The organism is Halostella salina (genome assembly GCF_003675855.1).
GTDB lineage: Archaea > Halobacteriota > Halobacteria > Halobacteriales > Natronoarchaeaceae > Halostella > Halostella salina.
Genome location: NZ_RCIH01000006.1, coordinates 108,095 through 216,677, shown reverse-complemented (window position 1 = coordinate 216,677; position 108,583 = coordinate 108,095). Strand labels below are relative to the sequence as shown.

Below are 108,583 nucleotides of genomic sequence, written 5' to 3'. Positions count from 1 at the left end.
GGACGGACTCGTGTCCGACCATTCGAACTGCCGGCGAACCGTTTCGTCTTCGACAGGGTGATTCCCATCTTTCATCCAGTACAGACAGGGGCGACCGCCACAATAGCGTTGTTGTTACTATCCGAATAACATCACGAGATCGCAGTACGAAACTCCGCCGCGGAATGCGGCAGAGTCGGCACACGGCGGATCGGTGGTTGGGACACAGTTCCTGACCGCGTGCCAGTTAGCTACTCACTCCCCGTCCGTATAACCATTTTGTGATCAAGTGAGTAACAGACTTCGTCGGCGAGATACAGTGTCCGACGACGGCTCGCCGCCGAACGCGGCCGCAGTCCGGATAGTTGCGTTCCTGTCGCCCGTGAATGGTACCTGCCCGGACAGTAACAACGCATATCTGACTCGGGGGAGAACGTCCGGGGACTGCCGGGGTCACCCGGCTATAGGTTGGGACACATGAATCGAGACAACACTTTGGAAGAAGCGATAGACGTCCTTCAGCAGCTCGGTCTCAAGGAGTACGAGGCGAAATGCTTCGTCGGGCTGTCGCGCATGGAGACCGGGACTGCGAAACAGCTCAGCGAGGTCGTCGAGGTGCCTCGGACGCGCATCTACGACGCGATCCGCGTGCTGGAGGCACAGGGCCTCGTCGAGGTCCAGCACACCAGCCCCCAGCGGTTCCGGGCCGTGCCGCTGGAGGAGGCGGCGGAGACGCTCCGCACCCAGTACGAGAGCCGTGTCGACCGGCTTCGGAACGCGCTCGACGAGGCCGAACCGGTCGACACGGGGGACGACAGCCCGGTACAGGAGGTGTGGTCGATGTCCGGGAAGGCGGCGGTCGCGAACAGGACGGGGGACCTCGTGGCGGAGGCCGACACCGAGGTGGTGCTGGTCGTCGCTGACGGCGACCTCCTGACGGAGGACCTGGTGAACGACCTGAACGCCGTCGACGACGACATCGACCTGCTGGTCGGCGCGGTGACGGCGTCGCTGGAGGAGCGCATCCGCGACGCCGTGCCGCGCGCAGAGACGTTCATCTCGGGGCTGGAGTGGCTCCACAGCGATGCCGAGACCGAGACGGCGATCGGCCGGCTGTTGCTCGTCGACCGGTCGACGATCCTCGTGAGTTCGATCATCCCGGAGACGGGTGAGGAACAGGCTATCTTCGGCCGGGGCTTTGGCAACGGGCTCGTCGTGATCGCACGGCGGCTCATGGCTCAGGGGCTGCTGGCCGAGCGGGACCCGGCCGCGGACGACTGACGGGAGGGACCGTAGCGACGGGGTTCCGTCTACTCCACCTGCTCGCGGTACTCCGCCGCGGACATGAGTTCGTCCAGTTCGTCCGGGTCGGACGGGTCGACCGCCAGCATCCAGCCGTCGCCGAATGGGTCGTCGTTGACGAGTTCGGGGGCGTCGAACAGCTCTTCGTTGACTGCCGTCACCTCGCCGGAGACGGGTGAGTACAGGTCCGAGACGGCCTTGATGCTCTCGACGACGCCGAACTCGTCGCCCTTGGTCACGTCGTCGCCCACGTCCGGCACCTCGACGAACACCACGTCGCCGAGTTCGTCCTGCGCGAAGTCGGTGATGCCGATGCGGACGGTGCCGTCGTCCTCGTGTGCCCACTCGTGCGATTCCAGGTAGCCGCGGTCGTCGGGTGCGTCGAAGCTCATTGTACGAAAGGTGTGTCGGTGATCCGCGCGTCCTTCGGGCGGTCGCGGACGACCACCCGTATCTCGGTCCCGGCCTCGTCGTACTCGGCGGGCACGTAGCCGAGACCGATCGGTTCGTCCAGCGTCGGACTCATCGTCCCGCTGGTGACGGTGCCGACCTCCTCGCCGTCGGGCGTCGTGATCGCGTAGCCGTGCCGCGGGACGCCACGCTCGGTCAGCTTGAAGCCGACGAAGCGGTCGTCGACGCCGGCCTCCTGCTGGGCCGCGAGCGCGTCCCGGCCGACGAACTCGGTGTCCAGTTTCACCGTGAAGCCGATGCCGGCCTCGTACGGCGTCCGCGGGTTCGATTCGGGGTCGAAGTCCTGCCCGGACAGCAGGAAGCCGGCCTCGATGCGGAGCGTGTCGCGGGCACCGAGCCCGCAGGGCTGGCAGTCGAACGCCGCCCAGACGGTCTCGGCGTCGTCCCACGGGACGATGAGTTCGAAGCCGTCCTCGCCGGTGTAGCCGGTGCGGGCCACCCAGCAGTCGACGCCGGCGACGGTCGCCCAGCGCGCCTCGAACCGCGAGAGGTCGGTGACCGGGTCCGCGCTCGCGTCCGCCAGCAGGTCGGCCGCGTCGGGACCCTGCACGGCGAACATGGCGAACTCGTCGGTCCGGTTCGTCACCGTCGCGTCGAGGTCCCACTCGTCCCGGTGGCTCGTCCAGCGGTCGTACGCCTCCCCGTCGTGGCCGGCGTTGGGGACGAACAGGTACGTCGGTCCCGCCGCGTCGTCCGGCGTCGGGTCGTCCCCGAGGGCCGCGAGCCGCCCCCCGTCGTCGGGGAGCCGGTAGACGACGGTGTCGTCGAGCATCGCGCCGTCCTCGTCGGTGATCGCCGCGTACTGGGAGTCGCCCGGGCCGAGCGCGCTCACGTCGTTGGTGACCAGCCGCTGGGTCAGCTCCGTCGCGTCCGGACCGGACACCGTCACCTCGCCCATGTGCGAGACGTCGAAGACGCCCGACGCCTCGCGGACGGCCTCGTGTTCGGTCCTGATGGAGTCGAACTCGACGGGCATCTCCCAGCCGCCGAAGTCGGTGAACGACGCGCCGCGCTCGTCGTGGACCGCGTACAGCGGCGGCCTCCGTCGGGGCATACACGCACCGTCGACCGCCGGCAAGTAATGTTTTCGTATCCGCGACGGTGATCGGGTCGGGACGCAAAAAGGAGACGGCGCGTTGGGTTCAGGGTGCCTCGACCGCGCATCCGGAGCCGTCGAGTGATCGACGGATCCGTTAGCTCTTCTCGGTGATCGTCAGCGTGTAATCCCCGCTCCCGCTGTAGGAGTCGACGAGGATCTGCAGGTCCGTCGACGTGTCGGGGTTGTCGATGGTGATCGACTCCTGGCTGTCGGGCGACCACGAGCGGTAGTCGTAGTCGCTCGTGGACGGACAGCTCGAACTGCCGGTGTTCGCGTAGAGGTCGAAGTCGGAGCCGGCCGGGCCGTCGAGTTCGACGACGATCTGACTCGTCGACGAGAACTCCCAGCCGTACGTCCAGCAGGCCGAGTCCCAGTAGCCGGACAGCGTGTCGGAGACGGAGGCGGTGGTCGAATCGCCGCCGTCGCCACCATCACCGCCGTCGCCGCCGTCGCCGCCGTCGCCGCCATCACCGGGCTGTGTGTTGACGGCGTTGTCGGCGTCGACGCGGCCGCTCCCCTGCTCTTCGGCGGGGAGACCGATGTCGACCGCGGTGCTCTTGAGGTGGTTGCGCAGGTCGGCGGGCGTGAGGTCGTACTCGGAGAGGGCGAGCCCGGCCACGCCGGCGACGACCGGCGACGCCATCGACGTGCCCGAGAGCTCGCTGTACTCGCCGAACGGAACCGTCGACAGCACGTTCGACCCGGGTGCGGCGAGTTCGATCTTCGACCCCTTGTTGGAGTAACTGGCCAGCGACTCGCTGGAGTCGAGCGCGGAGACGGCCAGACACTCGTCGTAGGCCGCCGGATAGGAGACGGGGCTCCCGTAGTCGTTACCGGCCGCGGCGACCGGCAGCGAGCCGTTGTCGAAGGCGTAGGAGACGGCGTTTTTCATCGTGTCCGTGTAGCCGCCGCCGCCCAGCGAGAGGTTGATCACGTCGGCCCCCTGATCGGCCGACCAGGTGATCGCGTCCGCGATGTCCGACAGCGACCCGCCGCCGGTCTCGTCCAGCGCACGGGCGGACAGCATCGAGCAGTTGCTGATGCCGGCGTGGCCCGTGCCGTTATCCGTGCCGCCGGCGGCGATGCCGCCGACGTGTGTGCCGTGGTTCTCCTCGGCGTTGGCCGGGTAGGGGTCGCCGTCGTTGTCCGGGAAGTCCCGGCCGTAGTTCGAGACGCTCCCGTCCATGTTCCCCTGCAGGTTCGGGTGGTCGTACTGGATCCCCTGGTCGACCACGGAGATCGTCACGCCCGAATCGCCGAGCGTGGTGTCCCACGCGCCCGGCGCGTTGACCTGCTGGGGCGCGTACTGGCTCCCGAACTGCGGGTCGTTAGGGGTGTAAAACGCCTGAAGCGTTACGTTCGGCTCGGCGTACTTCACCTCGTCTTTCTTCGTCACTGCCTCGATGAAGTTCTGGCGCGCCACGTCGGCCGCCTGACTCGGGAACTTGACAGCCACGTACCGGAGTTTCTCGTTCTTGTGGACGACCCGGGCGTTCCCCGGGACGGCGCTACGAACGGTCCCCTCCAGGTCGTCGGCGCTCGCCGACACGCCGACGAGGATCTCGTCTTTCTTCGGACCGGGTTCCCGTCCCGGTGTCGCCGCCGTGACGCCGCCGAACGCGCCGACCGCGCCGGCGACTCCGGTTGCTTTGATGAAGGTACGTCGTGACCATGAGTGAGTGCCATCATCTGACATGGCAGGTGACAAGTAGTACCAACCCATAATTTAAACTTTACTGTATCGTGTACAAAATTGTTGACAGAGTAAAAATTAGGGCGGCGTGTCGAAATATCCGCACGGTTGCGGCGTGTCTGACAATCGAATAAACGACACAACGGTTGTAGTAACGAGCGTAATTCGGTGGAACACGTCGTCTCCCCGTCCTTGCATCGGCCAAGCACGCGACGGCCGCCGACCGCCACGCCTATCGTCGTCAGCGGTCAACGGGGGCGCATGACCGGACTGGTGCGGCGGGTGCTGTGCAACGGCGGGCGGACCCGGGTCGGCCTGTTCGTCGACGGCCCGAACGTCCTGCGCGACGAGTTCGACGTGGACCTGGACGACGTCCGCGAGGCCGCGGAGGCGGTCGGCGACCTGGCGATCACCCGGCTGTACGTCGACGAACACGCGACCCCGGGGCTCATCCAGGCCGCCGAGGCACGCGGGTACGAGGTCGTGGTCACCAGCGGCGACGTGGACGTGAAACTCGCGGTCGACGCGGCCGCCGCCGTCGTCGACGGGGGCGTCGACACGCTGGCCGTCGCCTCCCGAGACACCGACTTCAAACCGGTGGTCGAGACCGCAGGCCGCAACGGGGTCCGTACGATCGCCATCGCGCCCGGCGAACACGGCAACTCCGACGCGCTCGGCAACGCCGCCGACGAGACCGTCCTGCTGAACGGGTAACCCGTCGGCAGGTCGGAGTGGCGACGACGCCCGCACCGCCGGAACAGGTTCACGCCGCGGCCGACCGCCGGGATTTTCCTCGCTGGAGTACGGACGCGGAACCGATGACCGATCTCGACACCCCCGTACTGGACAACCACCTCCATCTCGACCCCGACAACGGGCGCGGGATCGAGGCCGTCGAGGAGTTCGCCCGGAGCGGCGGGACCCACCTGCTCGTCGTGAACAAGCCGTCCTGGCATCTCGGCGTCGAACCGAAGGTCGGCGAGGACTTCCGCCCCGTCTTCGACCGGACCATCGCGACCGTCGAACGCGCCAGCGCGGTGCTGGACGGGAAAGCGTGGCCCGTGCTGGGCGTCCATCCGGGGCTGATCTCGCGGCTGGTCGACGACCGCGGGATGAGCCCCGCGGACGCGCGGGACCTGATGGCGGCGGGCGTCGAGGTGGCGTCCGAGTACGTCGCCGACGGCCCGGCGGTCGCGATAAAGTCCGGCCGGCCGCACTACGACGTGTCCGACGCGGTGTGGGACGCGTCGAACGAGGTGATGCGGACGGCGTTCGAGCGCGGCGCGGCGGTCGACTGTGCCGTCCAGCTCCACACCGAAGCAAGCGAGGACCTCACCGAGGTCGCCGAGTGGGCCGTGGACGCTGGACTGGACCGGGAACGCGTCGTCAAGCACTACGCCACCGGTCGCCTCGCCGGGCCGACGCCGAGCGTGATGAGCGAGAAAGAGCGCTTGGAGGTCGCCGCCGAGTCCGACGCCCCGTTCCTCATGGAGACCGACTTCGTCGACGACCCGGACCGTCCGGGCGCGGTGCTCGGCCCGAAAACCGTCCCTCGACGCGTCCGCTGGCTCCTGTCGGAGGGGTACGACGGGGCCGTCGAACGCGCCCACGTCACGACGCCCGAGCGCATCTACGGGATCGACATCCGGGGAACGCTGGACGGGTCCTGAGCCCGCATTCGCGCCCGATGACCGCCGCGCCGCCCGTTACCGTGCTGACGTGTCCGTTCGCGCCGAACGCATCGCGCAGAGAGAAAGGCATTTCAAGCGGCCAATGTACCCTCAAGTATGAGCGAGCCCCCGCAGGAGTTCTACTCCGAGGACCGCTGGAACAACTGGGTCGACCGCATCAGGGACGAGGATATCGATCCCGAGGACGAGGACTCGGCGCGCCTGCTCCTGAACCTGCAGGACGACGCCGCCATCGCCGTGGCGAAGGTCGTCTCGGCCTACGACGAGGGCCAGCTGGACCAGGAGGAGGCGCTGGAGGAGATCGCCGACATCCGCGACATCGTCCTGAGCGAGGTCGAGTTCGAGGACGAGGAGAAACTGATGCTGATCGACGGCGTCCAGACAAGCCTCGTCTGCGTGTTTTACGCCGCCGAGGAGTTCGTCGCCGACGGCCCGGCCGACGAGGCGAGCGTCGAGGAGTACGTCCGCGCCGCGGCCGACGCCGAGGCCGAGGAGAACGTCGACGCCGCGCTGGGCTACGTCGCACAGGCCGGCACGCTGATCATCGACGGGCAGGAGCTCGATATCTCGCTGGCCGAGGAGGTCGACTACGGGCTGGTCACGGAGTGGGTCAACGGGCTCGATAGCCTTCAGAGCGCGATGAGCGACCCCGAAGTCGTCGAAGAGGACGAGGACTGATCCCACGGGTCGATACGCGCTAGCTGTTTTCAGGCGACCGCCCGGACAGCGACGGCGTTCGCGGGGCGGCGTTTAGTCAGCGGTCTGACCTGTCTCGGGCAACAAGTGTTTTGGTGCCCCCACGGTTAGGGATGTCCATGCAGTTCGGGGGCGACGAGCGAGCAGCGGCGATCCAGGTCGGAGCGACGCTGCTGTTCGGCATGATCATCGTCTCGATGGCGATGTATCAGGCCACCGTCGTCCCCGACCAGAACGCGCAGGTCGAGTACAACCACAATCAGGAGGTCCAGAGCCAGATGCAGGAGCTCCGGAACGCGATCGTCTCCGTTCCGGGCGGCGGCAACGGCGGCTCGGTTACGGTCGACCTCGGCACGCGGTTCCCTTCGCGCACGCTCTTCGTCAACCCACCCGCCCCGAGCGGGAGCCTCCGGACGGTCGACACGACCAACGCGAGCATCAACATCGCCGTCGACAACGCCGCGGCGTCCGGCGAGACGAACGACTACTGGAACGGGGACGAGCGGACGTTCAACACCGGCGCGATCGTGTACGAACCGCAGTACAGCGAGTATCAGTCGGCTCCGACGACGGTCTACGAGCAGTCGGTCCTGTACAACCGCTTCGACGGCGCGAACGTCTCCCTCTCCGACCAGCGGATCGTCGACGGCCGCCAGATCAACCTCGTCGCGCTCAACGGGAGCCTCTCGAAGTCGTCGGCCGGGAGCGCATCCGTCTCGGTCCGCCCGGTCAGCACGTCGCGCAACGCGGTCGCAGTGGAGGGTGACGGCGGCCCGATCAACATCACGATCCCGACGCGGCTCGACAACGAAACCTGGACCGACGCGCTCGAATCGGAGTACAGTAGTAACGGCGGCAACATCGTCGGCCAGTATTACGAACCAATTTCGGATGAGAACTACGCGCTCCTGTCGATCGAACTCAAGGAGTCGACCACGTACAACCTCCGGATGGCGAAGGTCGGCGTCGGCGACGGCGTGACTGAGGAGGCGGACAACCTGTACCTGACCGATGTCGGTGGAACCAGCCTGAACGTCGAAGCCGACGGAACGGAGGCGATCACCGTCGAGGTCCGCGATCGGTTCAACAACCCGGTCAGCGGCGAGGACGTAACGCTGTCCGCGAGCGACGGCGGCACGTTCGCCGGGACCGGCACGTCGACGACCACCAATGCGTCCGACAGCGACGGCCGCGTGACGGTGACCTACGAGGCCCCGGACGACGGGACGGAGAGCGACACGGTCACCGCCGAGATCGGAACGGCGGTCGGCGACGGGAGCCCCCGCGAGACCGTCGCGTTCAGCGTGAACGTGGAGACCGGCAGCGGCGGTGGCGGCGGGAGCGACGGCGGCGGGGGCTCGAACGGAGCGTTCTTCGAGGTCACCGGCCTTGACGCCCAGAAGGACCCGATCAAGGCGGGCGAACAGCTCAAGGTCGACGCGGAGATAACGAACACCGGCGACGCCGGGGACACCCAGACCGTCAAGCTCGGGTTCGACGGCGCGAACGACCTGGACCGCGGGGAGGTGACTCTGGCGGCCGGTGAGACGAAGACAGTCCGTCTGCGGACCGATAACACCGACAGACCGCCCGGCGACTACGGCTACACCGTCACGACCGAGAACGACGACTGGTCGAGACAGGTGACGGTCGAAGACGCGTCGGGTCCGTACTTCGCGACCACGATCACCGGGACCAACGAACCCGTCACCGAGGGCGACCGGCTCACGGTGGACGTCAAGGTCGAGAACGTCGGGGGCACCGCGGACACGCAGTCCGTCTCGCTGGACTTCGGGGACGACACGAACGTCGACTCCGAGTCCGTGACGCTGGACCCCGGCGCGAGCAGCACGCTCACGCTGGAGTACAGCACGGGGCTCGGGGACGCCGGAAGCAAGGACGTGCGCGTCGGGAGCGTGAACTCCTCGGACGCGAGCGCGGTCACCGTGGAGAGGGCGAGAGCCGACTTCAGCGTCGCCATCGACGGTACCAACAGCCCGGTCGGAGTCGGGGAGACGCTCGAAGTCACCGCCGAGATCACCAACGACGGCGACGGCCCGGGGAGACAGAAGATCGGGCTCGACTTCGACGACGACGGCACCAGGGAGGCCGAGAAGTTCGTCACGCTTGCCGCCGGCGAGACGAAGACCACGACGCTACGCTACGACACGACGAGCGATAGCACCGGCGACTACAGCGTCAGGGTCGAGAGCGACAACGACAGTTCGACGAGGACCGTGACCCTGCAGGAACCGCCGGACTTCCGGATCAACGGGGCCAGTTTCAGTTCGCCCATCACCGAAGGCGATCTGTTCGGGGCGACGGTCGAGATTGAGAACGAGGGCGGGAAGGGGACGCGGACGGTCGGAATGAGCGTCGGGAGCGTCGGGAGCGACTCCACGGAGCTGACGCTGGCGGCGGGTGAGACGAGGTCCGTTCCCCTGCAGGTCCTGACCGAAGCAGGTGACGCCGGGGATTACGACGTGACGTTCAGCACCGACGGCCGAACGCGGACGGAGGGGCTGACGATACAGAGCAACCCGTATTTCACCGTCGCAATACAGGAGGTACAGACGCCGTCCGGTTCCGATACGATCACGGAGACCGAGACGATAGAAGTCTCCGTAGAGGTGGTGAACACGGGCGACACCGCCGGCACCGAGACGGTGTCGCTGGACTTCGCCGGCCGGAACGACGTCGACAGCACGCAGGTCAGCCTCAACGGCGGCGGCAACAGCCAGACGGTGACGCTCAGCTACGAAACGCAAAAGGGCGACAACGGCAGTAGCGTCCCGGTGACCGTCGCCAGCGAGAACGAGTCCGACAGTCAGAACGTCGAGATTCTCGCCCTCGGGCAGGTGGCCGGAACCGTAACCGACGCGGACAGCGACGATCCCGTCCAAGGCGTCTCGGTCGAACTGGTCGACGGCGACGGGAACGTCGTGGAGACGGCGACCACCGACGCGAACGGACAGTACGGGTTCGGGGTGCCGAGAGGCGACTACACGGTGCGGTTCAATGGAGGCCCCGCCGGGTACAACTCCACCCAGACTGACGTGACGGTCAACGACGGGTTAACTGAACAGATCAATCCCGCACTCAGTCCATACACGGTTACGATAGCGAAAAACGGAGGAGGACAGATTAATACGGAGTTCGAGGTCGAACGAAACGACGGGTCCAGTGTGGACGTCGACGTGTACGTTCAGGGGAACGCCAGATCCGTCACGATCGACGGCCAAGGGTACCGTCTTACCTCTGATGCCCGGAATAGGATCAACAATGACGAACTAGTTGACGTGTTCGACGAAGCTAATTACGAGGACGCCTCCCTCGGCGAATTCAACCAGTATAACGGGGCCATAGGTAGCAACGCGAACGTTAGAATAACGTATTCCGCCAAAGACAACCTCCGGATCGAAGTTAGGGAAAAACAGACTGAGTGAGTCCGGCTCGCGGAGAACTGTGATCGACGTCCGTCGAAACCACAGTCGACAATAACTTATACCGGCCAGACAACCGCTAGGGTATGACTGCAGTCGGCATCGACGCCGTCGAGATCCGAACGGGGCGGCTGAAGCTGGACCTGCCGAACACCTTCGCGCCGGCGAAGGGGGAGGACCCGGGCAAGTACACGAAGGGCCTGGGGCTGAACGCGAGCTCGTTCCCGGACAGCTACGAGGACATCGTCACGATGGGGGCCAACGCGGCCCACCGGCTGATGGAGCGCAAGGGCCTCGGGCCGGAGGACATCGGCCGGATCGACGTGGCGACCGAGAGCGCGTTCGACAACTCCAAGCCGGTTTCGACGTACGTCGCCGGCTGTCTGGAGCAGGTGTACGACGGGAACTTCCACCACGCGAACAAGGGCGAACGGAAGTTCGCCTGCATCTCGGGCACCCAGAGCCTGGACGACGCGTACAACTGGATCAAGGCCGGGCGGCACCGCGGCCGCGCGGCGCTGGTCATCGCCACCGACACGGCGCTGTACGCCCGCGACGACCCCGGCGAGGCGACGCAGGGAGCCGGCGCGGTCGCGATGCTCATCACCGAGGACCCGAGCGTCGTCGAACTGAGCACGGAGCAGGGGTACGGCAGCGCCGACGAGACTGACTTCCTCAAGCCCCAGCAGCAGTTCCCGAGCGTCGACGGCAAGCGCTCGATGCAGGTGTATCTCGCCCGGATGCGCGAGGCCCTGGAGGACTTCGAGAGCGTGGCGGGTGACACCCACCCCGACGACTACGCGTACATCCCGTTCCACACGCCGTTCCCGGGGATGGTCCGGAAGGCCGGGCTGCTCGGCTTCCGCCACATGATCCGCGACACGCCCGTCGAGGACGAGTTCGCCGAGGAGATCGGCCGCCAGCCCCGCCCCGAAGGATTCGACGACGACGAGGCCTACGAGGAGGCCGTCCGCGACTACATGGACGCGCTGAAGGAGACGGAGGGGTACCGCGACTGGTACGGGAACACCATCGAGCCGACCCTCTCCATCTCCCGCGAGGTCGGTAACTGGTACACCGGCTCGGTCCACCTCGCCCGCGCGAGCGCCCTCCGCCATGCGCTCGACAACGACGTCGACCTGGCCGGACAGCGCCTGCTCGTCGGCTCCTACGGGAGCGGGGCGCAGGCCGAAATCCACGCCGAGACGGTCGTCGAGGGCTGGGCGGAGGAGGTCCGCGCGATGAACGTCGACGAACAGCTCGGCGCACGCCACGACCTGACGTTCGAGGAGTACGAGTCGATCCACGACGCGCACAACCACGACAAGGACACCGACCTCGACCCGCTCACGTCGCCCGACGGCGAGTTCGCCTTCACCGGCTGGGGCCGGATGGGCGAGCGCCAGTACGAGTACGTGGAGTAGGGCGAGCGACCGGGAACGGCGGCTGGTTTCTGCGGGACGGTTCCGGGAAGACGAGCAGTCGTGGAAGCTACGGCAACTCCCGCATCGACTCCAGCATGGCGTCCAGGTCGGCGTCGGTGACGGCGAGCGCGAAGTCGTCGATCGCGGCCAGATCCGGCGCGTGGTCCCACAGTTCGTCCTCCGTGATCCCGTGGAGAATGACGGCGTTGGGCGTCGGGTTGACGACGCGCATGGCGACCAGCGGCGACTCGCCGCGGGTGATCCCCGTGAAGACGAGCGCGCGGTTCGTGCTCTGCCCGTAGAGGCGGTAGAACTCCTCGCTGGAGAGCCGGGTGATCGCCTCGATGGAGTCGATGACCGTGTGGCCGCTGATGCGGTCGCCCGCACCGCGGACGAGTTCCGTCGCGTCGACGGCGTCGTAGAACCGTTCCAGCGGCACGGTCGTCGAGTACTCCCGGAGGTCCTGCACGATGTCGCTCTCGAACCCGGCGGAGATGACGCGGGCGTACTGCCGGATGCGGTCGCCGCCGCGGCGTTCGTCGATGTCGAGCAACCCACCGACGACGCGCTCGACGACGCCGATGCCGGGGCTCTCCCGGCGGCCGCTCTCGTAGTCGCTGATCACCGAAGAGGAGACGCCGAGTTCCGCCGCGAGGTCGGTCTGGGACACGTCGAAGTCGGTGCGCCACTTCCGCATCGTCGCCCCGGGGTCGTCGCTCAGGGTGATCTCGCCCGCGACCTTCTCGGCCAGGTCGCGGCGCGGGTCGTCCGTGCCGTCCATGGCTCGCCGGTCGGCCGATCGGGTAATAGGTGTATCGAAAGCGACCTTCGACGGACGACGAACCATGGCGAACGCTGATACGTTCCGGGCCGCAACTCACCCCCGTGCCATCGACCGTGTTCCACGTCGCGCTGGCCGGTCTGGTCGCCTGCACGCTCCTGGCGGAGGAGTTCGACGCCCGGGCGCTGGCGGTCGTCGGCGGCGCGACCGTGTTCATCGACCTCGACGTGTTCGTCGGCTGGGTCGTCATCGGCGCGCACCGCGCCGCCTTCCACACCCTGCTGTTGCCCGCCGCCGTCGGCGCGGCGGTCTACTACGACACCCGCGTCCGGGAGCGGTCCGCGCTCCGCGAGCGCTGGGGGTCGTACGGCGTCCGGGTGAGCTGGGTTACCGTCGCGGCCGTGACGCTGGGCGGCATCGTCCCGGACGCGACGTTCAACGGCGTGAACCTGCTGTACCCGGTCCACGACCAGTTCTACGCGTTCGACGGCGAGCTGTTCTACTCCACCGACCGCGGGATCGTCCAGACGTTCGTCGACATCGAGGAGTCGGCCCGCGGGTCGACGAGCGAGACGCAGTTCTACACCGGGGTCGACCCCGAGCCGAACAGCACCGGCGCGGACGTGGGCGGCGGCGACGAACCCGCCCCCGAGCGCATCTTCCCGGTCGTCGGGAACGGCGACCAGCTGGCCGTCGTCCTCGCGAGCGTCGTCGCTGTCGCCGGCCGACTGCGCCGGTCGCAGGCCTGACCCGGGCGTCCCAGCGACGCTCGCCGGGACCGGGGGAGTGAACACGGGGCGACGCGGAGGTGGACGCATGGAGGTCCGAGCGTACGACCCCGACACCGACGCGGCGGGACTCTGGGAGTGCAAGCGCGCCTTCGAGCGCGGCCTCGGCGAGAACACTGGCGGCGATGACAAGGCGGCGGCCTACGAGGGGAAACTCACCGACGACTACCGCGAGCGCTACCTCGCGTGGGTCGAGCGCTGCGTCGCCGACGACCCCGACTGCGTGCTCGTCGCCGACGACGGCGACGGCATCGTCGGTTACGCGTTCGTCCTGCCCGAGCGGCTGGCGATGATCTGGGACGCGGCGGTGCTGAACGAGGTGTACGTCGCGCCCGACAACCGCGGCACCGGCGTCGCGGACGCCCTGATCGAGCGGGCGCTCGAAACCGCCCGCGACCAGGACCTTCCGCTGGACAGACTGGTGCTTGACGTGGACGCGAACAACGAGCGGGCGCGGGCGTTCTACGACCGGCACGGCTTCGAGCCGTGGGGTGAGCTGGTGGCCCGCGACCTCTAAACCGTCGCTTCGGTGCGCTCGTCGCGGCTCCGCCGGTACTGCTCCCGGCTGATCGTGTACCGGTGCTGGTCGCGCACCTCGTCGGCCTTGACCGCCCAGTTGCGCAGTCGGCCGTCGTAGCTCCCGCCGAAGCGATCGACGTACTTCTCGATGGCGCGCTTCGAGCGCTCGTTGCCGACCTGATGCTCGACGGCGACCAGATCCAGTCCGAGGCGCTCGAAGGCGAGTTGGACGAACGCCGCCGCCCGCTCGCCGGAATACCCCCGGCCCCAGAACCGCTTGCGGAGCCAGACGCCGAGCGTACCCGTGTCGCGCTCCCAGTCGACGGTGATCCCCGCCCCGCCCGCTATCTCCCCGGCGTCGGGGTCGGGGTCGCGGGGGCGGAGCAGGTACGCGGCGCTCTCGCCGTTCTCCCACTGGCGTTCGACCATGTCGACGAACGACTTCGTCTCGCGGATCGACTCGTGTGGGTCCCACGAGAGGTACTCGGTCACCTCCTCGATGTCCTCGTCGCCCGAGCAGATGCGGTAGTAGTTCCGCAGGTCGACGGCGTCGTGACAGAGCCGCTCGATCCGGAGCCGGTCGGTCCGGATCGTCGCCGGGAACGGCGCGTCGCCGGCCGGGTCCCCGAGGTCAGCCATCCGAGAACACCACGCGGTCGTCCGGGCGGTTCGCGGCCCACTGGTCGCTCGTGACGGTGTAGCGGTGGAGGTCGAGCACCTCGTCGCCGTCGGGCACCCAGTTCCGCAGGCGGCCCTCGTACTGCCCGCCGACGCGGTCGACGTACTTCTCGATCGCCGCCCGGGAGTTCTCGTTGCCCTCGAAGTAACCGGTCGACACCAGATCGAGGTCGAGCCGGTCGAACGCAAGCGCCATGAACGCGATCGCGCGCTCGCCGGCGTACCCCCGTCCCCAGAACCGGCGCTTGAGGACGAGGCTGAACCGCGCGCTCCGCCGGTCCCAGTGGGGCGTCAGCGCCGCCATGCCAGCGAACTCGCCGGCCCCGTCCTCGCTCTCGCGCGGGTAGACGGCGTAGCGGGCCTTCTCGCCGTCCGCCCAGTTCTCCTCGGCTGCGACGAAGCGGTCCCACGTCTCCTTCAGCGTGTCGTCGGGCGTCTTCGTGACGTGGGCGAGTTCGCGCTCGGTGTCGTCGTCGCGGGAGAGCGCTTCGTGGACCGTCTCCAGGTCGACGCGGTCGCGGCTAAAGCGGACCAGGCGTAGCCGCTCCGTCTCGATCTCCTCGGGGAACATCGGTTTTCCGGGCTTTCACTCCCGGTGTGTTAAGCGTTCTGGACGTGTGGGAACCGGTCCGACGGGGCGATCAACCGGATACCGCGATACGAATCGGTCACTCGTCCGGAGCGTCGACCGTCTCCAGTTCGGTCTCGATCCACGCAACGGCGTCGTCGACCTCCCGGGCGTCCGTCCCGGTGACTTTCAGTCGGCCCGGCGTCTCCCCCTTGCCGGGGTAGCTCCCGACCGCAACGTCGAACCGCTCGTCGACGCCGGCAAGCACGGGGCCCAGCGCGCCCTCCGGCGTGGGCGTCCACACCGTCCGGGCGACGGCGTCGCCGACGAACGACTCCGCGACCAGGTCGAACATGGCCTGCATCTCCTCGGGGAACCCGGGGAAGACGTACACGTTCTCGACGACACAGCCCGGGGCCCAGCCCGCGTCGGTCGACAGCGGCCGCGCGCCGTCGGGGAGCGACGCGGCGGCGTCGAAGTCGAGATCCAGATCGTACTCCTCGGCCAGTTCGGGGTTCTCCTCGCGGAACGCACGGGCCTTCTCGACTAGCCGCTCGCGCTCCCCCTCGTCGAGCACGAGTTCGCGGTCCAGCGCGTCCGCGACGGCCTCCATCGTCACGTCGTCCGGCGTCCCGCCCAGCCCGCCGGTGACGAGGACGGCGTCGAACGCGGCCGCCCACTCGCGGACGTGCTCGGCGATGACCGGCCGGTCGTCCGGCACGGTGAGAACGCGGCGGACACGGCTCCCGCGGTCCGCGATCTCCGCCGCGAGCCACGCGGCGTTGGTGTTCGTCGTGTCGCCCGCGAGCAACTCGTCCCCGACCGTGATGATCGCGGCGTCCATGCAACGTGGTCGGGCGGGGACGGGCCTACGTCTTACGGGCTGCAGGGGCGGCCGCTCCGCAACCACTAAACGCGCATCGTTCCTTCCCCCGGTAATGAGCGACTGGACCGAGAAGTACCGCCCGACGACGCTGTCGGAGGTCCGGGGGAACGACAAGGCCCGCGACGAACTGAAGAAGTGGGCCGAGACGTGGGACGACCACCGGGAGGCCGCCATCGTCCACGGCAGCCCCGGGGTCGGCAAGACCTCGGCGGCCCACGCGCTGGCCAGCGACATGGGGTGGCCGGTCATGGAACTCAACGCCAGCGACAGCCGGACGGGCGACGTGGTCGAACGGATCGCCGGCGAGGCGTCGAGGACCGGCACGTTGACCGCCGGCGAGTCCGGCCGCCGCCTGCTGATTCTGGACGAGGCCGACAACTTCCACGGCAACGCCGACTACGGCGGCTCCCGTGCGGTCACGAGTGTCGTGAAGGAAGCCGACCAGCCGGTCGTGCTCGTCGCCAACGAGTTCTACGACATGAGCGACAGCCTCCGGGACGCCTGCCGGGAGATCGAGTTCCGAGACGTATCCTCGCGTTCGATCGTCCCGGTTCTACGGGACATCTGCCGGCAAGAAGGCGTCGAGTTCGAGGACGACGCGCTCGAAGCGATCGCCGACAGCACCAGCGGCGACCTGCGCTCGGCGATCAACGACCTCCAGGCGCTCGCCGAGGAGACCGAGCGACTCACCGAGGACGACGTTGTCACGGGCTCGCGCGACGAGACGGAGGGGATCTTCGACTTCCTCGACGACGTGATCAAGAACCTGGACGCCGAGGAAGCGCTGTACGCCTCCTACGACGTGGACGAGACGCCCGACGACATGATAAACTGGATCGAGGACAACATGCCGAAGGACTACCGCGGCGACGAACTCGCCGACGCCTACGGCTTCCTCGCGAACGCCGACCGCTGGCTCGGCCGCGTGCGGGCGACGCAGAACTACTCCTACTGGCGCTACGCCGGCGACAACATGACCGCCGGCGTCGCGGCCGCCCGGAAGGAGAGCAAGGGCGGGTGGACGCGCTACGGGCCGCCGAGCTACTGGTCGAAGCTCGGGCGGACGAGCGGGACGCGCAAGCAACGCGACCGGATCGCTCGCGAGATAGCCGAGCGCTCCGGGACGAGCATCGGCACCGCGCGCCGCGATATCCTCCCCTTCCTCGCGACGATGACCCACCACTGCAAGAACCGCGAACTCACGGTCGAGATGGCCGCCGCCTACGACATGGACGAGAGCGACGTCTCCTTCGTCACGGGCAGCGGCGAGACGACGAACAAGGTCGAGGGGGTCGTCGCGGACGCACGGGAACTGCGCGACGAGGCGGTCGAGGACAACGCCGGCGGCGCGTTCGAGGGGGCGGTCCGGGACGCTGAGGAGTCGACGAACGACGCACCTTCAGACGACGGGGCCCCGGCGAACGACGCCGACGAGACCGCAACGGACGACGACCCCGACGAGGACGACGGCCAGTCCGGCCTCGACGACTTCATGTGACCGCCGAGGGTTTATACAGGATCGGGCGGCCAGCCTCGCCGTGTTCTGACCAGCCGTCGCGGAGCGGTTCGCGGTAGTGCGACCGACCGCTTCGCGTCCGCCGAGGTCGCCTGTTCGCTAGCAGCAGCGCGGAGCAAGTCCGCCAACACGGTGAGACGCCGGCGGTATCAGTCGCCGCTCGCAGCCCGACCGCCCGTCGAGCCGCGAACAAGCCGCCCACTCAGTCGGTACACGGCGACCGCGACGACGAGGACGACGACGTTCATCGCCGCGAGCACCGTCGTCGTACTCGCGGAGAACAGGACCCGGCTGACGACCAGCTGGACCGCGAGCAGCCCGGTCGCACCGAAGGCCGCCAGCCGAACGGACCGGAGCGATCCGTCCGTGTCCGCGTCGGCGGCCCACAGGCCGGCGGCAAACAGCCCGGCCAGCGCCGCGAGCAGGGCGGCGTAGTAGCCGATCGTGATGGAGAGCGACGCGGCGATCAGACCGGGCGTGAGAGCGATCCCGGCGGCGAGCAGGACGAGCGCGCCGGCGGTCGCGGTGCGGGCGCGGGACGGACGGGGGCGACCGTCGAGCGCCCGCACCGCCGGTCCGGCGGCGAGCGAGACGACTGCCAGGGGGAGTGCGGTGCCGGCGATCAGGCCCACGCGTTCGGCGGCGGGTCCGTCCGGGAGCGTCCACGCCGCCGCAGCGATGCCGAGTGCGAGGAGGACCGGCGGGAGACCGGCGTACCAGCCGAGCCGTCCGGTCGCATCGGCGCTCCCGCCGTCGACCGCCCACGCGGCGACGGCGATGAGCGGCAGGAAGATGAGCAGGGCGGTCGTGAAGTGGGCCGCGAGGATCAGCAGTTCGTACTCCGTCACGGTGAGCGCGCCGAGCACGATCTGGCTCGGGAGCACGAGCGTCGCCAGCGCCGTCGCGTACCGGACCCGGCGCTGACGGCCGCCGCGCCACGCCAGCCCAGTCAGGCCGAGGATCATGAAGCCGGTGACCATCGCCACGAGGCGGTGGAACCACTCGACGAAGCTGCCCCAGTTCGCTGGGAACAGGCCGAACACTGCGCCGTCACAGAGCGGCCAGCGCGTCTCGCAGGTCAGCCCGAACCCGGCGACGGCGGTGTACAGGCCGATCAGGATCAACAGGAGCGTGGTGATCGCCGTCGCGACGGCGAGACCCCGGAAGCGTTCGTCGCCGATCGTACCGGCAGCGTCGCCGTCGGCACCGGAGGGGTCGGAGGTCATCCGTTCGGTAAAACTCGGGCGCTCGCGCACTTAGGTCGCCCGGTTCGATCGTCGAATCGGCTCTGACGACCAGTGGGCGTCCGGTGGGTTCAAGAGCGGGTGCGGTCAGGTACGGGCCATGAGAGAGGACCGACTCGACGCGTACCTGTCGGCGAACGACCTGGAATCCGTCTGGTTCGCGCGACCCAACAGCTTCGCGTGGCTCACCGGCGGGAACAACGTCGTCGACAGGGAGACCGACATCGGCGTCGCCGCCGCCGGGTACGACGGTGACGGCGTGACGGTCGTCACGGACAACATCGAAGCGCCACGCCTCGCGGACGAGGAACTGGCCGACCACGTGGCCGTCCACGAGACCGAGTGGTATGAAGACTCGCTCGCCGAGGGCGTGCGATCCTACGCGCCCGAACCGGCCGCGGCCGACTTCGACGTGCCGGGGTTCGACACCGTCGACCCGACATCGCTACGGATGCCGCTGTCCGAGGACGACGTCGAGGCGAACCGTGAGGTCGGGCAAACGGCGGCCGCCGCGGTCGAAGCAGTCTGTGACGAAGTCGAACCGGGCGACACCGAACACGAGGTCGCTTCGGCCCTGCGCGTCGCGCTGTCGGCCCGGAACCTCGAAGCACCCGTGGTCCTCGTCGGCGGGAGCGAGCGCGCACAGCAGTACCGCCACTACACCCCGCAGGAGGTCGAGATCGGTGACTACGTGCTGGTGTCGGTCACCGTCGAGCGCGACGGACTCCACGCCAGCCTCACGCGGACCGTCGCGTTCGACCCGCCGGCGTGGCTCGACGAGCGCCACGACGCCGCGATGACGGTCGAGGCGACGGCCCTGGCCGCGACCCGGGAGGCCGCCGGGAACGGCGACGACGCCGGAACCGTCTTCGATGCGGTGCAGGACGCGTACGCCGCCGTCGGCCACGAGGGCGAGTGGCAAAACCACCACCAGGGCGGCGCAGCAGGCTTCGCCGGCCGGGAGTGGATCGCGACGCCCGACAGCGAGGCGAGCGTCACGACGCCCATGGCCTACGCCTGGAACCCGACGGTTCAGGGGGCGAAAAGCGAGGACACCGTGCTCGTCACCGAGGACGGCTTCGAGGTGCTCACCCGGACCGGTCGCTGGCCGACCGAGGAGGTCGACGCGGTCGACCGCGACGTGGCGGTGGAACGGCACGGCGTGCTGACGCGGTGAGTTCGACGTTCGTCGAACTGTCTTTTCGTCAAAGTTTATATCGGGGGATGGCGACGTTCTCCATCCATGGGACTTGACGAGGATTCACTGGAGTATCACCGGGAGGAGCCGCCCGGGAAGATCGAGATATCGACGACGAAACCGACGAACACACAGCGGGACCTGAGCCTCGCGTACTCGCCGGGCGTCGCCGCGCCGTGCCGGGCGATCCGCGACGACGCCGAGGAGGCGTACAGCTACACGGCGAAGGGGAACCTCGTCGGCGTCGTCTCGAACGGCTCCGCGGTGCTCGGCCTCGGCGACATCGGCGCGCAGGCGTCGAAACCCGTGATGGAGGGGAAGGGGGTCCTGTTCAAGCGGTTCGCCGACATCGACGTGTTCGACGTGGAGCTGGCCGAGGACGACCCAGAGGCCTTCGTCGACACCGTCGTCAGCATGGAGCCGACGTTCGGCGGGATCAATCTGGAGGACATCGCTGCGCCGGCCTGTTTCACCATCGAGGAGCGCCTCCGCGAGGAGCTGTCGATCCCCGTGTTCCACGACGACCAGCACGGTACCGCGATCATCTCGGGGGCCGCCCTCCTCAACGCCGCCGAGATCGCCGGCAAGAACCTCGCGGACCTCGACATCGTCTTCTCCGGGGCCGGCGCGAGCGCGATCGCCACGGCCCGGTTCTACGTCTCGCTGGGCGCGCGCAAGGAGAACATCACGATGTGTGACTCCTCGGGGATCATCACCGAGGAGCGCGCGCAGGCCGGCGACGTCAACGAGTACAAACGCGAGTTCGCCCGCGACGTGCCCGGCGGCGACCTGGCCGACGCGATGGCGGACGCGGACGTGTTCGTCGGCCTCTCGATCGGCGGCATCGTCGACCAGGAGATGGTCCGGTCGATGGCCGACGACCCGATCATCTTCGCGATGGCCAACCCCGACCCGGAGATCGGCTACGAGGAGGCGAAGGACGCCCGCGACGACCACGTCATCATGGCGACCGGGCGGTCGGACTACCCCAATCAGGTCAACAACGTCCTCGGGTTCCCGTTCATCTTCCGCGGGGCGCTGGACGTGCGCGCGACCGAGATCAACGAGGAGATGAAGGTCGCCGCGGCCGAGGCGCTGGCTGACCTCGCCAAGCAGGACGTGCCCGACGCCGTCGTGAAGGCCTACGGCGACCAGCCCCTCCAGTTCGGCCCGGACTACATCATCCCCAAGCCGCTCGACCCGCGCGTCCTGTTCGAGGTCGCGCCCGCCGTCGCGCGGGCCGCGATGGACTCCGGGGCGGCCCGGTCGGAACTCGACACCGAGGCGTACGTCGAGACCCTGGAGGCCCGCCTCGGCAAGTCCCGCGAGATGATGCGGGTCGTCATCAACAAGGCCAAATCCGACCCCAAGCGCGTCGCGCTGGCCGACGGCGACGACGAGAAGATGATCCGGGCGGCATACCAGATCCAGGACCAGGGGATCGCCGAGCCGGTCCTGCTCGGCAACGAGGACAGCATCCGGACGACGACACGCCGGCTCGGGCTGGACTTCGACCCGGAGGTCGCTGACCCAAGTGACGGAGACTACGAGGCGTACGCCGACCGGCTCTACGAGATCCGCCAGCGCAAGGGGATCACGGAGACGGAGGCCGGCGAGCTGGTCCGGGGTGACACGAACTACTTCGGGAGCGTCATGGTCGAGCAGGGCGACGCAGACGCACTCCTGACGGGACTCACCCACCACTACCCGTCGGCGCTGCGGCCGCCCCTGCAGGTGATCGGCACCGCCGAGGACGCCGACTACGCGGCCGGCGTCTACATGCTCACGTTCAAGAACCGCGTCGTGTTCTGTGCCGACGCCACGGTCAACCAGAACCCCGACGAGGACGTGCTGGCCGAGGTGACTCGCCACACGGCCGAACTCGCGCGCCGGTTCAACGTCGAACCCCGTGCGGCGATGCTGTCGTACTCGAACTTCGGGAGCGTCGACAACGAGGGGACGCGCAAGCCCCGCGCGGCCGCCCGCCGCCTCCGCGAGGACCCCGCGGTCGACTTCCCGGTCGACGGCGAGATGCAGGCCGACACGGCCGTCGTCGAGGACATCCTCGAGGGTACCTACGAGTTCTCGGACCTGGACGAGCCGGCGAACGTGCTCGTGTTCCCGAACCTCGAAGCGGGCAACATCGGCTACAAGCTGCTCCAGCGCCTCGGCGGCGCGGAGGCGATCGGCCCCATGCTCGTCGGGATGGACGAGCCGGTCCACGTCCTCCAGCGCGGCGACGAGGTGAAAGACATCGTGAACCTCGCAGGTGTCGCGGTCGTCGACGCCCAGCAGGAAGAGTAAGTTACTGGGACCGGCGTCGTGGCGCTGCGGTCGGGAAACCGACCAACGTTCATTATCCGGCCCGATGAACGCCGGAGTACGATGGTCGGTCTGGCTGGCGGTGTCGCCGCCGTCGTGTTTGCCGCGGTCGTCGGCGGCGGCGTCGTGGCCGGCATCACGGGGTTCGGGTTCGCGCTCGTCGGGACGGCAGTGCTGGCGACGACCCTTCCGCCACGGGACGCCGTCGTGGTGATGATCGTCCCGATAGTCGCGGCGAACGCCTCGCTGGCGAGCGAACTCGACCGCGATTCGCTCCGGAGCTGCGTCCGCCGGTTCTGGCCCTACGCGACCGCCGCGCTGGTCGGCACCGCCGTCGGGATGGCGCTGTTGCGCCGCATTCCGGCCGCCCCGATGACGCTGTCGCTCGGTCTCCTGACGCTCGGGTACGTCGCCACGAAGCAGCAACGGCTCGGCGTTCCGGGTAGCGAGACGCTCAAGCGGCGCTGTTTCACCGCACACCCGGCGGCGAAAGTCGGGCTCGGCTTCGTCTCGGGATTCGTGTTCGGCGCGACCAACGTCGGCGTGCAGGTCGTCGCGTACCTCGACCGACTCGACCTGGAACGGGGGGTGTTCGTCGGCGTCCTCGCATCGGTGTTGCTCGGCGTCGGGCTGGTCAGGATCGGGATGGCCGGGGCGCTCGGACTCTACGCCGACACCGCCCTCCTCGTCGTCTCGCTGGCCGCGGCGCTGCCGGGGCTGGCCGGCGTGGCCGCCGGGAAGCGTGTGCGGTCGAGGATCCCGGAGCAGTACCGGACTGCGGCGGTGTACTTGCTGCTGCTGGTCGTCGGCGTGCGGCTGACGTGGACCGGTATGGCGGGACTGTGACTGCGGACCCGCAGGAACGTTCGTGCAAAATCTTTTGGGGACCATCCGTGTAGTGGAGTTGAGGAAAGTTACCAATGAGCATCGATGCCAACTTCGAGGAGAACCGCGAGGTAGTCGACGAGCACGAGGGCCACGACGTGTGGGGGCCGGTGGAGGAACCGGAGACCCTGGGCATCCACGGGACGCACGTCGCGGTCGACTTCGACATCTGTCTGGCCGACGGCGCGTGTCTGGAGGACTGTCCCGTCGACGTGTTCGAGTGGGTCGACACGCCCGGCCATCCCGAAAGCGAGATCAAGGCCGACCCCGCCAACGAGGCCCAGTGCATCGACTGCATGCTCTGTGTCGACGTCTGCCCGGTCGACGCCATCGACGTGGACGCCGGTCGTGCGGGGCGGATCTGATCCCGTCGTGACGCGCGGCGACGCGGGTGACTTCCACAAAAGACTATTACCGACTGCCGGTTAGTATCTTCCACGAGGAAACTGACAACTATGCACACAGTCGCACTGACGAAAGGCGTCCCCGACTTCCGCGAGGGGCAGGTGTCCTTCGACGAGGACGGCCACCTCGAACGGGGGAAGACGCCGACGGTGATGAATCCGAACGACAAACACGCGCTCCGCGCGGCGTTCCAGACGAAGGTCCGCAACGGCGGCCACGTCTCGCTGATGAGCATGGGACCGCCCGGCTACAAGGAGATCCTGCAGGAGGGGATGCGCGACGTGTACGCCGACGACCTCTATCTGCTGTCGGACCGCGAGATGGGCGCGGCGGACACCTGGGCGACTGCGATGACCGTCGCCACAGGACTTCAAAAGCTCGACGACGAGCCGGACCTGGTGTTCGCGGGCTTCAAGACCGCCGACGGCGAGACCGGGCACACCGGCCCACAGACCTGCTGGTGTCTCGACTGGCCGATGATCACGCACGTCATCTCGCTCGACGTCGACGAGGAGGCGGGGACGGTCCGCGCCAAGCGCCTCGTCGAGGGCGACATCTCAGAGATCGAAACGATCGAGGCCCCGATGCCGGCCTTCATCGTCGCCGACCCGGAGTTCGAGCCGAGCTACCGGCAGGCCAGCCACCGACTCGCACACAAGGACCTGCGCGAGGAGACCCAGCAACGCGCCGAGAGCTTCGAGGACCACCTCACGGTGTGGGACCACGAGGCGCTGAACCTCGACCCCGACTACATCGGGCTGGACGGGTCCCCGACGATCGTCTCCGGTGTCGACCCGATCCCGAAAGCGCCCTCCGAGCGCGAGGCGACGCCGGTCGACCCCGACGACGAGGGGGAGATGGACGAACTGGTCGACGAACTCGCGCCGTACGCGGCGGGTGACTGACGATGCCCGAGATAGACCCCACCGACCACGACATCGCGGAGCTCGGCCCGAAGATCAAGGAGGTCGACGACGCCGACGAGCTGCGCGAGATGCTCGAACTGGAGGAAGGCGGTGAGGACCGCGCGCCCGTCAAGACGCTGATCGAGGACCGCATCGAGAAGGTCGAGGCCGACGACGACGGCGAGGTCGACCCGGAGACGGTCGATCTGGCTGACCTGACCGTCGCCGACGTGGCGAACATGGTGCGGGACATCGACGACGCCGACGTGTTGCGCGACCTCCTCGAACGCGAGCAGGCGGGCGCGGACCGCAAGACCGCCAAATCGCAGATCGAGAGCCGCATCGACTCCGTCGAGGGGAGCGAGGACGAGGACGGCGAGGGGCCGGAGATAGACGACCGCCCGCCGGAGGAGAAGTACCCCGAACTCGACCACCCGACCAACGACAAGCAGTGGGTCGAAGGTACCGTCGACGGCGAGTACCGCGACATGTGGGTGTACTGCGAGACGCAGGCGGGCCAGCTACTCGACGTGTCCCGCGAGATGCTCGGCAAGGCCCGCGAGCTGATGGACGACTACAACGACCAGTACGACGAGGACGAGCGCGTCGTCGCCGTGCTGGTCGGGGACGACGCGACCGACTACGTCGACGAGGTCGTCTCGCTCGGCGCGGATCTGGTCGTCCACCACGAGGACGACCGGCTGGAGCGGTTCCGCCACAAGCCCTACACCGAGATCGTCTGTGACATGATGCGGGCCGGCGGCGACCTCGCCGCCGAGGGTCGCGAGGACGTTGCCTGGAAGGACTACCACGAACCCCGGTACACGCTGTTCCCGGCGACGAACAACGGGCGGGACCTCTCGGCGCTGGTACAGGGGGAACTCGACTCCGGCCTCGCCAGCGACTGCTCGGGGCTGTACATCGAGAACGCGATGATCTCCAACCCGGCCAAAACCGGCGGGAGCAAACAGGAGTTCGAGCGCGTCCTCCACATGAAGCGGCCGGACTTCTCCGGCTTCGAGTACTCGACGATCCTCTGTATCGACAAGCCGAACCGGGACTTCCACCCGCAGGGCGGGTCGGTGATCCCCGGGAGCTTCGAGATACCGGACCCCGACCACGAGCGCGAGGCGGAAGTCGTCGAACACGACATGGAACTGGCCGACGACTGGTTCCGCGTCGACGTGACCGAGTACGACCGGCTGTCGGACGGCGTCGACCTCACCGGCAACGACGTGGTCGTGGCGGTCGGCCGCGGCATCGGCGACGACCCGACCGAGGGGATCGAACTCGCGCTCGACCTGGTCGACGCGTTCGACGAGGCCGACCTGGGGCTCTCCCGGGGCGTGATCACCTCCTCGTACAGCTTCGAGGGCCACGTCGAGGACTACATCACGGAGGAGCGCCAGATCGGCGAGTCAGGGCAGGAAGTCGAACCCGACGTGTACGTCGCCGCCGGCATCTCCGGCGCGGTCCAGCACAAGGTCGGGATGGACGAGTCGGACACGATCATCGCGATCAACACCGACGAGGACGCCGACATCCGGAACTTCTCCGACTACTACGTACAGGGTGACCTGTTCGAAGTGCTCCCCCGTCTCACGGAGGCAGTCGAGGCGGGCGAACTGGCCGAGGCAGTGCAGGAGGCAAGCGATGACTGAGCACGAACACTACGAGGCGGTCGTCGTCGGCTGTGGCCCGGGCGGGGCCGCGGCGGCGGCGACGCTGGCACGGAACGGGGTAGAGACGCTGGTGCTGGAACGCGGCGTGGACGCCGGCGCCAAGAACGTGTCGGGCGGACTCATCTACGCCGAGGAGTCCGCGCCGTACACGATCGACGACCTGTTCCCCGACTTCCGCGCGGAGGCGGCCGAGCGACCGGTCACCGAGAACTACATCCACAACGTCGCCGGCGAGAAGGTCAAGACGTTCGACATCGGGGACCTCCACCACCACGACACCGAGTGGGCCGACGCCGTGCTTCGACGGAAGATGGACTCGTGGCTCGCCGAGCGCGTCCACGAGATGACCCGGGAGACCGGCGGGGGCCTGCTGACGGAGGTCCGGGTCACCGGGCTGCTCCGGGACGGCGCGGAGATCGTCGGGGTCCGGACCGAGGAACTCGAACCCATCGAGGCCGACCTCATCGTCGCGGCCGACGGCGTCAACTCCGAACTGGCACGGGACGCCGGCCTGATGGACTGGGAGGACCCCGGCGAGTGGTTCCAGGGCGTGAAGGCCGTCGTCGACATGGAGCCGGAGGTGATCAACGAGCGGTTCGACATCGACGACGACGAGGGCGAGGCGCACCTGTTCTCCGGCGACCTGTTCGACGGCGTCCGGGGCGGCGGGTTCCTCTACACGAACGAGGCCTCGCTGTCGATCGGCACGGTGTTCCACCTCGACTCGCTGGCCGACGAGGCGGCAGAACCGCACGAACTGCTCGACGGGCTGCTCACCCACCCCCTGCTCGCGCAGTGGCTCGGCGACGAGTACGACGAGCGGGAGTACAGCGCGAAGCTGGTGCCCGACTCGAAGAAGGTGGCCCACGAGTCGCCCCACCGGGACCGGCTCGTGCTGGTCGGCGACGCCGCCGGCCAGATGCAGGCCCAGGGACCGATCATCAAGGGGATGAACCACGCCGTCACCGCCGGCGCGCTCGCAGCGGAGGCGTTCGCCGACGCGAAGTCACGCGGCGACCCGCACGCGGCCGGCCGGCTGTACGAGGCGAAGCTCAACGACGAGGGCGTGATGGACAAGCTCAAACCCACCCGCTACGAGGTGTTCGGGAAGCTCGGTGAGGCCGGGCCGGTCGACGACGTGGCCGACGCGCTGGTCGACTCGCCGCTCGGCCGCATGGGGGTCCGCGCGGCCGGTGGCCTGCTGGAGCGGGCGTACTCCTCGCCGACGCTCGTCTCGATGATCCCGGACACGAAGCTCCCCTACGTCACCGTCCCGACGGTGATCGCCGAGGAGCTGGGCGAGCCGGTGACCGACGTGAGCGAGGTCGAACCGCCGGAGCTCGACGACCGCATCGGCGACCTGACGTACGACGTGGGCGAGCCCCACATCGACCTGCTCGACAACTCCTACGAGGCGTCAGGCACAGCAGTCACCGCCTGTCCCGTCAGCGCGACGGACTTCGGCGGCGGCTGCTACCGCGAGGAGACGGTCAAGACCAACGGCGACGAGGAGCGACTGGTCAGCCTCGACACCCAGCCCTGCGTCGAGTGTGGCACCTGCGCGGTCGTCGCCGAGACCGACTGGGACCACCCCGCCGGCGGCAAGGGCGTCGAGTACCGCGAAGGGTGACCGACGACCCGACGCCCGAGGCGGTCGGCGACCGGATCGACGCCCTCGCCGAGACGCTCCGGCAGCGTCGGGCGTCGTTCGAGCCGTCCGAGGACCCGCCGGACGAGGAGCGCGCGATGGCGATCCTCCGGGAGGGGTTCGGGCCGACCGTCTCGCTGTACGTGGAGTGTCGGACCGGCGGCCGCGCCGTGCGGTTCGGAGAGGCCGAGTTCGCGCGCCTCGAGCGCACGATGAACGAGTGGCTGGAGCTGTACGCCGCCTGCTACGGGATCGACATCGACGCCGACTTCACCGTCCGCACCGCCGCCGAGGCGCTGCTGGACACGGAGAACGTCCACGACGTGGCGCGCGTGCTGACGGGCGTCCCGGACTGATCGATACCGACAGATACTTGTTTCACCACACCAATTCTTAAGTACAGTAAACAGACGAAATTAAATCGGTGTCCTTTTCTAACAGTTTCCCGTACCTACTGGTCCGGCCAGTGATCGCCGTCACAAGGCGGTCAGACGCCGGGAACGGTCCGCGCGACGACCAGCCTCGCGTCTGCCCAGCGCGGCGACGACGGGGCCACAGCGACGGACCATCCTCCCACCAATGACGGATCCAACCCACGACGACACGATAAACTGGAACCGGTTCTGGACCGAGGCCGACGAGGACCGCCGCGCGAGCGCCACGCCGAGCGCCCACCACGTCCGCGGCCTGCTGGACGACTTCTTCGCCGAGAAGGGCGTGCCCGAGTCGTTCGCCGACGTGGGCTGCGGGCCCGGCGTCGTCGCCCGCCACGTCGCCGAGCAGTACCCCGAGACGACCGTCGTCGGCTACGACGCCGCCGAGTCGGCGCTCGCGGACGCCCGCGAGCAGGCAGGGGCGGCGGGGCTCGACAACCTCGCGTTCGAGCGCGGCGTGCTCCCCGACTTCGACCCCGGACGGGCGTTCGACCTCGTCCACTGCTTCGGGACGCTCGCGTACGTCGCCGACTCCGAACCCGCCCTAGAGTCCCTCTACGACGCCGTTGCACCCGGCGGCCACCTCGTGCTCGGCTACATGAACGATCTGGCGCGCGCCCACCACCGCGAGATGGTCGAGAACCCCGAGGAACACCCCGACCCCGACTTCGACCCCGAGGCGTTCGCCGACCGCTTCCGGCTCGTACTCGACGGCGAGAGCACGCTCTCGTACCGCGACATCCACGACGCCGTCGGGACGTGGCCCCGGAGCTTCTGGGAGGTCACCGACAAGCCCGACAAGCGGTGGGCGTGGCGGCACGTGCCGCTGGTGTGGCTGCCGAAGTGACGGCGCAGCGGGCGACGCGCCCGCCGATAGTGCCGAACTTTCGTGACAAAAGCTAAGTTCTGGGGACTGGTACCTATCCACATGGAACTGACCGGCGAGTTCGAGTTCGGCCACGAGGACCGGGGAGAAATATACGACTACGTGGAGCGACACGGGTCGATCAAGCCAAAGCGGCTGCGCCGGGCGCTGGATATCGACCCGCGGGCGTTCGGTCACCACATCGCGATCCTCAAGCGCGACGGCGTGCTGGAGGAGGTCGACGGCGAACTGCGCGTCGCCTTCGAGGAGGTCGACGAGGAGGAGTTCAGCGCCGCCGGCGTCGACTGCACGATCCGCGGCGCGCGACAGGAGGACCTCACGGGGCTGGTCGGCGCGATCCGCGAGGTCGCGGAGGAGGGCGCGTACATCGAGGCCGAGACGGTGGCCGACGTGGTCGACCACGAGGAGGTGCTGATCCGGCACAACGAACTGGAGTCCCGCGTGTTCTTCGTCGCCACGGTGGAGGAGGAGGTGGTCGGCTGGGTCCACCTGAACGTGCCCGAGGTCGGCAAACTCCGCCACACCGCCCGGCTCACCCTCGGCGTCCTGCCGGAGTACCGCGGCCGCGGCATCGGCGGCCGGCTGATGGAGCGCGGCGTCGACTGGGCGTCCGAAAGCGACTACGAGAAGATATACAACAGCATCCCGTCGACGAACCAGGCGGCGATCCAGTTCCTCGCGGGGCACGGCTGGGAGACCGAGGCGATCCGCGAGGACCACTACAAGCTAGACGACGACTACGTCGACGAAGTGATGATGGCGCGCTGGCTATAGGTCGGCGTTCTCCAGCGGGTCGGCGACGATCCCGTCCCGCTGCCCGAGCACCCGCGCGTGGGCCGCACAGACGACCCGGTTCGCCGCCCACGGGATCCGCAACAGCACCGCCGCCTCGCGGTCGCACTCGTCCTCGGTACACTCCCGCATGGCCGCCGGTTCGGCGCGCCAGCCCTTCGCTCTGTCGGTGACGGCGGTCAGCCGCCGTCGGCGTAGCGCTCGCGCTCCTCGCGGGCCGTCTCGTCGCCGTACGTCTCGACCAGCGGCGCGTACGCGTCGCCGAGCGCGCGCATGCACTGCCGGGCCGACGGGTAGTCGAGCGCCTCGGCGACGGCCGACCAGTCCCGCGCCTGCAGCGCGCGGCGCACCAGCAGGCGCTCCTCGCGGGCCGTGAGGTCCGCCTCGCCGTCGACGAGATGGGCGACGGCGAGGCGGCGGAACGGGGACGGCGAGGCGTCGAACAGCCCCGGCCCGAACGCGGCGTCCGCGACGACCCGCCACTCGTAGGAGGTCAGGTCGACCTCGGGCGTCGTCTCGACCGACCGCAGGACCGCCCGCACCACGTCGGGGTCGGCGTCGTCGAGCGCGTCCGAGAGGACGCCGCCGATCCGGCCGGCGAACCGCCGCGCGTGGCGGTCACGGAGGTCCCGGCCGGCCGGGGAGAGCGGGGCGAGCATCACCGCGGAGTACTCGCCGCTCGCGTCGTTCCGCGTGGTCGAGAGGTGGACCGCCGAGAACCCGTTCTCGCGCCAGAAGTCCACGAGCCCCGGCTGTGCGCCGTAGCCGACGCTCAGGTAGTCGAGGTCGTCGAACTCCCCCCGGACCGCGTCGAGCAGGCGCGACCCGAAGCCGCGCGACCGGACGGCGTGGTGCGTGGCGATCCGGACGACGCGCAGGCCGGCGGGGACCCCGGCGGCCTCGTCGCGCAACTGGCTCGTCAGCACGTCCGGGACCATATTCCCCTTCACCCGCGCGCCGTCGTACATCTCCCGGCGCAGGTCGGCCGGCAGGTTCCCCTCGCGGGCGAGCAGCGCGACGCTGACGACGTGGCCATTCCGGCAGAGCGCCCGGACTTCGAGGTTCGGCGCGTCCAGCAGGCGGGCGAGGTCGTTCGGCTCCGTCCGGTAGTGGGCAAGCACGAGCAGGCCGAACGCCTCCCGGAGCAGGCGCTCGTCGGCGAGCAGGTCGTCCGGCGTGAGCCGCCGGTACGTGGCGTCCTCGGGCGTCGCGTCGGCGACGACCGGGTCGACTGCCGGCCGCGCGTCAAGCAGGAGCGCGCGGAACGCCCACACCTCGACCGGGTCGCCGCCCGCGTAGCGGATCGGGTCGGCGAGGCGCACGTCGGTCACTTCGTGGTCGCTCTCGGCGAGGCGGTCGCGGAAGCGGACGGAGAACCCGCGCCCCGCGCCCTCGTACCCGTGGACGGTGGTGACGAAGGCGACGCGGTCCGCGGCGAGGAACGACTCCAGCAGCGAGACGGGGAGCGCGGCGGCCTCGTCGACGAACACCACGTCGGGGTCGTCGGGCAGGCTCGCGGCCTCGGTCGCGCCGGCGAACCGGACCCGACCCCCGTCCGCGGCGTCGAGCAACTGGGGGTTCGGCCCGTCCTCGTCGCCGCCGGCGAGCGCCCCCTCGGCGGCCAGCAGTTCTCGTGCGCGAAGGAACGCCTCGCGCGCGCTCCGGTACTGCCGGGCCGCGATCAGCACGTCGTCGCCGGCGAGCGCGAGCGAGGCGGCGGCGAGCCCCGCGGCGCTCGACTTCCCGCGCCCGCGGTCGGCTTCCGCGACGACGGCCTGCCCTGGGTCGCGCAGGCGCTCGAACGTACGCACTGCGTCGGCCTGGTCCGCGGTCAGGCACGCCTCGTAGGCGGCGCGGGGAAACTGGCGGCCGTCAGGGACTGCGACCGGTTCCGCAGGCAACCGGGGGGCGGGGTCGGTCAGGCCGTCGCGCTCCACCGTCCCCGAATCGGCGTCGTACACGGCGACGCCCCGGTGTTCGCGGAGCGTCCGGACGAACCGCCGCCGGAAGTTGCCGGTCACGTCGCCGACGGCGAACGGCGGCACGGCCAACCCCTCGTCGAACCCGTCGCGGCGCTCCGGCCATTCGTCCAGCGGCGGCGTCAGGAGGACGAACAGGCCGCCGCCGTCGACCGCACCGACGACCCGACCGACCGCGTTGGGCCGGAGTTCGTCGTGGCAGTCGACGGCGACGGCGTCGCGGGTCTCGCCGAGCAGGTCGCCCGCGCGCTGGAGCGGCAGGTGCTCGCACTGCAGGCGGTCGTCCGGGCCGACCAGCGTCGTCCGGGAGAGCGGCAGGTCGACCCCGTCGACCACCCGTTCGAGCGCGTCGTAACAGCGCTCGCGCTCCCCGGCGAGGACGAGGAGTCGGCGTGCATCGCTCCCGCGGGCTTCGACCCGGAGCGAGCGGGCGAGGGAGTCGACTGACATGCCCGGCCGTTCGCCCCCCGTCCTAAGGGGTCTTGCGCTTGCCGGCCGGCGCTTTCTCCACGGCGTGTCGGCCCCTCACACGCCGTCGCACGTTTGAAAGCGCTTTTATGGGGTGGTGCGCTATTCGCCTGTACAGCCTGCGCGGGGTTGATGATGCTCCTAGCCACACAGGACTCAAGCCGCCGGACGCCGGCGGTCGAGGGCTCACCCAGCGGCCCTCGGTTCGCCGCACGGCGGCGACGGCAGGGGAGCGCGAGCCCACGCGCGGGAGGTGAACTAACAATGCCAGTGTACGCAGATTTCGACGTCCCGGCCGACCTCCAGGACGACGCCATCGAGGCGCTCGAGGTCGCCCGAGACACAGGAACGGTAAAGAAAGGTACGAACGAGACGACGAAGGCGGTCGAGCGCGGCAACGCCGACCTCATCTACGTCGCGGAGGACGTCCAGCCCGAGGAGATCGTCATGCATCTCCCCGAGCTGGCCGACGAGAAGGGGATCCCCTACGTCTTCATCGACAACCAGGACGACGTCGGCCACGCGGCCGGCCTGGAAGTCGGCAGCGCCGCCGCCGCGGTCGTCGACGCCGGCGACGCCGGCGACGACGTCGAGGACATCGCCGAGAAAGTCGAGGACCTTCGCTGAGGCGATAACGCATGAGCGCTGAAGAGTCCGAAGACGGATCCACGCCCGCAGAGGTCATCGAGATCGTGGGCAAGACCGGGATGCACGGCGAGGCCATGCAGGTCAAGTGCCGCATCCGGGAAGGCGAGAATCAGGGTCGGATCATCACCCGAAACTGCCTCGGCCCCGTCCGCGAGGGCGACGTGCTCCAGCTCCGCGAGACGGCCCGCGAGGCAGACTCCATCGGAGGGCAGTAACGATGCCACAGACCCGAGAGTGTGACTACTGCGGCGCGGAGATCGAGCCCGGCACCGGAACGATGTTCGTCAGCACCGACGGCAGCACGGTCCACTACTGCTCCAGCAAGTGCGAGAAGAACGCCGACCTCGGCCGCGAGCCGCGCGACACCGAGTGGACCGACGAGGCCCACGCCCAGAAGGAGCGGCGCGCCGCACAGACCGAAGCGGAGCCCGCCGCCGAGGCGGACCGCGAGGAGCAGGACGTGACGGCCGAGTCGGAAGACGAACCCGCGGAGGAATCCGCCGAGGAGGACACCGAGTCCGAGACTGCCGAGGAGGACACCGAGTCCGAGACTGCCGAGGAGGACACGACCGACGAAGCCGCCGACGCTGACGAGGACGCCGAGGCGGCCGAGGAACCCGAGGAGACCGAAGCATGAGCGAGCGCGAGCGCACCTTCGTGATGGCAAAGCCCGACGCGGTCCAGCGCGGCCTCGTGGGCGAGATCGTCTCCCGTCTGGAGGAGCGCGGCCTGAAGCTGGTCGGCGCGAAGTTCATCCGGATGAGCCAGGCGCAGGCCGAAGAGCACTACGCCGAGCACACCGACAAGCCCTTCTTCGACGACCTGACGGACTTCATCACGTCCGGCCCGGTCGTCCCCATGGTGTGGGAGGGGCAGGACGCGACCCGGCAGGTGCGGGGGATCATCGGCGACACCGACCCCGCCGAGGCCGCACCCGGCACGATCCGGGGCGACTACGCCCTGGACCTGGGCCGGAACGTCGTTCACGCCGCGGACCACGAGGACCCCGGCGCGAACGAGCGCGAGATCGACCTCTACTTCGACGAGGAGGAGCTGGTCGACTACGAGCGCATCGACGAGACCTGGCTGTACGAGTAACCGCTTTCGCTCCCTTTACTTCTCGCGCCCGTCTACCGACGAGCGATGCCACCGACAGCGGTGCTTCACGCGGGCCACGGCGACCCGATTCCGGGGCTGCTCCTCGGGATCACGTTCGGCGTCGCGCTCGCAGGCGGGTTCGTCGCCGCGCTGGCGGACCGTGAGGCCTGGGGCCAGTACGCCGTCGCGGCCGTCCTCTCATTCGCGACTGCGTACGCCGTCGCCGAGACGACGCCACACACCAACGCGCTCGTCGATACCCCCGCAGTTGCCGCGGTCGCGCTCGCGGTTCCAGCCCTCCACCTCGCAGTCGCGGCGGTGCACGACGCCGCCCGCCCTGCGCTGCTCGCGCCGCTGTACGCCGGGCCGGTCGCGCTCGTCGGGTACCTGCTCGTGAACCCGCCCGGAATTTAAGGTTCCCCGGTCACACGAGGGTGTATGGACATCGACCGTACCCGACGGGCGTTTCTCGCCGCCGTCGTCGGCGGCGGCGCGGGCGCGACCGCGCTCTCACCCGCCGGCGGCCTGCTCGACCGGTTCGCGGCACCGTCCGGCGACGCCTGGGCGAGCGCCCGCCGGTCGGTCCCCGACACCGTCGAGAGCCCCCACGGCCCCGCGACGGTCACGTACGACGACTACCACGTGCCCCACGTCGAGGCCGACTCCGAGGAGGCAGCGTACTTCGCCGTCGGCTACGCGCAGGCGGCCGACCGGCTGTTCGAGATGGACCTCATCCGGCGGCGGATGAACGGGACGCTCTCGGCGGCGTTCGGCGAGCGAACGCTTGAGTCGGACCGCTTCCACGCCAAGATGGACTTCCGCGGGGCTGCGGAGGTGTCACAGTCGGCCATCGAGGGCACGCGAGCGGCTGAACTGGCGGCGGCGTTCCGCGACGGCGTCAACGCCTACATTGACGCCGGGCCCCTCCCCCTGGAGTTCGGCCTCCTGGGGTACGAGCCCCGAGAGTGGGAGACGCTCGACACGCTGCTCGTCGGTCAACAGATCTCCTGGGGGCTGACGGGGAGCTTCGACACGCTCCGGCAGGGCGTCCTCCGCGAGGAACTCGACGCCGGGACCTACCGGGAGCTGTTCCCGGCGCGGCTCCCGCACGACTCGCCGATCATCCGCGAGGGACAGACCGGCGGGGAGGTCCACGGCGCGGCCGAAGCCGGGGACGACGCGCGCGTCGGCGACGCCGCCGGCCCCGAACTGCTGGACTGGCTGTCGGCGTTCGAGCCGCCGGACCTCCTCGGGTCGAACCACTGGGTCGTGAGCGGCGAGCACACCGAGAGCGGCAGCCCGGTGTTCGCCTACGACCCGCACCTCACGCTGATGGTGCCGCCGGTCTGGTACGAGCAGCACATCGTCGCGGACGGCGTCGACATCCGCGGCGCGACGTTCCCCGGTATCCCGTTCGTCGTCACCGGGCAGAACGACCAGGGTGCGTGGGGATTCACGAACACCGGCGCGGACGTGGTCGACCTGTACACCTACGAGACCGACGACGCCGGCGAGCGCTACCGCTACGACGGCGAGTGGCGCGAGTTCGAGACGGAGACCCGGACCGTCGAGGTCGCGGGCGGCGAGGACCGCGAAGTCGCGGTCAGAAAGACCGTTCACGGCGCGTTCCTCGACCGGGCGGTCGACGGCGAGACACAGCACGTCGGCGTCGCCTGGACCGGGATGGGCGGCACCCGCGAGTCCGCGGCCATCTACGAGTTCAGTCAGGTCGAAAGCAAAGACGAGTTCCTGAACGCGCTCCAGCGGTTCGACGTGCCCACCCAGAACGCGATGTACGCCGACCGCGACGGCGAGACGATGTACCACACGACAGGGAAGATACCGATCCGCCGTGCGGGGGGCGAAGTGGTCCGTGGCGACCGCGTGTTCGACGGCTCCGCCGGCGAGGTCGAGTGGGACGGGTTCGAGCCGTTCGGCGTCTCCGACTGGGAGGGCGACGGCGAGGACGCGGCGTTTGTCCCGTTCGAGGACAAGCCCGGCGTCGACAACCCCGACTACCTCGGGACCGCCAACCAGCGGCCGCTGGACGACCCGGCGTACCCCATCGGGCAGGAGTACGCGTCCGGGTTCCGGGGGCAGCGCATCTACGAGTGTCTGGACGAGGCCGTCGAGAACGGCGACGGTATCGACCGGGAGTGGATGGCGTCGCTGCAGAACGACACGCTCGACATCCGGGCGCGTGAACTGGTGCCCGCCATCCTCGACGCCCGCGACCGGATGCCGTCGAAGGCCGACCCCTGGCTCGACGCCATGGCCGACTGGGACTACCGGATGGACCGCGATTCGGCGGCGGCGCTCGCCTTCCGGATCTGGTACGAGGAGTTCCGCCGAGCCACCTGGGCCGACGACTTCGAAGAACTCGGGCTGGACGAGAGCTACTGGCCCCAGGAGCGCGTGCTGGTGACGCTACCGCCCGACCACGAGGCGTTCGACGGCGACCGCGCGGCGGTGCTCGCGACGGCGATGGGGGAGGCCGTCGACCGGATCGAGGACGCGGGCTGGGAGACGTACGGCGACTACAACGTCACCGCGATCGACCACCAGTTCGGCGGGCAGGTGTCGGCGCTGAACTACGACCGCCTGCCGACCGACGGGTCGGCGTACACCGTCTTCAACTTCCGCAAGGAGGGCGGAGCGGGCAGTAGCTGGCGGATGATCACGCCGATGAGCGAGGCCGAGTCCCGCAGCGTCATTCCGGGCGGACAGGACGGGTCGTACTTCTCCGAGCATTACGACGACCAGCTCGAACTCTGGGCCGACGGCGAGTACAAGCCGATGCGCCGCGAAGTGCCCGACGGCGACGCCGACGTGACCGTCGAGGGGGGATCGGAATGAGCGACGCGACGGCCGAACCCGGCGAGTCGGACGCGCCGGACGACCGCGCCGGACCGCTCGCAACGCTCGACCACCGGATGGCCACGTTTCGGGCGGACGACCGACAACGGCGGATCGGGCTGGCGGTCGCGCTCGTCGTCGGCGTCGGCGTTGCCTGGCTGCACTGGCTCGGGCTCGTGGTCGCGGGCGCGCTCGTCGGCCTCACTTGTCGGAGCCTCCCGCGGGCGCTCGCGGCCGGCATCGGCGTCGGCGTTGTCGTCCTCGCGACGTTCGTCCTGCTGTCGCCGACGCTGGCGGCCGGCGAACTGCTCGCGCTCGGCCAGCCCGCCTACGTCGCCGTCGGGTCGGCGCTGGCGCTGCCGCTGCTGGGGTCGCTGACCCGCGGCGTCGTCTGACAGGGCCGCAGAAACTCGCTGCCGATCAGTCGCGGGCTTTCAGCGCCGTGACTGCAGCAGCGAGATGAACCTCTCGACCGATCAGTCGTCGGGTTCCAGCGCCGCAACCGCAGTCTCGGGATGAACCCCTCGACCGATCAGTCGTCGGCGCTGACCGCGCTGCGACCGACCTCTATCTCCCCCTCGTCGAGTTCGGCCTCGACCTCTCGGGTCGCCTCCACCATGTTGGCCATCTTCTCGTAGGCGACCTCTCGGGGCAGCAGCTTCAGCCCGCAGTCCGGGCTGACGACGAGCTGTTCCGGCGGGACGACCTCCAGCCCCTTCTTGACGTTCTCCTTGATCTCCGCGACCGACTCGACCTCGGCGACGTGGACGTCGGTGACGCCGAGCGCCAGGTCCTTGGTGAACTCGGGGTCTTTGAACACGTCCAGCTGCTCGTAGTCGCCGTTGGCGAGTTCGAGGTCGAACTCGTCGACCGGGAACTCGAGGATCTCCGGGTAGATCCGGAAGTAGTCGCCGTAACAGACGTGCAGACCGATCCGCACGTCCTCGGGGATGTCGTCGACGATGCGCTCCAGGCAGTCGCCGACGATGGCGTGGTCGTCCGGCGTCGTCGCCAGCGCCGGCTCGTCGATCTGGATGTAGCGCGCACCGGCCTCGACGAGCTTCTCGATCTCCTCGTTGACCAGGTCCGCGAGGTCGTTGGCGAGGGCGGCGTCGTCCTCGTAGGCCTCGTTGAAACACCAGGACGCGAGCGTGTACGGGCCGGTGATCGGCACCTTCACCGGGCGGTCGGCGACGTCGGCGGTGAACTCGTACTCGTCGACGAGCCAGGACTCGTCGTACTCGACGTCGTCGACGACGCTGGGCTTGTCGAAGGTGTTGTGGCCCCACACCTTCACGGGTCCCTTGAACTCGTACCCCCCAATGCGGTCGGCAAAGAACTCGACCATCTCGTTGCGGCGCATCTCGCCGTCGACGACCACGTCGAGGCCGGCGCGCTCGTGCTCCTCGGTGATGAGCCGCGAGCCGTCGTCCTTGGCCTCCTCCCAGGCGTCCTCGTCGAAGTCGGCGTCCTCGTCCTCGTAGAGGTCGCGGGCGCGGTCGAGCCACTTCGGCTTGGGGTAGCTCCCGACGACCGTCGTCAGGATGAAGTTGTCGTTCGGGTGGTCCGCCGGGCGGAACTGCTCCTTGTTCTCGTTGCTCATGCTGTCACCTCCTGGGTCGAAGCGGCTTCGGCAAGCGCCGCCAGCTTCCGCTCGAACTCGGCGTACGGCAGGTAGAACGACTCGGTGTTGACGGTGAGGTACGCGCGGTCGAAGTCAGCGCCGGGCGTCTGCTCCTGCACCCACTCGACGCGCTCGCGGATGGCTTCGGGCTCCTCCTGGAGCGTGTTCTGACCGTTCACCAGACCGAGCGCCACGTCGTCGGTCGCGCCGTACTCGTTGATGTTGTACAGGTTGTCCTCCTGCTCCGCGACGAAGTCGAAGCCGACGGCGTCGACATCGGCGTCGAGCAGGTGCGCGTACACCTTCTCCTCCAGCGCACCCCAGTAGGTGTGGGCGACCACGTCGGCGTCGACCGCGCTCGCCACGGCGTCGATGGCCTCGCTGGCCCGCTCGTCCTCACCGTCCTCCGGCGGGTTCTCGACGAGCGACGGTTCCAGCAGGAACAGCGTCTCCACGTCCGGGAACGCGTCGGCCTCGTCGGCGAGGAAGTCGGCGACCGCGTCGAGGAATTCGGCGTCGTCGCCGTAGTGCTCGTCGGTCGCGAGGTCGGCCAGCGAGTACGGGCCGGGCAGCACCGCCTGCAGCGAGCCGGTGTGCTCGGCGGCCGCTTCCAGTTCCGCCGCCACGTCGCCGTCGAACGTCAGGTCGCCCGTGACGACGGGGTCGCGGTAGAAGTTGTTGTTGTCGTAGTAGCGGACGATGCCGCGCGTCTCGACGTTGTCGTGGACCGCGAGGGGATGCGCCAGCATGTCGTCCCAGCGCAGTTGCCCCTCGCCGACGAGGTCGAGGCCGGCGTCGGTCTGGAGGTCGACGACCTCCGCGCGCGCCTGCTCGTACGTCTCGACGATCTCGTCGCCCTCGTCGCCGGATATCAGGTCGTGTTTCTGGTGGCCCTTCAGGTCGGAGAGATCCGCCTTCGCCCAGTCCGGGAGCGGGAGCAGCCCCGGGGAGGCCGCTACGAGTTCCGTCATTGGTAGCTACCGGTAGGCCATGACGCACTATAATATTTCCCCTTCAAGTAAATGCGCTACAGTTATGACAACGGTTCCCACGGTCGGCCCGTCGCCCTGGGCCAAACCCGGTCAGGGACGGCGAAGCGCCTGCACCGTGAGGGTCTCGAAGGGGTACGACTCCTCGGCGACCGTCTCCGCGTCGAACCCGCGGTCGTTCGCCCGTGCGAGCACCTCGTCGACCCCGGTGAGGCTGCTCACCAGCACCAGGACGACGCCAGAGGGGGCAAGGACGCGCCCCACCGCGTCGAGAAACGGCTCCACGACCGCCCGGCCCGTCTCGCCGCCCGAGAGCGCGACCGCCATCCAGTCGTCGCGCTCGGCGTCCTCGTCGGCGGGGAGGTACGGCGGGTTGAACAGCACGGCGTCGAACGCGCCGTCGCGGAAGGGCGCGACCAGGTCGCCCCGGACCACGTCGAGAGCCACGTCGGCCTCGGCCGCGTGCTCCCGGGCCTGCCGACAGGCGTGTGGGTTCAGGTCCGACGCGACGACGCGCGCCCCCGTTTCCTCGGCGACCGTCCCCGCGACGTACCCCGAGCCGGTTCCCACGTCCAGCACGCGGTCGCCGTCCCCGATCGCCTCGACCGCGGCGGTCGCGAGCAGGTGCGAGTCCTCCGCGGCCTGATACACCTCCGTCTCCATCCCGCGGCGGTCGGCGAGGTCGGTCATTCGTCCCCGCCGTCGGTGGCCGTGGGGGACGGATCGGGCCGCTCGGCCGTGCGGAACCCGTCGGTCTCCTCGCGACCCATCAGCTCCCGCTGCGGGAACGGGATCTTGATGTCGTCGTCCTCGAACGCCGCCTTCACGTTCTGGATGACGCCGGTTCGGGCGCGCCACTTGCGGCGGGCGCTCGGCTTGTCGATCCAGAAGCGCAGCCCGAGGATGATCGAGGAGTCGTCGAACCGTTTCGTGATCACCTGCGGCGTCGGCACCGTGAGCACCTCGTCGACCTCGCCCATCGCGGCTTTCGACACCTTCGTCGCGTACTCGATGTCGGCGTCGTAGTCGATGCCGACCTCCACCTCGAGGCGGAGCCGTCCCTTCCGGGTCCGGTTGATGATCGTGTTACCCGACACCACGTCGTTGGGGATCATCACGTACTCCCCGTCGAACGTCTGGATGCGGGTGTTGACGATGGTGATGTCGGTGACGATCCCCTCCTCGTCGCCGACCTCGATCCAGTCGCCGATCTCGAACGGCCGGGCGAACATCAGCACGAACCCCGCGAGCATCGACCCGAGCGTCTGCCTGGCCGCCATGCCGACGATGATACCGAGGAACCCCGCCCCGACGAGCAGCCCCGACAGGTCGAAGTCCCACACGCCGAGCACGACGATGACCGCGAGCGACCAGAGGATCACCTGGGTCAACCGAAGCGTGATCTCCCGCTGGTGTTCGGAGACGGCGTGGCTCGAGTCCTGTAGCTCCCCAAGCAGCCGCCTAGAAAACCGGATCAACACGTGGGTCCCGACGAAGACGACCAGCGTGAACGCGATGTCGGGGATCGCCTGGCTCGTCAGGCCGACCTGACTGACCGCGTCGTTCGCCAGGTCCGCCTGCCCCCAGACGCCGACGCTCACCAGCGCCGCGCCGAAGAAGCCGACGACGAAGCCGACGGTCGTGAGAGCGTCGGCCCAGATGGGCTGCATCCACGTGCTGAGCCGCGCCTGCACGTACCGTGCGGTTCGGGCGATGGAGAACACGGCGACGAGACAGAGCGCCGTGATCGCAACCCGTGCCTCGACGGACTGGAACACCTCCGAGAGCCGGTTGACCGACTCGGCAACGTCAGCCAGCATCGTCCTCCCTCCCGACTGCTGTCGCCAGCGTCGCGAGTTCCGCGAACTCGGCCGGCGTCACGTTCCCCGCGCGCATGTCCATCAGGGACTCGTCGGCGGCCGCCACGACGGCGTCTGCGTCGTCGAGCCCCGAGATGTGGGCGGTGTTTCGAACGGCGTTTCGCATCGTCTTGCGCCGCTGTGTGAACAGCGCTTTCACGAACCGGAGGAAAAAGTCGTCGTCGTCGACCTCGTACGCCGGGTCCCGCGGCGTCGTCCGCACGACGGCGCTCTCGACGGCCGGCGGCGGCGAGAACGCCTCCCTCGGAACCGTCTCGACGACCTCCACGTCTGCGTAGTGGCCGGCCGACACGGAGAGCCGGCCGTAGTCGTCCTCGCCGGGTTCGGCCGCCATCCGCTCGGCGAACTCCGTCTGAAACATCAACACGAGCGGCGTCGCGAGGGGGAGCAGGCGGAAGGCGATCTCGCTGGACGCGCCGTAGGGCAGGTTCGACACCGAAGCGGTGAAGTCAGGGAGGTCGACCTCCAGCGCGTCGCCCTCGACCACCGTCAAGTCGCCCGCCTCGATGGCCTCGGCGAACTCCTCCCGCAGGAACGCGGCGAGTTCGGGGTCCCGTTCGACGGCGGTCACCTCGCCGGCCACGTCGAGCAGCCGGTCGGTGAGCGCGCCGGTCCCCGCGCCGATCTCCAGCACGTGCGAGCAGTCGACGCCGGCGTCGGCCGCGTACGACGGCAGTCGGTCGAGCACGCGGTCGTCGACCAGAAAGTGCTGGTCGCGGTCGGGGTTCCCGCTGACTCCTGCCCTCGCCAGGAGCCCGTCTGGGTCTCTCATTCGGTTACCCGCCGGTATGCAACGGACGGCTTAAAACCCTCCGGGAGACGGACGACTACCCGTCCTCGCCCTCTCTGCCTACGAACGCCCGGTATTTCAGGTCGTCGTCCCGAAGCTCCTCCAAGATCCGCTCGGCCAGCACCCCCTTGGGATCGTGCAGTCCGGCGATCCGGTCCTCGAGGTCGTCGAAGCTCTCGAACCGCCCCCGCTTGCGCTCGTCCAGCACGTTGTTCCTGAGCTTCTTCCCGATACCGGGCAGCAGGTTCAGCTGGTGGAGCCGGAGCGTGATCGGCTGGGCGTCGTTGTAGAAGTCGACGAACCGCTCCTCGTTCTCGGCGACGATCTCCTCGATGACGTACTCCAGTTCCGACTGCGCGCCGCCCGACAGCTCCTCGTAGTCGACCGTCCGGACGCGGTCTATCGCCTCGCGCTCCTCCCGGGGCTCCACGGCGACCGAGTCACCGATCGCGGCGTCCGCGTCCTCCTCGAAGACGATCTCGAAGAGCCGGAAGTCCGCCTCGCCGACCGCGTAGGCAAGCGGCGGCTTCTGGTACTGCGGCCGGTCGTCGTCCGCCCGCCCGTGTGGCATGTAATCCAGCAACACTGCGCGGCGAACCACCGGCTCGTCGCTGTCGGTGTCGGTCATCCTGACGTACGAGTACGGCGAGGGGACACTTAAACCGTCGCCCGCAACGGGATTCGGTGCCGAGCGGGACGTTGCAGGCCGGTCGGGCCGATCAGACGTACTTTGCGACGACGTTCAGCACGTCGTCGAGTTCGTCGCCGGAGAGGGAGTATCGCTCCTGTGCGTACACCGCGCGGAGTTCGTCCCGGTCACGCGGCAGCAGGTCGGCGATCTTGTACGCGGTCACCTCGTCGACCTTCTCCAGTTCGGTCAGCTCCTCGACCAGTTCGCGGGACTCCTCGGGGGTGAGCAGCGCGAAGCGGTTCACGTGCTCGATGGCCCGGGCGAGTTCGTACCGCATCTCCCGGTCCTCGTCGGCGGCACGCTCCGCCTCCACGTCGGCGAGCAGTTCCTTGGCCTCGGAGATGGTGAGGTAGTCCTCGTCTACCTTCTCTTTGAAGATCGTCATGCTACTGCTGGGCGCGCAGGTGCTGCGGGGCGACGATGAGCGTCTTGTCCTTGCCGCCGTCGTTGATAGCGACCTTGAAACAGCTACCCTGCTCGCCTTCGACTTCGCCCGTCCGCCCGTCGAAGCGCGGGTGGAAGCGACCGTCGGGCACGCTCGGGTCGATCTTCAGGTGGACCTTCTGGCCCGTCTCGAAGTCCTGAATCGCTCGCTGTGGCGGCGACGAGCCGCGGTCGCGGGGGTCGTTCGAGAGCTTGTTCCGCGTTTTCTTGCGAGGTCCGTTGGAGTTCGGCATAGTCGTGGACAGTCCTTGTCCGCTGACGGTTATAAAAGGTGCGTTCCCACCTCGCCCGCCCGTAGACGCCGGACGACGGGGTTCCGGGGGACGAAGAGAGATAACCCTTTCCGCGGTCGCCGCGTTGGGTCGACCATGTCCGAGGACGACGAGTTCCGCTTCGAGACGCGGTCGATCCACGCCGGACAGGAGCCAGACGAGGAAACCGGCGCGCTGATGACGCCGATCCACGCCAACTCCACGTACGAGCAGGACGCACCAGGGGAGCACCGCGGCTACGAGTACTCCCGGACCGGCAACCCGACACGGACCGACCTGGAAGCGAACCTCGCCAGCCTGGAGAACGCCGCCCACGGGCGCTGCTTCTCCTCCGGGATGGGCGCGATCAACACCGTCCTCAACCTGCTGGAGTCGGGCGACCACGTCGTCAGCGGCGAGGACATCTACGGCGGCACCCGGCGCATCTTCGACCAGGTGTACACCGAGTACGACATCGAGTTCAGCTACGTCGACATGACCGACCTCGACGCCATCGAGTCGGCGTTCCGCGAGGAGACGGAACTGCTGTGGCTGGAGACGCCGACCAACCCCCTGATGTCGATCGTCGACATCGCAGGAGCTGCCGAGATCGCCCACGACCGCGATGCGCTCTGTGCGATCGACAACACCTTCGCGACGCCGTACCTCCAGCGCCCGCTCGATCTGGGAGCCGACGTCGTGACGCACTCCCTGACGAAGTACCTCGGCGGCCACTCGGACGTCGTCGGCGGTGCGCTGCTGACGAACGACGAGGAACTCGACGAACGGTTTGGGTTCTACCAGAACAGCGTCGGCGCGACGCCGGGCCCCCACGAGTGTTTCCTCGTCCTTCGCGGCACCAAGACGCTCCCCGTCAGGATGGACCGCCACTGCGACAACGCCCGGGAACTGGCCGCGTGGCTCGACGACCACCCCGACGTCGACAGGGTGTACTACCCCGGACTGGAGTCCCACCCCGGCCACGAGATAGCTGCCGAGCAGATGGACGACTTCGGTGGCATGCTCAGCTTCGAACTCGACGCGAGCCTGGACGAGGCGGCCGCCTTCGTCTCGAACACGGAGGTGTTCACGCTCGCGGAGAGCCTCGGCGGCGTCGAGAGCCTCATCGAACAGCCCGCGACGATGACCCACGCCTCGATCCCCCGCGAGGAGCGCATCGCTGCCGGGCTCTCCGATGGCCTCATCAGAGCCAGCGTCGGCGTCGAGCACGTCGAGGACCTGCGGGCCGACCTTGCGCAAGCAATGGAGTCGGCACTCGAATAGCGTACGGACGGCGCGCCGGTCCGCGAGGGGTGTGCCGCGTTCCCGCCTCGTCCGCCCCCGCGGCGAGTCGTCAGGTCACGCCGAGGCTGGTCCCGGCTTCACTGATAAGCCCTCGGCTACCTTCGTCGCGATCCGTCCGCGTAATATGCATCGCTGACGAACGGCGCTGGTCGAAAAGAGCGGTCCGAGCGTTCGGGACGCCAGCGGGCCGGTTAAATCCGACCGACGTTCTCGACTTCGACGCTCTCGACGTCGTCGACGGTGCTGAACTCCTCCTCGACGGCCTCGGTGCCGCCGGCATCGTCGGGGACGATGACGGTGGGGTACAGCGCGACCAGGCCGAACGCGACCTCGTCACGCTCGACGCCGTTGATCTTCGCACCCTCGGGGAGGGTGTTCTCCAGACGCTCCTGGAGGTCGTCCAGGTCGACGTCCGGGCTCTGCGGCATGACCTTGATCTTGGCGGCTACCTTTCCCATGGTTACGGACCCGTGAACCCGCAGTCGGGGCACTTGTAGAGGTTGCTCTGCTTGCGACACTTCGAACACCGGTAGATCTGGTGCCCGCAGTCCGGACACTTGAACGCGGCGGCGGTCGTCCCGGAGATGTTGATCCCGCAGGAGACGCACTTCTGCGCTCGTTTCTGTTCCGACTCGCTCATACACACCCGTACCGCACGCCCACTTTTAACCGTTGTTTTTCCGGCCGGGGAGCTACCGGGCTACCCGCGGTCACAGGCCGAGCGCGAGCGGGCCGATGAGGACGCCCATCAGGTGGACGCGCCGCGCGCCGAACCGGACCGGAACCAGCCCGAGGGCGGCGCTCACGAGGAACGTGCCGACGCCGACGACGCCCGCGAACAGGGCGGAGATACAGACCAGCAGCGCGAGCACCGCGAGGGAAAGTCGCCGGTAGTCCATCCGGCCGACGACCCGGAGATACCGGTCGCCGAGCGCGAGGACGAGCACGAACCCGGCGACGCTGGCGAGCGCCGCAGCCGCGACCAGCAGCGGCAGGTTCAGCGGCGCGCCGACCTCGTCGAACGCGACGAGGACGCCGGTTCGGGGCTGCCGGAGGGCGACGAGCGCGAACAGCGCGAACAGCGTATTCGCCGTATTGACGCCGCTGGTCGCCACGACGTACCCCCTGTCGCCCGCGCCGCCGGGCGTGACCGTCAGCACGGCCACCGCGGCGATGGCGCTGGAGACGCCGGGCAGGTAGCCGACGGCTGCACCGGCCAGCGCGCCCGCTGCGGCCATCCCGAACACCGCGCGACGCGAGGACGCGATGGCGGGGTCGGCCTGCTCCGGGACGCCCGCACCGTCGAGTGCATCAACCAGCACCGGCGCGCCGAACAGGCCGGCGAACAGCGGCGTCAGCATCCCGCCGGTCCCGAGCGGCGCGGCGGGCGAGAGGTCGAGGGTCAGCGCGCCGAGGCCCGTACTCGCCGCGAACGTTCCGAACCCCGCCGCGGCGGCACGTGCTGACCGCTCGGTCGCGACCAGGAGGACGACGACGCCGGCGAGCACCAGCGTCAGGTGCGACCGGAGCGTCGGGTAGACGGCCGTCATCACGCGCGTCACGGGCACCGCGAGCGGGAGCGCGACGGCGACGGCCAGCCCGCTGCCGAGCGCCGAGAGCCTGATCGCCTCGTACCCCTGGCCGGCGATGACGAGCCGATGCCCGGGGAGCGCCGTCGCCGCCATCGCGGCGTCCGGGACGCCGAGCGCCAGCGCGGGCACCGCGTCGAGGAACGTGTGGACGACGCCGGCCGACAGCATCGCCACGCCGATCAGGAGCGGCGGGCCGGGTATCTCGCTCGCCGCGGCGGCCAGCAGGAGCGCGAAGTTGTTGGCGTGGAGTCCGGGGACCAGCCCCGAAACCGTGCCGAGCGCCACGCCGCCGATGACGAACACCACGACTGCGAGGCTCCGTCCGGGACCAACGAGTATCCTGACTCCAGCGACGTCCATCGCCGTCCGGTGGCCGCGGCTTCCGACTTGAACGTTCGCAACGCACCGCCCGCTCAGGTCGGGACAGCGACGGCTCGGGCACGGTGCGGCGTCGATAAAAGCGGGTGAGTTGCGGGAAGTGACTTAGCCGAAGAGTTCGCCGAGGCCCTCGCCGCTGGCCTCGTCGTCGCCGTCGTCATCGTCGTCGTCCTGCGTGTCCGGCAGGTCCTCGTCGGCTTCCTCGGTCTCCTCGTCGCCGCCCTCGTCGGCGGCCTCCTCGTCAGCACCGCCGTCGTCGGCGGGTGCCGCGGCGGCACCGCCGGCGGGCACTGCGGCGGCCTCGGCGACCGCCTCGTCGATGTCGACGTCCTCCAGCGCGGCCACGAGGGCCTTGACGCGGGACTCCTGCACGTCGACGCCGGCGGCCTCGAGGACGCCGGTGATGTTGTCTTCGTTGAGCTCTTCGCCAGTCTCGTTCAGGATGAGTGCTGCGTAAACGTACTCCATTGTTATCCGAACATGTCGCCGAGTCCTTCCGCGGCGGAGTCCTCGTCGTCATCGTCGTCGGCCTCGTCGGCCGCCTCGGACTCTGCCGCACCGGCGTCGGCGTCGCCGTTGTCGTCAGTCGATTCGTCCTCGTCCTCGTCGTCGGCCTCGGCCGCACCGCCCGCGGTCGGTGCCTCGACATCCTGCAGTTCCTCGGGGAGCGCCTCCTCGTCGTCGATCTGCGCGGCGAGCGAACGCACCTGTGCGTCCGCCTTGCTCACGAGGTCGTCGGCGAGGTCGGGGCTCTCGATTGCGGCCTGCAGGCCGAGGCTCTTGGCCTCGCCCGTCGCCTTCGAGACGAGCGTCGGGACCGTCTGCGCGGTCGGATACTCGGCGTTGACCGAGAGGTTCCGGGCGCGCGCGGCGGCCGTCGACACGTCGCTGCGGTACTGCTCGACGTCGATGTCCAGGTCCTCGGGGTCGAACAGGACGCCCTCGCTCACGACGGCGCGCAGGTCCAGCCCGACTTCCTTCGGCTCGATGCCGAGCTCGTTCAGGACGTTCTCCAGGTCGGCCGAAACCTCCTCACCGGCTTCGAGGACGGTGCTGTCCTCGGTGACCTGAATGGAGCCCTCCATGATGCGGGCCGACGCGCCGACGTTCTGGAGTTCGCCGACGAACGGCCCCGGGTCGACGCCCGTGTCACCCTCGGGGATGACGATGTCGTTGGGCGCGACCTCGCCAGCGCCGATCGGCGCGGGCGTCTTCGAGGCTTCCAGCTCCTGATACAGCGAGAACGGGTTCTCGTTCGTCCCGATGAGGCCGACCTGCCCTTTGAGGTGCGGGGTCAGATCGTCGAGCCCGCCGCCGACCTCCTCGACGGCGCGCGTCAGCAGCGTGTTGCGGCTGACGCGAAGCTCCGCCGTACCGTGCAGGTCGCGGCGCATGTCCTGCAGCTGGCGGCTCGGGATGCCGGCGATGTTGACGACGCCGACGCTCTCGTAGCGCTCGACGAGGTCGACGAGCTCGTCGACCTCCTCCCGTTTCCACTGGGGTAGGTTCTCGGTCTTGCGTTCCGCTCCGGCGCTCATCTCAGGCCACCTCCACGGCGGGGCCCATCGTGGTCTTGACGTAGACCGTGTCGATGTTGAGCGGCCCCTTTTCGAGGTCAGCGTGCAGGCGGCGGACGATAACGTCGATGTTGTCCGCGATCTCCTCGGCGGACATGTCCTCCGCGCCGACGCGCGTGTGGAACGTCCGGCGGTCGCCGCTGCGAAGCTGGACGGTGTTTTTCATTCGGTTGACCGTTTCGACGACGTCGTCGTCCGGGGACAGCGGCGTCGGCATCTTCCCTCGCGGGCCGAGGATGGTACCGAGGTAGCGACCGATGTCCTGCATCAGCGCCTCCTCGGCGATGAAGAAGTCGGTCTCCTCGGCGAGGTCCTTCGCCGCGTCGTCGTCGTCGCCCAGGTCGGCCAGTTCGTCGCCGTCGAGCACGTCGTCTGCGACGTCCTCGGCGCGGAGGGCGGTCTCGCCCTCCGCGAACACGACGATCCTCGTCTCCTGGCCCGTCCCGGACGGCAGGACGATGTCCTCGTCTACACGGTTCGACGGTTCGTTAAGATCTAAGTCGCGCAAGTTGACTGCGAGGTCCACCGTCTCACGGAAGTTCCGCTCGGGTGCGTCCTCGAGTGCGCGGGATACTGCTTGCTCTATCTCCTGGTCTGCCATCGTTCACCTCCGTAGTGCGCAGGAATGCTCCTACGGGTCAGTGAAACAGGCGAAGCCTGTCTCGTCCGGACAGAAGCCCATGCCGAACTTAAACCCGTCGAAGCGGAAGCAGGCCGTACTGCCGCGCTCCCGGCCCCAGACGCCTTTGGGCCGCGCCGTCGTCCCGCCGTCATGGGAAGCCACGTCCCGACTGCCGGCCTGCTGGCGCTGGGGCTTGCCGTCCTCCACGCCGCGGCGAAACATCTCCGCCTCACGGCGGTCGTCCCGCGGAGCGGCTGGCTGTCGTTCGGCGGCGGCGTCTCGGTCGCGTACGTGTTCGTCCACGTCCTCCCGGAGTTGAGCGCGGGGCAGGCGGCCATCGCGGCGACCGACCACCCGGTCGTCGACGCGCTCGCCCACCACGCGTACCTGATCGCGCTGGCCGGGTTCGTGCTGTTCTACGGGCTGGAGCGGTACGCACGGACCGCGAAGAGCGATTCGGGGACCGATGATCCGTCAGACGGCGGCGGACCGGACAGCTCGGTCCTCTGGACGCACCTGCTCTCGTACGGCCTGCTGAACGCCACGATCGGCTATCTCCTCCTCGGCTACGCCGCCGAGGGGCGGGGAGCCGCCACCTTCGCGGTGGCGATGGGGTTTCATTTCGTCGTCAACGACGACGGACTCCGCCGGCACCACGCGGCGGGGTACGACCGGTGGGGCCGGTGGGTGCTCGCAGCGGCGATCCTCGCGGGCTGGTTCCTGGCGGCGGTCGTCGACCTCGGACACGCCGCGTCCCTCTCGGCGTACGCGTTCGTCGGCGGCGGGGTCGTCCTGAACGTCATCAAGGAGGAACTGCCGGCCGAGCGGGAGAGCCGGTTCGGCTACTTCCTGGCAGGCGCGGTCACGTACGCCGCGGTGTTGGTTGCGCTGTGACACGACGTGACGGACGCGCGGCCGCTGGAGCCACGGCTGACCGGCAGGAATGTGGGAAAAGAACGGTCGGCGTTACGCCGCGGCTTCCTCGGCGAAGTACTCGTCGTACTCGCCGTCGTCGATCTTCTGCTTGAACTCGCGGGGGTTCTCGCCCTCGATGGTGACGCCCAGCGAGGTGCAGGTGCCGACGACTTCCTTCGCGGCGTTTTTCAGGTCGTAGGAGAGCAGGTCGGGGTGTTTCTGCTCGGCGATCTGCTTGACCTGGTCGACCGAGAGGTCCGCGACGAAGTCCTCCTGAGGCTCGCCGCTACCGGTCTCGAAGCCGGCTTCGTCCTTGATCAGTTCCGCCGTCGGGGGGACGCCGACCTCGATGTCGAAGGAGCCGTCGTCCTCGTACTCGACGGTGACAGGCACTTCCGTGCCGTCGAACGCTTCTGTCTGGTCGTTGATCTCACCGACGACAGCCTGTACGTCGACAGGCGTCGGTCCAAGCTCGGGACCGAGCGGCGGGCCAGGGTCGGCCTGGCCGCCCGGAACGAGCACTTCGATAGTACCGGCCATACCGAGACGAACCCCCGCGCGAGGTTTAAGGGTTGCTTTTCGCGGTCGGTGCGGTGCTGGGCCCTAAATCGAGAGTCCCTCGGAACTCGGGGCTCAGTTCTCGATCGGCGTGAACGAGCCGGTGATATCCCACTCGTGGATGCAGTGTGGGTTACCGACCAGTCGCTCGCCGTCCTCCTCCCGAATGCGCCAGGTTTCGCCGTCCTCGTCCCAGCGCTCGCTGCGGCCACACCGTTCGCACTCGCGGCGCGACGGGGTACGGAGTGCTGTGCCCATGTGAGCGACAACGACGTGGAAGCTTATAACGTTTCCAGCCGGACCTGCAGGCGTTCCGGAGCCACGGTAGACACCTGATCGGAGCCGAAAGCCGGCAAAACAGCTGTGCCCGAAACGGGCGTTAGCGGGGCTCCGAGAACGAGGTGTCGCCGACCTGTCGAACGTCCGGGTAGTCGTCGTACCGGTCGAACGTCTCTGGGTCGTGGCCGTAGATGACGTTCGGGTCGTGCTCGTCGACGAGCGTCCGGATCCGGGGGACGGCGACGTTCGCCCACTGCCCGTGGTCCCAGTTCACCCCCGGCTGGACGGGGTCCGGAAAGACGTTCCCCTCGCGGAATGCCGCGTCGCCGACGAGAAAGACAGGGTCGTCGAAGGCGGTGAACAGCAGGCCCGTCATGCCGGGCGCGTGGCCGGGCAGGTGGATCCACTCGACCTCCGGCACTACCTCCCCTCGGTCGCCCTCCAGCGGCCGCCAGTCTATCTCCCGGTCGTAGTCGGCCGGGACGTACGCGCCCCGGGCCTGCGGGTCCCGAACCACGTTCGCGGCGTAGAACGCCCACTCGAGTTCCTCGCGGTGGGCGTACACCGGCACGTCGACGCCCTCGAACAGCCGCAGGTTGCCGGCGTGGTCGTTGTGGAGGTGGGTCTGGACGACGGTGTCCACGTCCGCCGGGGTGAGACCGACCTGTTCGAGCCGGTTCGCGAACAGGTGTTCGTCGTCTCCCGTCCACGGCACCGTCTCGCGCAGCCAGTCGGGCCAGTAACCGTCCATCCCGTCGGGATGGCCACCGGTGTCGACGACGACCGTGTTCGCGTCGTCCTCGTACACGAGCGAGAACGTCGGGATCCGTATCCGGTCTATCGTCGGCGACGGCTCCGACCGCGTCGCCAGGTTCGCCAGCGGGTAGTGAAACCGGCTGTCGACCTTGAGGTAGCCGTGGTCCAGGATGTACAGCTGTGGCACGGGTGTCGGCTCGTCACCGGCGAGGATATACTTTCGGGGCTGTGTGGATCTGACCCCGGCGTGCTGCGAAGGTTTTTGTCGGATACCCGGACCAACCCCCGGTGTGACCTGACGGTCGCGCGGTGGCGGTCCGGGCGGGAGTACGGCGCGCCCCACCGCGGTTCCCCAACGCGCCGTCTGCTCGCTCACGACGTTCGGGATCCGTACCGGCCCGATCGCGTCCCGGGACGAACGGGCCTACTCGAAGTCGGGGAGGTCGTCCGGCGCGCTGTAGTCCGCCTCCCAGTCGACGTACTCCTGTTTCAGCGTCTCGCTGACGACCTGCCCGAACTCCGTCAGCCCTGCGTTGATCGCGGACACGGTCCCCCACGAGTCCAGGCCGGGGTGATACTCCCGTTCGCGCCAGTCCTCGGGGATGCCCGGCGCGTGGTAGCCGACCCTGTCGGCGAAGTCGTCCCAGAAGAAGTCGAACCCCTGAAACAGCCCGAGGTCGGTGGCGATGTCGAACTCCTCGCGGTCCATGTCGGTGTGGGCGGCCCACTCGGAAAAGGCGTCCTCCCACGCGCCCTGCTTGAGGAACGCCTCCAGTTCGTCGCGGTGGTAATCGCTCTGCCCCTCGACGCTCGCGTCGTCGTACTCCTCGGGGTCTGTCTCCTGTAGTTCGGGCGGGGTCGGCGCGTCCGCTTCGAGAGCCATGCGACGACGTACGACCCGGTCGGGAATAAGGGTTCTCAGGCGTCGAGGCCGTCGAGCGCTTCTGCCTGTCGTCGCTCCCCCTCCTCGCTCTCGACGGTGAGGGCGGGCACTGGCGACGGCTCACCGGACTCGTCGATGCCGACGTAGACGAAGTAGGATTCGGTAGTCAGCTCCCGCTCCCCGGTTCGAGGGTTCTCGCGGAACGCCCGGAGGTAAACGTCGACGCTCGTCTCCCCCGCCTCGTACACGTACGACTCGATCACCGCGGTGTCGCCGACGAGGACGGGGCGGCGGAAATCCATCTCGTCGACGCGCGCCGTGACACAGGACTTCCCGGCGAAACGGATCGCCGACATCGCACCGACCTCGTCCATCCACTTCATCACGTTGCCGCCGTGGACGGTGTCGAGGTTGTTGGCGTGGTTCGGCTGGACCATCTCGCGGTTCTCGATGTAGGTGTCCATCAGGCTCGGCATACCCGGCGGTTCCCGGGGCAGTCGAAAGAGCGTGGCGTTCCACGGCGGCGGCCGGGAAGCCGACGAGTTCTCGGCTCCGACAACGGTAAAAGCCCCGCCCGAATAGCGAACGCCATGACAGAGGAAGCGGAGTCGTCGTCCTCCCTCCGGTCGTCGACGTCGCCCTCCGGCGACGGCCGGGTCACGGTCGTCGGGACGGCGCACGTCTCCGCCGACAGCGTCGAGGAAGTCGAGCGGACGGTCGACGAGGAGCGGCCCGACGTCGTCGCGGTCGAACTCGACGAGGGGCGGTACCAGCAGATGAAAGGCGAGGGGGCAGAGCAGGACATCGAGGCCCGCGACCTCCTGCGGGGCAACACCGTGTTTCAGTTCCTCGCCTACTGGATGCTCTCCTACGTCCAGACGCGGCTCGGCGACCGGTTCGACATCGAACCGGGAGCCGACATGAAAGCCGCCATCGACACGGCCGAGGACCTTGGTATTGGCGTCGCGCTGGTCGACCGGGACATTCAGGTGACGATCCAGCGGTTCTGGGCGCGGATGACGTTCGTCGAGAAGCTGAAGATGGTCGGCAGCCTCTTTCTGGGGCTGTTCGGCCTCGGCGGCGAACCCGAAGAGGAGTTCTCGATGGACGAGATCACCGACGCCGACGTGGTCACCGCGATGATGGAGGAGTTCAGGCGGTTCAGCCCCGGTGGGGCCGAGGCGCTCATCGACGAGCGCGACGCTTTCATCGCCCATCGGCTGGTCGCGCTCCGGGAGCAGGGGTACCACGTCGTCGCGATCGTCGGTGCGGGCCACCGCAAAGGGATCGAGGGCTACCTCGACAACCCCTCGACGCTCCCGCCGATGGAGAGCCTCGTCGGCACGGAGTCGGGGTCGTGGTTCTCGCCGTTCAAGCTGCTCGGCTATCTCTTTACGCTTGGCTTTCTCGCCTTCTTCTTCCTGCTCGTCATGGCCGGCGTCAACGACGCGTTCCTGCTGAAGCTGTTCGTCGCCTGGTTCCTGTTCAACGGCTTCTTCGCGTTCACGCTGGCGAAGCTGGCCGGCGCGCGCTGGACGAGCGCGGGCGTCGGCGGCGCGGTGGCGTGGCTCACCAGCGTCAACCCGCTGCTCGCGCCGGGCTGGTTCGCCGGCTACGTCGAACTCCGGCACACGTCGGTCGACATCGGCGACATCTCCCGGCTGAACGAGATCCTGAGCGACGAGGAAAGCCCCATCCGTGACCTGCTAAGCCGGATGTTCGACGTGCCGCTGTTCCAGCTCATCATGGTCGTCGCGCTGACGAACATCGGGAGCATGATCGCCAGCTTCCTCTTCCCGTTCACCGTCCTGCCGTGGCTGGCTCCGGAGATCGGCGGCGTCAGCGGCCTCATGAACGAACTGATCGCCGGAGCGGAGAACAGCGCGGAGCTGATCTGGGGGCTGGTCAGTTGATGCGCTTTTCCAGCCGCGAACTGCTGGATCTCGCGGCGGCGTGGGTCGCGCTCGGCGTGGCGTTTGCCATCCTCTTCGAGCCGGCCATCCTCGCGTTCGACCCGGACGCGCTCGGCACCGTGCTCCCGGTGAGCATGCTGACCGTCGGCGTCGGGTTCCTGCTGCACGAACTGGCACACAAGGTCGTCGCCGTGCGGTTCGGGCAGGTCGCCGAGTTCCGCGCCGACTACGGGATGCTGTTCGTCGCCGTGATGAGCGCGCTGGCCGGGTTCATCTTCGCTGCGCCGGGTGCGGTCCACCACCGCGGCCGGATCACGCCGCGCGAGAACGGGCTCATCGCGCTGGCCGGTCCGGTGACGAACCTCCTGCTCATCGTCCCGTTCGGCGCACTCTGGGTCGCTGGCGTTGGGCCGGACGTCGACATCTGGGGGCTGAACGTCGGCGGTCTCGGGGTCGCAGTCAACGGCTTCCTCGCGGCGTTCAACATGGTCCCGTACGGCCCGCTCGACGGTAAGACGGTGTGGAATTGGAGCAAGCCCGTCTACCTCGCCGTCTTCGTCCCGAGCGCGGCCTTCGTCGTCTGGATGTTCCTCGGCGCACCCGGGCTGTAGCTACTTCGCGGTCACCCACGCCAGGAACGCCAGCGCGACGAACTGGAGCGTCCGCAGCGTGAGCACCGCAGTCTGCACGCCGGGGTCGCCGGAGTACAGCATCGCCGTGCTGAAAAAGAAGTAGATGGCGGCGGCGTTCTCCAGCAGCATGACGCTCCCGAACGCGACCAGCCCCAGTATCAGCGGCGTGCGGAACGTCCGGTAGTTGCGGACCCAGACGGCGATCAGTCCGGCCAGCAGGAGGATGTTGACTCCCGCCAGCGCGCTCGCGGCCATGATCTCGGTGCCCATCGCCATGGTCAGACGTGCTCCAGTATCTCCTCGAACTCCTCGCGGTGGCGTTCGAACCGGTCGGTCAGGAAGTACAGTTTGCCGTAGTCGTTGCCGCCCGTTTCGACGACGTCGTGTTCGGTGAGCATCTCAAGGTGGTGCCGGACGGTGTTGTAGTCCACGTCCATCGCCTCGGCTATCTGGTTCGCGTTCCGTGGACGCTCCGAGAGGACGCGGACGATCCGCGCCCGGTTCTCGCCGCCGCGCGTGCCGGCGAAGAGATACCAGAGCGCCTGTTCCATCTCCGTCCCTCACCCTCTCACCGGGGCCACAAAGGTTCACCGCTCTCCCCCGACGGTGCGGGACACCCAGCCGGTCGCGCCGCTGGGGTAGGCCTCCGACTCCTCGCGGGGCTGGACGGTCCCGTCGTCCTCGACGGCGCGGGCGAGGACTTCGTGGGTCCCGTCGGTCTCGAACTCGTGGGCCCACATCCGCCAGACGTCGTCGTCCGGGAGCGATTCGGACAGCGTCGCCTCGGTCCACGTGTCGCCGCCGTCCGTCGACACTTCGACCGCGGAGACGCCGCGGGTGCCCGCGTAGGCGTGCCCGCCGACCCGCACCGTCCCGTCGTCGCGCTCGACGACGGACTCGATCTTGGCGACGGTCTCGACCGGGCCGGTGCCGTGCCACCCGCGCTTCTCCCAGTACCCCTCTGCGTCCCGGTCCAGCACCTCGATCTCGGTGACCCACTTGACGTTGATCTCGCCCCAGTGGCCGGGGATCAGGACGCGCACGGGGTGGCCGTGGCCCTTCGGGAGTTCCATGCCGTTCATCCCGTACGCGAGGAAGCCGTTCCGGAGGGCCGACAGCGGGAAGACCTGGTAGTAGTCGTCGGCGGCCCGCAGGCGGACGCACTCGCAGTTCCCCTGCGGGCCGGCTTCCTCGACGAGGTCGGCGAGGGGCGTCCCGGTCCAGAGCGCGTTGTCCATCTTGTCGCCGTTGAGCGGGTCGCTCACGCAGCGCAGCGTGGCGAAGCGGTGTTCGGTCGGCATCGCCTGCAGCCCCTCGAAGTCGACGGTCACGTCCTCCTCGACCTCGCCGGTCACCCGGAGCGACCAGTCGTCCTGCTCGACGGTCGGGTCGAAGTTGCTGTAGTCGACCTCGTAGAACGAGTCGCTCACCAGCCCGGTCGTTCCGGCGAGGTCGAGCGAGCGCTCGTCGGCCGTCGAGAGCAACGTCTCCGTCTCCGCCGCCTCGTCCAGCGGTTCGGGGTCGATCCGTCCCCGGCGCTGGGTGCCAAGCACCGTGCTCGCGCCCGCGAGTCCCAGCAGGCCGCCGACGGACCCGAGCAGCGTGCGCCGCCGCTTCGAAACGGTCGCGGGCGCGTCGGTCGCGCGGGCGGTCACCGGAACGAGCGCGACGGGGACCGCCGCCGCGATGGCGGGTAGCACGCCGACGCCGAGCAGCGCGGAGACGCCGCCGCCGAGGACCGCGGCGACGGCGACGCCGGCGCTCAGGCGGCCCGTCCGACGGTCGACCGCGACACCCGCCAGGCCGAACAGCCCGAACAGCGCCGTCGCGGCGACGACGGCCGTCGCCAGCAGCGTCGGCGCGGCCAGATCCCGGAGGTCGCTCCGGACGAACTCCACGACCGGCTCGGGCGCGGTGTCGCGAATGACAGCCTCGACGGCCGCGCCGACGAACGCGGTCGGGTCACCGGCGGCCGCGAACGACGCGGCGACCGCCGCCAGTCCGCCGGCGGTCGCGATCCCCAGTTCGGGGGCGTTCGCCCGCAGGCCCGAACGGAAGCGAGAGGCGTTCATCACGCATGTACCGACGAGGTAGACACCTAAACCGGTTTTTCAAACGTCGCCCCGATTCGTTCTAGAATTCCCTCCGAATCGCGCGCGGACCGGTGGCCTTTTGCTCGCGCCGGGCGGGGTCACGCGTATGACCGACGAGGACACCGAGGGGCTGACGTACGCCGACGCCGGCGTCGACATCGCCGAGAGCGAGGCGGCGACCGCGGCGCTGCTGTCGGCGTTCGACGACGTCGAGGGGTTTGCCGGCCTGCTCGACATCGGGGACCGCTACCTGGCGCTTGCGACCGACGGCGTCGGGACGAAACTGCTCGTCGCCGAGGCGCTCGGCGACTACTCCACGGTCGGCATCGACTGCGTGGCGATGAACGTCAACGACCTCGTGGCGGCGGGCGTCGACCCCGTCGCGTTCGTCGACTACGTCGCGGTCGAGGAGCCGGTCGACGACTTCTCCGAGCAGGTCGGCGAGGGGCTGGCGGCCGGCACCGATGAAGCCGGGATCGCCCTGCTCGGCGGCGAGACGGCGGTGATGCCCGAGGTGATCCGCGGGCTGGACCTCGCCGGCACCTGCGCCGGGCTGGCCGAGAAGGGCGCCACGTTCGACGGCGAGGCCGAGCCGGGCGACGCCCTCGTCGGCTTCCCATCCAGCGGCATCCACTCCAACGGGCTGACGCTGGCCCGCGAGGCGGTCACGCGGGACCACGACTACGACGACCCGTTCCCGCCGAACCCGGACCGCACCATCGGCGAGGAGCTGCTGGAACCGACCCGCATCTACGCCGACCTGCTGGAACCGCTCCGCGACCACGACGCCCGCGCCGCCGCCCACGTCACCGGCGGCGGGTGGACGAACCTCGAACGGATGGGCGAGTTCCGCTACGAGGTCACCGACCCCTTCCCGGCACAATCCGTCTTCGAGTTCGTCCAGCGCGAGGGCGACGTGTCGGACGCGGAGATGCACCGGACGTTCAACATGGGCACCGGCTTCGTCGCCGCGGTGCCCGCCGAGGAAGCCGATTCGCTCGCCGCCGACGCCGACGGCAGGGTGATCGGCGAAGTCCGAGACGGCGACGGCGTCTCGGTCCGCGGTCTCTCGCTGTAGCCCCTTCGTTCCGGTCTCTGCTCGGGCTGGCGTCGTCTCGGATACGCTACAGGAACCTGCTTCAGCAAACATCTATGTCGGCTTCGGGAGAGGTTTCAGACATGCCAGGCCCTGCGTTCGCCACAGGCGAATCGGTGTCGCTGCACCCGATCGAGGAGGAGGACCACGAGTTCATCCAGCGGGGGCGCAACGACCCGAGCACGCGCGTCCCGCTGACGGATACGAGCATCCGGACGCTCGGCGACGTGGCCGAGATGCTGGCGGACGAGGAGTACCACTTCCTCGTCTGTGCTCGCGGCGAGGAGCCGGAACCGGTCGGCGTCGTCGCGTTCCCGTGGGTCCGGGAGGAGAGCAACTACGCGAGCCTGATGTACTGGACCGCGCCCGAACACCGCGGCGAGGGGTACGTCTCCGAGGCGACGACGCTGCTGCTGGACTACGCGTTCGGCGAGTGTGGCTTCCACAAGATTGCCGCTCGCGCCCTCGTCACGAACGAGGCATCAATCGCAGCCCTCGAATCGCTCGGCTTCGAGCGCGAGGGCCGCCTCCGTGACACGTTCCGCAAGGACGGCGAGTGGCTCGACGCCTACCAGTACGGATTGCTGGCCGACGAGTGGTTAGCGTGACCGAACGCCGGACCAGTCGGCCGATATAGACGAACAGTGCGCGGTCGGCACGTCAGCGCGGAAAACGATCGCACTCAGTCCGACGCCTCGGTCCCGTGGCGGTCGGCGCGCGACGGCGGCGGGAACTGCCCGTCGCCGGTCGGCTCGGGGTCGGGCGTTTCCGGCAGAACGCAGCGCGGGGGTTCGTCGTTGACGTGCGCGTAGTGGTCCGGCGAGTTGGCGAGGGGGTGTGCGGGGTTCTCACGGCTCCGGAGCCGGGCGGCGCGGACCTCGTCGAACCGGGAGAGGCGGGCGCGGATGCCCCGCCAGTGGTTGACGCTCGCCCGCGGGACGGAGAACGGTCGCGGCGGCTCGTTGTCGGGGTGGCCGGCCGCGAGCACGGCGGCGTTGACGTTCTCGGCGAGCTGGTCGTGGTCGAGCAACACGCCGACGCGGGCGTCCGGCGGTGCGCGGGCTGCGAGCACGTCCAGCCCGAGGTGGAGCGCGCGGTACTCGGCAACGTTGTTGTCCGGCACGCCGTCCGGCACGGAGAGCCGCGTCACTTTCGTCCCGTCGCGAGTCTCGATGACGACCCCCAGCCCGCCTGACCCCGCGGCTCGAAAGGAGCCGTCGGTCGCGACGTAGAAGTCACGGTGATGTGTCTCGGGTGGGTGAGCGATGTGAGGGGTCGGCGACTCGTCGAAGAGGTCCCGCAACGCGGGGCGGCCATAAACGGCCATACACGTTGTCCGCGATTCACGAACTTAAATTCTCTGGGAGAATGGCAACGTTTGTCACAACCCCGCCCGAGAGCGGTCCCGACCATCGATGCCGGCAACGACGTTTCGGATCGAAACCTTCAGTCGCGTCCAACGGGAACGATGCCTGTGACCCGGTACCGGAACTTCGCGCTGTTCATCGCGCTCGCGGCCGTCTGGGGGACGGCGTTCATGGCGATCAAGGCCGGCCTGGCGTACTTCCCGCCGGTGCTGTTCGCCGCCGTCCGCTACGACATCGCGGGCGTGCTGATGCTCGCCTACGCGGCCTACGCCGTCGACGACCCGGTTCCACGGGGACGCGGCCAGTGGGCGCTCGTGGCCGTCGGCGCGACGCTGCTCATCGCCGCCTATCACGCCCTGTTGTTCGTCGGCGAACTCAACACGACCAGCGCGGCCGCCGCCGTCGTCGTCTCGCTGTCGCCCGTGCTGACGACCGGCTTCGCCCGGGTGCTGTTGCCAAGCGAGCGACTGACGGCGGCCGGTGTCGTCGGACTCCTGCTGGGCCTGCTCGGTGTGGTGATCCTCGCACAGCCGGACCCGTCGAACCTGCTCGCCGACGACGTGGTCGCGAAGGCGCTCGTCTTCCTCGCCGCGACCGCCTTCGCGCTCGGAAGCGTGCTGACCCGGCGTATCGACGCCGAACTCCCCATCGAGACGATGGAGGCGTGGTCGATGGTGCTCGGCGCGCTGCTGATGCACGCCGTCAGCGCCGCGCTCCCGAACGAGTCGCTCGGTGCGGTCGTCTGGAACGCCGAGTCGGTCGCCGCCCTGCTGTACCTCTCGGTCGTGGCGAGCGCCGCGGGCTTCCTCGTCTACTTCGACCTGCTGGACCGGCTCGGTCCCATCGAGATCAACCTCGTCTCCTACGTCGCGCCGGTGTTCGCCGCGCTCTCCGGGTGGCTGTTCCTGGAGGAGGTGATCGGCGTCCCGACCGTCGCCGGCTTCCTCGTCATCTTCGCCGGCTTCCTGCTGATAAAGCGCCGGGCGCTGGTCCAGGAGTTCGACCTGGTCAGACGGGCGGTGTCGGACCGCTAGTCGACGTTGTAGGAGTGGCCGACCAGAAGTGCCACGAGGTTCAGGCCGAGGAGGGCGAGAAACGTCGTCGTCTCCGAAGGGCCCTCAAGCCCCTGCAGGAGGAGGGGCACGTGGAGAAAGGGGAGGGCGACGGCGGACCAGAAGCTGACCATCCGAACCGGCGCGGTGAGGCGGTTGATATCGAGGCGACTCTGGATCGTCCGCCCGGCGCGTTCGTCGCCGGTCTCGGCGGGGGCCTGTTCGCTGTGGAAGGGGGAGGGTGGTGACATGGGTGATGCGGCTATCACCCACTACGAGCGTGGCTACCATATAACCGACAGAGCGTTCGCTGGATTTCGTCCCGTTTTACGGGGAGTATCGGATTCCTTCGACGTTTCATCGCCGGCCGAGACCGTGCGAGAATCTTCAGAACCCGATCTGTGTCGGTAACGTGCGATCGCAGCAGTTCCGTCACTCGCCGTCCCGTTCGTCGTCGTGCCGTTCGCCGCCGTCACGGCGAGCGTTCCGGCGACCGTCCCGTCCGCCGCGACGACCGCGTGACGGTACGTGCCCGGCTCCGTATCGTTAGGGATGGTCGCTTCGAACGCGACGGGTCGGGACTCGCCGGGGTCGAGCGCGACGTACTCCCGGTCGCGGCGGTCGCCGTCGAACCGGTACTCCAGCCACTCGCTCCCGGGTTCGTTCCCGTCGTTGGTCACGTTGACGCTGACCGTCACCCGTTCCCCGCGGGTGGCTTCGTCGGGCGCGTCGAACGCCGACAGCGAGTAGTTCGCCCCGCGGACGCTCACGATGACGCTGGCGCGCTCGAACGTCTCGGTCGCCGTGTCGGCCCGCCCGCCGCGGACGAACAGCCGCCCCGGGTCGTCGAACGTTACTGTGGCCGTCCCGTTCAAGTCGGTCCGGTATGTGTCCCCGTCGGCCGTCAGCGTCCCGTTGACGCCCGCCCCGGTGTCCGCACGGGTCAGGGTGAACCGGATCGCCTCACCCTTCGGCACGCCGGTTCGGTTGGCCGCGATCGATAGCGCCACGTGTCGACGGTCGACGCCGACCGTGCGCTCGGCGGGGACGAAAGCTATCGCGGGCGTCTCGGCAAGCGTCGCGCGGAGTTCGAACTCGCCGACTGCGTCGACCGTGATGTTGACAACCCCGTCATGCCCGGTGTCGTACGTCTCGCCGGCGAACGCGACGGTCGCCCCCGCCGGGTCGCCGGAGTCGGCTCGCGTCACCCGGACACGGAACGGCTCGTGTGCCACGGGGTCGGAGTCGTTCAGCGCGACCGAGAGGGCGACCTGCCGCCGCTGTACGTCGACGTCGAGCGCGTCGCTCCGGTACCGCCGCGTCGGCGTCTGTCCCTTCCGGGCGTCCGCCTCGAACTCGCCCGCGCGTTCGAAGGTGACGACGGCCGTCCCGCCGTCTGCCGTGTGCTGGGTCCCGCCGACGACCACCGTCGCGTCGATCGGGTCCGACCCGTCGGTGACGGTAAAGCGGACCGCGTCGCCGGCGGTCACGCCGGTCGCGTTCGCGGCCAGCGAGAGGTTCGTCACGTACCGCTCGACGGTGATCGTCGTCTCCGCACCGACCACGTCCACGTCGCCACCCATCGCACCCGACGCGGTGGCGACGTACTCGCCGCCGGCGTCGAACCGGACGGCGGTCGTCCCGTTCGTGACCGCGTGTACCCTGCCGGCGACGCGCACCGTCGCGTTGTCGACCGCCGACCCGTCCGCGGTGCTGACAGTGAAGGCGACGGCGTCGCCGGGCCGGACCGTGCTGCGGTTGGCGTCGACACGGAGTTCGACGGCCGCGGCGTCGTCCCCGTCGCCGTCGAACCACTCCGGGATCGGGAACACCGGTCCCGAGTCGTTTCCGCCGACGACCGCGGGACCGCCGAGGCCGACGACCATCGCGAGCACCGAGCCGAACACGATGACGAGCAGGACCAGAACCGTCGGATCCCGTGTAGGGCTGTACGGCTCCTCCCCGCCGTCGATGTGCTCCTCGTCGGGGGCGGGTTGCGATGGTCCCGGCACGCGTGATACGCGGCGTACGTATCAGGAGAATAAAACGGTTGCCGTCGGCGCGCTACTGGAAGCCGATGCGCCCGCCGGTGCGGTCCCGGCTGGGGTCGGCCGCGCCGCCGCGGAACTCCTCTTCCATCCGGTCGTAGTAGTCGAGGATGTCCTCGGTGATCGTCGGACGGACGTTGTCGATCGCCTGCCGGAAGTGACGCATGTCGACGGCGGTCGCGTCCTCGTCCTCCCGGAGCGCCTCGATGGCGGCCTCGCGGGCGATGCTCTCCAGGTCGCTGCCGACGTAGCCGTCCGTGATCTCGGCGATCTCGCGGAGCGACACGTCGGCCGACAGCGGCGTGTCGCCGGTGTGGATCTGGAGGATCTGCTCGCGCCCGTCGACGTCGGGCTGACCGATCATCACCATCCGGTCGAACCGGCCCGAGCGGATCAGCGCCGGGTCGATCATGTCCGGCCGGTTGGTCGCGCCGATGACCATCACGTCCTGCATGTCCTCCAGCCCGTCGAGTTCGGTCAGGAGCTGGTTGACGACGCGCTCGCTGACGTTGCTCCCCATCTCGCCGCCGCGGCTCGGGGCGAGGCTGTCGAGCTCGTCGAAGAAGATGACCGTCGGGGAGACCTGCCGGGCCTTCCGGAACGTCTGCCGGATCGCCTTCTCGCTTTCCCCGACCCACTTCGAGAGCAGCTGCGGCCCGCGCACGCTGATGAAGTTGGCGTTGGTCTCGTTGGCGACGGCCTTCGCCATCAGCGTCTTCCCGGTGCCGGGCGGGCCGTACAGCAGCACGCCGCTCGGCGGGTCGATGCCGAGGCGGTCGAACTTCTCGGGCTGGCTGAGCGGCCACTCGACGCTCTCCTGAACCTGCTCCTTGGCGGTGTCGAGGCCGCCCACGTCGTCCCAGGAGATCTTGGGGAGTTCGACGAGCACCTCCCGCATCGCGGAGGGTTCGACCTCGTTCAGCGCGCCGTTGAAGTCCTGCCGTTTGACGATCATCCGGTCGATGAGGCTCGGCGGGATGTCCTCCTCGTCGAGGTCGATCTCGGGGAGGTACCGGCGCAGCGCCTTCATCGCGGCCTCCTTCGTGAGGCTCTCGATGTCGGCCCCGACGAACCCGTGAGTCTCGTCGGCCAGATGTGAGAGGTTCACGTCGTCCGAGAGCGGCATCCCGCGGGTGTGGATCTGGAGGATCTCCTCGCGGCCCACCTCGTCGGGGACGCCGATCTCGATCTCGCGGTCGAACCGGCCGGGGCGGCGCAGCGCGGGGTCGACGCTGTCGACGCGGTTCGTCGCGGCGATGACGATGACCTGGCCGCGGGATTCGAGGCCGTCCATCATCGTCAGCAGCTGGGCGACGACGCGGCGCTCGACCTCGCCGGTCACGTCCTCGCGCTTGGGCGCGATGGAGTCGAGTTCGTCGATGAAGATGATGGAGGGCGACTCCTCGGTGGCGTCCTCGAAGATCTCGCGCAGTTGCTGTTCGGACTCGCCGTAGTACTTCGAGATGATCTCCGGGCCGGCGATAGAGAAGAAACTGGCGGAGGTCTCGTTGGCGACGGCCTTGGCGAGGAGGGTCTTCCCGGTGCCGGGCGGGCCGTGGAGGAGGACGCCCTGTGGCGGCTCGATCCCCAGCTTCTTGAAGATCTGCGGGTGTTTCATCGGGAGCTCCACCATCTCCCGGACCCGCTGGATCTCCGACTGGAGGCCGCCGATGTCCTCGTAGGTGATCCCGCCGCCGGTCTTCTCGAAGCCGGAGATCGGCTCCTCGCGGAGCTCCACGTCCGTGTCCTCGGTGATGAGGACGACGCCCTCCGGCTCGGTCTCGACGGCGATGAGCGGGATCGCCTGTCCGGGCGAGCGCATGAACGGGTGGTTCGTCGAGGACATCACGGGGACGATGTCGCGCTCGACGACCGGCCGTTTCAGGATCTGGCGTTTCACCATGCCGGCCGCGTCGCTGCCGAACTGGACGCTCGCCTCCTCGGGCGGCGCGAGGACGAGCGAGTCGGCCTTCGTCGCCTCGGCCTTCCGGATCGTCACGCGCTCGCCGATGCCCACGTCGGCGTTCTGTCGCGTGAACCCGTCGATGCGGACCGTGTCGGTGTTCCAGTCCTGCCGGTCCGCGCGCCACACTTTCGCCGCGGTCGTGTCGGCCCCCTCGATCTCGATGATGTCGCCCGGACTCAGCTTCAGGTGGAGGAGCGTGTCCGGGTCGAGGCGTGCGATGCCGCGCCCCGAGTCGTTCGGGTACGCCTTTGCGACCTCTAGTTGGACTTCATTCATGATTTCACACTAGCTGGGGATGTTGTCTGATCGAACGCCGGTGCCGATATGTCTTTTGTTACGGGGGGTATTCCCCTGACGATTCCGGGCCGTGTCACTTGTTAGCAGTCCCACTAGCGGAGTCGGGTACATAGGCGTATCGTTCCCGGACCCGAAGGTTCAACGCCCGCCGCCGCCGACATGGCTTCATGACGACACTCGCGTTCGACGGCCGGATGGGAGCCAGCGGGGACATGATCCTCGGCGCGCTCGTCGCCGCCGGGGCCGACCCCGACGCGCTGGCCCCGGTCGAGGCCGCGCTGCCGGTCCGCTACGAGGTCGGCGAGCGGACGAAAAACGGCATCGCCGCGACGGACGTGCGGGTGCTGACGACCGACGGCGACGACGCGTCGCACGACCACGACGGCCAGTCCCACGACGCCGGTCACGACCACGTACACCACCACGACGACGGGGGCCATTCGCACGATCACTCCCGCGACGCCGATCACGACCACGCACACCACCACGATCACGGCGATCACGACCACTCCCACGACCGCGCGGAGGGGAGCGGTCCGCTCCGCACGTACGAGGAAGTCGTCGAGGTCGTCGAGGAGATGAACCTGCCCGAGGGCGTCCTGGCGGACGCGAAAGCGACCTTCCGGATCCTCGGCGAGGCGGAGGCGGCGGTCCACGGCACCGACCTCTCCGAAACGCACTTCCACGAGGTCGGGGCCGACGACGCCATCGCCGACGTGGTCGGGGCGGCGCTCCTGCTGGACGACCTCCGCGTCGACCGCGTCGTGACCGGGCCGGTGCGGGCGGGCGGCGGCGAGGTCGAGATGAGCCACGGTGTCTATCCTGTGCCGGCCCCCGCAGTCGTCGAGATAGCCGAGCGCGCGGACTGGTCGCTGCGGGGCGGTCCAGTCGACGCCGAACTGATCACGCCGACGGGCGCGGCGGTCCTCGCCCACTTCGCCGACGGGGTCCCGGAACTCCCGGCGCTGGACGTGACGACGGCGGGCTACGGCGCGGGCGGCTACGAGTTCCCGGACCATCCGAACGTCCTGCGGGCGGTCGTCGGCGAGGAACCGTCGGACGCGACGGCGGACGCCGAGCGCGACGGGTCGCTCGTCCGGGACGACGTGGCGGTGCTCGAGACGAACGTCGACGACGTAGCTCCCGAGGTGCTCGGGAGCCTGCAGGAGACGCTCGCCGACGCCGGCGCGCGGGACGTGACGGTCGTGCCGACGACGATGAAGAAGTCCCGCCCGGGCCATCTCGTGAAGGTGATCGCAAAGCCCGAGGACGCCCGCGCCGTCGCCCGCCGCCTCGCCGAGGAGACGGGGACGCTCGGCGTCCGCGAGGCGGGGGCGAGCCATCGCTGGATCGCCGAGCGCGACTTCGAGACGGCGACGCTGTCGGTCGACGGCGACGAGTACGAGGTCTCGGTGAAGGTGGCCAGCGACGACGCCGGCGAGGTGTACGACGTGAGCGCCGAGTACGACGACGCGCTGGCCGTGGCCCGCGAGACGGGGCTCCCGGTCCGCGAGGTGATGGCCCGGGCGGAGCGGTCCGTCGACGGGTAGCTCGGCGCGTCCGCGACCCCGCTTTTCCGATGCTTTTGCGGACGCGAGCGCCGAGCTACCCGTCGCGGTGCTCGTCAAGCGCCTCATCGATGGTGAGGTCGCCGCTGGCGACCCGCCGGGCGAGGTCCTCGTCGATGGCGCGGTTCCGGTCGGACTGCTCGCGCGAGCGGTCCTTGATCACCTTCAGTTCGCCCTCGGTGGGTTCGATCTCGCGCTCGTCGACGGTGTCGCCCTCGATGCGGGCGATGTTCACCGCGGCGAGCACGTCGCCCATGCCGCGCGCGCCGGTGCCGAGGTACGGCGTCGTCCCCGTCTCGTCGACGAGTTCGACGCGCACGTCGTCCAGTTCGTTGACGATCGTCGCCCCCTGCAGGCGCGCGCCGTCGCCGACACGGACGACGGGGTCGGGGGCGTCCGCGACCTCCTCGCGGACCGTCTCGACCGCCTCCGACAGCGGGACGTGGAACGCCGCGACGACCGTCTCGCCTGCGAGGACGGCGATCCCGGGCCGGGTCCCGGGGTCCACGCCGACGACGGTGCGCCCGCCCTCGCCGCGGAGTGCGGCGAGCGCCGACTCGACGGCTCGCCGGGGGCTGTCGGGCGCGGCCGTCACGACGGTCACGTCGCCCGGGAGTTCGGCCGGTGACACGTCGTCGTCCTCGCCGACGAGCAGCACCTCGGTCCCCTCCGGGAGCGGGTCGTCCGGCTCGATCGTGGTGAACGTCACGCCGCGGTCGCGCAGCTCGTTCACCACGCCGTGGTACAGTTCGAAGTCCCCGGTCGCGACGACTATCACTCGCGGCGGTTCGGCCGCGTCGCAGTTAAGCGCTCCGTGGGCGGCACGCGGGAGCCTGTCCGGACCGGGGGCTTTTTGCCGAGAACGCGCCTACGCCGCGGCGTGAACGACGAGACGCCCGTCCCGACCGGCTGCAGTCCCGTCGACGAACTGCTCGGCGGCGGCTTCGAGCGGGGCACCGTCACGCAGGTGTACGGCCAGCCGGCGGCGGGCAAGACCAACCTCGCCCTCTCGGGCGCCGTCGAGGCGGCCGCGGCGGGCGGCCTCGCGGTGTACATCGACACCGAGGGGCTGTCGCTCGACCGCTTCGAACAGCTCGCGGCGTCGCGGGCCGACGGCGGAGCCGTCGAGGATATCACCTCGCGGATCGTCGTCGAATCCGCGATGGACTTCGACGAGCAGGCCGAGGCGGTCCGCGACGCCGAGGAGTTCGCGGAGGAGGCGGACCTGATCGTCCTCGACAGCGCAACGGGGTTCTACCGGCTGGAGCGCACCGCCGACGGGGACGACGGCGAGGCGCTTCGGGACGTGGCCCGGCAGGTGACCCACCTGCTGTCGCTGGCCCGGCGACACGACCTCGCCGTGGTCGTCACCAATCAGGTGTTCTCCGACCCCGACAGCGACCGGACGCGGCCGCTTGGCGGGCACACGCTGGAACACTGGACCGGCACCGTCCTCCGGGTCGACCGCTTCCGCGGCGGGAAGCGCCGGGCGACGCTGGAGAAACACCGGTCGAAGGCGGCGGGCGAGACCGCGGGGTTCCGGATCGCCGACGAGGGGCTGGTCGCGGCGGACGAGCCGTAGTCAGAGGCGTTCCCGGACGCCACACGCCGGACACCGGAGTTCGCCGTCGACCACGACCAGCAGGCTCCCGCCACAGCGCGTGCAGGGGTGGCTCACCGACACGCCGCCGCTCCGCCGTGCGACCTCGTTCAGCGCCGCTTCCACCTGCCGGAGCCGGCGCTCGGTCGCGTACAGCCGTCGATTCAGATCGGTTAGGTCCCGGGTGGTCGGTTCGTGCGGGCGGCGGCGACGCTCCCGGATCGGTTTCGAGTCCATGCCCCTAGCAGGCGTCGCGGGAAGAAAAACCGCGCGGCGGGACCTGCGTCCCGGCTTACAGCTCGCCGAGCTTCCGGAGGAGCTGGCCGCGGTACTCCTCGTCGCTCTGCATCCCCTTCTGTTCGAGGACGTTGCGCTCCAGCTTGTCGAGGGCGACGTGGAACGCCTGCTTCGCGCCGTACCCCTCGCCGGTGCCGGCCATCTGCCCGCGGTTCGTCCGCAGTCGGATCTGACAGAGGATCAGCGGCGTGCCGCGGAGCTTCTCCTTGTGCTCGTGGAGGCGGACGTGCGCGTGGCGGACCTGCATCTCGCTGTACTTGTCGGCCACCTGCTCGATGCTCTCGCGGATGTCCTGCCGCGAGATGGTTTCGAGGAGGTTGATGTTGGTGATCTGCACGTCCATGTGGTCCTCCTCGGTGTAGGTCAGCGCCCGGAGCACGTCGGTCTTCGTCAGGACGCCGCCGACGACGCGGTCGTCGTCCTCGGGGGTGACGACGAGTCCGGAGTAGTCGTTGTCGAGCATCCGCGCGACCGCCTCCCGCACGCTCTCGTCGACGGTGGTGGTCGCGACCGGGCTGGACATCACGTCGTACACGGGGATGTCGAGCATCCGGTCCAGGTCGCCGGCTCGGTCGCCCTTGCCGGTGATCCGCTGCTCGTTCCGGGTGACGAAGTCGACGATGTCGTGGGTCGTCGCGACGCCGGAGAGCATCCCGTCCTCGTCGACGACCGGGAGCCGCGAGATGCCGTTCTCCCGCATCAGGTTGATCGCCTTCCCGATCCCGTCGTCCTCGGTGACGGTGAACACGTTCTCGGTGTAGATCTGGCCGACGTCGAGGGCTTCGAGGTTCTCCAGCACGGCCTCGAGGATCGCGTCCTCGGTGATGATCCCCCAGAGGTCGCCGCCCTCGAACACCGGCGCGACCTTGGTGCCGCCCTCGACCAGCACGCGGGCGGTCTCGCGGATGTCCTCGGTCCGCTCGACCTTCGGCGCGGGGGCGTTCCGACTGGGCTTGACCAGCGCGGCCACCTTCGTGTCGTCCTCCACGTGGGACTGGAGCAGCTGGCGCTCGCCGATCACGCCCTCGTACTTCCCGTCCTTGGTGACGATGATCCCTTTCGGGTTCTGGTCCTCGAACAGCGACCGGACCTTCCCGAGGCGCGTTTCGGCATCGACATCGACGTACTCCCGGGTGGCAATGTCAGCAATATCCATCGTACTCACAGGTGGAACTTCACACCCGACGGCCTTGAAAGTTCACACCTTGAGTATGCGTGTCACACCACGAAATTAGGGGGCGGGGTCCGAACGTAGTCCCGTGTTGCCGGACATCGGCGTCTTCGGACCGTACACGTACCTCGTCACGGAGGTCGCGTTCGGGAGCGTCGCGCTCGCCCTGCTCGTCCGCGCGGACGCGCTCCGCCGCGCCGGCCGAACCGTCGCCGCGCTGTACCCGATCGCCTACGTCTGGGACTGGTACACGCTCCGCGTCGGGGTGTTCTCGATCGAACTCCGAACGGGCGTCGACTTCCTCGGCATCCCGGTCGAGGAGCACATCTTCATGGTCGTCGTGCCGGCGCTCGTCGTCGGGATGCACGAGACGGTCAACGGGCCGCCGGACGGCGAGTGACGCGGGGTTGTTCGGCCGTCACTCCTCGTCGAACAGGAGCGTGAGGAGCTTCCGCTGGGCGGCCCGGAGGTGGTTGTTGAACGTCGGCTGGGCCACGTCGAGCGATTCGGCTATCTCGCTGCCCGTGCGGTCACGCGGCGTCGAGAAGAACCCGCTCAGGTACGCGCTCCGGAGCACCTCCGCCTGCCGGTCGGTGAGCCGTTCCTCCAGTTCGGCGCGGAACCCCGCGGCCGTCCGACCCGGTCGCTCGCGCTCCCGGCGACGGACGAGTTCGGCGGTCTCGTAGCGGGACCGGAACGCCTCCACGAACTCGCGCACGTCCGCATCCGCCGCCAGGTCGACGACCAGACGCACGTCGCCGTCGGTCGCCGTCATCTCGCGGGGGACGCCACCGTGGTCGAGCACCGTCCGGGTGAGGCTGTCGCCGGTCAGGTCCGCCTCGTACAGCGTCCGGTCGCCGCGGTCGGCGATCACCGACAGGTTCGTCACCTCGGAGGCCATCGCGGCGAACTCCGCCACTCGGTCGGACGAGAGGTCGCTGACGGTGAAAAAGAGGCGACCGTGGTCGTCGTTCGGGACGACGCCCTTGAACTCGAAGCGCCCCTCCTCCTGTACGAGCCCCCACGAGAGGACGAGGTCGGGGTCGGCGATCCGGAACTCCAGTTCGACGAGGGCGTCGCTGACCAGCGCGTTCTTGGTCTCGACGGCGTTGATCGCGTGGGCGACCGTGTCGCCGAGTTCGGCGAGCACCTCCCACTCGGTCCTCTCGAAGCGGTCGGGGCGCTCGGTGACGACGGTCAGGACGCCGTACGTCGACTCACCGTACCGCAGCGGGATGCTGGCGATCGAGTGGAAGTCGCGGGTCAGCGCCGCCCGCCGCCAGTCGGCGAACGGGGGATCGCTGGCCAGGTCGGTCTCGACCTGTGGCTCCTCGCTGCGGAGCGCCCGCGCCGTCGGCGGCAGTTCGCTCGCCGGGCCGTCCAGCGTCAGTTCGGCGGCGTCGAGGTAGCCGTCGTCGTCACCCGCGCGCTCCCGCGCCTCGATACGGTTCGAACCGGGGTCGCCTTCGCCGATCCAGGCGAGCGAATAGGGACCGGCGTCGGCGAGTTCGGAACACACCGCCGACTCGATTTCGGCCCGGGTGGTCGCGCCGACGAGCGCGCGCTGGACGTTCCGGATCACCTCGTTGATGCGGTCGGCCCGTTCGAGGGCGTCGTTTCGCTCGGCCAGTTCCGCCTCCTGCTCGCGGAGCTCGCGGTCCCGCTCGGCGCGGTCGAGCGCGGAGCGAAGCGTCGCCGCCAGCAGCGTCGCCGTCTCCGCGGTCGTTCCGTCGACGGTGCCACCGTCGGCCGTCCCCGCGACGAACACGCCGTGGCGGCCGAGGGGGACGGCGATGCCGTCGGTGAAGGGGCTGTCGTCGGCGTCGTGGTAGCGACGGGTGTCGCTGTCGGCGAACGCCGTCCAGGCGGTGCCCGACCCGTCGACCGGCCCGGCGTCGTCGGCGGGGAGCGTCCCGCCGTCGAGTTCCAGCCGGCCGCCCTCCCCGTCGTACAGCGCGACGGCGGTCGCCGGGAGGTCGAGCACGTCGCGTGCGCGCCCGGCCGCCGTCTCGGCCATCTCGTCCGCGTCCTCCGCCGCCAGCAGGTCCCTCGCGAGTCCGGTGAGCGTTCGCAGCCCCGCCTCGCGACGGCGGCGCTCGGTCACGTCCTCCAGCGTCAGCACGACGCGGTGCAGTTCGTCCTCAGGGTCGTACAGCTGGGTGCCGTTGACCGACAGCCAGACGCGCTCCCCGTCGGGCCGGGCGACGCCGATCACCTGGTCGACGAACTGCTCCTCGGCGTCGAACGCGCGCCGGAACGGGAGCTCCTCGTCCGGCACCGGCTCCCCGTCGGGACCGACGATGTCCCACTCGTCGGCGTTGTACCGGAGTTCCTGGATCGTCTCGCGCGAACGGCCGAGCAGCTCCTCCGCGTACTCGTTGGCGAACCGGAACCGGCCGTCGGCGTCGAGGACGGTGATGCCGACGGGGCTGGTCTCCACGATGCGGCGCTTCAGCGCGCGCTCCTCGCGCAGTTCCTCGCGCAGGCGCTCCTGTTCGGTCACGTCGCGGAAGTACACCGACAGGCCGTCCGACGACGGGTAGACGTGGACCTCGAACCAGGCCGACAGCGGCGGGAAGAACTCCCGGAAGCTGACGGTCCGCTCCTCGGCCATCGCCTCGCGGTACTTCGCCTCGAACGTCGAGTCGCGGATCCCGGGGAACGCCTCCCAGATCGATTCGCCGAGTATCTCCTCGGCGGTCCGTCCGAGCACCGCCTCGGCGCGGTCGTTGACGTGGGTAAACCGCCAGTCGTCGTCGAGCGCGAAGAACGCGTCTGAAACCCGCCCGAGCACCGCCTCGACCGACGGCTCGGGGGGCTGATCGGCCGCTGGTGGGCCGCCGTCGTGATCGCCCGTCGGGCCGGCGGCCCGGCGGACGCTCGCCGCCAGCGCGACGTACTGCCCGTCGTCAGTGCGAGCGACGAAGTCCGTCGCCCGATAGTCGTACAGCCTCCGAAGGGTCCGTTCGCCGGGGCGTGCGGCGAACAGCACGAACGGAACCGTCGAGGCCTCCCTGAGCCGGTCGAGCAGCTCCAGCGCGGTCCCGTCCGGGAGGTCGTGCTCGCTGACGACGCAGGCGACCCCGTCGTCGGCGGTTCGGGACAGCGCGGCGTCGACCCCGACGACGGGGTCCACCGCGGTTCCGGAGAGTTCCGCTTCGAGTGCGGTGGCCGCGCTCTCGGCGTGTCCCGGGTCCGACCCGACGTACAGCACTGTCGCCGGGCCGTTCGGTGTTGGTCGACTCACTGCAGTGATCGGCGACTCTTCGTTCTCGGACGGTAAGAACCCCAGTGACGGTTATCGGAGACTCTCGGAAAACGGAGAGGTCGGGCGGGGGAACTAGCGGAGCCGATACGCGACCGCGGCACCGCCGAGGACGACCGTGCCACCGGCGAAGGCGGCGGGCACGACGGGGAAGGAGTCACTGTCGTCGCCGGTGCCGTCGTCACCACCGCGTTCTGCCTCGTCGCCGCTCGGGTCGTCAGCGCCGCCGCTCTCCGCGTCGTCGCCGTCGGCTGGTTCGGTCGTGGTCGCGCCCGGACACGACGCCGGAGCGCCGGCGGCCGACTCGTTCGAGTCGGCTTCGGTGACGACCACGTCGGCGCTCGCGAGTTCCCTGCCGTCGTCGAGAAGGGTCACGTCGCCGAGGCTCACGGCCGGGACCGCGCGCAGGTCGAACGTCGCCGTGAACGACCCGTTCTCCCCGACCGTCGGATCGTCCTCGATCAGGTACGGCGTCCCGGTGTCAGCCCCGCCGAGGTCGAGGCGAACCAGCAGTTTTGACCCGGGCTCAAGTTCCGTCTGCCCCGAGATGGTCCGCTCGGAGCCGTTGGTCAGGGCTATCCCCTCCCCTTCGTAGTCGAAGCGGTTCGGGACGGCCGGTTCCGACGGCGAATCGTCGGGGGCCTCGTTGACCGCAAGCGACCCGATACTGTCGGGATCGTCCATCGGCCCGAGCGTCAGCTGGTACGTTGCGGGAGGGAGCGGCGTTTCGATCGCCTCGGTTTCCTGCGTCGCCTCCCACATGCGATCGCCCTCGGAGACGGAGAGGTACGGCGCGGCGTAGTTCGGGCCGGGGTCGCCCGCCTCCGAGAGGTCGAGTTCGACCGTGACGGTACCGTCACCGTCGCGGTCGGCGACTACCGCCGTGGCCAGGAACCCCTCCTCCTCCGAGCCGATGGACAGGTTGACCGGGTCCGAATCATCGACGGAGATCACGATCTCGACGGTCTCGTTCTGGTGTCCGGGGATGAGTTGATCCTCGAACGTCGGGTCGTCGGCCGCAACGACCGGGACCGCGACCGCGCCGGCGACCGTCGAGAGGACGAGGAGGGCGGCGAGCGAAGCGCCGGCCAGACGACCAAGGCGGGTCACGATACCACCCCATGGACGGCGACGCCGGGAGTTATCGAACCAGCGATGCGATCGTCAGTGGGGACCAACCCTTGCATCACCCGACACTACGGGGTCGAGTTACATGACACTCCGGTTAACTAAAACGGTCGTTTGACAGACGATGCGGGAACGAGACGGCCACCGTCTACCGCTGGGCGGCGGTGTCGGGCGTGTCGAAGTCGTGGAAGTGCTCGCCCTTCTCCTTGCTGAGCACGTTCAGCGCCGCGGCCGCGCCGTCGCCGGCGGAGATGATCGCCTGCCACTCCTCGGCGCGGACCATCGCGCCCGTGGCGTAGGCGTCGTCGACGCTCGTCTCCATCGAGACGTTCACGTCGACCACGTCCTCGTCGGTGAACGCACAGCCAAGGTCCTCCGCGAGGTCGCGGTTCGCGCCGGTCGCGAGGACGACGTAGTCGGCCTCGTGGTCCTCACCGTCCGCGGTCACGACGAAGCTGTCGCCGTCCTGCTCGACGGCGGACACTTCGACGCCCTCCTGCAGGTCGACGCCGTGGTCGGTGGTCGCCTGCTCGCGGGCACGGTCGAGGAACACGTCGCCGTCCATGCTCCGGATGCCGAGGTAGTTGAACAGGTGGGCCTTGTGCATCCACGTCTTGTCGGTGTCGAACACCGTCGTGTCGAGTCCGTTCTTGCTGGTAAACAGTGCCGCGCTCAGGCCGGCGGGGCCGCCGCCGACGACGATTACGCTTGCCATGTTCCTGTGTACGGTCTCGGCACTGAAAGGCCTAGCACAACCGGCACGCCACCTGGGCGGGTCACGGACTCGCCGATAGCACGCTCACAGCACGTCGAGGACGACGACCGAGAGGTACAGCTGCCAGCAACCCGCGCCGACCATGACGGTCCCGGCGAGGAGTCGAACCGACCCGGCGTAGCGGCCCAGGTCGCGCCAGACGTCGAGACCGGCGCTCGCGAGCAGGGTCACGGCGACCAGCGGCGCGGCGACGCTCAGCGCGTACGCCGCGAACGCGACCGTGCCGCGTACCGGCCCCAGCGCGATCGCCTGAATCACGACGCCGAGGAACACCGGCACCACACAGCCCGCAGCGGCGACGGCGTACACCGCGCCGAACACCCCGTACTGAACCCGGGATTCCGGACGCTCGGGCAGCGGCACGCGCACCTCGGGCGCACGGTCGGCGAGCGTCACCACCCCCAGCGCCACGAGGCCGACGCCGACGAGCGGCTCCACGAGGGCGATGTCTGCGACCGCGCGCTGCCCGAGCAGGAACACGACCGCGCCGACAGCGACGAACGCGAGGACCGCACCGCCGGCGGCGACGACCCCGTCGATCAGCGGCCGCTGATGGGACACGTCCCCGCCGTCGCTGCTCGCGTAGTATCCGACGTACCCGGGCAACAGCGGGTAGGCACACGGGGCGAAGAACGTCGTCAGCCCCGCCCCCACCGCGAACCCGACCGTCCCGGCGAACGCGGCGTCACTCATCGGCGAGGGCGGCCTCGATCCGGGACCGAAGCGTCGAACGGTCGGTCAGCCCGCGTTCGCTCCACGTTACGGCCCCGTCGACGGTGACGGCGAGGTACGGAAGCCCGTCGACTCCCAGCGTCCGCATCAGGTTGCTCTCCGGGTCGTGGCCGAGCGTCCACTCCCCGCCGTGGGTGTCCCACCACGTTCGGAGATCGTCCCGGGAGAACGTGCTCCCGAACCGTTCGTTGGTGACCGAGACGAACGCGACGCGGTCGCCGAACTCGTCGTGGAGGGCGGACAGCGTGTCCATCTGTTCCTCGCAGGGGGCACACCACGTCGCAAACAGGTCGACCACTGCCACGCCGTCCTGCACGGGGACCGTCCGCCGGCCCTCGCTGGACCCGCGCGCAGCTATCGTCGCCATCTCGACGGCGACCGACTTACCGTCCTCGGACCCGGTGAGTGCGGCCCATCCGCCGGCCCCCGCGACCGTCAGTCCGGCCATCCCGCCGATCAACCGTCGCCGCTTCATCGGAGGCGCTGGAGGTGGTCGATGATCGTCTGGGAGTCGGGCGAGTCGCCACGGTACGCCCGCTCGACGTAGCCGTCGGCGTTCACGAGCAGGATCAGCCCGAGATGCGTGAACATGTAGCCGTCGCCGTCCTTCGCTGGCGTGCGCTCGAACGCGACGCCGAACTCCTCGGTGACGACTGCCTCCGCCCGTTGTTCGCCCTCGGGGCGGAGGAACCGCCAGTTCCCGGCCGTCGCGTCGACGTTCATCCGGTCAGCGTACGACCGGAGCCGGTCGGCGTCGTCGCGCGCCGGGTCGAACGTGACCGGGAGGAACGCCACCTCGTCGGCGTACCCCTCGTTCGTCGCGTGGGTCTGGACGTTCCGGAGGGCGCTTATCAGCACCGGACACATCGTCCGACAGTGGCTGTAGAAGAACGTGAGCAGGCTCGGCGTCTCCACGTCGCGGACGGCGACCTCGCCGCCGTCGAGCGGGTCGGGGAGCGTCACGTCGGGCACGCGCTGTCCCCACGCGGGATACTGGAGGTCCTCGCTCTCGACCTGTCGGTCCGGTTCGCCGAGCGTCGTGTCCGAACGTCCGGTGCCGAGACAGCCGGCGAACCCAGCTGCCGCGCCGCTCACCCCGGCGACCGATCGGAGATACTGCCGTCGTCGCATACGCGATCCTTGCGACCGATCGGTCAAAGCCGAACTGGTACGCCCGTCGAAGCGGCGTTCGTCGGTCATGCTACCACCCGCGACGAGTTCGCGACGACGAGCAGGCTGCTCGTTCCCATGGCGACGGCTGCGAACAGCGGGTTCAGCAGGCCGAACACCGCGAGCGGGATGGCGACCGCGTTGTAGAGGAACGCCCAGCCGAGGTTGTGCCGGATCCGGGCGTTCGTGCCGCGGGCAACCGCGAACACGTCGGCGACCGCCCCGAGGTCGTCCCGGACCAGCACGGCGTCGGCAGCGTCACAGGCGATGTCGGTGCCCGTCCCGAGCGCGAGGCCGACGTCGGCCGCCGCGAGCGCCGGCGCGTCGTTGCTCCCGTCGCCGACCATTGCGACCGTCCCTCTGCTTTGCAGGCGTTCCACGGTCTCCTGTTTGGCCTGTGGCGGCACGCCCGCGAACACTTCGGACACGTTCGGGTCCGACCGATACCGGGCGGCGGCCCGTTCGTGGTCGCCGGTCAACACGACCACCTCGCGGTCGGCCGCGAGGTCCGCGACGATCGACTGCCAACCGGGGCGAGGGGTGTCGCCGACGACGACCACGCCGCGGACGCGACCGTCCCATCCGACGACTACCGGCACGTCCCCGTCCTCGCGGGCGGCCGCGACCGCGTCGTCCGCCGACGCCGTGCGGTCGATCCCGTGCGACGCTGCGAGACGTGGATGGCCGACGACGACCGTCTCACCGTTCACGACGCCGGTGACGCCGGTGTCGTGTGTCTCGACGTCGGTGGCGTCCGGGACGTCGTCGGCGGCCGCCGCTATCGCCGACGCGATGGGGTGTGACGAGTAGCGCTCCAGCGCGGCGGCGCGTGCCAGCACCGTCTCGTCGCCGTCGGACCCGCAGTCGTCGGCGACGACCGTCCGGACCGTCATCCGCCCGTCGGTGAGCGTGCCGGTCTTGTCGAAGACTACCACGTCGGCGTCGGGGGCGGTCTCGAACACCTCGTCGGAGGCGACGACGATCCCCCGGTCCGACGCGTCCCGGATGCCAGCGGCCACCGCGAGCGGCGTCGCCAGCCCCAGCGCACACGGACAGGAGACGATGAGGACAGTCAGGCCGTCGAGCAGGGCCTCGGTGAACTGCGCCCCGGTGAGCAGCGCGGACGCCGCCGCGGCCGCCGCGAGGACGAGCACCGTCGGGACGAACAGGGTTGCGAGTTTGTCGGCGAGCCGCTGGACGCCGGAGCGCGAGCTCTGGATCGCCCAGAGGCGGTCCACGAGGCGGTCCAGCGTGCTCGTCGCGTCGTCGCCGACAGCGACGACGAGCGCCTCGTCCGTGACGACCGTCCCGCCGAGCACGCGGTCGCCCGGGCGACGGGTCTCGGGGACGGCTTCCCCGGTGATCAGCGACTCGTCGACGGCGGCGGTCCCCTCGACCACTTCACCGTCCACCGGGACGCGCTCCCCGGGCCTGACGAGCACGCGGTCCCCGGGCGCAAGCGCTCCAACGGGGACCGTCTCGTGGTCGCCCGCGGCCGTCACGCGGGTCACGTCTTCGACGCGGGCGTCGGTCAGCTCCGAGAGCCCGCTGGCGGCCGTGCGCTTGATCCGGTCCTCGTAGTAGTTGCCGAGGGTGACCACGAGCACGATGGCGACGGTCACGTCGAAGTACACGTGCGTCCGTCCGGCGACGACCGCGACCGTGCTGTACAGGTACGAACTCGTCGCCGCGATCGACACCAGAAGGTCCATGTTCGGCTGTCCCGCACGGAGGCTGACGACCGCGCCGCGAAGGATCGGATAGCCCGTGTAGAAGAGGACGATGGAGCTCATGAGCCAGACGTTGCCGAAGAGGTAGAGCCCGTCGAACCCACCCAGGTCGACGAGCGGGTCGAAGCCGAGGTAGGTCGGGTACAGGAAGAGTGCGTACCACAGCATCACCATCATCCCGAAGATGCCGCCGCCGATGAGAAAGCGAGCGATAGCGGCGTCCGCGCGGTCGTCGTCCCCGGTGTCGTCGGGCGCCGAGACGGCGTAGCCGTACCGCGACAGCGTCTCGTCGAGCGCGTCCAGGTCCCCGTCGCCGTCGTGGGTCACACGCACCATGTCGGTGGCGTAGCTCGCCTCCGCGCCATACACGCCGTCGACGTCGGCTGCGGCCGACTCGATGAACGTCTCGCAGGTGGCACAGTGCATCCCGTCGACGGAACGGAACGTGTGGTCGGCGTCCTCGGGCACGTCGTCGGAACCGGCGTCGTGCTCGTCCCGCACCGTCTCGGCGTCCGCCGCCGCCACGTCGTCCAGCGTCCGGGCGACCTCCAGACAGCCCCGGCAGCAGTAGCCGCCCTCGACGTCAGCGTCGGCGACCGGCGGGTCGGGCGTCGGGAGGTCACAGAGGGTACACGCGTCGTCGCTGCTGTCGTCCGCTGCGGTGGTGGATCGGCTCATGGTGGGAGTGTGGCCAGCGGGTACTCCGGCGACGGGAGCGGCAGGGCGAGGCGCGGCACGTCGACGCCGAACAGGTCGAGCCCGTGCGCGAGCAGGAGGTAGCCGAGGACGACAAAGAGCACGCCAAGCACCTGATTCACGCGTCGGTTCGCCGACAGCGAGCCGAACACGGTCCCGTACACCAACAGGGTCGGAAGCGTCCCGAGGCCGACGAGCGCGAGCAGCAGCGCGGCACGGGTCGGATCACCCAGCGCGAACGCGTACGCGTACGCCGGATACGTTATTGGACAGGGAAGCAGCGCGTGGACGACGCCGAGCCCGGCGATCCGGGCGGTCCCGACGTACGCGTCGACGCGACGGGTCAGCAGCCCACTCACCCGGCCGAACACCTCGTCGAGCGGGCCGAGGGACGGATGCGTCGCAGTACCCCCGACGTACGTGAGCCCGCTGACGACGATGAAGCCGCCGGTCAGGACCGCAGTCGCCGCCTGTACCCCCCGGCCCACCGCGAGGAGTTCCCGCGCTGCACCGACGGTAACGGCTCCGAGGGCGGCGAGGGATGCGCCGACGGCGGCGTAGCCGGCCGTCCGCCCGAGGTTGAACAGGAGGTGCTGACGCACCTGCCGGACGGTGAGACGCGTCGCTTCGGCACCCTCCTGCGCCCGGAGTCGGTCGGCGTACACGCTCACGAGCGGGCCACACATGCCGAGGCAGTGAGCACCGCCGAGGAAGCCGACGGCCAGAAAGACCAGCGCGTCGACGTTCCCGGACGGGACCGCCACACCCTGTCCGTGAAGGGGGGCGTACATCCCGGTCAGGCGGCGTCGTGCTCCTCGTGGCCGTGGTCGGTCGCCGTCGGCGAGACGAGGAGGTAGATGCTCCCGAAGATGAGCACGACGTTGACCGACGTGATCGCGCCGGCGTACGGGTTCTTGCTCGCCGCGAACGCCGCTGCGGGAGCGAGTGCAAGCAGCGCCAGGAAACTCATCGTCCGGGGCGAAGCGTTCGACAGGGCTTTTTTAAGTGTCGTTCCGTCTCCAGTAGTCACCATACACCCCGTTCGTCCGGGGGAGTATTACGTGATTTCCCCAGTTCTCAACAACTGAGAATCCGACGGTGCAATATATACCCCCTGTTCGTACGAAGATTTATGTCGATAGAAACGGAGACCGATTCGGCGACCGGCGACGACCCGGAGCGTCCAAGGGGGTACGTGGTCGGCTCCGCGCCAAGCGACGTGGAACGGGAACTGTCACACGACGAGTTCGACCCGGTGGGGACGCTGTCGATCATTCTGGTGTACTTCCTCATCCTGGTCGGGATGTGGGTGTTCATGTACTTCGTCGAGTTCCTCGGCGGCGAACTCACGGTGGTGGGCTGACATGGAGATCCACGACTACGAGAAGCTCTGGCTCGGCCTGGCACTCCTCCTGATCGTCGGGTTCATCGCCACCGTCGCCTACGGGGCCGTCGGTGCCGGCGTCGCCATGGTCGACGACGAGGGCGGCACCGTCGACCCGAACGCGCTCGACCAGCACCCGAAGTTCAGCGACCCCGGCGTCTACGAGAGCGGTGACGGCGAGTACGACGTGTACGTGATCGCGAGACAGTACATGTTCCAGCCCGGGACACAGGAACCGATCGAGGTGCCGGCAAACAGCACCGTGACCTTCCACGTCACGTCGGCGGACGTGATCCACGGGTTCGAAGTGGTCGGGACGAACGCCAACACGATGGCGATCCCCGGAGAGGTCGCCACGATCACGGTCGAAGTGTCCAGTCCGGGCAAGTACGGTCTGCTCTGTAACGAGTACTGCGGCGGCGGACACCACGGCATGGAGGGGACGCTGCGTGTCGTGCCCCGGACCGAGTTCAACGGAACGGAGGTGAGCGGCTGAGATGTCGACGTTCGTAGACCGCTATCCCGACGAGGCGCGCGTCGTCAGGGCGACGCTGGTCGTATCGTTCGCCGCGCTGGGTATCGGGGCGTTTTTCGGTCTCATCCAGGCGCTCCACCGCACCGGCTACCTCCGGATCATCGATTCGACCGACTACTACACCGTTCTGACCGGCCACGGGGTGCTTCTCGCACTCGTCTTTACGATCTTCTTCCTGCTCGGGCTGTTCACCTGGGCGGTCACGCGGAGCCTCGAACGGCCCATGCCAAACATCAGGCTCACATGGGCCTGGTTCGGCCTGTCGACGACCGGCGCGGTGTTTGCGGCGGTCGCCATCGTCGCGGGGCTGTTCCCGAGTCTCGACATGAGCGCCGACGTACTGTACACGTTCTACGCGCCGCTGCAGGCCCATCCGCTGTTTTATATCGGCCTGGCGATGTTCATCGTCGGCACGTGGATCGCCGGCGCGGACTGGTTCCTCGCGTACCGTTCGTGGCGGTCCGACAACCCGGACGAGCGGATCCCGCTGCAGACGTTCATGGTCCTGACGACCATGCTGATGTGGTATCTGTCGACCATCGGCGTCGCCGTCTCCGTCGTCGTCTTCCTCATCCCGTGGTCGTTCGGGCTCATCGAGACAGTCAATCCGCTGCTCACCAGAACGCTGTTCTGGTACTTCGGTCACCCGGTGGTGTACTTCTGGCTGATGCCCGCCTACCTGATGTGGTACACCATCCTCCCGAAGCTGGCCGGCGGCCGGCTGTTCAGCGACCCGCTCGCCCGCGTCGTGTTCGTGCTCTTTCTCCTGCTGTCGACGCCGGTCGGGATCCATCACCAGTATCTCGACCCCGGCATCGCCGAGGGGTTCAAGTTCATCGCGATGACGAACACGATGTTCCTCCTGCTGCCGAGCCTCCTGACCGCGTTCACCGTCGTCGCGAGCATGGAACACGGCGCGCGCCAGCGCGGCGGGGAGGGGTACCTCTCCTGGCTCGGGTCGCTCCCGTGGCGCGACCCGGCGTTTACCGGCATGGCGCTCGCCGGGCTGATGTTCGCCGCGGGCGGGTTCTCGGGCATGATCAACGCGGGGATGAACATCAACTACCTGGTGCACAACACGCTGTGGGTGCCGGGGCACTTCCACCTGACCGTCGGGACGGCGGTCGCGTTGACGATGATGGCCGGGTCCTACTGGCTCGTCCCGCAGCTGACCGGGCGACGGCTGTACAGCCGTCCGATCGCGCTGTTCCAGGTCGTGCTCTGGTTCATCGGCATGGTGTTCATGTCCAACGGGATGCACCGGGCGGGCCTGCTCGGGATCCCGCGCCGGACCGCCGAACCGCAGTACCAGAGCTTCGACTTCTCCGCGACCATCGGGTCGGTCACCGAACTGCGGATACAGATGGCCATCGGCGGGACGCTGCTGTTCGTCTCGGTGGTCCTGTTCCTGTTCAATGTCCTCCTGTCGGCGATCGAGGACCCGATAGAGATGCCCGTCGACGACAGCCTCCCGGCCCCGCTGTCGGGGGCGGACGGGAGCCCGGTCGTGCTCGACAACCTCCGGCTCTGGACCGCCATCGCCATCGTCCTCGTGATTCTCGCCTACTCGCTGCCGCTTGCGAGCATCGTCTCCGACGGCGGACTGTTCGGCGAGAGCGGGACCTTCCCCGTGTTCATCGAGGCGGTGTACTGGATAGTGGGGGTGGTTGTATGAAGCTCACGCGCGGCGGCGTCCTCGTGCTCGTTGGGATCAGCGTTCCCATCGTGCTGGAGCTCAGGACGTTTCTCGGCTTCTTCGACATCGAACTGCCGCTCATCGCTGTCGCCGTCCTCGAGCTGCTGTTTCTCGTGGGCGTGGCCGTGGCGTACGACAGGCTGAACGGCTCTCGGAGCGCAGGTAGCTGAGGATGACGGCAGTACTGGGCACACGGGACGGAGCGTCGCTCGGACCGCTTGCCCGGGCTGCCCGTACGTTCGTGCTGCTTACTGCAGTCGAACTGCTCGTCGTCGCAGCATACTTTGCGACGACGGACGCTCGGGTGATCTCGGCTCGGTATCTGGTGTACCCGTTCGTCTGGGTGAACGTGACGGTGCTGGCCGTCAGCCGGACGACGCTCCCACCGCTTGCCGAGCGGCGCACATGGCTCGCGGCAGTCGCCGCCGTGGGCTACTTCGCCCTGCTCGCCTGGGCGGGCGGACTTATTTCGTTTGCCTCCGCCGGCGGAGGCGGTCGTCTGGCAGTCCGTGCCGCCGCCCCTGGCTGGGGGCCGATACTCGTCTTGAGCGACAGCCGGATTCTGGTCACGCTGGTCCCGTTCAAGACCGTCGGCTATGTGGGACTGGCAGCGCTTGTGTACGCCGCACTCGCCGATACCAGTCGGACGGCAGTATCCGGAGTGCTGGGGCTTGCGACGTGCGTGAGCTGTACCGGGTCGGTGGTGGGGACGCTACTGGCGGGAACTGCGGGCGGCTCAGCGGTCGCCGTGTCGGAACTGTTCGTGCAGTCCTACGACCTCTCGACGGTCGTGTTCCTTCTCACGGTCGCTGCGCTGTGGCTCGGCGTTCGTCGGTAGCGACATCCCGATAGCAACGTCGTTTCGGTCCGGCGCGACCGTGGTGAGCCCGGAACGGATGTTCGGTGCCTAGCGGTCGTGTGTCGGCCGGTTGCGGGAGAGCGCCTTCGAGAGGGCGATAAAAACTCCGACGAAGGCAACGCCGGTGATCGCCGTGACTGCGAAGCTGTTCGAGAACTGTAAGCTGGCTCCCATGGTCGTCAGTATCGCGTAGCCGGCGACGCCCGTCAGGACGACCCCGAGTACGATGAACACACCGACTGCGACCCGGAGCGGGTCGATCAGGTTGCGGAACGTCATGGGTCAGTTGATCGTTGGCGGGCGAACCACATCAATCAGTATCCGATTCTCAGATCCCGAGAACGGTCGGATCGTGTGACTAGCGTGGATACGGGCGGTACGCTGCAGTCGTCGAGAAGGGGGCAACGCCCCCGACAGCTTGGAGTTCCGAAACGGGATCGGAGATACCCCTCGCGGCGAGTTCCCCTGCGGATCGGCGGCGGTTCCCCGTCGCCGTCACGCAACCCGGCGCTCCTATCCGGGTACGACAGTATCTATCAGCCCCCAATAAATCGTTGCTGCCAAAAATATTGGGTCGGACGGACGGGATACCTGATTCGACCTGCCCATAGCCGACCGAGGCGACTCGCTGCGCTCGTCGTGTAGCGTCCGGAAAAGTGGGTTTGGGCAGAGTTTGAACAACGCGAACGCCTCGCTACTCTCGGCGTTCTCTCGTTCAAATCTGCCAACGACACGAACACAGCCGACGCTGGCGAGCAGCGTCGGCAGAATGGAGTGGGTTTGGGCAGATTTGAACTGCCGGCCTCCTCCATGTCAAGGAGGTGTCATAACCAACTAGACCACAAACCCTGACTGGTGCTTGCCTGCATTCCCACGTATCCGGTGGGTACAATTGAAGGTTTCGAAATCGCCCGCCGTGTGTGGATCGGCGACGCGGACCGCTGCGACGACAGGCTTAAGGCGATGTACGGATTTGTACATCACAAGACGAAGTAGTTCATCGGTATCCACTCATGCAACACCACATCGAGCGCGTCACGGACGGGGAGGACCTGACACAGGACCAGGCACGCGAGGCGGCGTCGGCCGTCTTCGAGGACGCCACGGAGGCCCAGATCGGCGCGTTGCTGTCGGCGCTCCGCGCGAAGGGCGAGACGGAGACGGAGATCGCCGGCTTCGCCGAGGGGATGCGTGCGGCCGCACGTACCATCGAACCGGACCGGACGCCGCTGGTCGACACCTGCGGCACCGGCGGCGACGACTACGACACGATCAACGTGTCGACGACGAGCGCCATCGTCGCCGGCGGCGCGGGCGTCCCGGTCGCCAAGCACGGCAACTACTCGGTCTCCTCGTCCTCCGGGAGCGCCGACGTGCTGGAGGAGGTCGGCGTCGACGTCGAGGCCGAGCCGCCGGCCGTCGAGGACGCCATCGAGCGCGACGGCATCGGCTTCATGCTCGCGCCGGTGTTCCACCCGGCGATGAAGGCCGTCATCGGCCCGCGGAAGGAACTCGGGATGCGGACGATCTTCAACGTGCTCGGGCCGCTGACGAACCCCGCCGGGGCGGACGCGCAGGTCGTCGGCGTGTACGACCCGGACCTCGTCCCGGTCCTCGCCCGGGCGCTCGCCCGGATGGACGTCGAGCGCGCGCTGGTCGTCCACGGCTCCGGGATGGACGAGATCGCGGTCCACGACGACACGACCGTCGCGGAGGTCCGCGGCGACGAGACCGAGGAGTACACACTCTCGCCCGCCGACCTCGGACTGGAGCGCCACGACATCGACGCCGTCGCGGGCGGTACGCCCGCGGAGAACGCCGAGGACATGCGCGGCATCGTCGAGGGCGAGGTGACCGGTGCGAAACGCGACATCATCCTCGCCAACGCGGGCGCAGCGATCTACGTCGCCGGCGAGGCCGACAGCCTCGAAGCGGGCGCCGACGCCGCCCGGGAGGCGATCGACTCCGGCGCGGCCGCGGAGAAACTGGCCGACCTGCGCTCGGTCGTGGCGAAATGACGCGGACGAAGGTGTGCGGGATCACCCGCGAAACCGACCTCCGGGCGGCCGTCGACGCGGGCGCGGACGCCGTCGGCGTGATCTGCGACGTGCCGGTCGACACGCCCCGCGAGGTGTCGCCCGACCGTGCGGCCGACCTCGTCGCGGCCGTCCCGCCGTTCGTGACGAGCGTGCTGGTGACGATGTCCGAGAGCGCCGCGGCGGCCGCCGACCTCGTCGACCGCGTCGGCCCGGACGCGGTACAGGCCCACGGCGACCTCCCCCCCACTGCGATCGCTGACCTCACCGACGCGGTCGACGCCGCCGTGATCAAGTCGGTCGACGCCGCGGAACCGGAACGCGCCGCCGACTACGACGGCGTCGCCGACGCGTTGCTCGTCGACTCCGTGAGCGAGGGGGGCGGCGGGGGCACCGGCGAGACCCACGACTGGGAGCGCACCCGCGAAGCGACGCGGGGGCTGGACGCGCCGCTGGTGCTGGCCGGCGGTCTCACCCCGGACAACGTCGCCGACGCCGTGCGGACGGTCGACCCGTTCGCCGTCGACGTGGCCAGCGGCGTCGAGCGAGCGCCCGGCGAGAAGGACCACGACGCCGTCCGGGCATTCATCGAGCGGACGGGCGAACCCGACGCCTCGGAAACCGGGGTCGGGGAGGTCCGGCCGTGAACCTCGACCGCAACGAGTTCGTCGAGCTGGCGGACGCCGAGGGGCCGGTCGTCGTCCGTGCTGCCGCGGCACTCGACGCCGACGCGTCGCCGCTGTCTGCGTACGCGGCACTGACCGGACGGACGACCGACGCCGAGCGCGCGGACTACTCGTTCCTGCTGGAGAGCGCCGAGAAGACCGCCTCCAGCGACCCGGACGGCGCGTTCCGGCCGACAAGCGCCGGGACGGACCGGCACGCGCGGTACTCGTTCGTGGGCTACGACCCGGTCGCTGCGGTGACGGTCGGCCCCGACGAGACGACGGTAGAGACGCTGGCCGAGGAGCGGTACGGCGACTTGGTCGCGCCCAACGGCGGCGACACGGTCGATTCCCTCCGGGCGGCGCTGCCGGACGCCGAACTGCGCGGGTTCCCCGACGCGGACCGCCAGCACCTCGAAGGCGGACTCGTGGGGTTTCTCGCGTACGACGCCGTCTACGACCTCTGGCTGGACGAGGTCGGCGTCGAGCGCCCCGACTCCCGGTTCCCGGACGCGCAGTTCGTGCTGAACACGAAGACGCTCGTGTTCGACGAGGTGGCCGGAACGCTGGAGCTGGTGTGTACGCCCGTCCTCCGGCCCGAGGACGACGCCGGCGCGACGTACGATGCCCTTCGGGCGGAGGTCGAGCGCGTCGTGTCGCTGCTCGCCGACGCCGACGAGCCGACCCCCGGCGGCTTCCGCCGGGCGGCGGAGACGGCCGGCCCGCGCGACGACTACGAGGAGAGCGTCCGGAAAGCGAAGGAGCACGTCCTCGACGGCGACATCTATCAGGGCGTGATCTCGCGGACGCGGGAGCTGTACGGCGACGTGGACCCCCTCGGCCTGTACGAGGCGCTCCGGGACGTGAACCCCTCGCCGTACATGTACCTGCTGGGCTACGACGACCTGCATGTCGTCGGGGCCAGCCCGGAGACGCTCGTCTCCGTCCGCGGCGACGAGGTGATGGCAAATCCCATCGCGGGCACCTGCGACCGCGGCGCGAGCCCGGTCGAGGACCGCCGGCTCGCCGGCGAGATGCTCGCCGACGGCAAGGAGCGCGCCGAGCACACCATGCTCGTCGACCTCGCGCGCAACGACGTGCGCCGGGTGAGCGAATCCGGCAGCGTCCGCGTCGACGAGTTCATGAACGTGCTGAAGTACAGCCACGTCCAGCACATCGAGAGCACGGTGACCGGAACGCTCGCCGACGACGCCGACTGCTTCGACGCGACGCGGGCCTCCTTCCCGGCGGGCACGCTGTCGGGCGCGCCGAAGATCCGCGCGATGGAGATCATCGACGACCTCGAACCCGAGCCGCGCGGCCCGTACGGCGGCGGCGTCGGCTACTACTCGTGGACCGGCGACGCCGACTTCGCCATCGTCATCCGGACGGCGACGGTCGAGGACGACGCGCCGCTGCCGGACGGCGACGGGGCCGCCGACCGCGTCACGGTGCAGGCGGGCGCGGGCATCGTCGCCGACAGCGACCCCGCCGCCGAGTACGAGGAGACCGAGAAGAAGATGGGCGGCGTGCTCGACGCGCTGGCGGCGATCGAAGACCGGGAACGTGCCGCGAGCGGCGCGCCCGAACCGACGCCGGGAGGGGAGCCATGAGCGACCCGACGGCGGCCGGCGACGCGGACGAGCCGACGGTCCTGTTCGTCGACAACTTCGATTCGTTCACCTACAACCTCGTCGAGTACGTCAGCGAGCACGCCGACACCGAGGTGTTGCGCAACACCGCCTCGCTGGACGATGTGCGCGCCGTCGACCCGGACGCGGTCGTGATCAGTCCGGGACCGGGCCACCCGAAAAACGATCGCGACGTGGGCGTCACGACGGACGTGCTCCGCGAGGTCAGCCCGGAGGTGCCGACGCTCGGCGTCTGCCTCGGCCTCGAAGCCGCTGTCTACGCCTATGGCGGCGCAGTCGGACGCGCGCCGGACCCGGTCCACGGGAAGGCCTACCCCGTCCACCACGACGGCGAGGGCGTCTTCGCCGGGCTGGAACAGGGCTTTCGTGGCGGGCGCTACCACTCGCTGGTCGCGACAGCGGTGCCGGACTGCTTCGCGGTGACGGCGACCACCGACCACGCGGGGAGCGACCCCGACGCGGCGGCCGACGGCGGGACCGAACTCGTCATGGGGATCCGCCACCGCGAGCATCCGATCGAGGCGGTGCAGTTCCACCCGGAGAGCGTGCTCACGGCGGCGGGACACGACGTGATCGAGAACTTCCTCGCGGGGGTCTGACCGCGGCGGTTCGCTGGGCGGTTACCGGCGTCCGCGACGCCTACATCACCAGACTGGCACCGTACAGCGCGGCGACGACGACGCCCGCGACCATCAGCAGCTTCCAGGCGATGCTCAGGACGATCCGGCCGACCAGCACGATGACGATCAGCGCGACGATGGCGGCGAGCAGCTGACCGAGCTGGGAGTCGAGCAGGCCGCCGAGCTGGAGCAACGCCAGCGGGAATGTGCTGTACATACCCCATGCACCTCACTCGCTCACCATAAGCTTGCTGTCGGTCCCGGACAGCGTTAACAGCGTCGGCGACGTAGCGGCGGGTATGGGACGGAGGACAGCGCAGTCGCCGGAACCACTCTCACCCCCGGGAACGCCACCAGTCGCGGGACGGCGTGAGCGTCCGCGCGTTTCACTTTCACTTTCCCATTTGCACAGAATTATAATGCGGCCGGTCACAGTATGGCCCGGAAGCTGGGACCGTCGAACCGGGGGACGACCGCGCCGACGACACGAACCGACCAGAGTCATCTGTACTGAAAACACAGTTGGATAAGACAAAGATAGCTTTAATTACCAGGCTCCAGTATGTATCCCTCGTCACGAATGATCCCGACAACGACGTTTGGCTGCCGCGAAACCACGACTCGGAGGTGGGGCGCGTGAGCGACGCGGAGCGCTCCGCCGACGAGATAACCCTGCCGATCAAGCGCACCGAAGGCGACACGCTGGAGGAGCGTCTGACGGGCAACGCGTACCACAACATCCTGCCCGCGCGCTACCTCCGGAAGGACGCCAACGGCGACCTGATCGAGGAACAGGAGGACCTGTTCGACCGCGTCGCCCGCAACATCGCGCTCGCCGAGGCCGTCTACGAGGCCGAGAAGCGCGACGAGGAGGTCACGGTCACGCCCGACCAGCTCAAACCCGACCACCCGCGGCGCAACGAACTCGCCGAGGAAGTGTTCGGCAAGGGCGTCAGCGCCGACGACGACGCCGAGGCGACGCTCTCGGTGTACAACGTCAACAAGTTCGCGTACGACACCGTCGTCCCGGAACTCCCCGACGACATCCGCGACCACGTTGAGACGGTCGCCGACGAGTTCCGGGGGATGATGGAGAACCTGGACTTCATGCCGAACTCGCCGACGCTGATGAACGCCGGCGACGAACTGCAGCAGCTCTCGGCCTGCTTCGTCGACTCGCCGGAGGACGACATCGACGACATCCACCAGACGGCCAAGGAGGCCGCGCAGGTGTTCCAGTCCGGCGGCGGCATGGGCTACGCGTTCTGGCGGCTCCGCCCCTACGGCGACGCGGTCGGATCGACCGGCGGCATCGCCTCGGGGCCGATCACGTTCATGCGCACGTACGACCAGATGTGCGAGACCATCGCACAGGGCGGCGCGCGCCGCGGCGCGCAGATGGGCGTCATGCGCATCTCGCACCCGGACGTCATCCAGTTCATCCACGCGAAGAACAAGGACGTGTCGCTGGCCCACTCGCTGCGGCTGAACGACCCCGACGACTACACGCACAACTCCTTCAAGGACGCGCTGGAGGAGGCCCGCGAACTCATCACCGACGACGGCAAGGTGCCAAAGCACCTCCGCAACGCCGCCGAGGGCCACCTCTCGAACTTCAACATCTCCGTCGGCGTCACCGACGACTTCATGGAGGCGCTGGAGAACGGCGAGGAGTTCACGTTCACCAACCCCCGCACCGGCGAACCCCACGTCGCCACCGAGGAGACCAAGGAACTGTACGAGATGTTCGACCTCGGCGAGTACGTCGAGGTCGGCGAGGAGCTGTCCGTCCCGGCGGAGGTCGTCTGGGAGGACATCGTCGCGGGTGCCCACGAGAACGGCGAGCCCGGCGTCATCTACCTCGAACGGGTGAACAAGGAGCACTCCTTCGACGTGGAGGAACACCCCGACCACCGCATCCTCGCGACCAACCCCTGCGGCGAGCAGCCACTCGAGGAGTACGAGGCCTGTAACCTCGGCCACATCAACCTCTCGACGCTCGCCGACTTCGACGCGCCGGACTGGCGCGTCTGGTCCCAGGAGCACGCCCACGAGTACGACACGCTCGAAGCCGCGGTCGACGACTTCCTCGACGAGGCGCTGGACGTCGAGGAGCTCGACCGCCGCATCGAGATGGGCACGCGCTTCCTCGAAAACGTCGTCACGATGTCGGACTTCCCGGTCAAGGACATCGAGCAGAAGGTCCGGGAAATGCGGAAGATCGGCCTCGGTGTCATGGGGCTGGCGCAGCTGTACATCCAGCTCGGCATCGAGTACGGCAGCGAGGAGGGCAACGAGGTCGCCCGTCAGGTGATGCGCCACATCAACCACGGCTCGAAGCATGCCTCCCACGAACTCGCACAGGAGCGCGGGAGCTTCGACGAGTGGGACAAGTCCAAGTACGCGAACCCGACCGAGTACGCCGAGTGGTTCGAGAAGCAGACCGGCGAGGACGCCGACGACTGGGCGGACGGCTACCCGATCCGCAACCACAACACGACGACCATCGCGCCGACCGGCACCACCTCGATGGTGGGCAACACCACCGGCGGCTGCGAACCGATCTACAACGTCGCCTACTACAAGAACGTCTCCGACGACGTGCAGGGCGACGAGATGCTCGTCGAGTTCGACGACTACTTCCTCCGCACGCTGGAGGACAACGACCTGGACGTCGACGCCGTCAAGCAGGAGGCCCAGGAGCAGATGGCCAGCAACGAGTTCGACGGCGTCGAAGGGTTAGAGACGGTGCCGGACGCCATCGGCGAGTTGTTCGTCGTTACCTCGGACCTCTCCGGCAAGGACCACGCCGCCGTGCAGTGCGCCTGCCAGGAGGGCGTTGACTCGGCCATCTCGAAGACGTGTAACTTCCCGAACGACGCCACGCCCGGGGAGATGGACGAGGTGTACCGCTACATCTACGAGAACGGCGGGAAGGGCGTCACCGTCTACCGCGACGGCACGCGCTCGAAGCAGGTGCTGACGACCCGCGCCGAGAACAAGGAGTTCGCCGACGAGAGCGAGGCCGCCGAGGCGCTCGTCGAGCAGATCAACGACGTGTTCGGCGGCGTCGACGCGTTCCTCGACAACGAGGACGTGCGCGCCGCGCTGGACGAGGAGGTCGACGACATCCTCGGCAGCGCCGACGGTACCGGGGACGCCTACGCCAAGGAGCGCCCGCGGCCCGACGTGCTCCACGGCGTCACCCAGCGCATCGACACCGGCTACGGCAAGCTGTACGTCAACATCAACGAGGACGAGAACGGCGAGCCGTTCGAGCTGTTCGCCAACATCGGCAACTCCGGCGGCTTCACCGCCTCGTTCACGGAGGCGCTGGCGAAGATCATCAGCTTCGCCCTGCGCTCGGGCGTCGACCCCCACGAGATCGCAAGCGACCTGCAGGGGATCCGCTCGCCGAAGGTCGCCTGGGACAAGGGCGAGCAGATCCAGTCCATCCCGGACGCCATCGGCACCGGCCTGCGGCGCTACCTCGACGGCGAGATCGAGAAGACGTACCCGCAGCAGAAGAACCTCACCGAGATCGACGACGAGGAGGCGGCGGCCGAGCCCGAACCCGACGGCGGTCTGGAGTCGGTAGACTCCGGAGCACGGCAGACTCCCGAGGAGTCTGCCGGCGGCGCGCAGGTCGAGTCGGGCGCGGACGCCGGCGCGGCGGTCGACGCCGACGGTCCGTCGGCCGACGCGGCCCAGTCGGACCAGCAGGACCTCATCGACGCCGGCGAGAGCCCGGAGTGTCCGGACTGTGGCTCGATGAGCCTCTACTACTCCGAGGGCTGCAAGACCTGCGAGTCCTGCGGCTGGTCGGAGTGTTGAGGTAACCGACGCCGCGTCTCCGTTTTCGTGCGCCCGACTCCATGTCTCGAAGCACTTAGCACGCTGGCCGCACAACGCCGGGACGATGAGTGACGGCGCGAGCGGCGACGGCGGTCGGCCCTGTCCGCAGTGTGACACGCCCATGTACCGGCGGCACTGCAAGTACGTCTGCCCGCAGCACGGCGTCGTGATGGACTGTAGCGACACGTTCTGGAACTGAGTACGCCAACCGCTCCGCGGACTGCTCCGCGGGAGAAAGTATGTACCCGTTCGCGTGCACCGCCCGGTGTGACCAACGCCTGCACGTACTGCGACGCCAACGTGTACGAGCACGACCCGGTGTTCGTCGAGGAGCTGGGCGAGGGCGGCGACCGCGAGGCCGCCGGGCGGTTCTGTAACTACGCGTGCCTGTCCGCCTATATCGAGGAGAACGACCTCGTACAGGGTGCAGCCTGCCAGTTAGACCCCTGATCAGGACGGCACGCCCGGCCGGCCGAAGTACTGGTACGCCGGGCCAGCGAGCAGTACCGCGGCCGCGACGAGACAGGCGGCGACCAGCGGGAGGCCGACCTCCCCGAGGCCGCGCGCGGCGATCGACTCGGCGGAGCTGCCGAGCAGCACCGCCGCGACGGTCCAGGGGAGTTCCCCGAACACGGTGCCGACGGCGAAGGCCGGCAGCGACACGCCGCTGGCCGCCGCGGTGCAGGTGACGGCGTCGGCCGGGATCGGAAGCAGGCGCGCGGCGGTGACGCCGCGGACGTGGCCGGTCGACCCGAAGAAGCGGTCGCCGGCGTCGCCGAGGCGACCCCAGAACCCCTCCCCGCCGGCCATCCAGCGGACGCCGAGGAACGGCGGCATCGAGGTGAGGACGGCCCCGGCGAGCGCGACGGGGACGCCGACCGCGACGCCGTAGCCGTAGCCGGCGACGATGGCGACCAGCGTCGTCGGCCACGCGAGGAAGGGCCGGACGAGGTAGAGTCCGAGAAGGAGGACGCCGAACAGGAGCGGGTCGGCCGCCGCTCGCTCGGCCGCGTCGATAGCCGTCGCCGGCGACGAGAGGAGACTGGCGGCGACGACCGCGCCGAGGACGGCGGCTCCGGCGACGGTGCGACGGTCGAACTCCGGCATCGCTCGCCGGTTCGGCTGCCTCCTACGAACCCTTTGTGGTCGTCGGGCAACGGTTAAGGGCGTCGCGCGGCGACCCGATACCGATGGACGAGACGGTCGAACTCGGCGTCGAACTCCTGCGAAACCTGGAGCACGAGGAGCTCACAGTCGCCGAGGCCGTCGACCGGGTCGAGACGATAACGACGAACCCGACGCTCACGCGGACGATCCTCGACGAGGCCGAGAAACGCGGCGTCATCGAGCGCGAAGAGGGGATCATCCGTCCGTCGGGCGGCGCGTTCGTCCGGTTCGAGCGGCAGGTCGTGCAGAAGGAAGGCGAGTTTACCTGCGAGCGCTGCGGCGCGGGGCTGTCGACCGGGCACTTCATCCGGTTCGAATCGGGCGAAGTGGGCCCGTTCGGCAGCTCCTGCATCCGGAAAGTGACCGGCCGGGAGTGAGCGGCCGGAGAACCGGTTTCGAACCGCGTTCCGCGGTCAGCGACCGCGGCTGAGCTCCTCGATCAGCTGTTCGATGGTCGCCTGCTGCTGTTCCAACAGTTCGTTCTGCGTCTCGACGGTCTCGCGGAGGTCGGCGATCTCCGCGGCGAGGTCGGCGGTCTCGGTGTCGTCGCCATCATCGCCGTCCGCGTCGGCCGGCTGGAACCCCGCCTCGTCGAACTCGTCGTCCGCGTCGTCGTCGTCGGCCGTGGTAGTCCCCTCGCTCGACGCGACGGTCCCGACCCGGGCTGACTCGCCGGCGTCGTCGCCGTCGTCGGACGACGCCTCCTGGCCCCCCTCGTCGACCGACGGCGGGTCGGCGTCGAGCGGGTCGACGCCCTCGCCGAAGTCCATCTCGTCGCTGGCCGCCCGCTCCTCGGCGTCGTCGTCGGGAGCCAGCGCCTCCGCCAGCGCCGCCTCGCTCGCCACGTCGTAGTACGAACACAGCGCCTCGACGAGCCGCTGGCGCACCTCGTCGATGCTGTCGTTCGGTGCCTTGATGCGCTGCGGACGACCGTTGACCTCCAGCACGATCTGGGTGGCGACGCTGCCCTCCTCGAAGTCGAGGCCTGTCACGTCCTCGAAGCGGTACTCCTCGTAGTCCTCGTCCCAGACGACCTCGCCGACGTGCTTGACGAGGCGGTCGCTGGTGATCACGAGCGTCAGCTCGCTGAACCGGAACGTCTGGTTCACCGACTCCCCGGGGTCGGTGACGCCGCTCGCGTTCATCACGCCCGCCAGCACGGGGTGGAGCGCCTGGTCGGCCTCCGCCGACGGAAGCGTGAACTCGCGCTCGCCGTCGATGGCGTACTCCAGCTGGATCTTCGTCTTCCGGCGACCCTCCGAGAGGCTCAGCCGCTCGGCGTCGTGCGGGTACTCGTTGACCGTCTCGTCGCTCAGGAGCCCGTCCGCTCGGTAGATAAGCGTCCGCGTCGGCGTCACGAACAGTTCGTCCTCGCCGCCGATCGACACCCGGGCGGCGACGCTCTCGTCGCCGAGCGTAGACTCCACGATACCGGGAACGTCCATGCCCGTAGTGTTCGCAGGACGTGTCATAAAACCGTGGGCCACGCCCCGAACCCGTCGCCGGATATGAGAAGTTTAAAGGCTACCAGCGGACTACGAGGGAACGAGCCCGGGTGGCTTAGCTGGACATAGCGCCGCACTCATAGGGTTCTGAGATTCGGTGCGGTACCGCCTTGGAAGCTCTCCGTGTCCCTGAGGCCCGCCGAGCCTCGAACCTGGGACATGCGGAGATCGAGGGTTCGGAGCCCTCCCCGGGCATGATTCTACCACCGTCGCGAACCTCGTGTGAGCGACGCGTGTCGAATCGTCGTCGGAAAACGGCGACGAACCCGCAGGCTCTCGTGAGCGAGGGACGAGCGAACGAGAGTACGGGAGAGCGAAGCTCTCCCGGCAGTTCGGACGCCCTCCCCGGGCATTTTCACCTGCCACGAACCTCGTGTGAGTGGCGACGCCGTGAAATGCCCGGGAGGGGCGGAGAACCCGAAGGTCGCACGCGAGCGCCAGCGAGCGTGCGGCGGGAAAGGCGAGCGAAGCGAGTCTTTCCGTGGTTCGGAGCCTCTCCCCGGAACCGTCCGTTACGACCGCGCCGCCAGATACACCACCGCCAACTCGTGGAGCGCCGGGTTCGGCATCGCGTAGGGACGAGCGTCCTGCACGACCCCGAGCGCGTCGCGAAACTCCCGGCCCTCCTCGGCAGCGAGCGTCGCGGCGATGAGCGTGGCGCTCCGCGAGACGCCGGCCTTGCAGTTGACCAGCAGCGACCCGTCCCGGCGGTAGAGCCGTCGGGCGGTGTCGACCGCAGCCTCGAACGCGGCCCACTCGTTGCCCCGACCGTCGATCAGCGGTCGGTGGTGAGTCGTGAGCGGCAGTTCCTCGGCGGTCGTCGAGAGGACGAAGTCGAACGAGCGGTCGTGCGCGTCGGGGTCGGCGGCGAGCGCGTTGCCGAGGTAGCAGTCGCGGTCGCCGATCCGGCGGATCACGGGCTCGTCGGCCACGTAGCCCTTCGGGCGAACGAACACGGTAACCGACTCGTCTCGGGGTCCGTCCCGCGTCACGTCGTCGACGACTCGTTCGCCAGTCGTAGCAGTTTCGGCCGGCGGTCGGCCGCCGTCGCTACCCGCCGACGTACACCCGGTCGTCGGGCCACACGTCCGCCCACCAGCTGGCGTCGCAGTCGTCACAGGAGTAGTGTTCGCGCTTGACGACGGTCTGCCCGTTGTCGAACGTCTCCCGTTCCTCTCCCCGACGGGTCACGTTCCGGCTGTCACACGCCGGGCAGGACTCGTCGGCGTCGGCCGTTCGCGTCGGTCGTCCGAGGCGCATGGCCGACCTACGACGGCGACCCCGGTAACTCCCCGTGTCGAGCGTCGGACACGCCCGCCGCGCTTTTGCCGGTCGACGGCCAACGGCCCGGCGTGAACGACGTGCGCCGCTGTCCGGAACACGGCTGTTTCGCGGCGGCGGAGTGTCCCGACTGCGGCGACGCCGGCGACCACGTGCTCGACGCCGAGCGCCGGCGGCGGCTCTCGAAGTTCGTCAGCGGCGCGCTCAGACACTTTCCGGAGGACGCCGGGCTGTCGCTTGACGACGCCGGCTGGACCGACTACGACGCTCTGGTTGCGGCGGTGACCGAACAGTACGGGTGGGCCGACGCCGCGGCCCTCGCTGGCGTCGTCGCGACGGACCCGAAGAGGCGCTTCGAGCGCGACGGCGACCGGATCCGGGCAGCGTACGGGCATTCGGTCGACGTGTCGCTGGAGCCGACCGACGCGCCGGTGCCGGACGAACTGTACCACGGCACCGACCCGGCGAACGTCGACGCCATCCTCTCCGAGGGGCTACGGCCGATGGGTCGGCAGGCCGTCCACCTTTCCGGGACACCGGACGCAGCGCGGTCGGTCGGCGAGCGGCACGCGTCAGACCCGGCGGTCCTGCTGGTCGACGCCGCGGCGATGGCGGCGGACGACCACCGGATCACGAAGCGCGGACGGGAGACGTACACGACCGACGGCGTGCCGCCGGCGTATCTGACCGTCCGCTAGCGCTCCATCCGTAGCGCGGTGTCGAGATACGGCTGGACCGCGTCGATCCGGTCGCAGTCGACGACGCAGTTCGTCTCCCGGTCGTACGAGATGACGCCGCTGTCGTCGAGCCGCGGGAGGTCACGATGATGCAGGCTGGCTTCCAGCGTCCGCTCGTCGTCCCCGACCTCGTCCCGCAGCGACCGCGCGATCGACTCGACCGGAACCGGGGGGTCGTCATCCCGGAGGCAGCGGAGCACTCGTCGCCGTCGCTCGTCGGCGAGCGCGTCGAACACGGCGTTCAGGCGGATGTCGTCGCCGTCGCCGGCGGTTCGGGTGATCCGCCGGGGTGAGTCGGTTTCGACCATGTGGGTCGGAACGTGAGACGGGCGGAAAAGCGGGGTGCCAAATGCTTTAGGTCAAGTCACCGATCGGAAAGAACCAAACCGTAGCCACCCCTACCGCGTCGCATGAGCGGCGAGGACGAGCGCCAGTGGGGGTACGTCGAAGGGGTCTCCGAGGACCGACTGCTGGGGGCGTTCGAGGGGGCGACGCCGGTGACCGCCGCGACGGTCGCGGACGAGGCGGGCGTCTCCGAGCAGACCGCCCGGGCGGAACTGTCGAGACTCGTCGACGAGGGCCGCGTTCGGCGAAAGACCGTCGACGGGGACGTGACGCTCTGGTTCCGGCCGGTGACGGCGTTCGGTCCCGACGACGACCCGGGCGGCCAGTCGCCCGCCGACGCCATCGCGGAACTCGACGTGCCGGGGACGAGCGACATGATGCGGGACTGGCGGCGCACCGCCGTCCGCGCGGCCTACGACCTCCTCGCGGCCGAAGCGCCGGTCGAGGAGTCGACGTTCGCCGCGGAACTGTTTCCGGCCCACTCCGCGGGGTACGACGACGCCGACGCCTGGTGGTCGATGGTCAGGTCGCGCCTCCGGACGCTGCCTGGGGTCGACGCCCCGACGTGGCGCTCGGAGACGACGTGGCGGTTCGAGAAAGCGGCGGTCCCCGACGATGCGGCGTAATCAGTAGATCAGTTCGTCGTCGTTCTCGACCATGTACAGCGTCCGGGCGCAGATGTTGACCGCGTGGTCCCCGACGCGTTCGAGGTCGCGGATGGTGAGCAGCAGCCGCGACACGTCCTGCAGGAGGCGCTCGACGTCGCCGTCCTCGACGGAGTCGAGTTCGCGCTCGATCAGGTCGCGGACGACCGTCTCGCTGGCCCGCTCACAGAGCGCGTCGAGGTCGTCGTCGGCAGCCGCGATCTCTCGGCACAGCTCGGTGTCCTCGCTGGCGTAGGCGTCCATCGACTCCTCCAGCATGTCCATCGTGACGGTCCCGATCTCCTGGACGTCGACCTCGGGGAACACGTCCTGGTTCGCGTCGAGCGTGTACTCGCCGATGTTGGTCGCCAGGTCGCCGACGCGTTCGAGGTCGGTGATGATCTTGAACGTCGCGGCGATGAAGCGGAGGTCGCTGGCGACCGGCTGCTGGAGCGCGAGCAGGTCGATGCAGTCCTGCTCAAGGTTCAGGTACATCCGGTTTATTTCGTCGTCGCCGTCGATGACCTCCCAGGCCATGTCCTCGTCCTTCTGTTCGAGGGCGTCGAGGGACTTGCGCAGGCGTTCGAGGACGACCTCGCTCATGTAGAGGACGTCCTCTTCCAGCTCGTCGAGTTGCTCCTGATAGTTCTTCCGGGCCATACGGACCTATCCGAACTTCCCCGTGATGTAGTCTTCGACGCGCTGGTGTTCCGGGTTCTCGAACACTTTGTTCGTGTCGTCGAACTCGACGAGTTCGCCGCCGGTGAGGAACACGGCCGTCTTGTCGGAGATGCGGGCCGCCTGCTGCATGTTGTGCGTGACGATGACGACGGTGTACTCCTCGGCCAGTTCGTCGATGAGGTCCTCGATCTGGGAGGTGGCGACGGGGTCCAGCGCGCTCGCCGGCTCGTCCATCAGGAGCACGTCCGGGTCGGGCGCGATGGCCCGCGCGATGCAGAGGCGCTGTTGCTGGCCGCCCGAGAGGTCCAGCGCGCTCTCGTCGAGTCGGTCCTTGACCTCGCCCCACAGCGCCGCCCGCCTGAGCGCGGTCTCGACGCGCTCGTCGAGGTTGTCGGTGTCGTCCTGCAGCCGGAGGCCGTAGGCGACGTTGTCGTAGATGCTCTTGGGGAACGGGTTCGGTGCCTGAAACACCATCCCGATCCGCCGCCGGAGGACGACGGGGTCGACGTCGTCGTCGTACACGTTCTTCCCCTCGAACAGCAGGTCGCCCTCGATCCGGGCCGAGTCGACGAGGTCGTTCATGCGGTTGATACACCGCAGGAACGTCGACTTCCCGCAGCCAGAGGGGCCGATGATCGCCGTCACCTGCTCGGCCGGGATGTCGATGTCGATGTCCTGAAGCGCCCGCTCGTCGCCGTAGAAGACGCTCAAGTCGCGCGATTCGATGACCGTTCGGGTGTTCTGTGCCGCGTCGGTTCGCCCATCGGTGCCGACCGCCTCGGACCCGGGACTCGGCGAGATGATCGCGTCGTCGTCGGAGTCGGGGTCGGCGTTCGTTGATTGTTCCTGTGACATGGGTGGTTATCGCCGCTCGTATCGGTTCCGGATGAGTATCGCGCTCGCGTTCATCGCCAGCAGGATCACCAGCAGGGTGACGACGCCGGCCGCCATTACGCCGTACTGGAACGCCTCGGAGGGGTACTCGACCCACGAGTAGATCTGCATCGGCATTGCGCTGAACCTGTCGAAGAAGCCGCTCGGCGGGCTGAACACGGTCGTCGCGACGCCGACCATGATCAGCGGTGCCGTCTCCCCGATCGCCCGGCCGAGCGCGAGGATCGTGCCGGTGAGGATGCCCGGCAGCGCCTCGGGGAGGACGACCCGCCGGACCGTCTGCCAGCGCGTCGCGCCCATCCCGTAGGACGCCTGCCGCATCGAATCGGGCACGCCGCGGATCGCCTCCTGCGCCGAGATGATGACGATGGGGAGGATGAGCAGGCCGACGGTGAACCCGCCGACGACGACCGTCCCGCTGCCCAGCCCGCCGAAGCGGACGAACACCGCCAGGCCGAGCAGTCCGTACACGACGGAGGGAACGCCGGCGAGGTTTCCGATGTTCACCTCGATGAGCGACGTGATCCGGTTGTCCGGCGCGTACTCCTCCAGGTAGATGGCCGCGCCGACGCCGACGGGGAACGCCGACAGCGCGATCACGAGCATCATCATCACCGACCCGACCAGCGCGGGGAAGATGCCCGCCCGCTCCGGGAACCGCGAGTGGGCGCTCGTGAGGAAGCCGATGTCGAGCCACGCCGGTTGGGGTTCGAACAGCGCGAACGCGTCGATGAACACGTACGCCAGCAGCGCGAGGACCATCAGGATCCCGAACAGCGTCGCGGCGAGACAGCCGAACTCGAACAGCCGCCCCTTCCAGTAGCCGGTCGTGTTCGAGGAACCGAACCAGCTCGCGTCGTCGCGTTCGGCGGCCATCAGGCGACCACCTCCGGTCGCGAGTGGCGTTCGGTCATCGGTACTCCTCCCGGTAGCGCGCGGCCACCCAGTTGCTTAGCAGGTTCATGATGAAGGTGACGGCGAACAGCGTCAGTCCGATGGCGAACAGCGCCTGGTACGAGGTCGACCCGCTCGGCACGTCGCTCAGGCCGAGCTGGATCATCGCCGCCGTCATCGTCTGGATCGACTCGAACATCACCGTGTCGATGTTCCCCGGCGTCACCATCTGGGGCGTCATCCCCGCCGCGACCGTGACGATCATCGTCTCGCCGATCGCACGGGAGAGCGCGAGGATGAACGAGGAGAAGATCCCCGACACCGCCGCGGGGACCACGATCCCGGTCGACACCTCGAACTTGGTCGCTCCCATCCCGTAGCCCGCCTCCCGGAGCGAGTCCGGCACCGCGCTCATCGCGTCCTCGCTGATGGAGGACACCATCGGGACGATCATGATCCCGACGACGATCGACGCGGAGAGCGCGTTGAACGTCGAGAGCGGCAGGAACGTGTCGAGGGCGGGCGTGATGTACACCAGCGCGAAGTAGCCGTACACGACGGTCGGAATGCCGGCGAGGATCTCCAGCGCGGGCTTGATGACCGAGCGGATGCGGGTGCTGGCGTACTCGCTCAGGTAGATCGCCGCCGCGACGCCGATCGGCAGCGCGACCAGCGCCGACAGTACCGTGACGAGCAGCGTGTTGGTGAGCAGCGGGAGCACGCCGTAGCTGTACGGCCGGATCTCGGGGCTCCAGTTCGTCCCCGTGTAGAACGCCGCCGGCGACACCTGGGTGAAGAAGTCGAGCGCGTCGAACAGGAGGGTCGCGATGATCCCGGCCGTGACGAGCACCGAGAGGGCCGCACAGGCGAAGAACAGCCCGCGGATCGCCCGCTCCTTGGTGGAGCGGACGCTCTCGCCGGCGGTCAGGTCCACGCTCCCTCGATTTTCGCTCATTGGTCGATCTCTCCGTTGGAAGGTAGATAAATAGTTCTCTATCCGTCTACGAACTCTCGTTACCGTCGCCTTCGGAGGTACTGCTGGCCCCGCCGCCGGCGTGCTCGTCGAGCTTGCTCAGGTTCGTCTCGCGCATCTCGTCGCTCGACGGGACGTAGCCGATGTTCCGGACGATGTCGCCCGCGGCCTGCTCGAAGTAGAACTCCAGGAACCGGACGACGGCCTCCTCCTGCAGTGCGCCCTCCGCCACGTAGATGAACAGCGGCCGCGCCATCGGGTAGGAGTCGTCCTTGGCGTTGTCGAGGCTCGGCTCGGTACAGCCGGAGCCGGCGTCGATTGAGACGGCCTTCACGCGGTCCTGGTTCTCGGCGTAGTAGGAGTAACCGAAGTAGCCCATCGCGTACTCGTCGCCCTCGACGCCCTGAACGATCCGGTTGTCGTTCTCGGTGGCCTCGTAGTCGCTCCGGTGACGTCCCACTTCGCCGTTGACGTACTCGGTGAACCAGTCGAACGTGCCGGAGGTCGACGCCGCGCCGTACAGCTTGATCTCCTCGTCGGGCCACTCGTCGCGCACGTCGCTCCACTGCTGTGCGCCGTCCGGCTGCCAGATCTGGTTGAGTTCGTCGACGGTCATGCAGTCGACCCAGTCGGCCTCCGGGTTGACGGCGACGGTCAGCGCGTCGGAACCGATCTGGAACTGGAGCGGCTCAACGCCGTTCGAGGCACAGCTCTCCCGCTCGCTGTCGGTGATTGGACGGGATGCGCCGTTGATCTCGCTGTCGCCCGGACAGAACTGCTTGCTGAAGCCGCCGCCGGTGCCGGTCTTGTTCAGCGAGATGTCCACGCCGGAGTGGTCGCGCTGGAACTCCTCGGCCATCGCGGCCGAGACGGGGTGGACCGTGCTGGACCCGGAGATGGTGATCGAACCCGTAAGTCCGCTGCTGCTACCGAGAACGTTACAGCCGGCCAGTGCGGTCGCGCTCGCCGCGCCGGACGCCGCCAGAAACTTCCGCCGCGAGATATCGAACGCTGTACCGGTCTGGTCTGACATCACCGAATCATTGCTCTATGTCGCATAAGTAGTCTACTATGATTCCTATATAGATATACATACTGCTGTGTTTTGATCGTACTCGGGCGGGCCGGTGAGCCGGGGGTAGCGTCGCGTATCCTCCCAGATAGCAAAACGGCACTTCAGACACGCTTTCCGACAATAATGGAATTTTGCGGTCGATCGATGACATCACCAAAACCGTGGATTTCGGAGCGCTCGCGTGCCCAGATCCTAATATATAGAGATGGGTGGATTTATTTTGTTTGAGGGATCTTGGTCAAGCATGGAGACCCGCAAGGTCCAGGTGACGGGCGGATCGACGTACACCGTCTCGCTTCCCAAGTCGTGGGCGACCGACAACGGGATCAGCGCCGGCAGCGAGGTCGAGTTCTACCCGGAGGAGGACTCCCTGCTGTTGACCCCCCGGAGCGAGGACGAGCGGACGGAGGGATCGCTCGACGTGTCGGACCTGGAAGGCGAGAAGCTGACCCGGGCGGTGATGACGATGTACGTCAGCGGCTTCGACATCATCGCGCTGGAGGCGGGCCGGATCACGACCGACCAGCGGCGGGCCATCCGCGAGGCCGTCCAGGGGCTGGTCGGCGTCGAGGTACTGGAGGAGACGAGCGAGCGCGTCGTCCTCCAGGACCTGCTCGACTCCTCGGAGCTGTCGATCGAGAACGCCGTCACGCGGATGCGGCTCATCTCGCGGTCGATGCTGGACGATGCGGTCACGGCACTCGTCGAGGACGACGACGACCTGGCGCGGGACGTGATCGAGCGCGACGACGACGTGGACCGCCTCTGGTTCGTCGTCTCCCGGATCTTCCGGGCGACGCTGCGCTCCCCGCGGGCTGCCAAGGAGCTTGGGCTGCCGCGGGAGACGTGTTTCGACTACCACTCCTGTGCCCGCCAGCTCGAACGGATCGCGGACCACTCCGCAAAGATCGCCCACCTTGCGCTGCAGCTGGACGCGGTCCCGGAGGAGGTCGCCGAGGCGCTGGAGGCCGCCCACGAGGACTCGGCGAGCGTGATCAACAAGGCGATGGAGGCGCTGCTGACGACCGAGGAAGGCGGGTCGACGACGCTGGCCAACGACGCCCGGCAGTCGATCCTGACCATCGACGACCACACCCGCGAGCTTCGAGAGCTGCTACGCGATCTGGACCCGGCGGAGGCCCAGTTGCTCGGGCTGGTCGCCGACTCGCTCTCCCGGAGCGCGGACTACGGCGGCAACATCGCCGAGACGGCGCTGCAGAAGACCGCACCGCGCCCGTAGACCTGTTCTCGACCGTTACAGGCGTTTTTCGCGGCCGCCACCACCGACTGACGACAGACACGCTACGGAGGCAGCTTCGGGGAGAAGTCGAACCGCGACGCGGCGTTACTCGTCGACGAGGACGGCGTTGACCTGCCCGGTCTGGCCGGGGCGGGAGGTGACGCGGGCGCGGCCCTCGCTGGTCTCGATGATAGCGCCCTTCGTGACGATGTTCCGGCGGACGTAGTTGGGGTTGCTCGGGTTCTCGACCACGTCCTCGATTTCGGCCTCGACGGTCTCGCCGTCGCTGGCGACCTGCGCGACGTTGGTCGAGAGCGCGCGGGTCTTGGTCGTGTTGCCGCGGGCGTCGGTCGTCTTCAGGTTGGGCTCGCCGACCTGGGTCTCGGTCGGGGAGCGCCCGAGCTGGTGTTTCTTGCGGTCGGCGTTCGGTCGCAGTCGGCCGCCCGTCCGCTTGCGCGTCGAGCGTCGCTGGTCGGTCATACCCGTATCGAGTCCCAGGAGCTACTTGAATGATACGACTTGACTGCCGCCGAACCGGTAGGTTTACCCGGGGGCTGACAGGTACTGATCCCGATGAGTCTCCGCACCGCCGTCGCCGCACCGTTCCGCCAGCGCGGGGCCGAGCGGCTCGGCGAGAACGAGTTCGTCGTCGCGCTGTCGCTCGACCGCGACTGGTTCTCGCCGGACCAGGCCAAGCGCCTGATCGACGTGGCGACGGGCCAGGGGTTGCTCGCCCGCGAGGACGGCGACCTGGTCCCGTCGTTCGACCCCGAGGACGTGACCGTGCCCGAGGGGTTCGTCCCCGACGAGTCGATACTCCAGGAGCGGTCGACGTTCGAGCAGGTGCTCGACCGGGTCGTCGCCGACGGCGTGGAAAAGCAGGCGGCCGTCGCGGACATCAATCGCCTCCAGGGCGAACTCGGGGTTACCGTCGAGGCCGCCGCCGTGGTGTACGCCCGCCGGCAGGGCGTGGACGTGGACGAGCCGGCGCGGGCGGCCGTCGAGGAACTGGGCGGCGACTGACCGAACACCGACCGTCTGATTAGGCGCGGGGCCGGAGTCGGGGTATGGTCGAAGACAGCGTCGCCGACGGCCGCCGGATCGCCGAACTGCTCGCGTCGGAGGTCGACGGCCGCGTCGACGGCGCGCTCGACGCGCTCGCGGTGGTGAACCCGGACCGATCGGCCGAGGGGACGCCGGACGGCGAGCGCGCCTACGACATCGAGCGGGCCGTCGAGGGGTCGTGGGACGACGCGCGAACCCGGCACGACCCCGACGAGTCGCGGGGCGAGTTGCTGGCGGAGGTGTTCCTCCATCCCGACCGCGTTCGGGTCGAGTTCGTGGTGGGACAGGACATCGCGGCCGAGACGGCCGCCGAACTGGACCTCCGAACCCGGCCGAAGGCGACCGAACCCCCCCGGACGCTCGTGTTCGTCGAGAGCGGTGCGGCGGTAAAGCGGGCGGTCGACGTGGTCGAGGCGGTGACCGAGGCGACGGCCGACGGCGATTAGAACCCGTCCAGCACGCCCGGGAGCGCCGCCGCCAGTTCCGCGCGGTCGACGTGGGCGTCGGCCCGCGGGTCCGGGTCGGGCCCGTCCGGCCAGACGACCTGCACGACCGCGAGGCCGGCGTCGCTCGCGCCGCCCACGTCCGCCTCGACCTCGTCGCCGACGTACGCTGCCTCGGCCGGCGCGACATCGAGCGCGCCCAGCGCCGCCTCGAACGCCCGGCGGTCGGGTTTGCCCGCCGGTAGGTCGCCCGAGATCACGACGGCGTCGAACAGGTCCTCCCAGCCGAGCGTCGCGAGTTTGTCCCGCTGGGCGCGGACGGGACCGTTCGTCAGCAGGCCGACGCGGTACCGTTCGCGGAGGTCACGGACCAGCCCCGCCGCGCCGGACACCGGCTCCAGCGCCGCGGCTATCGTTCGCCGGTACTCGGCGGCGAGGTCGGCCGGGTCGGCGTCGGTGTCGTGTTCCGCGAGCAGTTCCCGGAAGATCGGCTCGCGCGTCTCGCCCGTGAGGTTGCGGCGGTGAGCGTCGAGGTACGCGTTCCGCGAGAGTTCGGGCGCGTCGGCGGCGGCAGCCGCCTCGCGCAGCAGCGTCTCCCGGTCCCGGGCGGGCACGGCCAGCGTGTAGTCGAGGTCGAACACGACCGCGCGAAGCGCCATTCGAGTGTGCCTACGACGGCCGCCGGTTTCAGTGTACGCAACCGAAGCGGCAACGCTCGCCGCAAAAGACTAAGTACGGGTTCGGTGTACTCCCGGTCGAGGGGGATGCAATGACCAGCACAGCCAGCGTCGAGCTACTGATGCGGGAGCCGGTGTACGGCACGCACAACCGACAGCAGTCCGTCGTGCGGGAGCTACGGGAACTCGAATCGGCCGGTCGCGTCGACGAGGTGGACGTGACGACGTGGGGGAAGCGCCTCGTCCTCGACGACGACCGGGACCGCCACACGTCCTCGACGGCCCGTGAACGGTTCCGCGAGTTCGAGGCCTGGGCCGAGCGGACCGGACACAGCCTCGAACCGGCGTTCGCGCGGCGGACGCTGCGGATCGACCCCGACGCCGCACCGAAGGCGGTCGTCGACCTTCCGGTGATCTGTCTCGCCGTGTTCGACGACGGCCTCCGGGCGGTGCTGCCGTGTGCCGACGGTGACGAGACGTACACCGTCGACGACGGCCTCCGAATGCTGGCCGGCGAGGGCGACCCGGTCCCCGGTCTCGACCGTCGAAAGGTAGCCTGAAGTGGACCGCCCGCGGACGGACGGTATGCGCTTTTTCGACCGGCTTGCCGACCGCATCGACGCCGCCGACAGCGTCGTCAGCGTCGGTCTCGACCCGGACCCCGACCGCATCCCCGAACACCTGCTCGACCGCGACCTGCCCCGCTGGGCGTTCAACCGCCGGATCATCGACGCGACCCACGAGCACGCCGCCGCGTTCAAGCCAAACGCCGCCTTCTACGAGGACCCCGACGGCTGGCGCGCACTGGCGGAGACCATCGCGTACGCACACGGGAAGGACGTGCCAGTCCTGCTGGACGCCAAGCGGGCCGACATCGGCAACACGGCCCGGCAGTACGCGAAACTGCTCGACCCCGACGCCGACGGCCCGACGGCCGACGCCATCACGGCCAACCCCTACCTCGGCCGCGACTCGCTGGAGCCGTTCCTCTCGAAGGCCGACCGCGGCGTGTTCGTCCTCTGTCGCACCTCCAACCCCGGCGGGGCGGACCTGCAGGACCTCGAACTCGCCTCGGGCGAGGCCGTCTACGAGCGCGTCGCCGCGCTGGCGGACCTGTGGAACGAGCGCGGCAACGTCGGCCTCGTCGTCGGCGCGACGACGCCCGACGAACTGGAGACGGTCCGCGAGCAGGTGCCCGATCTCCCCTTCCTCGTCCCCGGGGTCGGCGCGCAGGGGGGCGACGCCGAGGCGGCGGTGGAGCACGGGCTGGCAGAGGGCGTCGGTCTCGTCAACTCCTCGCGTGGGATCATCTTCGCCGGGGAGAAGGGCGGCGCGGGCGACGCCGGCGAGGACTTCGACCGCGCGGCCGGACAGGCGGCGAAGCGGCTGAAAGGGCGGCTGAACGAGTACCGGTAGCGGTACGGACCCCGGTCGGCATCGCTGATAGTGCTTATTCTCACTGTTTATCGGTGCTCGCTTGTACGGCCCGGCAAGCACCGGTAATTGGCGAGAATAAACACTATCAGTCCCACGACGGGTGATCCTGATGATCGGGGTACAGTTCGGCGGCCGTGTACCGGTTCAGCCGCGGGAACATCGTCCACCCGTCAGATTCGCGCACGAACGAGGCGCAGTAGACGGTCGCGTCGTCGCCGAACTCCAAGATGGCATGTCGGCAGGCACCGCACGGCGTCTTCGGGTCGGTCGACTCGTCGGGGACGGGTTCGGCGACCAGGAGGTCGGTGAACGCGTCGGTTTCCGGCTCCGCGTGCAGCATGTTGTTGATGGCGTGGCGCTCGGCACAGAAGTCGAACTGCGGCATGGACGTCTCGAACGGGGTCCCGTCGTAGAGGCTCCCGGACGTGGACCGGACCACGGCGTACAGTACGTCCGTCAGCCCCGCCTGCCGCCGTCGGCGCGCGTGCGCCAGGACCCGTCGTCGCGCCTCGTCAACGAACGAACCCCCTCCGTCGGCCGATGTCATGGTAGCGTCTGACGTAGCGGGATCGCATAAATCGTACCCAGCGCCGACGGAGCGTGCCATTCCGGTCGCTGAACGCGGGGTCTTTTGGCAGGGGCTACCAAACCCCACGGGCATGACCGAGGAGTACGGCTACAACCGACAGGTCGAGGTGTACACGACGCGGAAGGCGACCGGCGAGACGCCCGACTACCCCGTGTCCTACGAGGAACTGAAGGCGGCCGCCGAGGCCGAACTCTCCGACGAGGCGTACGCCTACGTCGCCGGCGGCGCGGGCGGCGAGGAGACGAAGTCGGCGAACCGCCGGGCACTGGAGCAGTGGCGCATCCGACCGCGGATGCTCCGGGACGTGACCGGGCGGGACCTGTCGACCGAAGTCCTCGGCACGGAGTTCCCCGTCCCCGCCATGCTCGCGCCGGTCGGCGTGCAGTCGATCATCCACGACGAGGGCGAACTGGCGACGGCGCGGGCCGCCCGCGAGACGGAGGTCCCGTTCGCGCACAGCACGGCGGCGTCGTCGACGATGGAGGCGGTGGCCGACGAACTCGGCGGGACACCCGGCTGG

The 108,583-nt window shown here is 68.9% G+C and carries 121 protein-coding genes and 2 tRNA genes (2 of these 123 cut by a window edge); 58 read left to right on the top strand and 65 right to left on the bottom strand.

Annotated elements, in window-relative coordinates; translation table 11 throughout:
- Positions 1–75, bottom strand: partial view of a HalOD1 output domain-containing protein gene (locus D8896_RS13375; RefSeq protein WP_121822608.1) — the 5' portion only. The gene continues 213 nt to the left of window position 1, outside the view; 75 of the gene's 288 nt are visible here — the first part of the coding sequence; the start codon lies at positions 73–75; the stop codon falls past the left edge of the window.
- A 381-nt stretch (positions 76–456) separates the two neighbouring features.
- On the opposite strand from D8896_RS13375, the gene D8896_RS13370 reads away from it, so the two are divergent.
- A complete protein-coding gene (locus D8896_RS13370) occupies positions 457–1,260 on the top strand; it encodes a TrmB family transcriptional regulator (RefSeq protein WP_121822607.1) in 804 nt (267 codons plus the stop codon).
- 29 nt (positions 1,261–1,289) lie between these two features.
- On the opposite strand, the gene gcvH is transcribed toward D8896_RS13370, so the two are convergent.
- The 3 genes from gcvH to D8896_RS13355 all read right to left on the bottom strand — a co-directional run bounded on the left by gcvH (position 1,290) and on the right by D8896_RS13355 (position 4,547).
- Positions 1,290–1,673: a glycine cleavage system protein GcvH gene (gene gcvH / locus D8896_RS13365; protein ID WP_121822606.1), complete on the bottom strand. Its 384-nt coding sequence runs from the start codon at positions 1,671–1,673 to the stop codon at positions 1,290–1,292.
- Positions 1,670–2,806 (bottom strand): glycine cleavage system aminomethyltransferase GcvT, encoded by a 1,137-nt coding sequence (gene gcvT, locus D8896_RS13360; protein ID WP_121822605.1) that lies wholly within the window; start codon positions 2,804–2,806, stop codon positions 1,670–1,672. Before gcvT ends, gcvH begins: the two co-directional genes overlap by 4 nt.
- A gap of 139 nt (positions 2,807–2,945) precedes the next feature.
- Positions 2,946–4,547, bottom strand: coding sequence for a S8 family serine peptidase (locus D8896_RS13355; RefSeq protein WP_121822604.1), 1,602 nt, complete (start codon positions 4,545–4,547; stop codon positions 2,946–2,948).
- A 258-nt stretch (positions 4,548–4,805) separates the two neighbouring features.
- On the opposite strand from D8896_RS13355, the gene D8896_RS13350 reads away from it, so the two are divergent.
- The 5 genes from D8896_RS13350 (at position 4,806) to hmgB (ending at position 11,798) form a co-directional block, all read left to right on the top strand.
- A complete protein-coding gene (locus D8896_RS13350; protein WP_121822603.1) occupies positions 4,806–5,258 on the top strand; it encodes an NYN domain-containing protein in 453 nt (150 codons plus the stop codon).
- Between the two features lie 104 nt (positions 5,259–5,362).
- Complete coding sequence (locus D8896_RS13345) at positions 5,363–6,214, top strand: TatD family hydrolase (protein ID WP_121822602.1); 852 nt, start codon at positions 5,363–5,365, stop codon at positions 6,212–6,214.
- A gap of 117 nt (positions 6,215–6,331) precedes the next feature.
- A complete protein-coding gene (locus tag D8896_RS13340) occupies positions 6,332–6,913 on the top strand; it encodes a DUF2150 family protein (protein WP_121822601.1) in 582 nt (193 codons plus the stop codon).
- Between the two features lie 137 nt (positions 6,914–7,050).
- Positions 7,051–10,377, top strand: a complete 3,327-nt coding sequence (locus D8896_RS13335; protein ID WP_121822600.1) for a CARDB domain-containing protein — start codon at positions 7,051–7,053, stop codon at positions 10,375–10,377.
- Between the two features lie 83 nt (positions 10,378–10,460).
- Positions 10,461–11,798, top strand: coding sequence for a hydroxymethylglutaryl-CoA synthase (gene hmgB / locus D8896_RS13330; RefSeq protein WP_121822599.1), 1,338 nt, complete (start codon positions 10,461–10,463; stop codon positions 11,796–11,798).
- 67 nt (positions 11,799–11,865) lie between these two features.
- Here the strand turns inward: hmgB and D8896_RS13325 are convergent, their stop codons facing one another.
- Positions 11,866–12,579 carry a helix-turn-helix domain-containing protein gene (locus D8896_RS13325; protein WP_121822598.1) on the bottom strand — a complete coding sequence of 238 codons (714 nt, stop codon included), beginning with the start codon at positions 12,577–12,579 and terminating at the stop codon, positions 11,866–11,868.
- 104 nt (positions 12,580–12,683) lie between these two features.
- Between D8896_RS13325 and D8896_RS13320 the strand changes: the two genes are divergently transcribed.
- Both D8896_RS13320 and D8896_RS13315 read left to right on the top strand, forming a co-directional pair.
- Entirely contained in the window at positions 12,684–13,328 is a 645-nt protein-coding gene (locus D8896_RS13320) for a metal-dependent hydrolase (RefSeq protein ID WP_121822597.1), read from the top strand.
- Between the two features lie 67 nt (positions 13,329–13,395).
- A complete protein-coding gene (locus D8896_RS13315; protein WP_121822596.1) occupies positions 13,396–13,884 on the top strand; it encodes a GNAT family N-acetyltransferase in 489 nt (162 codons plus the stop codon).
- Here D8896_RS13315 and D8896_RS13310 read toward each other — a convergent pair.
- The 3 genes from D8896_RS13310 to D8896_RS13300 form a co-directional block, all read right to left on the bottom strand.
- Complete coding sequence (locus tag D8896_RS13310) at positions 13,881–14,525, bottom strand: GNAT family N-acetyltransferase (protein ID WP_121822595.1); 645 nt, start codon at positions 14,523–14,525, stop codon at positions 13,881–13,883. The two genes, D8896_RS13315 and D8896_RS13310, sit on opposite strands and share 4 nt — an antisense overlap.
- Positions 14,518–15,135 carry a GNAT family N-acetyltransferase gene (locus D8896_RS13305; protein ID WP_121822594.1) on the bottom strand — a complete coding sequence of 206 codons (618 nt, stop codon included), beginning with the start codon at positions 15,133–15,135 and terminating at the stop codon, positions 14,518–14,520. Before D8896_RS13305 ends, D8896_RS13310 begins: the two co-directional genes overlap by 8 nt.
- A gap of 97 nt (positions 15,136–15,232) precedes the next feature.
- Positions 15,233–15,976: a competence/damage-inducible protein A gene (locus D8896_RS13300; RefSeq protein ID WP_121822593.1), complete on the bottom strand. Its 744-nt coding sequence runs from the start codon at positions 15,974–15,976 to the stop codon at positions 15,233–15,235.
- 94 nt (positions 15,977–16,070) lie between these two features.
- Here D8896_RS13300 and D8896_RS13295 point away from each other — a divergent pair, with 94 nt between their 5' ends.
- A complete protein-coding gene (locus D8896_RS13295) occupies positions 16,071–17,516 on the top strand; it encodes a replication factor C large subunit (protein ID WP_121822592.1) in 1,446 nt (481 codons plus the stop codon).
- A gap of 167 nt (positions 17,517–17,683) precedes the next feature.
- Here D8896_RS13295 and D8896_RS13290 read toward each other — a convergent pair whose 3' ends face one another.
- Complete coding sequence (locus tag D8896_RS13290) at positions 17,684–18,760, bottom strand: COX15/CtaA family protein (RefSeq protein ID WP_121822591.1); 1,077 nt, start codon at positions 18,758–18,760, stop codon at positions 17,684–17,686.
- A gap of 118 nt (positions 18,761–18,878) precedes the next feature.
- On the opposite strand from D8896_RS13290, the gene D8896_RS13285 reads away from it, so the two are divergent.
- From D8896_RS13285 to D8896_RS13240, 10 genes are all read left to right on the top strand, one after another.
- The gene (locus D8896_RS13285) at positions 18,879–19,955 is read left to right on the top strand and encodes a M24 family metallopeptidase (protein ID WP_121822590.1); all 1,077 of its coding nucleotides are present in this window, start codon (positions 18,879–18,881) and stop codon (positions 19,953–19,955) included.
- A gap of 66 nt (positions 19,956–20,021) precedes the next feature.
- On the top strand, positions 20,022–22,280 hold the full coding sequence (locus D8896_RS13280; RefSeq protein WP_121822589.1) for an NADP-dependent malic enzyme: 2,259 nt from the start codon (positions 20,022–20,024) through the stop codon (positions 22,278–22,280).
- 81 nt (positions 22,281–22,361) lie between these two features.
- The gene (locus D8896_RS13275) at positions 22,362–23,144 is read left to right on the top strand and encodes a sulfite exporter TauE/SafE family protein (protein ID WP_121822588.1); all 783 of its coding nucleotides are present in this window, start codon (positions 22,362–22,364) and stop codon (positions 23,142–23,144) included.
- A gap of 74 nt (positions 23,145–23,218) precedes the next feature.
- Positions 23,219–23,548, top strand: coding sequence for a 4Fe-4S dicluster domain-containing protein (locus D8896_RS13270; RefSeq protein ID WP_121822587.1), 330 nt, complete (start codon positions 23,219–23,221; stop codon positions 23,546–23,548).
- Positions 23,549–23,638: 90 nt separating this feature from the next.
- Positions 23,639–24,493 (top strand): electron transfer flavoprotein subunit beta/FixA family protein, encoded by an 855-nt coding sequence (locus D8896_RS13265; RefSeq protein ID WP_121822586.1) that lies wholly within the window; start codon positions 23,639–23,641, stop codon positions 24,491–24,493.
- 2 nt (positions 24,494–24,495) lie between these two features.
- A complete protein-coding gene (locus D8896_RS13260; RefSeq protein ID WP_121822585.1) occupies positions 24,496–26,154 on the top strand; it encodes an electron transfer flavoprotein subunit alpha/FixB family protein in 1,659 nt (552 codons plus the stop codon).
- Positions 26,147–27,805: an FAD-dependent monooxygenase gene (locus tag D8896_RS13255; protein ID WP_121822584.1), complete on the top strand. Its 1,659-nt coding sequence runs from the start codon at positions 26,147–26,149 to the stop codon at positions 27,803–27,805. The genes D8896_RS13260 and D8896_RS13255 overlap by 8 nt, the downstream gene beginning before the upstream one ends.
- Positions 27,802–28,179, top strand: a complete 378-nt coding sequence (locus tag D8896_RS13250; protein ID WP_121822583.1) for a hypothetical protein — start codon at positions 27,802–27,804, stop codon at positions 28,177–28,179. The genes D8896_RS13255 and D8896_RS13250 overlap by 4 nt, the downstream gene beginning before the upstream one ends.
- Before the next feature lie 223 nt (positions 28,180–28,402).
- On the top strand, positions 28,403–29,104 hold the full coding sequence (locus D8896_RS13245; protein WP_121822582.1) for a class I SAM-dependent methyltransferase: 702 nt from the start codon (positions 28,403–28,405) through the stop codon (positions 29,102–29,104).
- Between the two features lie 81 nt (positions 29,105–29,185).
- A complete protein-coding gene (locus tag D8896_RS13240) occupies positions 29,186–29,917 on the top strand; it encodes a bifunctional helix-turn-helix transcriptional regulator/GNAT family N-acetyltransferase (RefSeq protein WP_121822581.1) in 732 nt (243 codons plus the stop codon).
- Here D8896_RS13240 and D8896_RS19460 read toward each other — a convergent pair.
- A complete protein-coding gene (locus D8896_RS19460; protein WP_162991557.1) occupies positions 29,912–30,067 on the bottom strand; it encodes a hypothetical protein in 156 nt (51 codons plus the stop codon). The two genes, D8896_RS13240 and D8896_RS19460, sit on opposite strands and share 6 nt — an antisense overlap.
- A gap of 47 nt (positions 30,068–30,114) precedes the next feature.
- Positions 30,115–32,364: a tRNA(Met) cytidine acetyltransferase TmcA gene (tmcA, locus tag D8896_RS13235; RefSeq protein WP_121822580.1), complete on the bottom strand. Its 2,250-nt coding sequence runs from the start codon at positions 32,362–32,364 to the stop codon at positions 30,115–30,117.
- 282 nt (positions 32,365–32,646) lie between these two features.
- On the opposite strand from tmcA, the gene rpl7ae reads away from it, so the two are divergent.
- The 7 genes from rpl7ae to D8896_RS19455 are packed head-to-tail and all read left to right on the top strand — an operon-like array spanning position 32,647 to position 37,379.
- Entirely contained in the window at positions 32,647–33,009 is a 363-nt protein-coding gene (gene rpl7ae, locus D8896_RS13230) for a 50S ribosomal protein L7Ae (protein WP_121822579.1), read from the top strand.
- An 11-nt stretch (positions 33,010–33,020) separates the two neighbouring features.
- Positions 33,021–33,245 (top strand): 30S ribosomal protein S28e, encoded by a 225-nt coding sequence (locus D8896_RS13225; protein WP_121822578.1) that lies wholly within the window; start codon positions 33,021–33,023, stop codon positions 33,243–33,245.
- Positions 33,246–33,247: 2 nt separating this feature from the next.
- Positions 33,248–33,667 (top strand): 50S ribosomal protein L24e, encoded by a 420-nt coding sequence (locus D8896_RS13220; RefSeq protein ID WP_121822577.1) that lies wholly within the window; start codon positions 33,248–33,250, stop codon positions 33,665–33,667.
- Positions 33,664–34,128, top strand: coding sequence for a nucleoside-diphosphate kinase (ndk, locus tag D8896_RS13215; protein WP_121822576.1), 465 nt, complete (start codon positions 33,664–33,666; stop codon positions 34,126–34,128). The genes D8896_RS13220 and ndk overlap by 4 nt, the downstream gene beginning before the upstream one ends.
- 45 nt (positions 34,129–34,173) lie before the next feature.
- The gene (locus D8896_RS13210; protein WP_121822575.1) at positions 34,174–34,542 is read left to right on the top strand and encodes a hypothetical protein; all 369 of its coding nucleotides are present in this window, start codon (positions 34,174–34,176) and stop codon (positions 34,540–34,542) included.
- Between the two features lie 24 nt (positions 34,543–34,566).
- Positions 34,567–36,984 carry a penicillin acylase family protein gene (locus tag D8896_RS13205; protein WP_121822574.1) on the top strand — a complete coding sequence of 806 codons (2,418 nt, stop codon included), beginning with the start codon at positions 34,567–34,569 and terminating at the stop codon, positions 36,982–36,984.
- Positions 36,981–37,379 (top strand): hypothetical protein, encoded by a 399-nt coding sequence (locus D8896_RS19455; RefSeq protein ID WP_162991556.1) that lies wholly within the window; start codon positions 36,981–36,983, stop codon positions 37,377–37,379. The genes D8896_RS13205 and D8896_RS19455 overlap by 4 nt, the downstream gene beginning before the upstream one ends.
- Positions 37,380–37,516: 137 nt before the next feature.
- Here D8896_RS19455 and D8896_RS13195 read toward each other — a convergent pair whose 3' ends face one another.
- The 8 genes from D8896_RS13195 to D8896_RS13160 form a co-directional block, all read right to left on the bottom strand.
- Positions 37,517–38,587, bottom strand: a complete 1,071-nt coding sequence (locus tag D8896_RS13195; protein ID WP_121822573.1) for a methionine synthase — start codon at positions 38,585–38,587, stop codon at positions 37,517–37,519.
- Entirely contained in the window at positions 38,584–39,579 is a 996-nt protein-coding gene (locus tag D8896_RS13190; RefSeq protein ID WP_121822572.1) for a 5-methyltetrahydropteroyltriglutamate--homocysteine methyltransferase, read from the bottom strand. Before D8896_RS13190 ends, D8896_RS13195 begins: the two co-directional genes overlap by 4 nt.
- 111 nt (positions 39,580–39,690) lie before the next feature.
- On the bottom strand, positions 39,691–40,287 hold the full coding sequence (locus D8896_RS13185; protein ID WP_121822571.1) for a HemK2/MTQ2 family protein methyltransferase: 597 nt from the start codon (positions 40,285–40,287) through the stop codon (positions 39,691–39,693).
- Complete coding sequence (locus tag D8896_RS13180; protein WP_205596827.1) at positions 40,284–41,417, bottom strand: mechanosensitive ion channel family protein; 1,134 nt, start codon at positions 41,415–41,417, stop codon at positions 40,284–40,286. The genes D8896_RS13185 and D8896_RS13180 overlap by 4 nt, the downstream gene beginning before the upstream one ends.
- Positions 41,407–42,249, bottom strand: coding sequence for a 16S ribosomal RNA methyltransferase A (locus D8896_RS13175; RefSeq protein ID WP_121822570.1), 843 nt, complete (start codon positions 42,247–42,249; stop codon positions 41,407–41,409). Before D8896_RS13175 ends, D8896_RS13180 begins: the two co-directional genes overlap by 11 nt.
- A gap of 55 nt (positions 42,250–42,304) precedes the next feature.
- Complete coding sequence (locus D8896_RS13170; RefSeq protein ID WP_121822569.1) at positions 42,305–42,895, bottom strand: DUF655 domain-containing protein; 591 nt, start codon at positions 42,893–42,895, stop codon at positions 42,305–42,307.
- 91 nt (positions 42,896–42,986) lie between these two features.
- Entirely contained in the window at positions 42,987–43,343 is a 357-nt protein-coding gene (locus tag D8896_RS13165) for an RNA polymerase Rpb4 family protein (RefSeq protein ID WP_121822568.1), read from the bottom strand.
- A gap of 1 nt (position 43,344) precedes the next feature.
- On the bottom strand, positions 43,345–43,635 hold the full coding sequence (locus tag D8896_RS13160; protein WP_121822567.1) for a 50S ribosomal protein L21e: 291 nt from the start codon (positions 43,633–43,635) through the stop codon (positions 43,345–43,347).
- A gap of 135 nt (positions 43,636–43,770) precedes the next feature.
- Between D8896_RS13160 and D8896_RS13155 the strand changes: the two genes are divergently transcribed.
- A complete protein-coding gene (locus D8896_RS13155; RefSeq protein WP_121822566.1) occupies positions 43,771–44,937 on the top strand; it encodes a cystathionine gamma-synthase in 1,167 nt (388 codons plus the stop codon).
- Between the two features lie 212 nt (positions 44,938–45,149).
- On the opposite strand, the gene D8896_RS13150 is transcribed toward D8896_RS13155, so the two are convergent.
- The 6 genes from D8896_RS13150 to D8896_RS13125 form a co-directional block, all read right to left on the bottom strand.
- Entirely contained in the window at positions 45,150–45,416 is a 267-nt protein-coding gene (locus tag D8896_RS13150) for an elongation factor 1-beta (RefSeq protein ID WP_121822565.1), read from the bottom strand.
- A 2-nt stretch (positions 45,417–45,418) separates the two neighbouring features.
- Positions 45,419–45,598 (bottom strand): HVO_2753 family zinc finger protein, encoded by a 180-nt coding sequence (locus tag D8896_RS13145; RefSeq protein WP_121822564.1) that lies wholly within the window; start codon positions 45,596–45,598, stop codon positions 45,419–45,421.
- 70 nt (positions 45,599–45,668) lie between these two features.
- A complete protein-coding gene (locus D8896_RS13140) occupies positions 45,669–46,910 on the bottom strand; it encodes a tripartite tricarboxylate transporter permease (RefSeq protein ID WP_121822563.1) in 1,242 nt (413 codons plus the stop codon).
- Positions 46,911–47,033: 123 nt separating this feature from the next.
- A complete protein-coding gene (gene rpl12p / locus D8896_RS13135; protein WP_121822562.1) occupies positions 47,034–47,396 on the bottom strand; it encodes a 50S ribosomal protein P1 in 363 nt (120 codons plus the stop codon).
- Positions 47,397–47,398: 2 nt separating this feature from the next.
- Positions 47,399–48,466 carry a 50S ribosomal protein L10 gene (locus D8896_RS13130; protein ID WP_121822561.1) on the bottom strand — a complete coding sequence of 356 codons (1,068 nt, stop codon included), beginning with the start codon at positions 48,464–48,466 and terminating at the stop codon, positions 47,399–47,401.
- Between the two features lies 1 nt (position 48,467).
- Complete coding sequence (locus D8896_RS13125; RefSeq protein ID WP_121822560.1) at positions 48,468–49,106, bottom strand: 50S ribosomal protein L1; 639 nt, start codon at positions 49,104–49,106, stop codon at positions 48,468–48,470.
- A gap of 171 nt (positions 49,107–49,277) precedes the next feature.
- On the opposite strand from D8896_RS13125, the gene D8896_RS13120 reads away from it, so the two are divergent.
- A complete protein-coding gene (locus tag D8896_RS13120; RefSeq protein ID WP_121822559.1) occupies positions 49,278–50,021 on the top strand; it encodes a ZIP family transporter in 744 nt (247 codons plus the stop codon).
- 72 nt (positions 50,022–50,093) lie between these two features.
- On the opposite strand, the gene D8896_RS13115 is transcribed toward D8896_RS13120, so the two are convergent.
- The 5 genes from D8896_RS13115 to D8896_RS13095 form a co-directional block, all read right to left on the bottom strand.
- Positions 50,094–50,582, bottom strand: a complete 489-nt coding sequence (locus D8896_RS13115) for a 50S ribosomal protein L11 (protein WP_121822558.1) — start codon at positions 50,580–50,582, stop codon at positions 50,094–50,096.
- Positions 50,583–50,675: 93 nt separating this feature from the next.
- Positions 50,676–50,858, bottom strand: coding sequence for an HEWD family protein (locus tag D8896_RS13110; protein ID WP_121822557.1), 183 nt, complete (start codon positions 50,856–50,858; stop codon positions 50,676–50,678).
- Positions 50,859–50,979: 121 nt separating this feature from the next.
- Positions 50,980–51,822, bottom strand: a complete 843-nt coding sequence (locus D8896_RS13105) for an N-acyl homoserine lactonase family protein (protein ID WP_162991555.1) — start codon at positions 51,820–51,822, stop codon at positions 50,980–50,982.
- Positions 51,823–52,059: 237 nt separating this feature from the next.
- Positions 52,060–52,518, bottom strand: a complete 459-nt coding sequence (locus D8896_RS13100) for a hypothetical protein (RefSeq protein ID WP_121822555.1) — start codon at positions 52,516–52,518, stop codon at positions 52,060–52,062.
- Positions 52,519–52,553: 35 nt separating this feature from the next.
- Complete coding sequence (locus tag D8896_RS13095; RefSeq protein WP_121822554.1) at positions 52,554–52,994, bottom strand: acyl-CoA thioesterase; 441 nt, start codon at positions 52,992–52,994, stop codon at positions 52,554–52,556.
- 114 nt (positions 52,995–53,108) lie between these two features.
- Here D8896_RS13095 and D8896_RS13090 point away from each other — a divergent pair, with 114 nt between their 5' ends.
- Both D8896_RS13090 and D8896_RS13085 read left to right on the top strand, forming a co-directional pair.
- Positions 53,109–54,431: a TraB/GumN family protein gene (locus D8896_RS13090; protein ID WP_121822553.1), complete on the top strand. Its 1,323-nt coding sequence runs from the start codon at positions 53,109–53,111 to the stop codon at positions 54,429–54,431.
- Positions 54,431–55,042 carry a zinc metalloprotease gene (locus D8896_RS13085; protein WP_121822552.1) on the top strand — a complete coding sequence of 204 codons (612 nt, stop codon included), beginning with the start codon at positions 54,431–54,433 and terminating at the stop codon, positions 55,040–55,042. Before D8896_RS13090 ends, D8896_RS13085 begins: the two co-directional genes overlap by 1 nt.
- Here the strand turns inward: D8896_RS13085 and D8896_RS13080 are convergent, their stop codons facing one another.
- From D8896_RS13080 to D8896_RS13070, 3 genes are read right to left on the bottom strand one after another with little or no spacing between them, the layout of a single operon-like run.
- Positions 55,043–55,339 carry a hypothetical protein gene (locus D8896_RS13080; RefSeq protein WP_121822551.1) on the bottom strand — a complete coding sequence of 99 codons (297 nt, stop codon included), beginning with the start codon at positions 55,337–55,339 and terminating at the stop codon, positions 55,043–55,045.
- Between the two features lie 2 nt (positions 55,340–55,341).
- Positions 55,342–55,614, bottom strand: a complete 273-nt coding sequence (locus D8896_RS13075) for a winged helix-turn-helix domain-containing protein (RefSeq protein ID WP_121822550.1) — start codon at positions 55,612–55,614, stop codon at positions 55,342–55,344.
- Between the two features lie 36 nt (positions 55,615–55,650).
- The gene (locus D8896_RS13070) at positions 55,651–57,135 is read right to left on the bottom strand and encodes a molybdopterin-dependent oxidoreductase (protein WP_121822549.1); all 1,485 of its coding nucleotides are present in this window, start codon (positions 57,133–57,135) and stop codon (positions 55,651–55,653) included.
- A gap of 127 nt (positions 57,136–57,262) precedes the next feature.
- Between D8896_RS13070 and purM the strand changes: the two genes are divergently transcribed.
- Together purM and D8896_RS13060 are read left to right on the top strand one after the other, a co-directional pair.
- Positions 57,263–58,234: a phosphoribosylformylglycinamidine cyclo-ligase gene (gene purM / locus D8896_RS13065; protein WP_121822548.1), complete on the top strand. Its 972-nt coding sequence runs from the start codon at positions 57,263–57,265 to the stop codon at positions 58,232–58,234.
- Between the two features lie 101 nt (positions 58,235–58,335).
- Entirely contained in the window at positions 58,336–58,860 is a 525-nt protein-coding gene (locus D8896_RS13060) for a GNAT family N-acetyltransferase (protein ID WP_121822547.1), read from the top strand.
- Between the two features lie 74 nt (positions 58,861–58,934).
- Here the strand turns inward: D8896_RS13060 and D8896_RS13055 are convergent, their stop codons facing one another.
- On the bottom strand, positions 58,935–59,579 hold the full coding sequence (locus D8896_RS13055) for a ribonuclease H family protein (RefSeq protein WP_121822546.1): 645 nt from the start codon (positions 59,577–59,579) through the stop codon (positions 58,935–58,937).
- A 147-nt stretch (positions 59,580–59,726) separates the two neighbouring features.
- On the opposite strand from D8896_RS13055, the gene D8896_RS13050 reads away from it, so the two are divergent.
- Positions 59,727–60,653: a DMT family transporter gene (locus tag D8896_RS13050; RefSeq protein ID WP_121822545.1), complete on the top strand. Its 927-nt coding sequence runs from the start codon at positions 59,727–59,729 to the stop codon at positions 60,651–60,653.
- Here the strand turns inward: D8896_RS13050 and D8896_RS13045 are convergent.
- Genes D8896_RS13045 through D8896_RS13035 form a run of 3 tightly spaced genes read right to left on the bottom strand, consistent with a single transcriptional unit; the run spans position 60,650 to position 64,961 of the window.
- A complete protein-coding gene (locus D8896_RS13045; RefSeq protein ID WP_121822544.1) occupies positions 60,650–60,922 on the bottom strand; it encodes a hypothetical protein in 273 nt (90 codons plus the stop codon). The genes D8896_RS13050 and D8896_RS13045 overlap by 4 nt on opposite strands.
- Before the next feature lie 33 nt (positions 60,923–60,955).
- Positions 60,956–62,683, bottom strand: a complete 1,728-nt coding sequence (locus D8896_RS13040) for a COG1361 family protein (RefSeq protein WP_121822543.1) — start codon at positions 62,681–62,683, stop codon at positions 60,956–60,958.
- Positions 62,684–62,735: 52 nt separating this feature from the next.
- Entirely contained in the window at positions 62,736–64,961 is a 2,226-nt protein-coding gene (locus D8896_RS13035) for a CDC48 family AAA ATPase (RefSeq protein ID WP_121822542.1), read from the bottom strand.
- A 188-nt stretch (positions 64,962–65,149) separates the two neighbouring features.
- Between D8896_RS13035 and larC the strand changes: the two genes are divergently transcribed.
- Positions 65,150–66,532, top strand: a complete 1,383-nt coding sequence (gene larC / locus D8896_RS13030; protein WP_121822541.1) for a nickel pincer cofactor biosynthesis protein LarC — start codon at positions 65,150–65,152, stop codon at positions 66,530–66,532.
- 55 nt (positions 66,533–66,587) lie between these two features.
- Here the strand turns inward: larC and D8896_RS13025 are convergent, their stop codons facing one another.
- On the bottom strand, positions 66,588–67,328 hold the full coding sequence (locus D8896_RS13025) for a hypothetical protein (RefSeq protein ID WP_121822540.1): 741 nt from the start codon (positions 67,326–67,328) through the stop codon (positions 66,588–66,590).
- Positions 67,329–67,430: 102 nt separating this feature from the next.
- Between D8896_RS13025 and radB the strand changes: the two genes are divergently transcribed.
- Positions 67,431–68,132, top strand: a complete 702-nt coding sequence (gene radB / locus D8896_RS13020) for a DNA repair and recombination protein RadB (protein ID WP_121822539.1) — start codon at positions 67,431–67,433, stop codon at positions 68,130–68,132.
- On the opposite strand, the gene D8896_RS13015 is transcribed toward radB, so the two are convergent.
- Together D8896_RS13015 and D8896_RS13010 are read right to left on the bottom strand one after the other, a co-directional pair.
- Positions 68,133–68,387 (bottom strand): hypothetical protein, encoded by a 255-nt coding sequence (locus tag D8896_RS13015; RefSeq protein WP_121822538.1) that lies wholly within the window; start codon positions 68,385–68,387, stop codon positions 68,133–68,135.
- A 55-nt stretch (positions 68,388–68,442) separates the two neighbouring features.
- Positions 68,443–69,603 carry a CBS domain-containing protein gene (locus D8896_RS13010; RefSeq protein WP_121822672.1) on the bottom strand — a complete coding sequence of 387 codons (1,161 nt, stop codon included), beginning with the start codon at positions 69,601–69,603 and terminating at the stop codon, positions 68,443–68,445.
- A gap of 103 nt (positions 69,604–69,706) precedes the next feature.
- On the opposite strand from D8896_RS13010, the gene D8896_RS13005 reads away from it, so the two are divergent.
- On the top strand, positions 69,707–70,018 hold the full coding sequence (locus tag D8896_RS13005; RefSeq protein WP_121822537.1) for a lycopene cyclase domain-containing protein: 312 nt from the start codon (positions 69,707–69,709) through the stop codon (positions 70,016–70,018).
- An 18-nt stretch (positions 70,019–70,036) separates the two neighbouring features.
- Here the strand turns inward: D8896_RS13005 and D8896_RS13000 are convergent, their stop codons facing one another.
- From D8896_RS13000 to D8896_RS12960, 9 genes are all read right to left on the bottom strand, one after another.
- Positions 70,037–72,865, bottom strand: coding sequence for a bacterio-opsin activator domain-containing protein (locus D8896_RS13000; protein WP_121822536.1), 2,829 nt, complete (start codon positions 72,863–72,865; stop codon positions 70,037–70,039).
- A gap of 93 nt (positions 72,866–72,958) precedes the next feature.
- The gene (locus D8896_RS12995; protein WP_121822535.1) at positions 72,959–73,993 is read right to left on the bottom strand and encodes a BGTF surface domain-containing protein; all 1,035 of its coding nucleotides are present in this window, start codon (positions 73,991–73,993) and stop codon (positions 72,959–72,961) included.
- Between the two features lie 166 nt (positions 73,994–74,159).
- Complete coding sequence (locus D8896_RS12990) at positions 74,160–74,726, bottom strand: NAD(P)/FAD-dependent oxidoreductase (protein ID WP_121822534.1); 567 nt, start codon at positions 74,724–74,726, stop codon at positions 74,160–74,162.
- An 84-nt stretch (positions 74,727–74,810) separates the two neighbouring features.
- Positions 74,811–75,479: a cytochrome c biogenesis CcdA family protein gene (locus D8896_RS12985; RefSeq protein ID WP_121822533.1), complete on the bottom strand. Its 669-nt coding sequence runs from the start codon at positions 75,477–75,479 to the stop codon at positions 74,811–74,813.
- Positions 75,472–75,966 carry a TlpA family protein disulfide reductase gene (locus D8896_RS12980; RefSeq protein WP_205596825.1) on the bottom strand — a complete coding sequence of 165 codons (495 nt, stop codon included), beginning with the start codon at positions 75,964–75,966 and terminating at the stop codon, positions 75,472–75,474. Before D8896_RS12980 ends, D8896_RS12985 begins: the two co-directional genes overlap by 8 nt.
- Before the next feature lie 23 nt (positions 75,967–75,989).
- A complete protein-coding gene (locus D8896_RS12975; RefSeq protein WP_121822531.1) occupies positions 75,990–76,649 on the bottom strand; it encodes an SCO family protein in 660 nt (219 codons plus the stop codon).
- A gap of 65 nt (positions 76,650–76,714) precedes the next feature.
- On the bottom strand, positions 76,715–79,096 hold the full coding sequence (locus D8896_RS12970) for a heavy metal translocating P-type ATPase (protein ID WP_121822530.1): 2,382 nt from the start codon (positions 79,094–79,096) through the stop codon (positions 76,715–76,717).
- A complete protein-coding gene (locus D8896_RS12965; protein WP_162991554.1) occupies positions 79,093–79,905 on the bottom strand; it encodes a sulfite exporter TauE/SafE family protein in 813 nt (270 codons plus the stop codon). Before D8896_RS12965 ends, D8896_RS12970 begins: the two co-directional genes overlap by 4 nt.
- A gap of 5 nt (positions 79,906–79,910) precedes the next feature.
- Entirely contained in the window at positions 79,911–80,084 is a 174-nt protein-coding gene (locus tag D8896_RS12960) for a hypothetical protein (protein ID WP_240452028.1), read from the bottom strand.
- A 162-nt stretch (positions 80,085–80,246) separates the two neighbouring features.
- On the opposite strand from D8896_RS12960, the gene D8896_RS12955 reads away from it, so the two are divergent.
- The 5 genes from D8896_RS12955 to D8896_RS12935 are packed head-to-tail and all read left to right on the top strand — an operon-like array spanning position 80,247 to position 83,567.
- On the top strand, positions 80,247–80,477 hold the full coding sequence (locus tag D8896_RS12955; protein ID WP_205596824.1) for a hypothetical protein: 231 nt from the start codon (positions 80,247–80,249) through the stop codon (positions 80,475–80,477).
- A 1-nt stretch (position 80,478) separates the two neighbouring features.
- Positions 80,479–80,994 carry a cytochrome c oxidase subunit II gene (locus D8896_RS12950; protein ID WP_121822527.1) on the top strand — a complete coding sequence of 172 codons (516 nt, stop codon included), beginning with the start codon at positions 80,479–80,481 and terminating at the stop codon, positions 80,992–80,994.
- A 1-nt stretch (position 80,995) separates the two neighbouring features.
- Entirely contained in the window at positions 80,996–82,708 is a 1,713-nt protein-coding gene (locus tag D8896_RS12945) for a b(o/a)3-type cytochrome-c oxidase subunit 1 (protein WP_121822526.1), read from the top strand.
- On the top strand, positions 82,705–82,899 hold the full coding sequence (locus D8896_RS12940) for a CbaC protein (protein WP_121822525.1): 195 nt from the start codon (positions 82,705–82,707) through the stop codon (positions 82,897–82,899). The genes D8896_RS12945 and D8896_RS12940 overlap by 4 nt, the downstream gene beginning before the upstream one ends.
- Positions 82,900–82,901: 2 nt before the next feature.
- On the top strand, positions 82,902–83,567 hold the full coding sequence (locus D8896_RS12935; RefSeq protein WP_121822524.1) for a DUF7546 family protein: 666 nt from the start codon (positions 82,902–82,904) through the stop codon (positions 83,565–83,567).
- Positions 83,568–83,636: 69 nt separating this feature from the next.
- Here D8896_RS12935 and D8896_RS12930 read toward each other — a convergent pair whose 3' ends face one another.
- Together D8896_RS12930 and D8896_RS12925 are read right to left on the bottom strand one after the other, a co-directional pair.
- Entirely contained in the window at positions 83,637–83,867 is a 231-nt protein-coding gene (locus tag D8896_RS12930; RefSeq protein WP_121822523.1) for a hypothetical protein, read from the bottom strand.
- A gap of 496 nt (positions 83,868–84,363) precedes the next feature.
- Positions 84,364–84,437: transfer RNA gene (locus D8896_RS12925), tRNA-Val, on the bottom strand.
- A 164-nt stretch (positions 84,438–84,601) separates the two neighbouring features.
- On the opposite strand from D8896_RS12925, the gene trpD reads away from it, so the two are divergent.
- From trpD to trpG, 4 genes are read left to right on the top strand one after another with little or no spacing between them, the layout of a single operon-like run.
- Positions 84,602–85,606 carry an anthranilate phosphoribosyltransferase gene (trpD, locus tag D8896_RS12920; protein ID WP_121822522.1) on the top strand — a complete coding sequence of 335 codons (1,005 nt, stop codon included), beginning with the start codon at positions 84,602–84,604 and terminating at the stop codon, positions 85,604–85,606.
- Entirely contained in the window at positions 85,603–86,271 is a 669-nt protein-coding gene (locus tag D8896_RS12915) for a phosphoribosylanthranilate isomerase (RefSeq protein ID WP_121822521.1), read from the top strand. The genes trpD and D8896_RS12915 overlap by 4 nt, the downstream gene beginning before the upstream one ends.
- Positions 86,268–87,902 (top strand): anthranilate synthase component I, encoded by a 1,635-nt coding sequence (gene trpE / locus D8896_RS12910; RefSeq protein WP_205596823.1) that lies wholly within the window; start codon positions 86,268–86,270, stop codon positions 87,900–87,902. Before D8896_RS12915 ends, trpE begins: the two co-directional genes overlap by 4 nt.
- Complete coding sequence (trpG, locus tag D8896_RS12905; protein WP_121822519.1) at positions 87,899–88,540, top strand: anthranilate synthase component II; 642 nt, start codon at positions 87,899–87,901, stop codon at positions 88,538–88,540. Before trpE ends, trpG begins: the two co-directional genes overlap by 4 nt.
- A gap of 40 nt (positions 88,541–88,580) precedes the next feature.
- Here trpG and D8896_RS12900 read toward each other — a convergent pair whose 3' ends face one another.
- The gene (locus tag D8896_RS12900) at positions 88,581–88,778 is read right to left on the bottom strand and encodes a hypothetical protein (protein WP_121822518.1); all 198 of its coding nucleotides are present in this window, start codon (positions 88,776–88,778) and stop codon (positions 88,581–88,583) included.
- 419 nt (positions 88,779–89,197) lie between these two features.
- Between D8896_RS12900 and D8896_RS12895 the strand changes: the two genes are divergently transcribed.
- From D8896_RS12895 to D8896_RS12890, 3 genes are all read left to right on the top strand, one after another.
- On the top strand, positions 89,198–92,395 hold the full coding sequence (locus D8896_RS12895; RefSeq protein ID WP_121822670.1) for an adenosylcobalamin-dependent ribonucleoside-diphosphate reductase: 3,198 nt from the start codon (positions 89,198–89,200) through the stop codon (positions 92,393–92,395).
- 85 nt (positions 92,396–92,480) lie between these two features.
- Positions 92,481–92,615, top strand: a complete 135-nt coding sequence (locus D8896_RS20000; RefSeq protein ID WP_259372647.1) for an HVO_2523 family zinc finger protein — start codon at positions 92,481–92,483, stop codon at positions 92,613–92,615.
- Positions 92,616–92,683: 68 nt separating this feature from the next.
- On the top strand, positions 92,684–92,866 hold the full coding sequence (locus D8896_RS12890) for a hypothetical protein (protein ID WP_121822517.1): 183 nt from the start codon (positions 92,684–92,686) through the stop codon (positions 92,864–92,866).
- Here D8896_RS12890 and D8896_RS12885 read toward each other — a convergent pair whose 3' ends face one another.
- The gene (locus D8896_RS12885; protein WP_121822516.1) at positions 92,867–93,523 is read right to left on the bottom strand and encodes a TVP38/TMEM64 family protein; all 657 of its coding nucleotides are present in this window, start codon (positions 93,521–93,523) and stop codon (positions 92,867–92,869) included.
- Positions 93,524–93,606: 83 nt separating this feature from the next.
- On the opposite strand from D8896_RS12885, the gene D8896_RS12880 reads away from it, so the two are divergent.
- Entirely contained in the window at positions 93,607–93,960 is a 354-nt protein-coding gene (locus tag D8896_RS12880; RefSeq protein WP_121822515.1) for a DUF5830 family protein, read from the top strand.
- A 36-nt stretch (positions 93,961–93,996) separates the two neighbouring features.
- Here the strand turns inward: D8896_RS12880 and D8896_RS12875 are convergent, their stop codons facing one another.
- Complete coding sequence (locus D8896_RS12875) at positions 93,997–95,028, bottom strand: DUF7115 domain-containing protein (protein WP_121822514.1); 1,032 nt, start codon at positions 95,026–95,028, stop codon at positions 93,997–93,999.
- Between the two features lie 104 nt (positions 95,029–95,132).
- Here D8896_RS12875 and D8896_RS19450 point away from each other — a divergent pair.
- A tRNA-Met gene (locus D8896_RS19450) sits at positions 95,133–95,283 on the top strand.
- Between the two features lie 317 nt (positions 95,284–95,600).
- Here the strand turns inward: D8896_RS19450 and D8896_RS12870 are convergent.
- Both D8896_RS12870 and D8896_RS12865 read right to left on the bottom strand, forming a co-directional pair.
- On the bottom strand, positions 95,601–96,080 hold the full coding sequence (locus D8896_RS12870; protein WP_121822513.1) for a protein-tyrosine phosphatase family protein: 480 nt from the start codon (positions 96,078–96,080) through the stop codon (positions 95,601–95,603).
- 58 nt (positions 96,081–96,138) lie between these two features.
- Positions 96,139–96,348 (bottom strand): hypothetical protein, encoded by a 210-nt coding sequence (locus tag D8896_RS12865; protein WP_121822512.1) that lies wholly within the window; start codon positions 96,346–96,348, stop codon positions 96,139–96,141.
- 92 nt (positions 96,349–96,440) lie between these two features.
- On the opposite strand from D8896_RS12865, the gene D8896_RS12860 reads away from it, so the two are divergent.
- Complete coding sequence (locus D8896_RS12860; protein WP_121822511.1) at positions 96,441–97,067, top strand: RNA 2'-phosphotransferase; 627 nt, start codon at positions 96,441–96,443, stop codon at positions 97,065–97,067.
- On the opposite strand, the gene D8896_RS12855 is transcribed toward D8896_RS12860, so the two are convergent.
- The gene (locus tag D8896_RS12855) at positions 97,064–97,414 is read right to left on the bottom strand and encodes a DUF7344 domain-containing protein (protein ID WP_121822510.1); all 351 of its coding nucleotides are present in this window, start codon (positions 97,412–97,414) and stop codon (positions 97,064–97,066) included. The genes D8896_RS12860 and D8896_RS12855 overlap by 4 nt on opposite strands.
- Positions 97,415–97,516: 102 nt before the next feature.
- Between D8896_RS12855 and D8896_RS12850 the strand changes: the two genes are divergently transcribed.
- Positions 97,517–98,077 (top strand): DUF7342 family protein, encoded by a 561-nt coding sequence (locus tag D8896_RS12850; protein ID WP_121822509.1) that lies wholly within the window; start codon positions 97,517–97,519, stop codon positions 98,075–98,077.
- On the opposite strand, the gene phoU is transcribed toward D8896_RS12850, so the two are convergent.
- From phoU to D8896_RS12825, 5 genes are read right to left on the bottom strand one after another with little or no spacing between them, the layout of a single operon-like run.
- On the bottom strand, positions 98,078–98,755 hold the full coding sequence (phoU, locus tag D8896_RS12845) for a phosphate signaling complex protein PhoU (protein ID WP_121822508.1): 678 nt from the start codon (positions 98,753–98,755) through the stop codon (positions 98,078–98,080).
- Between the two features lie 6 nt (positions 98,756–98,761).
- Complete coding sequence (gene pstB, locus D8896_RS12840) at positions 98,762–99,631, bottom strand: phosphate ABC transporter ATP-binding protein PstB (protein WP_121822507.1); 870 nt, start codon at positions 99,629–99,631, stop codon at positions 98,762–98,764.
- 6 nt (positions 99,632–99,637) lie between these two features.
- Positions 99,638–100,546 (bottom strand): phosphate ABC transporter permease PstA, encoded by a 909-nt coding sequence (gene pstA / locus D8896_RS12835; protein ID WP_121822506.1) that lies wholly within the window; start codon positions 100,544–100,546, stop codon positions 99,638–99,640.
- 34 nt (positions 100,547–100,580) lie between these two features.
- The gene (pstC, locus tag D8896_RS12830) at positions 100,581–101,519 is read right to left on the bottom strand and encodes a phosphate ABC transporter permease subunit PstC (protein WP_121822505.1); all 939 of its coding nucleotides are present in this window, start codon (positions 101,517–101,519) and stop codon (positions 100,581–100,583) included.
- 46 nt (positions 101,520–101,565) lie between these two features.
- Entirely contained in the window at positions 101,566–102,570 is a 1,005-nt protein-coding gene (locus tag D8896_RS12825) for a PstS family phosphate ABC transporter substrate-binding protein (protein ID WP_121822504.1), read from the bottom strand.
- Positions 102,571–102,856: 286 nt separating this feature from the next.
- Between D8896_RS12825 and D8896_RS12820 the strand changes: the two genes are divergently transcribed.
- Positions 102,857–103,852 carry a phosphate uptake regulator PhoU gene (locus D8896_RS12820; RefSeq protein ID WP_121822503.1) on the top strand — a complete coding sequence of 332 codons (996 nt, stop codon included), beginning with the start codon at positions 102,857–102,859 and terminating at the stop codon, positions 103,850–103,852.
- 105 nt (positions 103,853–103,957) lie between these two features.
- On the opposite strand, the gene D8896_RS12815 is transcribed toward D8896_RS12820, so the two are convergent.
- A complete protein-coding gene (locus D8896_RS12815; RefSeq protein ID WP_121822502.1) occupies positions 103,958–104,332 on the bottom strand; it encodes a 30S ribosomal protein S8e in 375 nt (124 codons plus the stop codon).
- Between the two features lie 93 nt (positions 104,333–104,425).
- Here D8896_RS12815 and D8896_RS12810 point away from each other — a divergent pair, with 93 nt between their 5' ends.
- Complete coding sequence (locus tag D8896_RS12810) at positions 104,426–104,875, top strand: DUF2240 family protein (RefSeq protein WP_121822501.1); 450 nt, start codon at positions 104,426–104,428, stop codon at positions 104,873–104,875.
- A gap of 44 nt (positions 104,876–104,919) precedes the next feature.
- Positions 104,920–105,363, top strand: coding sequence for a hypothetical protein (locus D8896_RS12805; RefSeq protein WP_121822500.1), 444 nt, complete (start codon positions 104,920–104,922; stop codon positions 105,361–105,363).
- Here D8896_RS12805 and D8896_RS12800 read toward each other — a convergent pair.
- The gene (locus D8896_RS12800; protein WP_121822499.1) at positions 105,360–106,019 is read right to left on the bottom strand and encodes an HAD family hydrolase; all 660 of its coding nucleotides are present in this window, start codon (positions 106,017–106,019) and stop codon (positions 105,360–105,362) included. The two genes, D8896_RS12805 and D8896_RS12800, sit on opposite strands and share 4 nt — an antisense overlap.
- Before the next feature lie 110 nt (positions 106,020–106,129).
- Between D8896_RS12800 and D8896_RS12795 the strand changes: the two genes are divergently transcribed.
- On the top strand, positions 106,130–106,597 hold the full coding sequence (locus tag D8896_RS12795; protein ID WP_121822498.1) for an HTH domain-containing protein: 468 nt from the start codon (positions 106,130–106,132) through the stop codon (positions 106,595–106,597).
- Positions 106,598–106,622: 25 nt separating this feature from the next.
- Entirely contained in the window at positions 106,623–107,453 is an 831-nt protein-coding gene (gene pyrF / locus D8896_RS12790) for an orotidine-5'-phosphate decarboxylase (RefSeq protein WP_121822669.1), read from the top strand.
- Positions 107,454–107,559: 106 nt separating this feature from the next.
- On the opposite strand, the gene D8896_RS12785 is transcribed toward pyrF, so the two are convergent.
- The gene (locus D8896_RS12785; RefSeq protein ID WP_121822497.1) at positions 107,560–108,021 is read right to left on the bottom strand and encodes a hypothetical protein; all 462 of its coding nucleotides are present in this window, start codon (positions 108,019–108,021) and stop codon (positions 107,560–107,562) included.
- A gap of 112 nt (positions 108,022–108,133) precedes the next feature.
- On the opposite strand from D8896_RS12785, the gene D8896_RS12780 reads away from it, so the two are divergent.
- Positions 108,134–108,583 carry the beginning of an alpha-hydroxy-acid oxidizing protein gene (locus tag D8896_RS12780; protein WP_121822496.1) on the top strand. It continues 720 nt past the right edge of the window, so the window shows 450 of its 1,170 coding nt (coding positions 1–450); its start codon is at positions 108,134–108,136; the stop codon falls past the right edge of the window.

What these genes read in the sequence shown, in the direction of transcription:
- D8896_RS13370 (WP_121822607.1), top strand. Translation starts at nt 457, where the DNA reads ATGAATCGAGACAACACTTTGGAAGAAGCGATAGACGTCCTTCAGCAG.
- gcvH (WP_121822606.1), bottom strand. Translation starts at nt 1,673, where the DNA reads ATGAGCTTCGACGCACCCGACGACCGCGGCTACCTGGAATCGCACGAG.
- gcvT (WP_121822605.1), bottom strand. Translation starts at nt 2,806, where the DNA reads ATGCCCCGACGGAGGCCGCCGCTGTACGCGGTCCACGACGAGCGCGGC.
- D8896_RS13355 (WP_121822604.1), bottom strand. Translation starts at nt 4,547, where the DNA reads ATGTCAGATGATGGCACTCACTCATGGTCACGACGTACCTTCATCAAA.
- D8896_RS13350 (WP_121822603.1), top strand. Translation starts at nt 4,806, where the DNA reads ATGACCGGACTGGTGCGGCGGGTGCTGTGCAACGGCGGGCGGACCCGG.
- D8896_RS13345 (WP_121822602.1), top strand. Translation starts at nt 5,363, where the DNA reads ATGACCGATCTCGACACCCCCGTACTGGACAACCACCTCCATCTCGAC.
- D8896_RS13340 (WP_121822601.1), top strand. Translation starts at nt 6,332, where the DNA reads ATGAGCGAGCCCCCGCAGGAGTTCTACTCCGAGGACCGCTGGAACAAC.
- D8896_RS13335 (WP_121822600.1), top strand. Translation starts at nt 7,051, where the DNA reads ATGCAGTTCGGGGGCGACGAGCGAGCAGCGGCGATCCAGGTCGGAGCG.
- hmgB (WP_121822599.1), top strand. Translation starts at nt 10,461, where the DNA reads ATGACTGCAGTCGGCATCGACGCCGTCGAGATCCGAACGGGGCGGCTG.
- D8896_RS13325 (WP_121822598.1), bottom strand. Translation starts at nt 12,579, where the DNA reads ATGGACGGCACGGACGACCCGCGCCGCGACCTGGCCGAGAAGGTCGCG.
- D8896_RS13315 (WP_121822596.1), top strand. Translation starts at nt 13,396, where the DNA reads ATGGAGGTCCGAGCGTACGACCCCGACACCGACGCGGCGGGACTCTGG.
- D8896_RS13310 (WP_121822595.1), bottom strand. Translation starts at nt 14,525, where the DNA reads ATGGCTGACCTCGGGGACCCGGCCGGCGACGCGCCGTTCCCGGCGACG.
- D8896_RS13305 (WP_121822594.1), bottom strand. Translation starts at nt 15,135, where the DNA reads ATGTTCCCCGAGGAGATCGAGACGGAGCGGCTACGCCTGGTCCGCTTT.
- D8896_RS13300 (WP_121822593.1), bottom strand. Translation starts at nt 15,976, where the DNA reads ATGGACGCCGCGATCATCACGGTCGGGGACGAGTTGCTCGCGGGCGAC.
- D8896_RS13295 (WP_121822592.1), top strand. Translation starts at nt 16,071, where the DNA reads ATGAGCGACTGGACCGAGAAGTACCGCCCGACGACGCTGTCGGAGGTC.
- D8896_RS13290 (WP_121822591.1), bottom strand. Translation starts at nt 18,760, where the DNA reads ATGACCTCCGACCCCTCCGGTGCCGACGGCGACGCTGCCGGTACGATC.
- D8896_RS13285 (WP_121822590.1), top strand. Translation starts at nt 18,879, where the DNA reads ATGAGAGAGGACCGACTCGACGCGTACCTGTCGGCGAACGACCTGGAA.
- D8896_RS13280 (WP_121822589.1), top strand. Translation starts at nt 20,022, where the DNA reads ATGGGACTTGACGAGGATTCACTGGAGTATCACCGGGAGGAGCCGCCC.
- D8896_RS13275 (WP_121822588.1), top strand. Translation starts at nt 22,362, where the DNA reads ATGGTCGGTCTGGCTGGCGGTGTCGCCGCCGTCGTGTTTGCCGCGGTC.
- D8896_RS13270 (WP_121822587.1), top strand. Translation starts at nt 23,219, where the DNA reads ATGAGCATCGATGCCAACTTCGAGGAGAACCGCGAGGTAGTCGACGAG.
- D8896_RS13265 (WP_121822586.1), top strand. Translation starts at nt 23,639, where the DNA reads ATGCACACAGTCGCACTGACGAAAGGCGTCCCCGACTTCCGCGAGGGG.
- D8896_RS13260 (WP_121822585.1), top strand. Translation starts at nt 24,496, where the DNA reads ATGCCCGAGATAGACCCCACCGACCACGACATCGCGGAGCTCGGCCCG.
- D8896_RS13255 (WP_121822584.1), top strand. Translation starts at nt 26,147, where the DNA reads ATGACTGAGCACGAACACTACGAGGCGGTCGTCGTCGGCTGTGGCCCG.
- D8896_RS13245 (WP_121822582.1), top strand. Translation starts at nt 28,403, where the DNA reads ATGACGGATCCAACCCACGACGACACGATAAACTGGAACCGGTTCTGG.
- D8896_RS13240 (WP_121822581.1), top strand. Translation starts at nt 29,186, where the DNA reads ATGGAACTGACCGGCGAGTTCGAGTTCGGCCACGAGGACCGGGGAGAA.
- D8896_RS19460 (WP_162991557.1), bottom strand. Translation starts at nt 30,067, where the DNA reads ATGCGGGAGTGTACCGAGGACGAGTGCGACCGCGAGGCGGCGGTGCTG.
- tmcA (WP_121822580.1), bottom strand. Translation starts at nt 32,364, where the DNA reads ATGTCAGTCGACTCCCTCGCCCGCTCGCTCCGGGTCGAAGCCCGCGGG.
- rpl7ae (WP_121822579.1), top strand. Translation starts at nt 32,647, where the DNA reads ATGCCAGTGTACGCAGATTTCGACGTCCCGGCCGACCTCCAGGACGAC.
- D8896_RS13225 (WP_121822578.1), top strand. Translation starts at nt 33,021, where the DNA reads ATGAGCGCTGAAGAGTCCGAAGACGGATCCACGCCCGCAGAGGTCATC.
- D8896_RS13220 (WP_121822577.1), top strand. Translation starts at nt 33,248, where the DNA reads ATGCCACAGACCCGAGAGTGTGACTACTGCGGCGCGGAGATCGAGCCC.
- ndk (WP_121822576.1), top strand. Translation starts at nt 33,664, where the DNA reads ATGAGCGAGCGCGAGCGCACCTTCGTGATGGCAAAGCCCGACGCGGTC.
- D8896_RS13210 (WP_121822575.1), top strand. Translation starts at nt 34,174, where the DNA reads ATGCCACCGACAGCGGTGCTTCACGCGGGCCACGGCGACCCGATTCCG.
- D8896_RS13205 (WP_121822574.1), top strand. Translation starts at nt 34,567, where the DNA reads ATGGACATCGACCGTACCCGACGGGCGTTTCTCGCCGCCGTCGTCGGC.
- D8896_RS19455 (WP_162991556.1), top strand. Translation starts at nt 36,981, where the DNA reads ATGAGCGACGCGACGGCCGAACCCGGCGAGTCGGACGCGCCGGACGAC.
- D8896_RS13195 (WP_121822573.1), bottom strand. Translation starts at nt 38,587, where the DNA reads ATGAGCAACGAGAACAAGGAGCAGTTCCGCCCGGCGGACCACCCGAAC.
- D8896_RS13190 (WP_121822572.1), bottom strand. Translation starts at nt 39,579, where the DNA reads ATGACGGAACTCGTAGCGGCCTCCCCGGGGCTGCTCCCGCTCCCGGAC.
- D8896_RS13185 (WP_121822571.1), bottom strand. Translation starts at nt 40,287, where the DNA reads ATGACCGACCTCGCCGACCGCCGCGGGATGGAGACGGAGGTGTATCAG.
- D8896_RS13180 (WP_205596827.1), bottom strand. Translation starts at nt 41,417, where the DNA reads ATGCTGGCTGACGTTGCCGAGTCGGTCAACCGGCTCTCGGAGGTGTTC.
- D8896_RS13175 (WP_121822570.1), bottom strand. Translation starts at nt 42,249, where the DNA reads ATGAGAGACCCAGACGGGCTCCTGGCGAGGGCAGGAGTCAGCGGGAAC.
- D8896_RS13170 (WP_121822569.1), bottom strand. Translation starts at nt 42,895, where the DNA reads ATGACCGACACCGACAGCGACGAGCCGGTGGTTCGCCGCGCAGTGTTG.
- D8896_RS13165 (WP_121822568.1), bottom strand. Translation starts at nt 43,343, where the DNA reads ATGACGATCTTCAAAGAGAAGGTAGACGAGGACTACCTCACCATCTCC.
- D8896_RS13160 (WP_121822567.1), bottom strand. Translation starts at nt 43,635, where the DNA reads ATGCCGAACTCCAACGGACCTCGCAAGAAAACGCGGAACAAGCTCTCG.
- D8896_RS13155 (WP_121822566.1), top strand. Translation starts at nt 43,771, where the DNA reads ATGTCCGAGGACGACGAGTTCCGCTTCGAGACGCGGTCGATCCACGCC.
- D8896_RS13150 (WP_121822565.1), bottom strand. Translation starts at nt 45,416, where the DNA reads ATGGGAAAGGTAGCCGCCAAGATCAAGGTCATGCCGCAGAGCCCGGAC.
- D8896_RS13145 (WP_121822564.1), bottom strand. Translation starts at nt 45,598, where the DNA reads ATGAGCGAGTCGGAACAGAAACGAGCGCAGAAGTGCGTCTCCTGCGGG.
- D8896_RS13140 (WP_121822563.1), bottom strand. Translation starts at nt 46,910, where the DNA reads ATGGACGTCGCTGGAGTCAGGATACTCGTTGGTCCCGGACGGAGCCTC.
- rpl12p (WP_121822562.1), bottom strand. Translation starts at nt 47,396, where the DNA reads ATGGAGTACGTTTACGCAGCACTCATCCTGAACGAGACTGGCGAAGAG.
- D8896_RS13130 (WP_121822561.1), bottom strand. Translation starts at nt 48,466, where the DNA reads ATGAGCGCCGGAGCGGAACGCAAGACCGAGAACCTACCCCAGTGGAAA.
- D8896_RS13125 (WP_121822560.1), bottom strand. Translation starts at nt 49,106, where the DNA reads ATGGCAGACCAGGAGATAGAGCAAGCAGTATCCCGCGCACTCGAGGAC.
- D8896_RS13120 (WP_121822559.1), top strand. Translation starts at nt 49,278, where the DNA reads ATGGGAAGCCACGTCCCGACTGCCGGCCTGCTGGCGCTGGGGCTTGCC.
- D8896_RS13115 (WP_121822558.1), bottom strand. Translation starts at nt 50,582, where the DNA reads ATGGCCGGTACTATCGAAGTGCTCGTTCCGGGCGGCCAGGCCGACCCT.
- D8896_RS13110 (WP_121822557.1), bottom strand. Translation starts at nt 50,858, where the DNA reads ATGGGCACAGCACTCCGTACCCCGTCGCGCCGCGAGTGCGAACGGTGT.
- D8896_RS13100 (WP_121822555.1), bottom strand. Translation starts at nt 52,518, where the DNA reads ATGGCTCTCGAAGCGGACGCGCCGACCCCGCCCGAACTACAGGAGACA.
- D8896_RS13095 (WP_121822554.1), bottom strand. Translation starts at nt 52,994, where the DNA reads ATGCCGAGCCTGATGGACACCTACATCGAGAACCGCGAGATGGTCCAG.
- D8896_RS13090 (WP_121822553.1), top strand. Translation starts at nt 53,109, where the DNA reads ATGACAGAGGAAGCGGAGTCGTCGTCCTCCCTCCGGTCGTCGACGTCG.
- D8896_RS13085 (WP_121822552.1), top strand. Translation starts at nt 54,431, where the DNA reads ATGCGCTTTTCCAGCCGCGAACTGCTGGATCTCGCGGCGGCGTGGGTC.
- D8896_RS13080 (WP_121822551.1), bottom strand. Translation starts at nt 55,339, where the DNA reads ATGGCGATGGGCACCGAGATCATGGCCGCGAGCGCGCTGGCGGGAGTC.
- D8896_RS13075 (WP_121822550.1), bottom strand. Translation starts at nt 55,614, where the DNA reads ATGGAACAGGCGCTCTGGTATCTCTTCGCCGGCACGCGCGGCGGCGAG.
- D8896_RS13070 (WP_121822549.1), bottom strand. Translation starts at nt 57,135, where the DNA reads ATGAACGCCTCTCGCTTCCGTTCGGGCCTGCGGGCGAACGCCCCCGAA.
- purM (WP_121822548.1), top strand. Translation starts at nt 57,263, where the DNA reads ATGACCGACGAGGACACCGAGGGGCTGACGTACGCCGACGCCGGCGTC.
- D8896_RS13060 (WP_121822547.1), top strand. Translation starts at nt 58,336, where the DNA reads ATGCCAGGCCCTGCGTTCGCCACAGGCGAATCGGTGTCGCTGCACCCG.
- D8896_RS13055 (WP_121822546.1), bottom strand. Translation starts at nt 59,579, where the DNA reads ATGGCCGTTTATGGCCGCCCCGCGTTGCGGGACCTCTTCGACGAGTCG.
- D8896_RS13045 (WP_121822544.1), bottom strand. Translation starts at nt 60,922, where the DNA reads ATGTCACCACCCTCCCCCTTCCACAGCGAACAGGCCCCCGCCGAGACC.
- D8896_RS13035 (WP_121822542.1), bottom strand. Translation starts at nt 64,961, where the DNA reads ATGAATGAAGTCCAACTAGAGGTCGCAAAGGCGTACCCGAACGACTCG.
- larC (WP_121822541.1), top strand. Translation starts at nt 65,150, where the DNA reads ATGACGACACTCGCGTTCGACGGCCGGATGGGAGCCAGCGGGGACATG.
- D8896_RS13015 (WP_121822538.1), bottom strand. Translation starts at nt 68,387, where the DNA reads ATGGACTCGAAACCGATCCGGGAGCGTCGCCGCCGCCCGCACGAACCG.
- D8896_RS13010 (WP_121822672.1), bottom strand. Translation starts at nt 69,603, where the DNA reads ATGGATATTGCTGACATTGCCACCCGGGAGTACGTCGATGTCGATGCC.
- D8896_RS12990 (WP_121822534.1), bottom strand. Translation starts at nt 74,726, where the DNA reads ATGGCAAGCGTAATCGTCGTCGGCGGCGGCCCCGCCGGCCTGAGCGCG.
- D8896_RS12985 (WP_121822533.1), bottom strand. Translation starts at nt 75,479, where the DNA reads ATGAGTGACGCCGCGTTCGCCGGGACGGTCGGGTTCGCGGTGGGGGCG.
- D8896_RS12980 (WP_205596825.1), bottom strand. Translation starts at nt 75,966, where the DNA reads ATGGCCGGACTGACGGTCGCGGGGGCCGGCGGATGGGCCGCACTCACC.
- D8896_RS12975 (WP_121822531.1), bottom strand. Translation starts at nt 76,649, where the DNA reads ATGCGACGACGGCAGTATCTCCGATCGGTCGCCGGGGTGAGCGGCGCG.
- D8896_RS12970 (WP_121822530.1), bottom strand. Translation starts at nt 79,096, where the DNA reads ATGAGCCGATCCACCACCGCAGCGGACGACAGCAGCGACGACGCGTGT.
- D8896_RS12965 (WP_162991554.1), bottom strand. Translation starts at nt 79,905, where the DNA reads ATGTACGCCCCCCTTCACGGACAGGGTGTGGCGGTCCCGTCCGGGAAC.
- D8896_RS12960 (WP_240452028.1), bottom strand. Translation starts at nt 80,084, where the DNA reads ATGAGTTTCCTGGCGCTGCTTGCACTCGCTCCCGCAGCGGCGTTCGCG.
- D8896_RS12955 (WP_205596824.1), top strand. Translation starts at nt 80,247, where the DNA reads ATGTCGATAGAAACGGAGACCGATTCGGCGACCGGCGACGACCCGGAG.
- D8896_RS12950 (WP_121822527.1), top strand. Translation starts at nt 80,479, where the DNA reads ATGGAGATCCACGACTACGAGAAGCTCTGGCTCGGCCTGGCACTCCTC.
- D8896_RS12945 (WP_121822526.1), top strand. Translation starts at nt 80,996, where the DNA reads ATGTCGACGTTCGTAGACCGCTATCCCGACGAGGCGCGCGTCGTCAGG.
- D8896_RS12940 (WP_121822525.1), top strand. Translation starts at nt 82,705, where the DNA reads ATGAAGCTCACGCGCGGCGGCGTCCTCGTGCTCGTTGGGATCAGCGTT.
- D8896_RS12935 (WP_121822524.1), top strand. Translation starts at nt 82,902, where the DNA reads ATGACGGCAGTACTGGGCACACGGGACGGAGCGTCGCTCGGACCGCTT.
- D8896_RS12930 (WP_121822523.1), bottom strand. Translation starts at nt 83,867, where the DNA reads ATGACGTTCCGCAACCTGATCGACCCGCTCCGGGTCGCAGTCGGTGTG.
- trpD (WP_121822522.1), top strand. Translation starts at nt 84,602, where the DNA reads ATGCAACACCACATCGAGCGCGTCACGGACGGGGAGGACCTGACACAG.
- D8896_RS12915 (WP_121822521.1), top strand. Translation starts at nt 85,603, where the DNA reads ATGACGCGGACGAAGGTGTGCGGGATCACCCGCGAAACCGACCTCCGG.
- trpG (WP_121822519.1), top strand. Translation starts at nt 87,899, where the DNA reads ATGAGCGACCCGACGGCGGCCGGCGACGCGGACGAGCCGACGGTCCTG.
- D8896_RS12900 (WP_121822518.1), bottom strand. Translation starts at nt 88,778, where the DNA reads ATGTACAGCACATTCCCGCTGGCGTTGCTCCAGCTCGGCGGCCTGCTC.
- D8896_RS20000 (WP_259372647.1), top strand. Translation starts at nt 92,481, where the DNA reads ATGAGTGACGGCGCGAGCGGCGACGGCGGTCGGCCCTGTCCGCAGTGT.
- D8896_RS12885 (WP_121822516.1), bottom strand. Translation starts at nt 93,523, where the DNA reads ATGCCGGAGTTCGACCGTCGCACCGTCGCCGGAGCCGCCGTCCTCGGC.
- D8896_RS12880 (WP_121822515.1), top strand. Translation starts at nt 93,607, where the DNA reads ATGGACGAGACGGTCGAACTCGGCGTCGAACTCCTGCGAAACCTGGAG.
- D8896_RS12875 (WP_121822514.1), bottom strand. Translation starts at nt 95,028, where the DNA reads ATGGACGTTCCCGGTATCGTGGAGTCTACGCTCGGCGACGAGAGCGTC.
- D8896_RS12865 (WP_121822512.1), bottom strand. Translation starts at nt 96,348, where the DNA reads ATGCGCCTCGGACGACCGACGCGAACGGCCGACGCCGACGAGTCCTGC.
- D8896_RS12855 (WP_121822510.1), bottom strand. Translation starts at nt 97,414, where the DNA reads ATGGTCGAAACCGACTCACCCCGGCGGATCACCCGAACCGCCGGCGAC.
- D8896_RS12850 (WP_121822509.1), top strand. Translation starts at nt 97,517, where the DNA reads ATGAGCGGCGAGGACGAGCGCCAGTGGGGGTACGTCGAAGGGGTCTCC.
- phoU (WP_121822508.1), bottom strand. Translation starts at nt 98,755, where the DNA reads ATGGCCCGGAAGAACTATCAGGAGCAACTCGACGAGCTGGAAGAGGAC.
- pstB (WP_121822507.1), bottom strand. Translation starts at nt 99,631, where the DNA reads ATGTCACAGGAACAATCAACGAACGCCGACCCCGACTCCGACGACGAC.
- pstA (WP_121822506.1), bottom strand. Translation starts at nt 100,546, where the DNA reads ATGGCCGCCGAACGCGACGACGCGAGCTGGTTCGGTTCCTCGAACACG.
- pstC (WP_121822505.1), bottom strand. Translation starts at nt 101,519, where the DNA reads ATGAGCGAAAATCGAGGGAGCGTGGACCTGACCGCCGGCGAGAGCGTC.
- D8896_RS12825 (WP_121822504.1), bottom strand. Translation starts at nt 102,570, where the DNA reads ATGTCAGACCAGACCGGTACAGCGTTCGATATCTCGCGGCGGAAGTTT.
- D8896_RS12820 (WP_121822503.1), top strand. Translation starts at nt 102,857, where the DNA reads ATGGAGACCCGCAAGGTCCAGGTGACGGGCGGATCGACGTACACCGTC.
- D8896_RS12815 (WP_121822502.1), bottom strand. Translation starts at nt 104,332, where the DNA reads ATGACCGACCAGCGACGCTCGACGCGCAAGCGGACGGGCGGCCGACTG.
- D8896_RS12810 (WP_121822501.1), top strand. Translation starts at nt 104,426, where the DNA reads ATGAGTCTCCGCACCGCCGTCGCCGCACCGTTCCGCCAGCGCGGGGCC.
- D8896_RS12805 (WP_121822500.1), top strand. Translation starts at nt 104,920, where the DNA reads ATGGTCGAAGACAGCGTCGCCGACGGCCGCCGGATCGCCGAACTGCTC.
- D8896_RS12800 (WP_121822499.1), bottom strand. Translation starts at nt 106,019, where the DNA reads ATGGCGCTTCGCGCGGTCGTGTTCGACCTCGACTACACGCTGGCCGTG.
- D8896_RS12795 (WP_121822498.1), top strand. Translation starts at nt 106,130, where the DNA reads ATGACCAGCACAGCCAGCGTCGAGCTACTGATGCGGGAGCCGGTGTAC.
- pyrF (WP_121822669.1), top strand. Translation starts at nt 106,623, where the DNA reads ATGCGCTTTTTCGACCGGCTTGCCGACCGCATCGACGCCGCCGACAGC.
- D8896_RS12785 (WP_121822497.1), bottom strand. Translation starts at nt 108,021, where the DNA reads ATGACATCGGCCGACGGAGGGGGTTCGTTCGTTGACGAGGCGCGACGA.